The 115,343-nt window shown below is 59.4% G+C and carries 89 protein-coding genes, 1 tRNA gene, 1 pseudogene and 1 riboswitch (1 of these 92 running past the window's edge); of the genes and pseudogenes, 41 read left to right on the top strand and 50 right to left on the bottom strand.

Annotation, left to right across the window (positions count from 1 at the left end; translation table 11 throughout):
* From GHN92_RS02885 to cobM, 5 genes are all read left to right on the top strand, one after another.
* On the top strand, positions 1-215 hold the 3' portion of the coding sequence (locus GHN92_RS02885) for a response regulator (RefSeq protein ID WP_095024740.1). Its footprint begins 151 nt before the window's first position; only the last 215 of its 366 coding nucleotides appear in the window; its start codon lies beyond the left edge, outside the window; it ends in the stop codon at positions 213-215.
* 147 nt (positions 216-362) lie between these two features.
* A riboswitch (cobalamin riboswitch) is annotated at positions 363-574 on the top strand.
* A gap of 95 nt (positions 575-669) precedes the next feature.
* Positions 670-858, top strand: coding sequence for a CbtB domain-containing protein (locus GHN92_RS02880; protein WP_095023582.1), 189 nt, complete (start codon positions 670-672; stop codon positions 856-858).
* A gap of 11 nt (positions 859-869) precedes the next feature.
* Positions 870-1,571, top strand: coding sequence for a CbtA family protein (locus GHN92_RS02875; protein WP_153326175.1), 702 nt, complete (start codon positions 870-872; stop codon positions 1,569-1,571).
* A complete protein-coding gene (locus tag GHN92_RS02870; protein WP_095039093.1) occupies positions 1,568-1,981 on the top strand; it encodes a cobalamin biosynthesis protein in 414 nt (137 codons plus the stop codon). The genes GHN92_RS02875 and GHN92_RS02870 overlap by 4 nt, the downstream gene beginning before the upstream one ends.
* A gap of 76 nt (positions 1,982-2,057) precedes the next feature.
* Positions 2,058-2,804, top strand: a complete 747-nt coding sequence (cobM, locus tag GHN92_RS02865) for a precorrin-4 C(11)-methyltransferase (RefSeq protein ID WP_095000399.1) — start codon at positions 2,058-2,060, stop codon at positions 2,802-2,804.
* A gap of 85 nt (positions 2,805-2,889) precedes the next feature.
* Here the strand turns inward: cobM and nfuA are convergent, their stop codons facing one another.
* Entirely contained in the window at positions 2,890-3,474 is a 585-nt protein-coding gene (nfuA, locus tag GHN92_RS02860; RefSeq protein WP_016781101.1) for a Fe-S biogenesis protein NfuA, read from the bottom strand.
* Positions 3,475-3,586: 112 nt separating this feature from the next.
* Entirely contained in the window at positions 3,587-5,884 is a 2,298-nt protein-coding gene (locus tag GHN92_RS02855; protein ID WP_153379336.1) for a fatty acid cis/trans isomerase, read from the bottom strand.
* Positions 5,885-6,038: 154 nt separating this feature from the next.
* Between GHN92_RS02855 and metH the strand changes: the two genes are divergently transcribed.
* Complete coding sequence (gene metH / locus GHN92_RS02850) at positions 6,039-9,749, top strand: methionine synthase (protein ID WP_153326171.1); 3,711 nt, start codon at positions 6,039-6,041, stop codon at positions 9,747-9,749.
* A 95-nt stretch (positions 9,750-9,844) separates the two neighbouring features.
* On the opposite strand, the gene GHN92_RS02845 is transcribed toward metH, so the two are convergent.
* Entirely contained in the window at positions 9,845-16,366 is a 6,522-nt protein-coding gene (locus GHN92_RS02845) for an NEL-type E3 ubiquitin ligase domain-containing protein (protein WP_153379334.1), read from the bottom strand.
* A 145-nt stretch (positions 16,367-16,511) separates the two neighbouring features.
* Between GHN92_RS02845 and GHN92_RS02840 the strand changes: the two genes are divergently transcribed.
* The 3 genes from GHN92_RS02840 to GHN92_RS02830 all read left to right on the top strand — a co-directional run bounded on the left by GHN92_RS02840 (position 16,512) and on the right by GHN92_RS02830 (position 19,392).
* Positions 16,512-16,730, top strand: a complete 219-nt coding sequence (locus GHN92_RS02840) for a DUF2970 domain-containing protein (RefSeq protein WP_095000403.1) — start codon at positions 16,512-16,514, stop codon at positions 16,728-16,730.
* 525 nt (positions 16,731-17,255) lie between these two features.
* The gene (locus GHN92_RS02835; protein WP_016781107.1) at positions 17,256-18,914 is read left to right on the top strand and encodes a nitrite/sulfite reductase; all 1,659 of its coding nucleotides are present in this window, start codon (positions 17,256-17,258) and stop codon (positions 18,912-18,914) included.
* Positions 18,898-19,392 (top strand): DUF934 domain-containing protein, encoded by a 495-nt coding sequence (locus GHN92_RS02830; RefSeq protein WP_095000404.1) that lies wholly within the window; start codon positions 18,898-18,900, stop codon positions 19,390-19,392. Before GHN92_RS02835 ends, GHN92_RS02830 begins: the two co-directional genes overlap by 17 nt.
* Positions 19,393-19,447: 55 nt before the next feature.
* On the opposite strand, the gene GHN92_RS02825 is transcribed toward GHN92_RS02830, so the two are convergent.
* Entirely contained in the window at positions 19,448-24,544 is a 5,097-nt protein-coding gene (locus GHN92_RS02825; protein ID WP_153379332.1) for an NEL-type E3 ubiquitin ligase domain-containing protein, read from the bottom strand.
* Positions 24,545-24,723: 179 nt separating this feature from the next.
* Complete coding sequence (gene sohB / locus GHN92_RS02820; RefSeq protein WP_095000406.1) at positions 24,724-25,743, bottom strand: protease SohB; 1,020 nt, start codon at positions 25,741-25,743, stop codon at positions 24,724-24,726.
* A 207-nt stretch (positions 25,744-25,950) separates the two neighbouring features.
* On the opposite strand from sohB, the gene GHN92_RS02815 reads away from it, so the two are divergent.
* From GHN92_RS02815 to GHN92_RS02800, 4 genes are all read left to right on the top strand, one after another.
* Positions 25,951-26,661, top strand: a complete 711-nt coding sequence (locus GHN92_RS02815) for a histidine phosphatase family protein (protein ID WP_095018032.1) — start codon at positions 25,951-25,953, stop codon at positions 26,659-26,661.
* Between the two features lie 57 nt (positions 26,662-26,718).
* A complete protein-coding gene (locus tag GHN92_RS02810; RefSeq protein WP_095000408.1) occupies positions 26,719-27,033 on the top strand; it encodes an SCP2 sterol-binding domain-containing protein in 315 nt (104 codons plus the stop codon).
* 201 nt (positions 27,034-27,234) lie between these two features.
* On the top strand, positions 27,235-28,302 hold the full coding sequence (locus GHN92_RS02805) for a phosphotransferase family protein (protein ID WP_095023575.1): 1,068 nt from the start codon (positions 27,235-27,237) through the stop codon (positions 28,300-28,302).
* Between the two features lie 23 nt (positions 28,303-28,325).
* Positions 28,326-29,093, top strand: a complete 768-nt coding sequence (locus GHN92_RS02800; protein WP_095000410.1) for an SDR family oxidoreductase — start codon at positions 28,326-28,328, stop codon at positions 29,091-29,093.
* Between the two features lie 140 nt (positions 29,094-29,233).
* On the opposite strand, the gene GHN92_RS02790 is transcribed toward GHN92_RS02800, so the two are convergent.
* The 15 genes from GHN92_RS02790 to GHN92_RS02720 form a co-directional block, all read right to left on the bottom strand.
* Positions 29,234-32,206 carry an RHS repeat domain-containing protein gene (locus GHN92_RS02790; RefSeq protein WP_153379330.1) on the bottom strand — a complete coding sequence of 991 codons (2,973 nt, stop codon included), beginning with the start codon at positions 32,204-32,206 and terminating at the stop codon, positions 29,234-29,236.
* Positions 32,207-32,326: 120 nt separating this feature from the next.
* Positions 32,327-33,433, bottom strand: coding sequence for a nitronate monooxygenase family protein (locus GHN92_RS02785; RefSeq protein WP_095000412.1), 1,107 nt, complete (start codon positions 33,431-33,433; stop codon positions 32,327-32,329).
* On the bottom strand, positions 33,430-34,335 hold the full coding sequence (locus GHN92_RS02780; protein WP_095000413.1) for an enoyl-CoA hydratase: 906 nt from the start codon (positions 34,333-34,335) through the stop codon (positions 33,430-33,432). Before GHN92_RS02780 ends, GHN92_RS02785 begins: the two co-directional genes overlap by 4 nt.
* Before the next feature lie 15 nt (positions 34,336-34,350).
* Positions 34,351-35,148: a CoA-transferase subunit beta gene (locus tag GHN92_RS02775; RefSeq protein ID WP_095000414.1), complete on the bottom strand. Its 798-nt coding sequence runs from the start codon at positions 35,146-35,148 to the stop codon at positions 34,351-34,353.
* 11 nt (positions 35,149-35,159) lie between these two features.
* Entirely contained in the window at positions 35,160-36,035 is an 876-nt protein-coding gene (locus tag GHN92_RS02770; protein WP_095000415.1) for a CoA transferase subunit A, read from the bottom strand.
* A 10-nt stretch (positions 36,036-36,045) separates the two neighbouring features.
* Positions 36,046-36,936, bottom strand: a complete 891-nt coding sequence (locus tag GHN92_RS02765) for a VOC family protein (protein WP_095000416.1) — start codon at positions 36,934-36,936, stop codon at positions 36,046-36,048.
* Positions 36,937-37,138: 202 nt separating this feature from the next.
* Entirely contained in the window at positions 37,139-38,077 is a 939-nt protein-coding gene (locus GHN92_RS02760) for an OB-fold domain-containing protein (protein ID WP_095020036.1), read from the bottom strand.
* Between the two features lie 5 nt (positions 38,078-38,082).
* Entirely contained in the window at positions 38,083-39,294 is a 1,212-nt protein-coding gene (locus GHN92_RS02755) for a thiolase family protein (RefSeq protein WP_095000418.1), read from the bottom strand.
* Positions 39,295-39,434: 140 nt separating this feature from the next.
* A complete protein-coding gene (locus GHN92_RS02750; protein ID WP_095023571.1) occupies positions 39,435-41,102 on the bottom strand; it encodes a DUF1302 domain-containing protein in 1,668 nt (555 codons plus the stop codon).
* Between the two features lie 64 nt (positions 41,103-41,166).
* Positions 41,167-42,252 carry an MBL fold metallo-hydrolase gene (locus GHN92_RS02745; protein WP_153379326.1) on the bottom strand — a complete coding sequence of 362 codons (1,086 nt, stop codon included), beginning with the start codon at positions 42,250-42,252 and terminating at the stop codon, positions 41,167-41,169.
* Complete coding sequence (locus GHN92_RS02740) at positions 42,245-44,107, bottom strand: long-chain-acyl-CoA synthetase (protein ID WP_153379325.1); 1,863 nt, start codon at positions 44,105-44,107, stop codon at positions 42,245-42,247. The genes GHN92_RS02745 and GHN92_RS02740 overlap by 8 nt, the downstream gene beginning before the upstream one ends.
* The gene (locus GHN92_RS02735) at positions 44,104-45,177 is read right to left on the bottom strand and encodes an alkene reductase (RefSeq protein WP_095000422.1); all 1,074 of its coding nucleotides are present in this window, start codon (positions 45,175-45,177) and stop codon (positions 44,104-44,106) included. Before GHN92_RS02735 ends, GHN92_RS02740 begins: the two co-directional genes overlap by 4 nt.
* A gap of 9 nt (positions 45,178-45,186) precedes the next feature.
* A complete protein-coding gene (locus GHN92_RS02730) occupies positions 45,187-45,816 on the bottom strand; it encodes a nuclear transport factor 2 family protein (protein WP_095000423.1) in 630 nt (209 codons plus the stop codon).
* Positions 45,817-45,826: 10 nt separating this feature from the next.
* Positions 45,827-46,600 carry an SDR family NAD(P)-dependent oxidoreductase gene (locus GHN92_RS02725; protein ID WP_153379323.1) on the bottom strand — a complete coding sequence of 258 codons (774 nt, stop codon included), beginning with the start codon at positions 46,598-46,600 and terminating at the stop codon, positions 45,827-45,829.
* A 30-nt stretch (positions 46,601-46,630) separates the two neighbouring features.
* Positions 46,631-47,365, bottom strand: a complete 735-nt coding sequence (locus tag GHN92_RS02720; RefSeq protein WP_095000425.1) for an SDR family NAD(P)-dependent oxidoreductase — start codon at positions 47,363-47,365, stop codon at positions 46,631-46,633.
* A 379-nt stretch (positions 47,366-47,744) separates the two neighbouring features.
* Here GHN92_RS02720 and GHN92_RS02715 point away from each other — a divergent pair, with 379 nt between their 5' ends.
* From GHN92_RS02715 to GHN92_RS02705, 3 genes are all read left to right on the top strand, one after another.
* Complete coding sequence (locus GHN92_RS02715; protein ID WP_095020041.1) at positions 47,745-49,076, top strand: MFS transporter; 1,332 nt, start codon at positions 47,745-47,747, stop codon at positions 49,074-49,076.
* Positions 49,077-49,093: 17 nt separating this feature from the next.
* Entirely contained in the window at positions 49,094-49,921 is an 828-nt protein-coding gene (locus GHN92_RS02710; RefSeq protein ID WP_095000427.1) for an alpha/beta fold hydrolase, read from the top strand.
* Positions 49,922-49,997: 76 nt separating this feature from the next.
* A complete protein-coding gene (locus GHN92_RS02705; RefSeq protein WP_153326150.1) occupies positions 49,998-52,127 on the top strand; it encodes an FAD-dependent oxidoreductase in 2,130 nt (709 codons plus the stop codon).
* Positions 52,128-52,230: 103 nt separating this feature from the next.
* Here GHN92_RS02705 and GHN92_RS02700 read toward each other — a convergent pair whose 3' ends face one another.
* Positions 52,231-53,112, bottom strand: coding sequence for a LysR family transcriptional regulator (locus GHN92_RS02700; protein WP_153326148.1), 882 nt, complete (start codon positions 53,110-53,112; stop codon positions 52,231-52,233).
* A gap of 133 nt (positions 53,113-53,245) precedes the next feature.
* Between GHN92_RS02700 and GHN92_RS02695 the strand changes: the two genes are divergently transcribed.
* The 4 genes from GHN92_RS02695 (at position 53,246) to GHN92_RS02680 (ending at position 56,307) form a co-directional block, all read left to right on the top strand.
* A complete protein-coding gene (locus GHN92_RS02695; protein WP_095018047.1) occupies positions 53,246-53,944 on the top strand; it encodes a CoA transferase subunit A in 699 nt (232 codons plus the stop codon).
* Between the two features lie 51 nt (positions 53,945-53,995).
* Positions 53,996-54,652 carry a CoA transferase subunit B gene (locus tag GHN92_RS02690; protein WP_095000431.1) on the top strand — a complete coding sequence of 219 codons (657 nt, stop codon included), beginning with the start codon at positions 53,996-53,998 and terminating at the stop codon, positions 54,650-54,652.
* A 1,123-nt stretch (positions 54,653-55,775) separates the two neighbouring features.
* A complete protein-coding gene (locus GHN92_RS02685; protein WP_218580723.1) occupies positions 55,776-56,009 on the top strand; it encodes a type II toxin-antitoxin system RelE/ParE family toxin in 234 nt (77 codons plus the stop codon).
* 1 nt (position 56,010) lies between these two features.
* Complete coding sequence (locus GHN92_RS02680) at positions 56,011-56,307, top strand: addiction module antidote protein (protein ID WP_153379321.1); 297 nt, start codon at positions 56,011-56,013, stop codon at positions 56,305-56,307.
* A 1-nt stretch (position 56,308) separates the two neighbouring features.
* Here the strand turns inward: GHN92_RS02680 and GHN92_RS02675 are convergent, their stop codons facing one another.
* Both GHN92_RS02675 and GHN92_RS02670 read right to left on the bottom strand, forming a co-directional pair.
* Positions 56,309-56,983, bottom strand: a complete 675-nt coding sequence (locus GHN92_RS02675) for an MgtC/SapB family protein (protein WP_095000434.1) — start codon at positions 56,981-56,983, stop codon at positions 56,309-56,311.
* 81 nt (positions 56,984-57,064) lie between these two features.
* Complete coding sequence (locus GHN92_RS02670; RefSeq protein WP_178102590.1) at positions 57,065-58,078, bottom strand: GlxA family transcriptional regulator; 1,014 nt, start codon at positions 58,076-58,078, stop codon at positions 57,065-57,067.
* A 226-nt stretch (positions 58,079-58,304) separates the two neighbouring features.
* Between GHN92_RS02670 and GHN92_RS02665 the strand changes: the two genes are divergently transcribed.
* Positions 58,305-63,947: a DUF5801 repeats-in-toxin domain-containing protein gene (locus GHN92_RS02665; RefSeq protein ID WP_178102589.1), complete on the top strand. Its 5,643-nt coding sequence runs from the start codon at positions 58,305-58,307 to the stop codon at positions 63,945-63,947.
* A gap of 61 nt (positions 63,948-64,008) precedes the next feature.
* Here the strand turns inward: GHN92_RS02665 and GHN92_RS02660 are convergent, their stop codons facing one another.
* From GHN92_RS02660 to GHN92_RS02645, 4 genes are all read right to left on the bottom strand, one after another.
* Positions 64,009-64,692, bottom strand: coding sequence for a response regulator transcription factor (locus GHN92_RS02660; protein WP_150628403.1), 684 nt, complete (start codon positions 64,690-64,692; stop codon positions 64,009-64,011).
* A gap of 363 nt (positions 64,693-65,055) precedes the next feature.
* Complete coding sequence (locus tag GHN92_RS02655; RefSeq protein WP_153379317.1) at positions 65,056-66,438, bottom strand: TolC family outer membrane protein; 1,383 nt, start codon at positions 66,436-66,438, stop codon at positions 65,056-65,058.
* Between the two features lie 2 nt (positions 66,439-66,440).
* Positions 66,441-67,766: an HlyD family type I secretion periplasmic adaptor subunit gene (locus GHN92_RS02650; RefSeq protein WP_153379315.1), complete on the bottom strand. Its 1,326-nt coding sequence runs from the start codon at positions 67,764-67,766 to the stop codon at positions 66,441-66,443.
* A complete protein-coding gene (locus GHN92_RS02645) occupies positions 67,735-69,513 on the bottom strand; it encodes a type I secretion system permease/ATPase (RefSeq protein ID WP_095024756.1) in 1,779 nt (592 codons plus the stop codon). The genes GHN92_RS02650 and GHN92_RS02645 overlap by 32 nt, the downstream gene beginning before the upstream one ends.
* A 245-nt stretch (positions 69,514-69,758) precedes the next feature.
* Here GHN92_RS02645 and GHN92_RS02640 point away from each other — a divergent pair, with 245 nt between their 5' ends.
* Entirely contained in the window at positions 69,759-70,160 is a 402-nt protein-coding gene (locus tag GHN92_RS02640; RefSeq protein WP_095000440.1) for an MbcA/ParS/Xre antitoxin family protein, read from the top strand.
* Positions 70,160-70,837 carry an RES family NAD+ phosphorylase gene (locus GHN92_RS02635; RefSeq protein WP_153379313.1) on the top strand — a complete coding sequence of 226 codons (678 nt, stop codon included), beginning with the start codon at positions 70,160-70,162 and terminating at the stop codon, positions 70,835-70,837. Before GHN92_RS02640 ends, GHN92_RS02635 begins: the two co-directional genes overlap by 1 nt.
* Before the next feature lie 154 nt (positions 70,838-70,991).
* Here GHN92_RS02635 and GHN92_RS02630 read toward each other — a convergent pair whose 3' ends face one another.
* Together GHN92_RS02630 and GHN92_RS02625 are read right to left on the bottom strand one after the other, a co-directional pair.
* Entirely contained in the window at positions 70,992-71,216 is a 225-nt protein-coding gene (locus tag GHN92_RS02630) for a hypothetical protein (protein ID WP_095000442.1), read from the bottom strand.
* Between the two features lie 80 nt (positions 71,217-71,296).
* Positions 71,297-72,670, bottom strand: a complete 1,374-nt coding sequence (locus GHN92_RS02625) for a PLP-dependent aminotransferase family protein (RefSeq protein WP_153379311.1) — start codon at positions 72,668-72,670, stop codon at positions 71,297-71,299.
* An 85-nt stretch (positions 72,671-72,755) separates the two neighbouring features.
* Between GHN92_RS02625 and GHN92_RS02620 the strand changes: the two genes are divergently transcribed.
* From GHN92_RS02620 to GHN92_RS02590, 7 genes are all read left to right on the top strand, one after another.
* Positions 72,756-73,721, top strand: a complete 966-nt coding sequence (locus GHN92_RS02620; RefSeq protein WP_095000444.1) for a threonine dehydratase — start codon at positions 72,756-72,758, stop codon at positions 73,719-73,721.
* 15 nt (positions 73,722-73,736) lie between these two features.
* A complete protein-coding gene (locus tag GHN92_RS02615; protein WP_095018058.1) occupies positions 73,737-74,192 on the top strand; it encodes a GNAT family N-acetyltransferase in 456 nt (151 codons plus the stop codon).
* A gap of 26 nt (positions 74,193-74,218) precedes the next feature.
* Positions 74,219-74,620 (top strand): hypothetical protein, encoded by a 402-nt coding sequence (locus tag GHN92_RS02610; protein ID WP_095000642.1) that lies wholly within the window; start codon positions 74,219-74,221, stop codon positions 74,618-74,620.
* 126 nt (positions 74,621-74,746) lie between these two features.
* Positions 74,747-75,091: a hypothetical protein gene (locus GHN92_RS02605; protein WP_095000446.1), complete on the top strand. Its 345-nt coding sequence runs from the start codon at positions 74,747-74,749 to the stop codon at positions 75,089-75,091.
* A gap of 47 nt (positions 75,092-75,138) precedes the next feature.
* The gene (locus GHN92_RS02600) at positions 75,139-75,693 is read left to right on the top strand and encodes a UPF0149 family protein (RefSeq protein WP_095000447.1); all 555 of its coding nucleotides are present in this window, start codon (positions 75,139-75,141) and stop codon (positions 75,691-75,693) included.
* Between the two features lie 191 nt (positions 75,694-75,884).
* Positions 75,885-76,565: a GNAT family N-acetyltransferase gene (locus GHN92_RS02595; RefSeq protein WP_153379309.1), complete on the top strand. Its 681-nt coding sequence runs from the start codon at positions 75,885-75,887 to the stop codon at positions 76,563-76,565.
* A 49-nt stretch (positions 76,566-76,614) separates the two neighbouring features.
* On the top strand, positions 76,615-77,466 hold the full coding sequence (locus GHN92_RS02590; protein WP_153379307.1) for a CAP domain-containing protein: 852 nt from the start codon (positions 76,615-76,617) through the stop codon (positions 77,464-77,466).
* Between the two features lie 80 nt (positions 77,467-77,546).
* On the opposite strand, the gene mqo is transcribed toward GHN92_RS02590, so the two are convergent.
* Positions 77,547-79,193, bottom strand: coding sequence for a malate dehydrogenase (quinone) (gene mqo, locus GHN92_RS02585; protein ID WP_095018062.1), 1,647 nt, complete (start codon positions 79,191-79,193; stop codon positions 77,547-77,549).
* Positions 79,194-79,604: 411 nt separating this feature from the next.
* Between mqo and GHN92_RS02580 the strand changes: the two genes are divergently transcribed.
* Together GHN92_RS02580 and GHN92_RS02575 are read left to right on the top strand one after the other, a co-directional pair.
* A complete protein-coding gene (locus tag GHN92_RS02580) occupies positions 79,605-79,976 on the top strand; it encodes a hypothetical protein (RefSeq protein ID WP_095000451.1) in 372 nt (123 codons plus the stop codon).
* A 3-nt stretch (positions 79,977-79,979) separates the two neighbouring features.
* Positions 79,980-80,162 carry a DUF1289 domain-containing protein gene (locus tag GHN92_RS02575; RefSeq protein WP_178102588.1) on the top strand — a complete coding sequence of 61 codons (183 nt, stop codon included), beginning with the start codon at positions 79,980-79,982 and terminating at the stop codon, positions 80,160-80,162.
* A 5-nt stretch (positions 80,163-80,167) separates the two neighbouring features.
* Here GHN92_RS02575 and yghX read toward each other — a convergent pair whose 3' ends face one another.
* Complete coding sequence (gene yghX / locus GHN92_RS02570; RefSeq protein ID WP_095000453.1) at positions 80,168-81,052, bottom strand: YghX family hydrolase; 885 nt, start codon at positions 81,050-81,052, stop codon at positions 80,168-80,170.
* Positions 81,053-81,202: 150 nt separating this feature from the next.
* On the opposite strand from yghX, the gene GHN92_RS02565 reads away from it, so the two are divergent.
* Positions 81,203-81,673 (top strand): FAD/FMN-containing dehydrogenase, encoded by a 471-nt coding sequence (locus GHN92_RS02565; RefSeq protein WP_178102587.1) that lies wholly within the window; start codon positions 81,203-81,205, stop codon positions 81,671-81,673.
* 26 nt (positions 81,674-81,699) lie between these two features.
* Here the strand turns inward: GHN92_RS02565 and GHN92_RS02560 are convergent, their stop codons facing one another.
* Complete coding sequence (locus GHN92_RS02560) at positions 81,700-82,389, bottom strand: HAD-IA family hydrolase (RefSeq protein WP_095000455.1); 690 nt, start codon at positions 82,387-82,389, stop codon at positions 81,700-81,702.
* A gap of 217 nt (positions 82,390-82,606) precedes the next feature.
* Between GHN92_RS02560 and aroE the strand changes: the two genes are divergently transcribed.
* From aroE to GHN92_RS02545, 3 genes are all read left to right on the top strand, one after another.
* A complete protein-coding gene (gene aroE / locus GHN92_RS02555) occupies positions 82,607-83,422 on the top strand; it encodes a shikimate dehydrogenase (RefSeq protein ID WP_153379305.1) in 816 nt (271 codons plus the stop codon).
* A gap of 60 nt (positions 83,423-83,482) precedes the next feature.
* Positions 83,483-84,925 carry an MFS transporter gene (locus tag GHN92_RS02550; protein WP_095000457.1) on the top strand — a complete coding sequence of 481 codons (1,443 nt, stop codon included), beginning with the start codon at positions 83,483-83,485 and terminating at the stop codon, positions 84,923-84,925.
* A 257-nt stretch (positions 84,926-85,182) separates the two neighbouring features.
* Positions 85,183-85,560, top strand: a complete 378-nt coding sequence (locus GHN92_RS02545) for a DUF1640 domain-containing protein (protein WP_095000458.1) — start codon at positions 85,183-85,185, stop codon at positions 85,558-85,560.
* Between the two features lie 242 nt (positions 85,561-85,802).
* Here the strand turns inward: GHN92_RS02545 and GHN92_RS02540 are convergent, their stop codons facing one another.
* The 9 genes from GHN92_RS02540 to GHN92_RS02500 form a co-directional block, all read right to left on the bottom strand.
* Positions 85,803-86,987: a type III PLP-dependent enzyme gene (locus GHN92_RS02540; protein WP_153379303.1), complete on the bottom strand. Its 1,185-nt coding sequence runs from the start codon at positions 86,985-86,987 to the stop codon at positions 85,803-85,805.
* On the bottom strand, positions 86,984-88,744 hold the full coding sequence (locus GHN92_RS02535; protein WP_153379301.1) for an IucA/IucC family siderophore biosynthesis protein: 1,761 nt from the start codon (positions 88,742-88,744) through the stop codon (positions 86,984-86,986). The genes GHN92_RS02540 and GHN92_RS02535 overlap by 4 nt, the downstream gene beginning before the upstream one ends.
* Positions 88,741-89,883 (bottom strand): MFS transporter, encoded by a 1,143-nt coding sequence (locus GHN92_RS02530; RefSeq protein WP_153379299.1) that lies wholly within the window; start codon positions 89,881-89,883, stop codon positions 88,741-88,743. The genes GHN92_RS02535 and GHN92_RS02530 overlap by 4 nt, the downstream gene beginning before the upstream one ends.
* Positions 89,868-91,649: an IucA/IucC family protein gene (locus GHN92_RS02525; protein ID WP_095031699.1), complete on the bottom strand. Its 1,782-nt coding sequence runs from the start codon at positions 91,647-91,649 to the stop codon at positions 89,868-89,870. The genes GHN92_RS02530 and GHN92_RS02525 overlap by 16 nt, the downstream gene beginning before the upstream one ends.
* The gene (locus GHN92_RS02520; protein ID WP_153379297.1) at positions 91,646-92,845 is read right to left on the bottom strand and encodes an acetyl-CoA carboxylase biotin carboxylase subunit family protein; all 1,200 of its coding nucleotides are present in this window, start codon (positions 92,843-92,845) and stop codon (positions 91,646-91,648) included. Before GHN92_RS02520 ends, GHN92_RS02525 begins: the two co-directional genes overlap by 4 nt.
* A 74-nt stretch (positions 92,846-92,919) precedes the next feature.
* On the bottom strand, positions 92,920-95,007 hold the full coding sequence (locus GHN92_RS02515) for a TonB-dependent siderophore receptor (RefSeq protein WP_095024765.1): 2,088 nt from the start codon (positions 95,005-95,007) through the stop codon (positions 92,920-92,922).
* 17 nt (positions 95,008-95,024) lie between these two features.
* Complete coding sequence (locus GHN92_RS02510; protein ID WP_153379295.1) at positions 95,025-95,735, bottom strand: HpcH/HpaI aldolase/citrate lyase family protein; 711 nt, start codon at positions 95,733-95,735, stop codon at positions 95,025-95,027.
* A gap of 301 nt (positions 95,736-96,036) precedes the next feature.
* Positions 96,037-96,112: transfer RNA gene (locus tag GHN92_RS02505), tRNA-Asn, on the bottom strand.
* A gap of 65 nt (positions 96,113-96,177) precedes the next feature.
* Positions 96,178-97,374, bottom strand: coding sequence for an amino acid aminotransferase (locus GHN92_RS02500; protein ID WP_095023547.1), 1,197 nt, complete (start codon positions 97,372-97,374; stop codon positions 96,178-96,180).
* Positions 97,375-97,697: 323 nt separating this feature from the next.
* Between GHN92_RS02500 and uvrB the strand changes: the two genes are divergently transcribed.
* A complete protein-coding gene (uvrB, locus tag GHN92_RS02495) occupies positions 97,698-99,713 on the top strand; it encodes an excinuclease ABC subunit UvrB (RefSeq protein WP_095020062.1) in 2,016 nt (671 codons plus the stop codon).
* Between the two features lie 113 nt (positions 99,714-99,826).
* Here uvrB and GHN92_RS02490 read toward each other — a convergent pair whose 3' ends face one another.
* Positions 99,827-100,249 carry a RidA family protein gene (locus GHN92_RS02490; protein WP_095024768.1) on the bottom strand — a complete coding sequence of 141 codons (423 nt, stop codon included), beginning with the start codon at positions 100,247-100,249 and terminating at the stop codon, positions 99,827-99,829.
* A gap of 146 nt (positions 100,250-100,395) precedes the next feature.
* On the opposite strand from GHN92_RS02490, the gene GHN92_RS02485 reads away from it, so the two are divergent.
* Positions 100,396-101,547 carry an MFS transporter gene (locus tag GHN92_RS02485; RefSeq protein WP_095000468.1) on the top strand — a complete coding sequence of 384 codons (1,152 nt, stop codon included), beginning with the start codon at positions 100,396-100,398 and terminating at the stop codon, positions 101,545-101,547.
* Positions 101,548-101,661: 114 nt separating this feature from the next.
* On the opposite strand, the gene GHN92_RS02480 is transcribed toward GHN92_RS02485, so the two are convergent.
* The 8 genes from GHN92_RS02480 to GHN92_RS02445 form a co-directional block, all read right to left on the bottom strand.
* Positions 101,662-104,010 (bottom strand): TonB-dependent receptor, encoded by a 2,349-nt coding sequence (locus tag GHN92_RS02480; protein ID WP_232527615.1) that lies wholly within the window; start codon positions 104,008-104,010, stop codon positions 101,662-101,664.
* 228 nt (positions 104,011-104,238) lie between these two features.
* Positions 104,239-105,216, bottom strand: a complete 978-nt coding sequence (locus GHN92_RS02475) for a FecR family protein (protein WP_153379293.1) — start codon at positions 105,214-105,216, stop codon at positions 104,239-104,241.
* Positions 105,217-105,239: 23 nt separating this feature from the next.
* The gene (locus GHN92_RS02470; RefSeq protein WP_095000470.1) at positions 105,240-105,734 is read right to left on the bottom strand and encodes a sigma-70 family RNA polymerase sigma factor; all 495 of its coding nucleotides are present in this window, start codon (positions 105,732-105,734) and stop codon (positions 105,240-105,242) included.
* Positions 105,735-105,818: 84 nt separating this feature from the next.
* Complete coding sequence (locus GHN92_RS02465; protein ID WP_153379291.1) at positions 105,819-107,138, bottom strand: MFS transporter; 1,320 nt, start codon at positions 107,136-107,138, stop codon at positions 105,819-105,821.
* Between the two features lie 182 nt (positions 107,139-107,320).
* Entirely contained in the window at positions 107,321-108,751 is a 1,431-nt protein-coding gene (locus tag GHN92_RS02460; protein WP_095000472.1) for an efflux transporter outer membrane subunit, read from the bottom strand.
* Entirely contained in the window at positions 108,748-109,812 is a 1,065-nt protein-coding gene (locus tag GHN92_RS02455; RefSeq protein WP_153379289.1) for an HlyD family secretion protein, read from the bottom strand. Before GHN92_RS02455 ends, GHN92_RS02460 begins: the two co-directional genes overlap by 4 nt.
* Entirely contained in the window at positions 109,809-111,347 is a 1,539-nt protein-coding gene (locus tag GHN92_RS02450) for an MFS transporter (protein WP_178102586.1), read from the bottom strand. The genes GHN92_RS02455 and GHN92_RS02450 overlap by 4 nt, the downstream gene beginning before the upstream one ends.
* Positions 111,348-111,565: 218 nt before the next feature.
* On the bottom strand, positions 111,566-112,474 hold the full coding sequence (locus GHN92_RS02445; RefSeq protein WP_095018077.1) for a LysR family transcriptional regulator: 909 nt from the start codon (positions 112,472-112,474) through the stop codon (positions 111,566-111,568).
* Between the two features lie 315 nt (positions 112,475-112,789).
* Here GHN92_RS02445 and GHN92_RS02440 point away from each other — a divergent pair, with 315 nt between their 5' ends.
* The 3 genes and pseudogenes from GHN92_RS02440 to GHN92_RS24385 all read left to right on the top strand — a co-directional run.
* Positions 112,790-113,890 carry an FUSC family protein gene (locus GHN92_RS02440; protein ID WP_095000476.1) on the top strand — a complete coding sequence of 367 codons (1,101 nt, stop codon included), beginning with the start codon at positions 112,790-112,792 and terminating at the stop codon, positions 113,888-113,890.
* A 431-nt stretch (positions 113,891-114,321) separates the two neighbouring features.
* Positions 114,322-114,624: an urease subunit gamma gene (locus tag GHN92_RS02435; protein WP_016781195.1), complete on the top strand. Its 303-nt coding sequence runs from the start codon at positions 114,322-114,324 to the stop codon at positions 114,622-114,624.
* 159 nt (positions 114,625-114,783) lie between these two features.
* A pseudogene (locus GHN92_RS24385) lies at positions 114,784-115,080 on the top strand (urease subunit beta); the annotation flags it as partial.
* Positions 115,081-115,343 lie beyond the last annotated feature (263 nt).

The raw sequence follows: 115,343 nt of genomic DNA, 5'->3' as shown, positions 1-115,343 counted from the left end.
ACATTGACCTGCTGATGACCGACGTTGGCCTGCCGGGAATGGACGGCCGCACACTGGCTGCCAAGGCCCGCGAACTGCGCCAGACATTGCCAGTGCTGTTTGCCAGCGGCTACGCCGAGACCCTGGAGATTGCAGAAGGCATGGCGGTGATCGGCAAGCCTTTCTCCATTGACCAACTGCGCGCAAAAGTCAAAAGCATGCTGATCAATGCATGAGAAGTCTGTGGGAGCGGGCTTGCTCGCGATCGCGTCACTGCGGTGCCCCTGAAAGACCGCGTTACCCGCATCGCAGGCAAGCCACACACATGAAAATCAAAAGCCAGGCATACCTCTGCAATTGACGGCCCAACAGGGCTGTGGTTTCCTACACATCTTGTATCAGGTGCCCTTCACAGGGTGAAACGGGAAACCGGTGCGTCAGGCTTTTGCCCTGACAAGTCCGGCGCTGCCCCCGCAACGGTAAGCGAGAGAAACATCACGTCCACTGTGCCACTGGCATGGGAAGGAGATGTTTGCAGGTTCAGCCCATGAGCCCCTCGCAAGCCCGGAGACCGGCCTGATTATTTCGAATAACAAACCCGCGGTGGGCGGGCGCTGTTAAACCCTGCGAGCTTCGTTCGCGGGGTTTTCTTGCGCTTTGCTGCCCGTCGTCCGACCCGAGGCAAGCGCCATGTCCATCAGCACCAGCCGTACCCACTCCGCTGCGAGTAGCACCACCCAAAGCCAACGTATCGTGGCCGCTGTCGGCGCTGCCGTACTGGGCGCTTTGCTCGTTTACTTCGCCGGTTTTTCGCATATCGATGCCGTGCACAACGCAGCTCATGACACCCGTCACAGCTCCGCCTTTCCGTGCCATTGAGACTGCCTGCCATGATCACGCGTATCGCTCGAACGGCAGGCTTTACCGGCCTGCTTTCCGCCCTGCTGCTGACCCTGCTGCAAAGCTTTTGGGTTGCCCCGCTGATTCTGCAGGCCGAAACCTACGAAAAGCCCGCAGCTAGCGAAGTGCACGAACATGCCGACATGGCCATGCCTGCACATGAGCATGACGCCGAGGCCTGGGAGCCGGAAGATGGCTGGCAACGTGTACTGTCGACAACCGGTGGCAACCTCGTGGTCGCCGTCGGTTTTGCCCTGATGCTGGCGGGCCTGTACACCCTGCGCGCACCCGCCCGCACATCCCAGGGCCTGCTCTGGGGCCTGGCCGGCTATGCCGTGTTCTGCCTGGCACCGACCATGGGCTTGCCGCCTGAACTGCCGGGCACTGCCGCGGCGGATCTGTTGCAACGCCAGCTCTGGTGGGTCAGCACTGCAGCCTCGACGGCCGTGGCCATTGCCTTGCTGGTATTTGGCAAGCATTGGGCACTCAAAGTGCTGGGTGTGGCGATTGTGCTGGTGCCGCATCTCTTTGGCGCGCCGCAGCCGCTGGTGCATTCAAGCCTGGCACCTGAGGCACTGGAGTCGCAGTTCAAAATTGCCGCGCAACTGACCAACCTGGCCTTCTGGCTGGCCCTGGGCGTGATCAGCGCCTGGCTGTTCCGGCGCAATCCTGCAGGTCAGTACTCGGCATGACAGCGACCGGCGCAGCGCCAAGCCTGGTGATTGGCCTGGGTTGTCGCCGGGGTTGCAGCGCACAAGCGCTATTGGCGTTGATCGAAGACAGCCTGAGCCAGGCCGGCATTGCACTGAGTGCGATCCGTGCCCTGGCCAGTATTGACCTCAAGCGCCACGAGCCCGGGCTGCTGCAACTGGCAACAGAGCTAAACCTCGAGCTGGAACTGTTCAGTGCCGCGCAAATGGCCGAGTTTTCACCCCGGCTCAGCCATCGCTCGGCTACCGCGTTCGCACAAACCGGTTGCTTTGGCATTGCCGAAAGTGCTGCCCTGGCCCTGGCCACACAGCTGGCCGGGGCACCGGCGGCTTTGTTGATCACACGTAAAAAAACCTCCATGGCGACCTTTGCGTTAGCCTGCGCCCGGTAAAACCCGCGATAATCCCCCTCCTCACTATGAGCGTTGTTCACGAACAGCTCTATCTCGACCTTTTCAAGAGACTGCCATGACCGTTTATTTCATCGGCGCCGGGCCCGGCGATCCAGAGCTGATTACTGTCAAGGGCCAGCGCCTGATTCGCAGCTGCCCGCTGATCATTTATGCAGGTTCACTGGTGCCGCAAGCGGTCCTGACAGGCCACCAGGCCGAGCAAGTGATCAATAGCGCCGAGCTGCACCTTGAACAGATCATCGAGCTGATCAAGGTGGCCGACGCCAAAGGCCAGGATGTGGCCCGCGTACACTCCGGCGACCCGAGCCTGTATGGCGCGATTGGTGAACAGATACGCTGCCTGCGCGAGCTGGGCATCGCTTTTGAAATCATTCCGGGAGTGACGGCCACGGCGGCCTGCGCAGCCATTTTGGGAGCGGAACTGACCCTGCCTGATATTTCCCAGACCGTGATCCTGACCCGCTATGCGGAGAAAACCGTGATGCCCGCCGGCGAAGAACTGGCCAGCCTGGCACAGCACAAGGCAACCATGGCGATTCATCTGGGGGTCAAGAATCTGGACAAAATCGTTGCCGAGCTGATCCCGCACTACGGTAGCGACTGCCCTATTGCCGTGATTCACCGTGCCAGTTGGCCAGATCAGGACTGGGTGCAAGGTACGCTGGCGGATATTGCGGCCAAGGTTCAGGCCAAGGGCTTCCGGCGTACCGCGCTGATTCTGGTGGGCCGGGTGCTGGCCAATGACAGTTTCGCCGAGTCGTCGCTGTACCGGGCGGGGCATGCACACTTGTATCGACCTTGAGTGCGGCCTGAGGGCTTTTAAACAACCATAAAAAACGGTGCTCACGGGGCACCGTTTTTTCTTCAGCTTCGCAGCGAACGCCCTGTTAGTAGTAGGCGTTTTCTTTCTGCGAGTGGTCGGTCACGTCACGTACGCCTTTGAGCTCCGGCACACGCTCCAGCAAGGTGCGCTCGATGCCTTCACGCAAGGTCACGTCCGCCTGGCCGCAGCCCTGGCAACCGCCACCGAACTTGAGCACCGCGATACCATCTTCAACCACTTCGATCAGGCTGACCTGACCACCGTGGCTGGCCAAACCGGGATTGATCTCGGTTTGCAGGTAGTAGTTGATGCGCTCGTTGATCGGGCTGTCGGCGTTGACCATCGGCACTTTGGCGTTTGGCGCCTTGATGGTCAGCTGACCACCCATACGGTCCGTTGCGTAGTCCACCACGGCATCGTCCAGGAACGGTTCACTGAAAGAATCGATCCAGGCCGTGAAGCTTTTCAGGCCAATGGCGGTGTCTTCAGGTTTGACTTCAGCCGGCTTGCAGTAGGCAATGCAGGTTTCAGCGTACTGAGTACCGGGTTGGGTGATAAAAACGCGGATACCGATACCCGGGGTGTTCTGCTTGGACAGCAGATCAGCCAGGTAATCGTGGGCAGCGTCGGTAATCGTTATGGCGCTCATGGAATCTCCTCGCAGACATGGGACGCAGTTTACGCCAATCGGCGCGCCTGACAAAGTCCTAGTGTTTTTGTCAGGAAAGCTGCGTCCCATTCGTTCAATTTCAACCGTCCCTTTACAGGTTTTCGTAACGGTTCATGTCCAGTACGCCCGCTTCCACCGGGTCGGTTTCATTGATGTACTGGCCTATATCATGAAAGTAATGCCAAAACTGCGGGTGGCTGCGGCGGATGCCCCAACGCTCGACGATGGTGTCGAACGTTGCCTGATCCTTGCATTGCTCCATGGCCTCGACAAAGGCTTCGACCTGATCCGCAGGGATGTTGAACATGAAATTGGGGTAGCTGCTCAGCACTCCCGGGTAGATGGTCAAGGTGTCCAGCCCCGGCTCAAGGCGGTACTCCTCGCCCAGCATAAAGGCCACGTTGGTGTGAGCACGGTTGCGCAACATGCTATACATCTCGCGCTTGCCGTCTGCACCTTCGATACGCAGCATGGTGGCTTCAGGCAATTGATTGATCACGTCCAGCCCGGCAGCAGGCCGCGAGGTCAAACGGCTGAGCGCTTGCTCGGCGTATTTGAATTCCTGCGCAATATTGGGCCGTGAGCAGTATGCACCCGAGCAGCGGTTGATCGGGTCGGGACGCGCATTCAGGGTGCCGGTGCGCTCAATCAGCTTGAGGGCGAAGTCACGCTTGGGGTTGGCCGGGTCGAGCTTCATGCCGGTCGGAGTGTCTGTGTCAATTTTCTGGTAGTCCATCCACATCTTCAGCTTGCCGCTGTTCTGATACCAATCGCTGAGGATCGACGCTCTGGAATCGGCGGGCATCAGGCGCAGGAAGTTGACTTCGGCACCGTTGCGGATCAAGTCAAAGTACAGACGGGTCTGAGCCTGGTGCGAGACATTGCCGAATACGTCGAAGTTGACTGCCAACTGGTAGTAGGTGCGCTCCAGCAACGGGTAGTCGAACAGCCACATGGTTTGCGGAATCTCGCCGATCAGGCCCTTGCTCACACTGGCGCTGTCAAAGTGGCGGAATACCGTGAGCAAGGCGTTGTCGTTGCCCGCCCACAGGGTCGACCAGCTTGGAGGCGGCATATCGGCATAGGCCTTTTGCCGCAGCTTTTCATAGTCGTTACGCTTGTCGCGGTAGTTGTGCCACAGCGAAATAACGCTGCCAACGTCGTCGATCTGCCCGGGCATTGCCAGCAAGGGCGTTGCCAGGCCGCGATACACCGCGTCGGTGACATAACGGTCGCGGGCAGGCTCCTGAAACACGGTCCAGAAGTTGTCGCGGATTACATCGGTGGCAATTTGACCACGGCATACCGGCCCGCGGATAAAGGTGCGCACAAAGTATTCAGCGTTATCGAGCATAAATTGATAGCGCGCGACTGCCGGGATAGCCTCAAAGGTTTCAAACGGATTGGCACGCCCGCGTGGCCCGTAACCCGGCAGTTTGGTGGCATGCCAGTCGCCGCTGTAGAACAGCTGCTTGACCCGCGCCAGCTTATGCGCCCCCATCGGGTAGGTGATATGGGTCTTGTGCACGATCACGCCCTGCACCGGCTGCAAGCGATAGTAAAACGCCGTGCCCGGGTCATCGTTGGGGCGACGGGTGGCGATCAGGTCGACAGGTTGCCCGCTGGGCGTGCGCGAGCGCACCCATTGGAAATAATGCCCCGGCACACCGTTGTCAAAATAGGTATGGGCAAGAAACAGATGCTCGTACAACCAGCGCGCCACCAGTGCTTCGGTGGAACCCGGACGGTTGAACAGCTCTTCCCACTCGGCAATTTGCGCAGCCTCGACCGCTGTGGGCTTGATGGCCTGCTGATCAACTTTAGCGCCCTGCGCCAGCCAGGTCTGCACGGTGCTGTATTGCTGGTCGGTCAGGCCGGTAACGGCCAGCGGCATACCCTCCCTGGGATGGCTCTGGGCATAGGCATTGAACTCACCGGGCGCCGGGCAGACGTTTTCGCGGTTCAGGCCCAGGACGATGTCTTCGGGCAATTTGGCATTCGGGGTCAACGGCGTGCTATGCCCCAGCTCCAGCATGCGGGCCATCAGGGCTGCTTGAGCGCCCTGGGCGTCGAGTACCGAGTAAAAGCCCTTGTTGCGCCATTCATTGGGGCCGCTGGCATCGTAGAAAATCCGCGTTGGTGCCACGGCATCCACCCGGTCGCCCTTGTAGACCGGTACCTTGCTGGCACCGCGGGTCGCGCCCTCTGCACTGCCGAGGTTGAGCTGGCAGGCCGCATCATTGCAGGCGTGACAGGCAACGCATTTTTCGGTGAGGATCGGCTGGATATCCCGCGTATAGGAAATAGCCGGGCTGACCAACGGGGCCTGTGCCAACGCTGTACTGCACACCACCAGCGTCACGGCGCTGGTGAGTAGGCGAAAAAACATGTGCCATTGTCCTGATATCAAAAATATGTCGCGATTCTACCTGTCGAACAAACGTCGGAACATGAATCAAATTCATGTAAAACAGCAGACGCTCAAATCCCACGCAGGTTTGTTATGATTTCGCATCTTTTGCATGGCTCTAACAGGTAGTCCTATGTCTGACCGCAGCGCTCGTCTCCAAGCACTTCAGCAAGCCCTCAAAGAGCGCATTCTGATTCTCGATGGCGGCATGGGCACTATGATCCAAAGCTACCGTCTAGAGGAACACGACTATCGTGGCACACGCTTCGCCGACTGGCCGAGCGACGTCAAGGGTAACAACGACCTTCTGGTGCTCACCCGCCCCGACGTGATCGGCTCGATTGAAAAGGCCTATCTGGATGCCGGTGCCGATATTCTCGAAACCAACACCTTCAATGCTACCCAGGTTTCCCAGGCCGACTACGGCATGCAGGCACTGGCCTACGAGCTAAACGTAGAAGGCGCCCGCCTGGCGCGCAAGGTGGCTGATGCCAAAACGCTGGAAACCCCGGACAAACCACGCTTTGTTGCCGGTGTACTGGGCCCGACCAGCCGCACCTGCTCGCTGTCCCCGGACGTAAACAACCCCGGCTACCGCAACGTGACTTTCGATGAGCTGGTGGAGAACTACACCGAAGCCAGCAAAGGCCTGATCGAAGGCGGCGCCGACCTGATCCTGATCGAGACCATCTTCGACACCCTCAATGCCAAGGCCGCGATTTTCGCCGTACAGGGCGTTTTCGAAGAGCTGGGTGTCGAGTTGCCGATCATGATTTCCGGCACCATTACCGACGCCTCCGGGCGTACCCTGTCGGGCCAGACCACCGAAGCGTTCTGGAACTCGGTGGCCCACGCCAAACCGATTTCCGTGGGTTTGAACTGCGCCCTGGGTGCCAGCGAACTGCGTCCGTACCTCGAAGAGCTGTCGAACAAGGCCAGCACCTACGTCTCGGCGCACCCCAACGCCGGCCTGCCCAACGAATTCGGCGAGTACGACGAACTGCCGGCGGAAACCGCCAAGGTCATTGAAGAGTTCGCCCAGAGCGGTTTCCTCAACATTGTCGGCGGTTGCTGCGGCACCACGCCGGGGCATATCCAGGCCATCGCCAACGCCGTAGCCGGTTATGCTCCGCGCCCGATCCCGGACATTCCAAAGGCCTGCCGTCTCTCCGGGCTTGAACCGTTCACCATCGATCGCAGCTCGTTGTTCGTCAACGTCGGCGAGCGAACCAACATCACCGGTTCTGCCCGCTTCGCCCGGCTGATTCGCGAAGACAACTACACCGAAGCCCTGGAAGTGGCCCTGCAACAGGTTGAAGCCGGTGCGCAGATCATCGACATCAACATGGACGAGGGCATGCTGGACTCGAAGAAGGCCATGGTGACCTTCCTCAACCTGATCGCCGGCGAGCCGGATATCAGCCGCGTACCGATCATGATCGACTCCTCCAAGTGGGAAGTGATCGAAGCGGGCCTCAAGTGCATCCAGGGCAAGGGCATCGTCAACTCGATCAGCATGAAAGAAGGCGTCGAGCAGTTCATTCATCACGCCAAACTGTGCAAACGCTATGGTGCCGCCGTGGTGGTGATGGCTTTCGACGAAGCCGGCCAGGCCGACACCGAGGCGCGCAAAAAAGAAATCTGCAAACGCTCCTACGACATTCTGGTCAACGAAGTGGGCTTCCCGCCGGAAGACATCATTTTCGACCCGAACATCTTTGCCGTGGCCACCGGCATTGAAGAACACAACAACTACGCTGTGGACTTCATCAATGCCTGTGCCTATATCCGCGACGAACTGCCCTATGCCCTGACCTCGGGCGGTGTATCCAACGTATCGTTCTCGTTCCGTGGCAACAACCCGGTTCGTGAGGCGATCCACTCGGTGTTCCTGCTGTATGCGATCCGCAACGGCCTGACCATGGGTATCGTCAACGCCGGCCAGCTGGAAATCTATGACCAGATCCCGGCCGAGTTGCGCGATGCCGTGGAAGACGTGGTGCTCAACCGTACCCCGGATGCCACCGACAACCTGCTGGCGATTGCCGACAAGTACAAGGGCGATGGCAGCGTCAAGGAAGCCGAAACCGAAGAGTGGCGCAGCTGGGACGTCAACAAGCGTCTGGAGCATGCACTGGTCAAGGGCATTACCACCCATATCGTTGAAGACACCGAAGAGTCGCGCCTGTCGTTCAAGCGCCCGATCGAAGTGATCGAAGGCCCGCTGATGTCGGGCATGAACATCGTCGGCGACCTGTTCGGTGCGGGCAAAATGTTCCTGCCCCAGGTGGTCAAGTCTGCCCGCGTGATGAAACAGGCCGTGGCCCACTTGATCCCGTTTATCGAACTGGAAAAAGGCGACAAACCGGAAGCCAAGGGCAAGATCCTGATGGCCACGGTCAAGGGCGACGTGCATGACATCGGCAAGAATATTGTCGGCGTGGTGCTTGGCTGTAACGGCTACGACATCGTTGACCTGGGCGTGATGGTGCCGGCAGAGAAAATCCTGCAGGTAGCCAAAGAGCAGAAGTGCGACATTATCGGCCTTTCCGGCCTGATCACGCCGTCGCTGGATGAAATGGTGCATGTTGCCCGCGAGATGCAGCGTCAGAACTTCCACTTGCCACTGATGATCGGCGGTGCGACTACATCCAAGGCGCACACCGCAGTCAAGATCGAACCCAAGTATCAGAACGATGCCGTGATCTATGTCACCGACGCTTCTCGCGCCGTGGGCGTGGCCACGCAATTGCTGTCCAAGGAACTGAAACCGGCCTTTGTTCAGAAAACCCGCGAAGAGTACGTTGAGGTCCGCGAACGCACCGCCAATCGTAGTGCCCGCACCGAGCGCCTGAGCTACCCGGCATCGATCGCCAAAAAACCGCAGTTCGACTGGGCCGGCTACCAGCCGGTCAAACCGACCTTCACCGGTGCCAAGGTACTGGACAATATCGACCTCAAGGTACTGGCCGAGTACATCGACTGGACGCCGTTCTTTATTTCCTGGGACCTGGCTGGAAAATTCCCGCGCATCCTCACCGACGAAGTCGTCGGCGAAGCGGCCACGGCGCTGTATGCCGATGCCCAGGAAATGCTCAAAAAACTGATCGACGAGAAGCTGATCAGCGCCCGGGCAGTGTTCGGTTTCTGGCCGGCCAATCAGGTTAACGATGACGATTTGGAACTGTACGGTGACGATGGCCAGCCATTGGCCAAACTGCATCACTTGCGCCAGCAGATCATCAAGACCGACGGCAAGCCGAACTTCTCCCTGGCCGACTTTGTCGCACCCAAGGACAGCGGCGTGACCGACTACGTGGGCGGTTTTATCACTACCGCAGGCATCGGTGCCGAAGAAGTGGCCAAGGCGTATCAGGACGCGGGGGACGACTACAACTCGATCATGGTCAAGGCCCTGGCCGATCGTCTCGCCGAGGCCTGCGCAGAGTGGCTGCACCAGCAGGTGCGGACCCGCTACTGGGGCTACGCCAAGGATGAGCAGTTGGCCAATGAAGAGCTGATCAAGGAGCAATACAGCGGTATCCGCCCTGCTCCCGGCTACCCGGCTTGCCCGGACCACACCGAGAAAGCCACCCTGTTCAAGCTGCTGGATCCGGAGGCCGAAGAGATGCGTGCGGGCAAAAGCGGCGTGTTCCTGACCGAGCACTACGCCATGTTCCCGGCGGCAGCGGTTAGCGGCTGGTACTTCGCACATCCGCAAGCGCAGTACTTTGCGGTGGGCAAGGTCGACAAGGACCAGATCGAAAGCTACACGGCGCGCAAAGGGCAAGATTTGAGCGTGACCGAGCGCTGGCTGGCGCCAAACCTGGGGTATGATAACTAACAGGTAGCAACGCTTCCGACACCCTGCAGTCGCTGCCGGATGCGATCGATGACCAATCGATCGCAATGTCCGGCAACGACGACAGTCACTATGGGTTAATCAGGCTGCGTGGACAGCGTTGCGAGAACCTCTCCCGAGAGACGTTCACGCAAAAGTTGCTCTTCGCTGCGCTTGCGCTCATCCAGAGCGCCAAGCTCCTGTTGATACACCTCCCCGAGATCGGCATGTCGGTCTTCCAGCGCTTTATGCTCCACTTCAAAACGTTCCTCCAGAGCCAGGAATTCCTCTGGATACTGGCGCTTGAGGTAATTGATCCAGTAGCCCTGCAGGATCAACTGCTCCATAAAGGCCGGAGAATTTTCGGCTGCCTTTATTTTCAAATAAGCACTTTCAATCTCTTGCTCAGTGACTTTCGCCGCATGGCTGTATTGCATGCCCCTGGGCTGCGCAGGCAGGTCGAGGCGCTCGCTCAGGCTAATGCGATAGGCCAGTCGAACCTCCGCAGCGTCCGCTCCACGGCGTGATTGATAGGCAAATTGCGCGACCTCCTCCACTTGCCCCAAGCGAAACAGGCGCCGGCCCAGCTCGAGCAACGCAGGCCCTTCCTGGCCAGCCACCACTGAGCGCAGGGCATTGAACTCAAACACCTTCACTTCCAGATCGCTGAACAGCAGGATTCGACCATCGCCACAGGTCACATCGGAATGACCGATGATAAATAGCTCGTCGCGTAACTGGCTATCGGATGCAGCTGCCTGCAGTACATTCCAGACCCGCCGGGTCAGGCCCGGTCTGTCCTGGATATAGTCCTGGGTGAATTGCAGCTGATCCAGCAAATAGAACAGCCCCCTGCTCTCCTTTTGCGCCAGCAGGTCGTCCCAGATCACTGGCCTCGGCGAGCCTTGCGGCTCCCCCACACACCAGCGGGCCTTTTGCTCGGCCAGTTGCTCGGGTGTCAGGTGCTCCAGATGATCGAGGTTTTCGTCGACACCAGCGGCCCCGTACTCAGGCTCATCACTGCTGAGCGAAGCGTTATCGGAGAAGGCCAGGCCGTCTTCAATGTCCTCAAGGGAGCATCCGAGGTCATTGCCCGAAAAGCTCCTGTAGTCTCTTAAGGTTGCATAGCCTGATGTGGAGAGCAGGTTATGGGACAAATCAGTATGAGCCATCAATGCGTCGTTATCGCCCTCAAACAGCTCAACAGGGATCGTATCGATCTGGTTGTTGCTCAGGTTGAGGGTTCTGAGGGTCGGGGTTGTGAGTACCCGGGTCGGCCAGCGCATCAGCCTGTTCCCCCTCAGGTTCAGGGTTTGCAATTCGCTCATGCCAGTAAGGTCAAATGTGTCGAGCCTGTTGTAGCTCAGATCCAGCCATTCCAGGTGCGCCAGTGATTGCAACTGACGACTCAAGCCCTCCTCGTCCTGCAAGCGGTTGTGGGCAGCCTCCAGCCGGGTGAGGTTTTCAAGCGAGCCGATTCCCTCCGGCAAACGGGTCAGCTCATTATTATTGAGGTGCAAGGTACGCAAGCCGGGAAATTCGCGGATAAACCCTTGCGAGCCCCCGGCAGTAATGCGTACACCGCTGAGGTTCAGTGTGGTGATATGCGTCTGGAACACATTCAGCGGCGGTATATCCCCCAGGCACAGGTCCGAGAAGTCCAGGGTATGCACAGACTCGGGCTGCGCCGTTGTGACGGTCTCCAGCCCATCGCGCCAGGCCTGCATGATCCTGTCAGCCGCACGCCTGCGATCGACGGCACTGACCCAGCGTCCGCTTTCCCTGTGGCCCGGAATATTGATCCAGCCATTCAGGCGCTGGACCAGAGCGTCGTATTGGTGATTCCACTCGGCAAGCCGGGCGTCGATTTCCAGCACACCCATGCCACGGGCCTGCATCTGTTCAAGGTATTGCACTGCATCATGCAGGCTCAGATCGGGATGGATCCTTTGCAGCAGGGTGGTGCGGTTCAATTCCGGGGCACCGGGCTGAAATATCGGTGCGGGGCTCAACAAGACTTCATCCGTCTTCAATACTGGAGCGGCCGCCAACAACAGGTCAGGCCTGTCAGCGACAATGGCAGGGAAAAACTCGGGCGTTCCCCCGGTCCTGCGTGCTGCCAGTAATCCGATCGCTATATTGCCTGCCGTGTCGCGTCCCGAACGTTGGGCATAAGCCAGCAAATCGGCACAGCTTTGCGCATCCAGCTGGCAACCATTCAACTTCACCCCCTGCATCAGTGCCTCATGACCCACGAGAGCCGTCGCAGGGACCGTCCTGATTGCGCTGTTGCTCATATCCAGAAACCGCAACCGGGGCAGATCAAAAACCCCGGCTGGCCAGCTGCGAATGGCCGTATGACTGAGATCAAGCGACTCCAGCTTGGTCAGCGCCCCGATATCCAGCGCTGTCACCCGGTTGCCCTGCAGATTCAAGCGCACGAGCCCACGCAGGCCACTCAAGTGCATCTGCAACGAGGGGCTCATCACCAACTCGTTGTGCGCCAGGTTGAGGTCTGTGAGCTGGCGCAAATCACCCAGAGCATTTGGCAGCAAATCCAGGCCGTTGCGGCTCAGGTCCAACTCCCGGAGCTGGCCGAACGCCTGCAGAAACCGATCCATTTCCTCGACAGCCACCTCCAGCTCGCTCAAGTTAAGACGATGGACGTGGGCAAACGCCTGCCCCCCCGGCACAGGTGGCAGAGAACTGATTATTTCGTCTGCCAGATCCAGCTCCTGATTTACAGTACTGACCCGCCAGGAAGGCCCGGCGCCAGCATCCTCCAACCCCAGTCGGGGTGAAATTCCAGCACGCCAGCAGCGCTGAATCTTGTCAGCCGCTTGCCTGCGCAACAGCGTTTGCGTCGTCTCAGGATCCTGAGATACCCAGGCCTCCAGAGCCTCGGAAAACCTGTAGTGCTCTTCATGCAAGCCGTTAACGCGCCGCATCAGCTCAGCCACGGCTTGTTCGCCAAGGGTCCACCGCGCAATTACCGTACTGGCAAACAGTCGGTCATGGGGCATGAAACGGGTCAGGCAACCTGTGCAGTAAGCGATTGTCCATTTCTCCAGATCCACCGTTCGCACAGGATGGGTACGCAGGCGCTCGTAGGCTCTTATGGCCGTTGACGGCTCAATGCCTGACCAATCCAGAAGCAAGCCCGCCCATAACTGCTGATGTCCGGTGAACAGCTCATCGGGCAACGTTGTTATCGAAGTTCCAAACAGGTCCAGGGTTTCAAGATCAGTGAGATCCAACAGGCCTGCTGGCCACTGAACAAGTCGTCCTTTGACCTGCAATTGCCGCAGCCGCGGCCAGCCACTGACATCCAGCGTTTCCAGTGCCCCCTGCACAGACAGGCATTCGATCTGCCCAAGGGTTGTCAGCCGGTCCATGAACTCACGGGTCAAGCCCTGCCAGTCGGCTTCCAGTGACAGCTCGCTGACCGTGGGCAACTGCGCCAATGCATCGGCAACGGGCATCATCTGTGATCGCTGAAGGCTTATTTCCAGGCGCTCCACGCTGGGGAAGCGCTTGACAAATCCGGCATCGGGCTCGCTCACCATCAGGTCGGCGCTCAGCCGCAATGTCCGCACATGGGAAAAGTCAGCGTCCAGTACAGGAAATTCACTCGCCCAGCTAAGGTCAAATTCAAGATCCAGATAAGCAAAAGGTTCAATACGACTCAGTACACCCTCCCGCCAACAACCTACCAGCCTGTCAGCCGTCAAGCGCCGCATCCGTTGGTTAAAGGGCCCGTTGGCTGCGCTCGACCACTGCTCCAGTGTGGTACGCAATGTGTCCAGCTCACGTTGGCGACTGGCTAGAAAATCGAATATATGCTGGGCAGACTCTCCGTCGTCGATGCGCTTGCGCACATAGGCCTCGGCCTGTTCGTCGCTGATCTGCGGGCAAATATCGCGCACACGGCTTATCAACGACGGACTTACGTCAAAGGCTGCCCCTTTGCCCGACAAGGCATAGCCGATCCGACCATTGATTCTCTGCAAGGCGGGTCTTGCTGCCACAGGATGCAATTTCAGCGTGCGGGCCATTTCCCTGCGATGCGAAGTGGCGTAGCGAGCCACTGCAGCCGGGCTGACGACGCTTTGACTGGCGCTCAGGTGCAACATTGCCTCAATGGCCAGACGCTCACTGTCGACATTCGCCAGCCCCGGCACATACAGGCCGGCCAGCGCCCGGTTCAAACGGCCCTGTTGCGCGTACTCACGCGCCAGCCGGTCCAGCCGCCTCGACCCCCGACCTGTCCGGCGCAGGCGTGCCACATCATTCTCACCGGCAAGCTCAAGCACTTCCTGAGCCGCAAACTCAGACAGCATGGGAAATCGTCGACGTACTAATTCGACATTGGCTAGAGCCGTCCGGCCTGTGCCGGTCAGACGGGCAAGCAGTGCGTGCTTGCCCGCTCTTGTGCCATCGACCAGCATGCCCAGCTCCCGCTCAACCCGGTATTGTTGCAATGTGTCCCTCAACAAAGCAGGCACGGGCAGGCAGTCCACATGCACCCTGCGCAAGGTTTCGTCACTGACAGCACTGATGTCGCCGATCTGCCCCAGTTCTTCATCATCGAACATGCGGGTCACGTGCCCCAGTCGACGCAGCAAGGTCGGGCGCTCCCATTGCAAGGGCTGTTCATGCTCGAGACGCCAGGCTCCTTCATGGTTATGCATGAGGATTGGCTGATAAGCATTTTCGTCGCTCGGATGCTTTATCCTCCAGGCATTAAGCTGCTGATCGAAGGCCTGCTCGTAGAACTGTCGGCCCACCTGGACCCAGGTTTTGCCGTCTGCCCGATACTGGCCCAGAGCATTGGGCTCAAGCCGGGTATTGAGCGGCAACTGGCATTGATAGGCCTCGATTTCGGGCCGCCACAGACGGGTTTCACCGTTGGGCAAGACGATTTGCCTGAACCTGTCGATCCCGGCGGACTCAGTCGCCAACCTGCCACTGGCTAAGTGGCCTGCAACCCCTGTTGCACCACTCAGCACGATATTCAGCGCAACGGACTCCACATGCGACCAGGCATCCTCGACATCGCCTGCCTGCCACGACTCGATGCCCTGGTAGATGTCCATACTCATCTGTAGAGCCATCACTGCCATCATGACCTCCCCTGCACCGGGGATTAAAAACGCTGCCACATTCAACACATCAAGACCAAGGCCAAGGTAGTCATCAAGACGCTGCTGCAAGCGCTTGCTGTCGGCATCGGCTGTGGGCACTGCAAGTGCCCGGGCATTGGCTTTGAGCCTGTCCAGATGAAGGGTATTGAGGGCCGTGAACAGCCCTGCTGATGACGTTTCGATGCTTACCAGCTCCAGCTTCAGGTCCACCTCATCAACATAATCTGCTGGCTCGATACCTCTCGGATCAGGCGTGGTCTTGTACAACTGATGATTCAATCGCTGCAAAAAAAGTGCGCCGTTCCCTTGGGGGACCAGACTGGCAAACAGCTGCTGATACGCGGGCAGACGCAAATTCAGACCCAGCTCATACTGAAATGCTTCCAGCGAGGGGTATTCTTTGAGTGCCGAGAACGGTGCCCCCGGGATATAGACCACCACGGGCTCAACCTCAGGTTTTTTCATCAGCGGCACACCGCTCAATCCGGTGCGCTCCCATTCCAGAACCGGCCACCTGGAACGATCCGGGCCGATAATCAACACCTCGTCCAAGACCTGGCCATAGAGCTGGAGCTGGCTGAACACTACAGGTTTTGCATATAACGACACGCGCGGTTGCTCCTCCAGCAACGTACTGATCATGGCAAAACCAGAGTCAGTGATATGCCGTTGCAGCAGTGCCCGATGCAAGCGTACGGCCAGCAGTGCTTTTTGCGCCCGGATCATTAGGGCGCGCACCGCTGGTGGAGCAAAAACCGCCTGCAGATGGGCCTGGTACTGCTGCCCCAAATCCAGGGATCTGCACAGCTGTGAGAACACTTCGGGTGACATGGGTAATGTTTCGCGGTAAGCAAAACCGGGAACCGGCCGAAGACTTTCCAACTCCTGTCGGAATCTGTGTGCCACAACCCCAGAACCATGCACCAGGGTGTCCGACACAATGGCCAGTTGATCAGGGCCCTTGTCTGGCTGGAACCGTTCGACAGGCAAAGCGCCCTGCGGCGCCAACGCGCTAAGTTGTCCTGCGACCCTTTGGGAAAAATCTTCACTGCCGTCAAAGTTGAGCAAGGCAGCCTGTAACAGGCTGTGTTGGCGCACGGGCTGATTGCGGCGCAGATAAAACAGCCGGTCTGTGTTGACGTCCATTGCCCGGCCTTGGCCAAGGTGACTGTGCAATGCCTCCTGCAAGCGGGGCTCGGCAAACTGGGTGATCCCCTGCAGGCCTTTCAGTGCCCTGGCCAAGGCCTGATTGGCAGCCCGGCTGCGAGCCTGGCTGTCGAGCAGGGCCTGACGCAGCCACCGTGGTGCGCGGTCGAGCCCATCGGCTGCTCCAGCCTCTGAAGCATGCGCCGGAAACAATCCCGGCTTGAGGCGTTTGATATCTGCCACAGCGCTGTGTTTGACCCAGGCGGGTATTCTGGATTTTATGAAGGCTGCGTGGGGCCCCGGCCCCGAGACAATGTACGAACTTTCCATGACCGGCTTCTTCCTGAAACGCATGTGAATGAGCGCCTCAGTACAACCGACAGTGCCCGGGCATGGGTGGTAGATAGTTAATGGGCCTTGAAGTTGACTACGCTATGGGATGTAGCCGTTCCAACCTCAGACAGCCGAGGCATCTATGAACGATCCTGCCGACAACAAGCCGCCGAGCTTCTGGCAAATGCTGCACAGCGTCATGGCCGCTGCCTTTGGCGTGCAAAGCGGAAAAAACAGGACTCGGGATTTTTCCCACGGAAAAGCCTCCCATTTCCTTATCATGGGGCTGCTATTTACCTTGGTGTTTGCCTTGACCCTGTACGGGATCGTCACGCTGGTGGTTCATCTGGCGGGGGTTTAGGGAGGCAAATTGGCGGCGCGTACCTGAGTGCCGGGCACGCGAAGGCCTGGGGGCCATGCACAACGTTGGCATTGTTGAGCATGCCAACGGCAGCGAGGGCGGCGCCAGGTAATGTCGACAAGCTCTTTAGCGGCTACATCCGCCTGATCAGCCTCGACCTTGCACGCTTGCTACTGGTGGCTGACCCAGTACACGGCAGTAGAAACCACCAGAATGATCAGGAAGAAAATGGCCCATGCATCGACCTTGCTGTCGCTTTTACGCGCTTTGACTGGAGTACTCATCGCATCGCCTTTTTTCGGTTTTATGGGTGATTGCTTGAAGTCCTTAAAACAGTTAAGTCCAGCAATGCCCTTTCCACAAGCAAGGGATTGAGAATCAAACGCTTATAGTCGTTTTGGTTCTTTGCATATGCTTAAACATCACTTTTGCGCATAACTACAAACTGGTATCGTGCCCCGCTCCTTGGGGAGTGCGCGGCCGTGCGCGCAGATAAGCTGTTAGCAGCCTGAGAACAGGACCTATATGTACGTATATGACGAGTACGATCAGCAGATCATCGAGGACCGCGTCAAGCAGTTCCGGGATCAGACCCGACGCTATCTGGCAGGTGAGCTGAGCGAAGAAGAGTTCCGCCCCCTGCGCCTGCAAAATGGCCTTTATGTTCAACGCTTTGCCCCAATGCTGCGGGTCGCTGTGCCTTATGGCCAGTTGACTTCGCGTCAGGCGCGAATGATGGCCAAAATCGCTCGTGACTATGACAAGGGCTATGCCCACATCAGTACCCGCCAGAACGTGCAATTCAACTGGCCTGCGCTGGAAGACATCCCGGACATCCTGGAAGAACTGGCCACCGTGCAGATGCACGCCATTCAGACCAGCGGCAACTGCCTGCGTAACGTCACCACCGACCAGTTCGCCGGTGTTGCTGCGGATGAACTGATCGATTCGCGCCCTTGGTGCGAAATCGTGCGTCAGTGGACGACTTTCCATCCGGAATTCGCCTACCTGCCACGCAAATTCAAAATTGCAATCAACGGTTCGACATCTGACCGTGCAGCCATTGAAGTGCATGACATCGGCCTGGAGCCGGTGCTCAACGACGCCGGCGAAGTGGGCTTCCGTGTACTGGTAGGTGGCGGCCTGGGCCGTACCCCGGTAATCGGTGCCTTCATCAATGAGTTCTTGCCGTGGCAAGACCTGTTGAGCTACCTCGAGGCCATCCTGCGTGTCTACAACCGCTATGGCCGTCGTGACAACAAGTACAAGGCGCGGATCAAGATTCTGGTCAAGGCGCTGACGCCTGAAGTGTTCGCCGAGCGTGTTGAGGCCGAAATGGTTCACTTGCGCGGCGGTTCGAACACCCTGACCGAAGCCGAAGTGCAGCGTATCGCCAAGCACTTCGTCGATCCTGACTACAAAGCCCTGCCCGACTTCGGCGCCGAACTGGCCGAACTCGACAAGCAGCACCCGGGTTTTGCCCGTTGGCGCGTACGCAACACGTTGGCCCACAAAAAACCGGGCTATGTCGCCGTTACTTTGTCGCTCAAACCTACAGGTGTAGCCCCGGGCGATGTGACCGACAAGCAGTGGGATGCCATCGCCGACATGGCCGACCGTTACAGCTTTGGCCAACTGCGTACTTCCCACGAGCAGAACATTATCCTGGCCGATGTCGAAGAGAGCCAGCTGTTCACCATGTGGGGCGAGTTGCGCGAAAATGGGTTCGCCACGCCCAACATCGGTTTGCTGACCGACATGATCTGCTGCCCTGGTGGTGACTTCTGCTCCCTGGCCAACGCCAAGTCGATCCCGATTGCCGAATCGATCCAGCGCCGCTTTGAAAACCTGGACTACCTGTTCGATATTGGCGAACTGGATCTGAACATTTCCGGTTGCATGAACGCCTGTGGTCACCACCACGTCGGGCATATCGGTATTCTCGGCGTAGATAAAAAAGGCGCCGAGTTCTATCAGGTATCCCTGGGTGGCAGTGCCAGCCGTGATGCCAGTCTCGGCAAGATTCTGGGCCCGTCCTTTGCCCAGGACGCCATGCCGGATGTGATTGAAAAGCTGATCGACGTCTATGTTGAAAAACGTACCGAAGACGAACGTTTTATCGATACCTACCAGCGTATCGGCATTGACCCTTTCAAGGAGCGCGTCTATGCAGCGAATAATTAAGAACAACCAGGTCATCGATGAAACCTGGCACTTGCTGCCCAAGGAAACCAGCTTTGACGAAATCTCCAACTGCGACGACTTGATCGTACCGTTGGTAATGTGGCGCGAACACGGCCACGCACTAAAGGCCCGCGACGGCGGCCTGGGCGTGTGGCTGGACAGCGACGAAGAAGCTGAAGAGCTGGGCGAGGACGTGGCGAACTTTCAGGTTATTGCCCTGAACTTCCCGGCTTTCACTGATGGCCGCAGTTATTCCAACGCCCGTTTGCTGCGTGACCGCTATGGTTATAAAGGCGAACTTCGCGCCATTGGCGATGTTCTGCGCGACCAGTTGTTCTATCTGCATCGCTGTGGCTTTGACGCATTCGCCATCCGTGCCGATAAAGACCCTTACGAAGCGCTGGAAGGCCTCAAGGACTTCTCGGTGACCTACCAGTCTTCAACCGACGAGCCGATGCCGCTGTTCCGTCGTCGCTGATGCTGCGGCTGGCCCTGGTTACCCAGGGCCAGCGCCTGCATAACCCTGCGCAGGGTCAAGATTGCTCCTGCTCGAAAGGGTGTTTTTCAACTTCTTCACGGGTCAACTGGCTGATCAGTTCTTGCCTGGCCAGCAAACGACTTTCCCCTACAGCTTGGGTTTTCGACACATACTCCTGACTGGACAGCCTCTCCCTAGCCAGGTAAAGCCCCTGCATGCGTTCATGCAGCGGTGAGTCAACCGACTGAAAATGCTCGGGGTATTTCTTCTCCAGAAAGCGCTCCCAGAACCCCTGCTTTTCAATGTAAGCAATCCTCGCTTGCGCTGTATCCTCAGTCAAAACATACAGCTTGGCGGCTTCAAGCTGCTCGAGCGTGACATTGGCGACTCTTTCAAAAATCATGCTCTTGGGCCGCGCCGGCAAGCCAAGGTCAGCAGCCAGTTTGACCTGATAAAACATCTGTATCTCCAGCGGATCAACCTTTGCAATTCGCGCCTGCAAATCAGCCGGGCTGAGCCTCTGCGCCAGACGCAGCGCTTGTGCCGAACCCAAACGATAGGCCACACCCTGTTGTTCCTCCGCCGTCATGTTCGCCAAGGGCTCAGATGCAAAATCCGGGCTGACCTCATCGATCAAGCCCTGCAATTGGCGCACGTACTCTGATTGCTCGGCATGGACTGCAGCAATTCGCGCCTCAACAACCCCCTGTACATGTTTATCCAGCAGTTCGATCCGCAGAAGTCCTTGTGCCAGTTGCAGCAGCTCTGCTTCGGCATTGACCGAGCTTTGCGCAATAAAGATCCGGTAACGAAGTTCAAGATCCGAAAAAATCATCGGAATCCCATCGGCGCAGGTATTGGGATTGGCTGAAACCTCAAACAGCTGGTTACGTAATTCGCTGAAATCGTGCATGGCATTGAGAACTTGCCAGACCCGTTGGCTTAAACTTTCACGTCCATGCAAATACTGGGAGGACGCACTGAGGTCTTCCAGCACGCGAAAAAAATCACTCGACCCGGCGATATCCCTCAAGCTGTTCCATACACGCGTCTCTGAGAACGTTGGCCGGGACGCCCAGTGAAAGATGCCGCGTACCTGGTCAACATGCCGACGTCGCGGAGCAATACCAAAACTGATGCCGTACTCTCGCCGATAATTATCAAGGCGGCGTAACGAGTCGGCACTCAAAGGATTGTCATGCAGGTGAGTAACACTATTGATCGCTGTTCTGCCAGGTGACAAAACCTCCAGTGGAATGCGACTAATATTGTTGTCACGCATATCCAGGGTCTGCAGGTGGCTGAGCGACTCAACCCCTTCAGGCCAAGTCAGCAGACCACTGTAGCGTAGATACAAACGCTCAAGGTCAACCATGCGAGTCACCGAAATACGCCTGCCCAAGGGATTTCCCGTTAAATTCAAAGATTTCAACCGGGTCAGTCCCGCCAGAGCCGAAGCGGTTCGCCCGCTCAATACAATATGATTGTCCTGCAAGTTCAAGTTGACCAATTCGGACATACCGGCAATTTCCACGGGCAACTCACTGAGCTGGTTACTTTTCAGGGACAGGATGCGTAAGTTGGGAAACTTTTCCAAAAATGAACCGGGAAACTTTCCATTGGGTGAGTTGCTCAAGTGCAGTGCACTGACATGGGAAAAATCTGCCGATATCTCAGGCAAGCAATCAACTGGCCAACTATTGAGGTTCAGCACATATCCGGTGTGCTCACCCACGCTCACGGTTGCGGTCTGTCGGCGCCAGACGTGGAGCAAAGCCTGGCTGATTGCACGCTTGTCCTGGGTCGACACCAGTACCCGCGGGCCATTGCGCCGCTGACTCCAGACCGGCGACTCCACCCAGCGCTCAAGATCGTTACGCAAGGTTTGAAGCTCGGCCTTTAGCCTGACCAGTACCCGGGTGGTCAACGCAGGTGAAAGTTCAAGATGGTATAAAAACTGGCTGACCGTTTCCTCACTCATCAACGGAAAAAGATCCATCACAAGATCCTTTATCACCAATGGCCTGCTCGCTTGCGCGGCATGGCCTGAGCGACCGCTGAGCCTGTAGCCTGCCCGCCCATCGGCCAGGCGCATGGGCGATTTGAACCAGGGTTTAACTTGCTGCATCCCCAGCGCATTGGCACTTTGCGCGCGATGACCGGCCGCATGGGATGCAATTTTCCAGCTTAAAAACACCCCCGGGTCAGTGTCGGGAAGCCCAAGCGACATACGCGCGGAAGACGGCAAGGCTTTGGCCACACATCTGCAAAGATAGGGGCTGCTGTATATATCATCTGTGGCGAGGCCCAAAAAATGGTACTCGCCCGAGCTTTTAAAAATCTCCTGGCTGTATCTGGACAACGGATTACCTACGGAGCTCAGTACTTGACCTGTGGCTCTGTCGCGCAATAGCAAGCGCTGACTGGGTGGCCAGTCAGGCAAGTGGGTAAGGGTTTGCCATGCCAATGTATTGCTATCAACGTTACTTAGAGCCTCGAAATAGAGTCCCTCCAGTGCCCGGTTCAAACGCAATACCTGCGTGTAGCTGCGCGCCTCTTCCAGAATATGCAGCGGCAGGCGCCCGGTGCTCTGCACTGTTGCCATTTCGGCCGGGGCAAGTTGATCCATCAACTCGCCCATCACACTTGCCGGCAAACTCGGAAACTGTTTTTGCAACAGCTCCATCCGGGCTGTCACCACCTCGCCCCGTTTATACAGATGCGAGAACAGGTCAGACTTTGTAGCTTGGGCAAAGCGACCCAACTGGCGCGCCAATGCCTGTTCCTGTTGCTCAAGGCCATCGACAGATTGCCCCAACAAAACCTCGATTTGCGCCGAGGAGAAAGACTCCAGCGTGGTCTTGAGCAATTCTGCGTTCTTGATCTGGGCTTCGGTAACTTGCAGGCGGGGATGCGAAGACTCCACTTCAGGCCCGTACTCCATGACCATGGACCCGCGCATGTTCACCACGCGTAAAACTCTGTCCGCAGGCCAGCCATCAAGACGAGTCAACAGCTCCAGTTGCAATTGCGCAGTATCGGTAGACACTTTGCCCCCCTGCTGCATTTGTACGATGAAACGTTCGATCATTTGACTCAACTGCACGCGCCTCATGCTGTCTGCCAACGCAGGAGGTGGCGGCAGGTTATCCATGTGCAGCCTGCGCAACGCATCATCACTGGTATTGGATGCAGCCAGCACACGCTCGACCATAGCGTCCGATAACCCTTGGGCCGCAGGGCCCAACCGACGGAACAACTGCATGCGCGACATTTGCATCGGATCATCGAGTTCATGCGCCCACGCACCGCTGCCGTTATGCCTGACGCGTGGTGTGTAGGTGTACGGCTCGGTTGGGTGCTGGATATGACACCTTTGTGTCGCAGCATCGATTTTGACCTGATACACCTTGTCTTCCAGCTTGATAAACTGCTTGTTACCCATGCTATAGAGCCCTCGCGCATCGGGCTCGGCATCACCCAGCGCAAGGTTTGGGTATTGGTAGGGCCTGAGATCCGGCCGCCACAATCGTTTTTGACCTTTAACTGACGTGACTGCAACCAGTGCATCCACGACCGGCGATGGCCTGAGTGCTTTTGCCGCTGCAGTGCTGCTGGCAGCCAGCGCAAAATTCTCGGCAACATCGAACAAGTACTCCAGCGCGGCGGCACGGTCTCCCCGCTGCCACGCCTTGATACCGTCATACACCTCAACCCCCAGTTGCATGACACTGGTTACCAGCAAGATCTCACCCAGAACCGGGACAAAACCCAACGCAACCATCAACAAGCTCACCCCCAGATTCAAGAAAGAGGCCTGACGTGCCAAACGACTTTTAGAGTCTTCATCTTCCGTGGGGACGATCAGCAACCTGGCATCATCTTTAATCTTGGCCAGCTGCAGCCCCCAGGCAATCAAAAATGGATCGTCAAACTTGGGCAGATGCCGGGTTTCGGACATCAATGCAGGTTCATTGATGATCGGTGGGCGGCGTAACAACAACGAATCCCAGGTTATATTTTTCAAGTCCGTGCGCCGCATAAACTCGGCGCGGTAACGCAAGGGAACCAAGTGAAAGAAATACGTGGCAAAGACGCTATTTTTTAACCACTCGCGCAGCGTCGCCTTTAATAAATCAAACGACTCGAATTCGTGAAACGCCGTGCCGGAACTGTTCGGCAAATAAAGTATGCAGGGCTGCGCCTCTTCGGCCGGTTTTCTCTGCGGCCAAAAAACAATAACTCCGGGAACCTCAAAGCCCATGATTTGAAGCGTGCTATGACCTGAGTGAATATACGAAAAGAGAGCACCCGGCGGAATCAAAAAAGTCAATATATAGTTATATGATTGTGTCGTGACCTCCGCCTTCATATAGGCCACATGCAAGGCGCAGGCAAATTCCTGGCGCAGATTCTGAACAAATACAGCTTGCAACTTATACGCCTTTGAATTGGCATTGTCGGCAGGCCAATTATCATCCGCCGGTTCAAACACACGCGTCAAATGCCATTGATATTGCATGCCCAGGTTCAGGTCACGGCAGATCTGCGCAAAACCTTCGGGCTTTAATTCGGCCTGTTCAATCTGCTGCGTACCTCTGAGTGCATAAATGCACGACCCCTGGTCGAAGCCGCCTTCAACAGCCTCAAAAGCCTCATAGTTCTGCAACGCTGCCTGCAGCAGGCTGTGATGACTGACGCTCGATACCAGGTTCAGCTCCAATGACTCAGGTGTGAACTTCTCGGGCAAGGCAAGCTGGATCAGAGAATCAACTAGCCTGAATTGTTGCCGAGCAAAAAACAGCAACAGATTACTCAACAAGCGAACCTGTTTTATGCCATACCTCTTGGGGTCAGCATCTGTCCAGCCACGTGCCTTCAGCGCCTCCTTGAGCAACGGCTCGGCGAACGACTCTATCGGCTTGATTTGGGCCAGCACGCGCGCGACCTCGCGCTGAGCCATTTGCCCTAATTTGAAACTGTTAAGTAATCTTTCGCGCAACGTCGGCGACGCATATTTAAACCAGGGTGCAAGCAACCCCGCAATATAGGTTTCATGCTGGTTTTCAACCGGCACATTCGCCAATCGACGGGCATAGTCGACAACGGATCGTTCAGACTCTGATAACGAATAACTAATAGCATCGGTCATGGTAAAGGCTCGATAGGGATTCGTGCCTTCAGCTTATAGACAACACTAAAAAATAGTCGGCTGAATACTTGATAAAGAATCAGGTTATTTATTAAAAAACATGCTTTAAACGATAATTAACTACCGCACCAGGCACAGACGCAGGCGCTGTTGTAACACTTACAACAGCGCCTGACTAATCACCAGAAACGTGATTGGGTCAAACGACTCCACAATGAGTCAACAACATGTTCCGCCGAACTGCTGGCAGCCAGACCCACACGCTCCTGCAAACTTTTGCGCTGGGCATAGTGCAGGTGATACAGCTGTGCATTCGCGGCCCGCTCGGACAAATACTCATCGCTGGTTTTCAATTCGTCGACCAGCTGTTTATCGACCGCAGCAACGCCCAGCCACACTTCGCCGGTCGCCACTTCATCAATCGCCAACTGCGGGCGGTACTTGGACACGAAGTTCTTGAACAGCTGATGGGTGATATCCAGGTCCTGCTGAAACTTTTCACGACCTTTTTCAGTGTTTTCGCCAAATACCGTAAGCGTTCGCTTGTACTCGCCCGCCGTCAGCACTTCATAATCAATGTCGTGCTTTTTGAGCAGGCGATTGACGTTGGGCAACTGCGCCACCACACCGATGGAACCCAGAATTGCAAACGGTGCACTGATAATCTTCTGGCCGATACAAGCCATCATGTAGCCACCGCTGGCAGCAACTTTATCGATGCAGATCGTCAACGGAATGCCTGCCTGACGGATACGTGCCAATTGCGACGACGCAAGGCCATAGCTGTGCACCATGCCACCACCACTTTCCAGACGCAGCACCACTTCGTCAGTCGGCCTGGCCAGGGTCAGCAAGGCAGTAATTTCATGGCGCAGGCTTTCTGTCGCCGAGGCCTTGATATCACCGTGAAAATCCAGCACGAAGACATTAGCCTTGGTTTCTGGCTGTTTTTTCAGTTTTTTGTCGGCCTTGGCAGTCTGCTTGCGCAGTGCCTTGAACTGGTCTTTGGACAGCAGCGATTGCTCCAGGCGTTCACGCAGGCCCTTGTAGAAATCATTGAGCTTGGTGACCTGCAATTGCCCGGTAGAACGGCGCCCTTTGCCACGCAATGCAGCAACAGTCACCAGCACCACCACAATGGCGACCACCAGAGTCACGGTTTTAGCCAGAAAACTGGCGTACTCGGCAAGAAATTCCACAGCCTCTCCTTGAAAACGATTGCAGCCCGAGGGTCAGGGCCGCGCAATGACAACCAGCATACCGACGCCAACCGGGGCCTGCCAGCCGTGAAACACCTTGATCAGGGGCATTGGCAGCAATTCAAACAAGCGTATGTTTTTTCATTGACAGCCACTTGCCATCCTCCTAACCTCGCCTGACTTTCAGTGCTCAGGAATGACGCGCACGTGGGCAGCATCTATTTGATCAGACATGGCCAGGCCTCCTTTGGTGCAGATGACTACGACAAGTTGTCACCACTGGGCGTGCACCAGGCGCAAATTGCCGGTCAGCATCTGGCCGAACTGAATTTGCGCTTTGACCGTTGCCTGGCCGGTGATCTGACACGTCAGCAAGACACCGCACGCCATGCCCTGGCACAACTGCACGCCGCCGGGCTGCCCGCCCCTACACTGGAAACAGACGCTGCCTTCAACGAATTCGATGCTTACGCCATACTTGATGCCCTGCTTCCCGGCTTGCTGCCGGACGAGCCAGAGGCCCTGACGGCGATGAACAATGCCGCCCACAATCCGGCCGAGTTCCAGCGCATTTTCGAACTGATCATCGAGCGCTGGCTCAGTGGCACTTACGATACCCCTGGACTGGAAACCTGGCTGGGCTTTGTCGAACGGGTCCAGCGCGGACTGAACAGCCTGCTCGACCTTGCCAAGGGCCAGCAGAACATTGTCGTGTTCACTTCTGCAGGCACCATTACGGCCCTGGTCCACATACTGACCCGAATTCCGGCCACCGATGCCTTCAAGCTCGGCTGGCAAATCGTCAATACCTCGCTCAGCCAGCTCAAGTTCCATGGCCGCGAGGTCACCCTGGCTTCCTTCAACAGTCATGTGCATTTGCAACTGTTGAAGACGCCGTCACTCATCACCTATCGTTGAGCGTCGGCAACCGTGGCCTTCGGGCCGCCGTACTCCACCCTATATAAGGATCGAACCATGACTTCTGTAGCTGATGCCGTTCAAGCAATGAAAGCCAAATTCAACCCAGCCGCTGCTGCAGGCCTGGACCTGGTTTTTGGTTTCCGCATCGATGAAGATAAACACTTCTCGCTGATCGTCAAAGACAGCACTTGTGAACTCAAAGAAGGTGAAAACCCTGACGCCCAGGTCACCCTGGTGATGGACGGCGAGACCCTGGAAGGCATCGTTAGCGGCGAAACCGATGGCATGCAGGCATTTATGGGCGGCAAACTGCGCGCTGAAGGCGACATGATGCTGGCCATGAAACTGAGCGAACTGTTCCCGGCCTAAGCCACACGCAGCACCGAAAACCGAAGCCCACGCGCTTCGGTTTTTTTTGCCCTGCGGTTTATTGAGGCAGTGGCCATCAAAGACGCTGATCCCCTGCTAACAGCCCTGCCTATTAAGGCAGCAGCCGACTTGTCGAGACCCGGGCCGCCCATTAGATTAGCGAATGTTGTCAGGCCTCAACTATAAACAGAAGAGATAAACATGGCGCTTACCGACTCGTCCACCCGCATCCGCACCGGCGAAGAACTCGACGCCAGCCGCATTGACCCTTACCTCAAGGCAAATATTCCTGGCCTTGTGGGGGAACCTGCGATCAGCCAGTTCCCCGGCGGCGCCTCGAACCTGACTTACCTGATTGAATACCCGGGTCGAGAGCTGGTGCTGCGCCGCCCGCCCTTTGGCCAAAAGGCCAAATCGGCGCACGACATGGGCCGCGAGTTTCGCATCCTCAATCAGCTCAAGGACGCCTTCCCCTACTGCCCCAGGGCCTACGCCCACTGCTCCGACGAAAGTCTGATCGGCTCCGGGTTCTATGTCATGGAACGGGTCAGGGGCATCATCCTGCGCTCGGATCTGCCGCAGGAACTGGCATTGGGCGCCGACGCCAGCAGAACCCTGTGCAAGAGCTTTATCGACAAACTGGTCGAGTTGCATCGCGTTGACTACAACGCCTGCGGCCTGGCCGATCTGGGTAAGCCGCAAGGCTACGTGCAGCGCCAGATCAGCGGCTGGAGCGAGCGCTACGAAAAGGCCCTGACCCCGGATGCACCCCATTGGCACGCAGTAAAAGACTGGCTGCACGCCAAAATGCCAGCCGACTACCCGACCCCGGCTATCGTTCACAACGACTACCGCTTTGATAATGTGATCCTAGATCCCGCCAACCCGATGCAGATCATCGGCGTGCTGGACTGGGAGCTGACTACGCTGGGTGATCCGCTGATGGACCTGGGCAACACCCTCGCCTACTGGATCGAGGCGGATGACCCAGCACCGGTGCAACTGATGCGGCGCCAGCCGAGCAACGCTCCGGGTATGTTGACCCGCCGCGAATTTGTGGATTACTACGCCGAGCGTTCCGGGATTCAGATAGACAACTACGATTTCTACTACACCTACGGCCTGTTTCGTCTGGCGGGTATCGTTCAACAGATCTACTACCGCTACTACCACGGCCAGACCGCAGACAAACGTTTTGCCCAGTTCATACAAATGAACGCGCTGCTGGAGCAGATGAGCCTCAACGTCATTCGCCGCTCCAGCCTCTAAGCCCCAGATAACAGGGAATCAACATGTCCAGGACTCAACTGTTCGACCTTGATGGCAAAATCGCTTTTGTTTCCGGTGCCAGCCGCGGCATCGGTGAAGCCATTGCCAGGCTGCTGGCCCAACAAGGTGCCCACGTCATTGTCTCCAGCCGCAAACTCGAAGGCTGCCAGCCAGTGGCCGATGCAATCATCGCCGAGGGCGGCAAGGCCACTGCCATCGCCTGCCATATTGGCGAAATGGAACAGATCACTAAGACCTTTGCGCGCATACGCGCAGACTTTGGCCGCATCGATATTCTGGTCAACAACGCCGCGACCAATCCGCAGTTCTGCAACGTACTGGACACCGACCTTGGCGCTTTCCAGAAAACCGTCGATGTAAATATTCGCGGCTATTTCTTTATGTCCGTGGAGGCAGGGAAGCTGATGCGCGAGCACGGCGGCGGCAGCATCATTAACGTAGCCTCGATCAACGGCGTATCACCGGGAGTGTTCCAGGGTGTGTATTCGATGACCAAGGCAGCGGTGATCAATATGACCAAGGTGTTTGCCAAGGAATGTGCAGGGTTCGGCATTCGTTGCAATGCGTTACTACCGGGGCTGACCGACACCAAGTTTGCCTCGGCGCTGGTCAGCAACGACGCCATTCTCAAGACCGCCCTGCAACACATCCCGCTCAAACGCGTCGCCGCCCCCGGCGAGATGGCCGGGGCTGTGCTGTATCTGGCAAGCGATGCATCGAGCTACACCACGGGTATCTCGCTGAATGTAGATGGCGGATTTCTGTCCTGATGCCAAGCGCTGCCACGATGATCTGGCAAGCCTCAGACAGCGTGAGCAGCACAATGCCTGCGGTGCAGGCAGCGTGGCGTATCACACCAAACCGGAGCACTATCATCGCGAACAGGCCCGCCGCCGCAGGTTATCCATCATCAGTGCTTGACCGGTCTCCAACGCTTGAACAGGCTGTTGTAACCACTTCTGGCCGTTTGCAGCAAAAGCCCACGCACCTCGGTCAGTGCCGATACCGCCCCTTTGGCAGCCCCCACCCAGGCCCTGGCCCGTGAACTTTGCTGCGCTATCGGCGAACCTGTGACATACGCGGCGATGGCCTCGATCCCGACCCCGGCCCAGTAAACCCACGTCTGATTGAACATCCTGCTCATGCCTCCATGAAACGTGGCCATCCCTGGCGGGATCTGCAGCGTATTCACGTGACGATCCAGCTGAGCAGATTGATGGCCCGCGCGAATGTACGTCCCCGCCGCCCCGTCATAAGCCTCGATCACAGGCGCTATATTCGGCTGCAGTGGCCCTGGCACAAACTGACCATAGACCGCGTTGGGAACAGTAGCCAGGCCATAGGCACCTGCACTCATCATCGTTCGCATGATTCTGGAACTTACCGGGGTCTGCCCCCAGGACACGCTGTCACCGTAACCTCTCAAGGTCTGCTGCAGGACTTCACGTGTAAGTGAGCGCACATGCCCCGCCAGCCTCACTCGAGCCACGGGATCCCAAACCTCATCAGAACCCGCCCCCTCGCTGGCACCTCGCATTTCAAAGCCCCTGTGCGTAACGTTTGCGGCAATAAAACCGATAAAGGGGCTCCAGTGAGTCAAGTTTGCAAAAAGCCCGGTACCCATGTGCATGACGGCCAGTGCATCAATGGCATTTACCGTACTTCGCAAGGCAACATTGAGCCCGTGAGTCGGTTGACGACCCTCAAACAGGGCCAGGTCGACCCCCACCCCGACAACATTACTGATCCAGGTTGCCAGCCCATCACGAATCGCGGCGGCACTCGAAGCCTGCCACCGCGACCTGATCTGCCTGGACAGCCCGGAGATGGCCGAGTGCAATCCGGCAAACCGGCCAATAGCCGCCTCCGAACTCAGCAGGCCCTGCTCGTCGACCCTGCCGACGGGATTGCCCTGCGCCATCGCGTACAGGTTCATGCCATCAATATCATCGCCCGGATCGGCGCTGACCCAGCGCGCCAGCCACGGTGCGTAATACCGCAAGCCGTAATAGTAGAGCCCGCTGGCATCGCGCTCCTTGCCCGAATAGCGAATAAATTTATAACGGGCTTCAAGGGTATTTTTCGTCGCCCACCAGGCAGTGGCTCCATAGGGGTAGTAGCTTTCCTGACTGAGTAACCGCCCAGAGCCATCCAGCTCCAGCATGCTGCAGCCCAGATGGTCCGAGAGGCTCAAACGCATGTGTTCGTTATCGATGCTTTCGGGGCGCCCCTTCTCCCACTGCAATATGCTCGCGCTATTGAGATCACCGACCACCATCAGCACATTCACCCATTCGCCCGTGGCGCTGTTGCGCCGGACTTCGAGACCGGGCAAATAATACACCTCTTCACGACGGGTCTGACGATGGCCATGGGACTGTCTGATTTTAAGCGCCCTTGCCCCGCTGCTGTCGTAGACATAGGCCTCATCATCGTTGGCACCGTCCTGGCGTGTGACACGGGTAACTCGCTGCAATTGATTGCGCAGGGTCCAGCTCAGCCACTGCCCCGGTTCGAGTACCTGCTGGTTGCCATTCGCGTCAAAGCCGCTTGCCAGCCCGGGGCGGGCGGGCAGCCCCGACTTTTGTTCAAGGCCGTGATTGCTGTGGTCAGCCACGTTCATCTGTCGCGTATAGCCAGAACCGTGGCTGGGCATGTGTTGCAGCAGGGCAAGATTGCCGCCTGCATCGTAGGTATACGACTGACGGTAGTTACGCATACGCTGACCGTTGGCCGCACCCAGGCCCGCAGCAACGGGCAGCTGCGGGCCATTGAGATTGCTGGCGCTTTCACGGCCCGTGGCTTCTATCAGCTGGTAGAGCGAGTCGTAGGTATAAGTGCTCAATGCTTGCAGCCGGGTATTATCAGACCACAGCACAGGTTGCGCTGCATCACGGATATTCAGCACATTGCCAACCCGGTCATAGACATAGTTCAAGTCCTGCAAGGCTTCACCCGGATTACTGGTGCGCCATGTTTTCAGTTGCTGCAGGCGGTCATCCAACGGGCTGTAGGCCAGGGCACGCACTACCCCGTTGCCCGACCGTTCAACTTCTATCTGGCCGCTCGCGTTATAGGATCTTTGCTGCACCACACTGTGCTGGCGACCGCTGCCGAGATTGACCATCACCGCAGCCAGCAGACCGTCCACATCATGGCGCATACGCTGCCGATTGCCCTGGGCATCGATTTGCTCAACCAACTGGCCCACAGCATCACGGCGCCATTGAGTGCGCCAGCTTCGGGATTCAAGGTGCTGCTCACGCAACCCGGCCTGCGGCGACCAGTTGGGCGCTTGGGATGCGTCACGTGCGAATCGCCGTGACTGACTCGTCACCTGCCCCAGCAGGTCATAGCCCTCAAACCACAGCGTGCCGGCAGGGTCGTCATGACGGATCAGCCGGGCGCAGCCATTTTGGCGCGCATGCACAGCGCTGTTGTCGGCATAGGTCAGACGCTCGACACAATGCGCAACCTCAGTTCCGGCGCCCTGTTCGAATACGGCGTTCAGGCGCAGCAGTTCATCGTATTCCCAGATGCTGCGGGTACCCCGGGCATCCCAACTAAAGCGCAGTTGCCCGCCCGCCCCTGCCAGGCTGATACGCACGCCGCGGTCAACACTGTCGCTGCGCAGCAGGCGCCCCGACAGCGAAGATCGATTGCGCTGATTGGGCACCGTAGTCGGATCTTTACGGCGCAATGCCACCAGACGCGGATCCCACTGTTCGGTCAAAAAACCGCTGGGGCCAAACACCTGGCGGCTGATCCGCGCTTCAGGTTCCTGCGCCGCAGTGCGCCGATGACAGGCCACCGTGCAGATGGCCAGCCCGCGAGGGTCATAAGCGGTTAGCAAGGGAGTATGGCGATGCAAGGCTTGGGGCATAAATCAGCTTCCTGAACTGCACAATAATTAAAAAGTGTAGTGATCAGAATGCTTGCCCCACGGGCCAGAGCGGACAGGCTTTGTATCCAGATAAGTTAAATTACAGCAGAGCCAGCCGTTTCAGATGGCTGCCGCTTCCCCCGCCTTACAGCGCGCTGCCTGATGACGTGCATTCACCGCTATCAGGCAGCGCTCGGCCTCTTGCACCATCTCGTCGATCAGGCTCTGGCAACTTTTCAGTTCGCCAATGGCAGCGGCCACCTGCCCGCTGGACAAAATCCCCTCATCCGGTACGCCATCCACCATCGAGCGCTGCAACAGCACCGGCTGATTGGCCGCCATCACCGTCTGCGACAGCGCAGCAGGGTCTTCTTTTATTGATTTGGCAAATACACCGAGCATATGCCCAAGGCTCATGCCGGTGTGTTGCTTCCAGTGCCAGGCGCTGCCCAGGGCAATGCGCAGGCGGCCAAAGGCACCGGCTTTTTCCAGACGATTGATAAAAGCGTTTTCGATCATGCGGTGGCGCATGCCATCCACTGCCGTCGTCACGCGAATCTGCTGTGGGTCGGTCACTTTCACGTAACGCTCCAGCGTCGCGATCGGGGTGGGCGATTCCTGGGTCATCAGGAACCGCGTGCCCATGGCCACCCCGGCCGCACCTGTGGCCAGCGCTCCGGCCAGCCCGCGCCCAGTGGAATAGCCCCCCGCGGCAATCACCGGCACCCGCACCGCATCCAGCACCTGCGGCAGTAAAATGGTGCTCGGCACGCCCCCGGTATGCCCGCCACCCTCGCCGCCCTGTACGGTGACCATGTCCGCGCCCAGTTCCACGGCCTTGAGTGCGTGTTTAAGCGCACCCACGGTGGGAATGCACAACACCCCGGCCTTTTTGAAACGCCCGATGGTCTGGCGGTCGGGGCCGCGGCCATAGCTGACGGCTCGCAGGCGGTACTTGATGGCCAGGTCCACGCACTGCGCGGCGTTTTCCTGGAACATATGGAAATTGAGGCCGAAATTACTCCCCCCCGTGGCCTCGATCACCCGCAGGATTTGGCCCTCCAGCTGATCCGCCGCAATGGTCGCTCCGGCCAGAAAACCGAAGGCCCCCGCACGGGTACTGGCGATCACCAGATTGGCGTCCGCTACCCAGCCCATCGCGGTTTGCACAATGGGGTAACGGCAGCCCAGGGCATCGGTCAACGCCGTTTGCAGATAGTCACTCATCCACGCTCTCCCGCAGCACTCTTGTTCGCTTCAATCATGGCCTTGGCGTCATAGCCGCCCAGCTTGTCCCCGGACAGCAGCTCGTTATGGCTATGGGCGAAGTGATGCCAGGCAAACACCGCGTCCATCGCCGTACGCTTGCCCTGCAAGTCCTCGACGTGATTGATCGCCTGCTTGGTCAGGGCCAGGCCCATGCGCGGCTGTTTGGCGATGGCCGCTGCCAGCGCATAGGTACCGGCCTCCAGCCCTTCGCGGGTAAACAGGCGATTGACCATGCCCATCTGGTAGGCGCGTTCGGCGCTCATACGATCGCCAGTAAACAGAAACTCCTTGGCAATGCGCGGGTTCAGTTCATAGGGGTGGGCAAAATACTCAACCCCCGGAATGCCCATGCGTACCACCGGGTCCTGAAAAAAAGCATCGTCACTGGCCACGATCAAATCACAGACCCAGGCCAGCATCAGCCCGCCGGCAATGCACGCCCCCTGCACCATGGCAATGGTCGGCTTGGGCAGTTCGCGCCAGCGCCGGCACATGCCCAGGTACACCTCTTGCTCGCGGGCATAGAGGTACTCGCCGCCCGGCTTGTTGGTGTGGTCCCACCACAGGCTGGCGCGCTCAAATTCCTTGTTGATATCGCGCCCCGGCGTGCCGATATCGTGCCCTGCGGAAAAATGCTTACCATTGCCGCGCAGCACAATGACCTTCACCGCATCGTCATTGACGGCACGGCGCAAGGCGTCGTCCAGGGCGTAGGTCATCTGTGAGTTTTGCGCGTTATTGACGGTCGGCCGGTTCATGGTCAGCGTGGCGATACCATCGGCCACCCCATAAAGCACCGGGTCCTCGGTTTCATACACAGCGGTGTCAGCCCGCTGCACAAATTCGCTGTCGCTGCTCATATGAACTCCTGGCCATCAGGCCTGACGAATGCCGGGCGGGTTGCCCTTGAGCGCAGAGGCGCGATAGTCATGGGGATCGAGGCGGCGGATCAGCGCCAGTTGCTCCGGCGTCGGCGCCACGGTCTGCTTGAGGTCGGCGGCCTTGAGCAGCGGGAAACCGGTTTTCTCCTGTACCTCTTCAAAGCTCACGCCCGGATGCAGGGAACGCACCTGCACGGCCCGGTCCGGTCCGCCGAAGTCCATCACACACAGGTCGGTGACGATCAGGCGGATGTCCATCAGGTCGCTGCGCATGCCCTCTTCCCAGCGCTCGGGCTTGAAGCCGACACCCGAGACCATGTCCACTTCCCCGGCGACAAACGCCCGGGTGTTGTGCGACGGCACGAAGAACGAGTTGATATGGTTGATGCTGTTGCCCGGCAAACCGCGCACCCCGAGCATTGCCACCTTGGGCTTTTGGTAGTCGCCAATGCACGACAGGTTGGTCTGGCCCCAGCGGTCGATCTGGGTCGGACCGATCATGGCGTGGCGACGCCCGCCCCACACGCACTCGAACACCCGCTCGAACGACAGATAGCCCGAATAACGCGGTACAAAATCTCCACGCGGCCCCAGGGGGATAGGCTCTTCCACCAGAAATGCCTCGCTGTCGGTCATCAACAGTTCCGGGCTATGGGTCAGTTTGGCCAGGCTCGCGCCCAGGCGCGGGATTACCCCCAGGCCCGAAGCAATCACTTCGCCGTTACCGCGCCAGGCTTCACAGGCGGCCACGATCAACAGTTCAGCCAGGGTAAATTCGCTAGTAGCAGTCATGTCCACACTCCTCAAAACACGGGCAGCGGCAAAGCGCTCAATCGATCGACCCCGCCATTGCTGGCCTGGTAGGCGCTTTCGCCCGGGGTCACAAACTCGGCTACATAACCTTCCCAGCCACCTTCTTCTGCAGCGCTGGCGCTGTAGCGTTTCAAGTGGCTAAGGTCCCAGCCGTAATCGGACGGGCAGGCTGTCGGATGCGCACCAAAGGGTGCATGCACCACGCCGCTGACCAGATAACGTTCGAAGGTGTTGAAGCGGGCCTGGGCAGCATCCAGGTTCAAGCGCTCCTCGATCCGCTCACAGGAGACAAAGCACTGTTTGGCGGCACGGGCATACAAATGATCGAAATAAGGATCGGGGCCCGTTACCAGGGTATTGCCCAGGCGGTCGGCAACGTTGACGTGCAAAAAGGCGATATCCAGATTCAGCGCCGGCATGGCCAGCAACACCTCGCCATCCGCATAGGGCGACTGCACCTGCTTGATCCCGGGGTTCAGGCGGCTGACATCGGTGGCCAGGCCACAACGGGTCGGCAAGAACGGCAGACGCATGCCGGCGGCCCGCAGGCCCCATTGCAGCATGCCCTCGTCCAGTTCCATCAGCTCCAGTTCTCCGGCCTCGCGGGCCTTGCGAAAGTAGGCTTCGAGCGGGATGGCATCGAGGGTGGCAAAGCCGAAAATCAGTTTTTTGACCTTGCCGGCAGCGCAGAGCATGCCGACCTCGGGACCGCCATAGGCGACCACGGTGAGATCCTTGACGTCAGAACGCAGGATCTCGCGCACGATCGCCATGGGCTTGCGCCGCGGGCCCCAGCCGCCGAAGCCGATGGTCATGCCGTCGCGCAGTTGGCCGACCACGTCTGCCGCTGTCATTTGCTTGTTCATGTAGTGCTCCTTACGACTGTCCTGCGGAGAAGTCATGGCCCCACAGGCTTACCCGGGTGAATTCAAAAGCGCTGTGGTCCTGCCAATCCACCAGCAAGCCGCCATAGCCATACTCCAGGTCAAAACCTGAAGGGGTTTTCATATAGAAAGAGGTCATGCGGTCATTCAGATGCTGGCCGAGGGTGGCCGATAGCTGTACGTCATGCGCGATGCGCCGGTCATGGGCGCGGCCCACTTCAGTCATCGACTCGACCTCGACCATCACATGCACGCAGCCGGACGGCACCGGGTACTCGGCCAGGGCCAGGCTGTGGTGACGGCTGTTTTTGCAATGCAGAAAATGGATGCGAATCGGTGGTGCCGAAGGGTCGGGACGGAAGTTGAAAATATCCGACAGTTCAAAGCCCAGCACATCCTTGGCAAACGCCAGGGTGGCATCGAAATTTGGCGCGGGCAGTACGGTGTGGCCCAGGCCCATATCACCGGTGACAAAACCCGGCACTCCCTGGGGCGAGACAAAGGGCTGGCAATCGGAGCGATGGCCCCAGCTCAATTCATGGCGGTTACCTGAAGGGTCGGTGACGTGCAGCAGTGCTTGCACACCGCGCTGATCGCACTGTTCGGCGCTGCCCAGGCGCCAGTTGACGTCGGCCTGATCCAGCACTTCGATCGCGGCGTTGAAAGCCTTTTCGCCGGCCAGCTCCCAACCGGAAGCCAGATACCGCGACTCACCGCCCGGCACGATAAGCATGCGATACGGACGCTCATCCATCTTCACGTACAAGCCGCCGGCGGGTGCTTCGCTGACCATCATCCCGAGCACGTCTTCGGCGTAACGCTGCCATTGAACGGGATCTGCAGACTCTGCAACGAAGTAGCTCAAACCACGAATGTCGATCATGTGCCTGCTCCTCAATGCCTGTATTTATTGGCTTGGAGGAGTATGGGAAGGATGGGGGTGGGGTTCATCGTCCGTTGAGACTAAAGCGCTCAGGTGGGGCGCCTTAAACCGGTGGGAGCGGGCTTACCCGCGATGCAGGCGGCGCGGCGTGTCATTAAAACCGCATCGATAGCATCGCGGGCACGCCCGCCCCCACAGGGCATCACATATACAAAATCACCAGCTCATTGATCACCGACGGCCGCTCGCTGCCCAGCACATGGGTATTGAGTTCCAGGGTCAGCTGAGTACCGCTTCTGACCCGCTCTACCCGCTTGACCCGGGCCCGCGCATGGATGGTCGAGCCCGCCGGCACCGGTGCCGGGAAGCGCAGGCGATCCGAACCATAGTTGACCATATTGGTGAACCCGGTGATCTCGTAACCCAGGTTGAGTTTCATCCGTGACTGCAGGATCTGCACCAGCGCACCGTGGGCGATGGTGCCGCCAAACGGGCTTTGCTTGCGCGCACGTTCCGGGTCGGTGTGGATCCAGTAATCATCCCCGGATAACTGGGCAAAGCTGTCAATCAGGCCCTGATCGACCACCACCTGGTTGCTCCACGGGCTGAACTCGTCGCTGACCAGCGCCTGCAGGCCCTCTTCGTCATCCAGGGCAATCTGGCGCACTGGCACTGCGGTTTCTGGCACCGGTTGCTCAACCGTACGCAGCGTCTTCAACGCCTCGGCATCCTTGTCCAGCCCGGTAAAACGCAGCAGCCGGTTGCCCTTGGCATCGACCTCGGCAAATACCGGTTGCAGGCGCATGCCCACTTTGACTTCAGACTCGTCCAGCCCGACCAGATTGGTATTGATGCGCACACCCTGATCCAGCTCGACCACCGCCAGTATCTGCGGCATTTCATCGGCAAAGTCCGGCAGGGTCGCGATGCGTGTCACGGTAAAGCTGTACAGCGTCGCGCCACCGCTGACTTCACGCCAGGTCAGGGCATGGGTAAAGCACGCCGGGCAGTGCCTGCGCGGGTAAAACACCCAGTGGCTGCATCGTTCACATTGCTGAATCAGCAGGCGCTCGGCCTTCAGGCCTTCCCAGAACGGTGCAGAAATCTCGGTCGGAACCGGCATTGGTTTGTTGTTCGACATCGGATTTATGCTCCCTGAAGTATCAATGCGCCCTGCTCACTCATCACCCCACCGGTGCCTGAGACATATACCGTGTCGCAGCGTTTGAGCTGGCGCTCGCCCGCTTCACCGGCAATTTGCGTCACCGCCTCGATCACCTGGCTCATCCCCCCCGCCGCGCCGGCCTGGCCAAAGCTGAGCTGGCCGCCATGGGTGTTCATCGGAAAATCGCCGCGCCAGGTCAGGTCGTGTTCACGCACAAAGTTCATGCCTTCGCCCTTGGCGCAAAAACCGGCGTCTTCCAGGGTCAGCAAGGCGGTGATGGTGTAGCAGTCGTAAATTTGTGCCGCATCCACATCGGCCGGTTTGAGCCCGGCCATTGCGAATGCGCGCTGCGAGGCAGGCCCGATAGGTGTGTGCAGCATGTCCTGGGCATAGGACGGCGACTTGAACGCCAGGTGCTCGCCGAAGCCGGTGATCCACGATGGCCGCTTGCGCGCCCGTGCTGCCACCTCTTTGGAGGCGATAATCATCGCGGCGCCACCGGCCACCGGCATGACGATTTCCAGTACATGCAGCGGGTCGGCAACTTTTTTACTGGCCAGCACTTGCTCGATGGTCAGCGGCTGGCCGTAAAACATCGCTTCTGGGTTGTACTGCGCATTGGTGCGCTGATCGACCGCGATTTTTGCCAGTGCCCGCGGGTCATAACCATATTGCGCGGCATAGCGCTGGGCGATCATCGCGTAGCCGGTGTTCTGGCCCATATGCCCATACGGCAAGTCGAACTCGGCTTCAGGTGCACCGAACGCTGTGCTGTGGCCGCCAAAGCGCATGGCCCGGGCCATCCAGCTGGCGTCTTCATCCGGGCCCATGGGCGCCATGCGTGCGGGCAGCACACACAGCACCGCCTGGCACAAACCCAGCTCAATCGCAGCGGCAGCGCGCCAGACCATGCCCACCGAGGTACAGCCGCCAAGGTCGACCACTTCGGCAAAATTCAGGCGCAAGCCCAGGTACTCGGCGGCCATGGCCGGGACGAACACTGAGGCTTCATGAAAATGCGGGCCATTGATCACCAGCCCATCGAGATCCGATGCCTGCAAGCCGGCATCCTGTAACGCCCGGGCCGCCAGGTCAGCCACTTGTTCCAGATGGAACATGCGCGGGGCCGTGGCGTATTTCTCCGGTTTGTACTGAGCGCTGCCAACAATGGCGGCATGACCTTTAAGACCCATGGTTTTCTCTCTTTAAAAGTGCAAATCAGGCCGTTCCGTGGGAGCGGGCTTGCTCGCGCTGGCACCGACGCGGTTCTGCTGCAAAACCTCAGTGCCTGTATCGCGAGCAAGCCCGCTCCCACACAGGGGCAGGCAAGTCGTCAGAACGTGTATTTCATCGAGAACGTGGCGTAGTCACGGTCTGCCAGCGGGCGGTAGATCGGGTCGGGGGAGCCCAGGTACCCGATATACCTGAGGGATACTTCCAGGTTGCCCAGGTATTTGAAGGTGGTACCCGCACTCAGGCGCCTGTCCCCCGCCACCCCGGCAATGGTTCCCGACATCGGTGCCGCACCGCTGAATACGTTGGAGAAGGTGAACGGCACTTCAAGGTCCCAGCCCTGGAATACGCCCGGGTAACTGAACGAGGCGCCCACGGTGTAAGCGCTCGAAGAGCGGGTACGCCAGGCCGTGGCCGTTTTGTAGGTGTACTGATCGGACGGTTGCACGGACGGCACCAGCGACGGCAACAGGCCCACACCTTCAAGGTTCGGCGCGGCAGAGGTTTCGTCGGCGTGGTCGGCACGCACCGTGACAAACTCACCGGTCAGGGTGGTCTGGCTGGCCCAGGGGCGGTCCCCCAGGATGCGCATGGCCGACAACTGGAACTGTTGGCCCTTACCCTTGGCCGGCACCGGGCCCAGACCGGTATTGACCATCACCGGAGCACCGTCGCGATAAGACCACTCCGCACCAAGCTGGTACTCGCCAAGCTTGGTGGTGGCACTGATACCGGTGAGTTTGATGTCTTCAAAATATTTGACCCGGTAGCCGTTGGCCTTGTAAGCCAGGCCACCGGGGCCTGCCGGTATCGGGTCCCAGCCCACCAGCGCAGTGGCCGGGTTTTTGTCGTGGTACACAACATGGAACAGCGATACTTCGAGGTCGGTAATCGGCCTGTAGCGGACCTGAGCACCCCACTGGCCGCTGTCGCGCGGCTCGTCGGTGCCCAGGTAAGGCACCTTGTTGGCGCCCATATACAAAAATTCGCGGCCCGGGCCGATCACGTCGGAAGTCGACAAAAAGCTGCCCACCGGCGGCAGTTCGGTGCCCTTCCACTCGTACTGCACATAACCGCCCAGGGTAATTTGCGGGTTGATCCGGTAAGACGCCGAGAACTGCCCCACCGGCAGCAGCACCTCTTTGACCTCAACCCCCGGCTGCGCGGCCTTGACCGCATCGGACGGGTTCTGCACGCCGTTGACGCCAGGGTAGTAAAGGCTCTCGCCCCATGACTCGATATGCCGACCCGCTTTTACGTCGAGCATGGTGTCGTTTTCAAAACGCCAGCCGCCAAACACATAAGCGTCGAGCAGGCGCGTGCGGCCACCGCTGTAGTAGCGGGTGTCACTGGTGAACTCGTCGTTGTCGCCGTATTTGTTGACGGTGGCCGGTGAATCGTTGTCATTCTTGCGGTGATACACATCGTCGTAAAAGGTACTGGCGCGCACCACCGCACCGTAGTTGTCTTTGCGCAGGATCATTTCGCCCAGCGCGCCCACCCGGTTGGTGGTGAGGCTGTGCTGATCAAAGTTGCGGTTCGGATCATCGACGTTGACCCCCATCAACCGGCCGCTGGGATTGCCCAGCCGCGTACCGATGCCATAGCTGGTGGTGACCGACCAATCAATCGTGGTGCCGTCATCGAACTCGATGGTGTCCCCTGCCCACAGCGGGCTGCAGACCAGCGCCACGGCAACGGCCAGGCCACTGGCCTGGAAGTTGTGCGGGCGCTGCCCTGAACAATTATTGTTATTTTTATTGATCACTCTGCCTCTCCTGATTAGCGACTCGGTGGCCGCTTCGATGGGTTCAAGCGTCATTGCGTTGTGTTCAAAGCAACTCAAGCGGGTCGAACTTCACGACTCCTGTCGGGGCCTGTCGATAACGATGCAGCCCTCCTTCTTCCTCACGAACGAGCGCCCCCTCGGCCATAAGGTAATTGGCATGCGCCAACGTCTCGCCTAGCGCCATCAGCTCGTCGAAACGGCCTGACAGTTTCTTGAACAGCACCCCCATCATTTCCAGCCCGGTGCGCGGTTGTTCGCACGCTGCCAGCAACTGCTGCAGGTGCTGGCGATGGTGGTCGCGCAACTGGTCCAGGCGCAGATGCAGGTTGTAAAACGGCCGTTCATGGGCCGGCAGCACCAGTACGTGGTCGGGGATCGTGCGCAACCGTTCGATCGAGTCCAGCCAGTCCCGCAAAGGGTTGGCCTGAGGCTCGCTGACATACACGGCAATGGTGGAAGTGATGCGCGGCAACACCTGGTCGCCGGAGATCAGCAAACCATCGTCCGGCGCATACAGACAGGCGTGTTCCGGTGAATGACCGTTCCCCATCACCACCTCCCAGCGCCGCCCGCCGATGGTCAACTGGCTGCCCTGGTTCAACCGGGTAAACCCCGCCACCAGTTGCGGGCGAAAGTGCTCGCCCTGGATCAGCGGCAGCAACGCCGTCGCGCGCTCGGCGCTGAAGCCGGCCTTTTGATAAAAATCCAGAAACGCCCAGTCCGGTGCCGTCGCTCGCGGCGGGCCATGGTGCAGCGCCTCGAACTCGCCATGGGTCATCAGCACCGGGCAACGAAATCGCTCGGCCAGCCAGCCCACCACACCGGTGTGGTCACTGTGAAAATGGGTGCAAATGACCGCCTTGAGGGGCAAGCCAGCCATGGCTTCGACAAACACCTGCTCCCACACGGCGCGACATTGATCGCTGTTCAGCCCGGTATCCACCGCCACCCAGCCGTCACCGTGACGCAGCAGATACAGGTTGATGTGATCAAGGCCAAACGGCAGCGGCATGCGCAGCCAGAGCACGCCCTCGGCCACCTCCTGCACCTGGCCGCTGGCCGGGGCCTGTGGCCAGGGGTAGCGCAGGCCGTCACGCCATTGATGGCCTTGAGCGTCGAGTTCATTCATGGCCGGCACCTGCAAACGGCAGCAGACCGTTACGGGCCAGCACTTGCAGGGAGTACGGCTGATAGGTGCGGCTACTTTCATCGCGCACAAACAGCGGATCGGCAAACAACTGCGGCGCGTAACCCTGACGCTGCAAATCAACCTTGCGCAGCTTGAAGGTGCTGGTCAGGTCCGCCGCCAGTGTTACCCGTACAAACACCGGCGCGGCATAACGCGGCAAACGGGTTTGCGTCAGCTCATAAAAAGCCTGCGGGTCAAAGCTATGCCCGGGCTGCATCAAGATCGCCGCCATCCCCGCACGGCCTTCGTGTTCAGGTACCTGCACGCCGTACACGTTGATCAGTTCAAGCCCCGGCATATCACTCAGGGTGTCGGCCACTTCCAGGGTTGAGACGTTCTCGCTTTTCCAGCGGAAGGTGTCGCCGATGCGGTCGACAAAATAGAAATAGCCGTCGTCGTCATAACGCAGCAGATCGCCCGAACTCCAGTAGGCATCACCACGTTGAAACACATCGCGGCGGATCTTGCTCTCGCTGGCCGCAGTACTGGTGTACCCCTCGAAACGCCCACCGCCTATCTGCGGGTGATCAACGATAAAGCCCATTGCCTCGCCGATTTCTCCCGGTTGGCACAACTGGTAAAAACCGTTTGCATCCCGCGGATGGCTGTCGCTTTCCACGTCGTAACGCACCAGGCGCAGATTGGTGCGGCTCCAGTCCGGCACGCGACCACAGGAGCCCACATAGTTGTCGACATTGATCAGGTTGGCGTTGGCTTCGGTGGCACCCCAGCCCTCGAACACCTGGATCGGGCCAAAACGCTCCAGCCAGCGCTGCCAGGATTCAGGCGTGAGCCCGGCGCCGAGCATATGGCGCAAACTGTGCTCGCGCTCACCGGTCACCACTGGCTGGTTGAGCAGGTAGCGGCAGATCTCGCCGATGTACTGGAACACGGTAATGCGGTTGCGGCGCACATCCGGCCAGAACTCACGCACGCTGAACTTGCGCCGCAACACAATGCTCGCACCTGCGCGCAGTGCCGTGGACGTCACCGAAGTGGCCGCCGCGCCGTGGTACAGCGGCAGGCAGCAGTAAAATACGTCGTCACAGGTGGCCCCCAGGGTGACTTCCATCACGTCACCCGAGGACAACCAGCGCATATGGCTATAGCGTGCCGCCTTGGGCAAGCCGGTGGTGCCCGAGGTAAATATCAGCAGCGTGGTGGTTTCGGCCGTAATCGCCGCACGCACGTCACGGGCGAAGACCGTGGCCGGGGCAGCGGTAACGTGCTGTTCAAAGTCAATATCGACAAAGGCCGGCAGCTCGCCGTCAAAGGGGTTCAGTGCATCGTTGACCAGCCACAGCGGGACATCGGGCAAACCTTGAGTGCCCAGCAGATTGGCCAGGCATTCTTCGCCCACCACCACCGCCCTGGCCGCCGTGGATTGCAAGGCATGCACCAGTGGCTTGCCACTGACCTGGGTGTTGATAAACGCCACCACCACACCGAGCTTGACCAGCCCGAACCAGCTGTAGAAAAACTGCGGACGGTTCTCCATGGCAATCGCGCACACATCCCCGGGGCGCAGGCCCTTGGCGTAAAACACATGGGCCATGCGATTGGCCTGGGCTTCTACGGCGGCGTAGGTGACACGCTGCTCGCCGTCGATCAAAAAAGGCCGATCGGGGAATGCACGTGCCTGCCCTTCAAGACGGTCGGCCAGGGTATACAGGTCCGCCGGTTTGATCTGGCCGCTGGCCGCAGAACGCAAATCCAGCAGTGCCTGGGTCTGATCACGGGGCACGGGCTGTTGTCTGACTGCCGTCAGAGTGCTGATGCGGGACATGTCGTTCATGGCGCCACCGCCTCGGCCAGCGGGTAATCGCTGTAGCCTTCCGGGCCAGGTGAGTACAGGGTCTTGCGGTCGAAGCGGGCAAGGGGCAAGCCCTTGCGCAAGCGCTCGACCAGGTCCGGGTTGGCAATAAAGTGCCGGGCAAACGACACCGCATCGCCCTGCCCGGCCTGCAGCGCGGCTTGTGCCGATTCGCCGTCAAAACCGTCATTGAGGATCAGGCCGTTGCTGCAATGACGCTGGGCCAGGGCAAAGGCATCCAGTTCCGCCAGCGGTGAGCGCATGATATGCACATAAGCCAGGCCCATCGGCTCGGCGGCCTTGCACAGGGCAACTGCGGTGGCCAGCGGGTCTTCGTCATCGATATCGTTGAACGGATTGCCCGGGCACAGGCGCAAGGCGACACGCCCGGGGCCAATAGCCGAAGCCATCGCTGCCAGCACCTGCTGCGGGAAGCGCACGCGATTTTCAACACTGCCACCGTACTGGTCTTCACGCCGGTTGCTGCCCGAGGCCATGAATTGCATCGGCAGATAACCGCTGGTGCAGTGCAGCTCGACGCCATCAAAACCGGCCTGGCGTGCATTGAGTGCGGCCTGGCGGTAATCTTCGATGACCTGTTCGATGTCGTGCGGCGACAAGGCCTGCGGCTCGTCGGTATCGACCATCCCGGCAGTGTCGGTAAACAGCTGGGTGCGGGCGCGCAAGGCCGACGGCGCTACCGTGGCGGCGCCTGCCGGTTTGTTGTGGGCGCTGGCTGCACGCCCCACATGCATCAGTTGCAGCACAATCAGGCCACCTTCGGCATGCACTGCATCGGTCACGGCTTTCCAGGCGGCAATTTGTGCCGGGGAGTAAATCGCCGGGGTGCGACAGTAGCCCAGGCCACTGGCCGAGGGCGCCGTGCCTTCGGCGACAATCAACCCGGCAGAAGCGCGCTGACGGTAATACTCGACCATCTCGGCCGTCGGCACCCCGTGTTGATCGGCGCGGCTGCGGGTCATGGGCGCCATGACGATACGGTTGGCCAGTTCAAGCTCACCCAGGCGCACGGGTTCAAACAGAATGCTCATGGTATTTCCTCAGCGCACGCGGATTTTCGGTGCGCCAGCCCCACGGCGCAGGGTGGCAAGAAAGTGCTCGAGCGGAGCCGCTGTCGCCACTTGCGGCAGTTGCTCCTTGTCCGGGCGGCTGGCCCAGAACTCGGTCCACGACGGGAACAGATCGTGGAACGTACCGGCGTAGGGTTCGCGCCCCGGCCAGCGCATTTTTTGCGTGCCGATCGGCGGTTTGTTGAGGTCACTGGCGTACCAGTAGCACGGCAGGCGACGGCGGAAATACCAGCGCCCCTGCATGCGCTCATAGTCATCCCAATAGAGCATTTGCATGGTCACCCACTCGGGGCCGGTCTCGTGCTCGTTCTTGGAATACACCACGCCCACGGCATGGTCCGGGTCGGTAAACTCGATCAGGTGCTGGCCCAGGTGATGGGAAGTGCCATGAAACTGGTCGCGTAACGTGTCGTCGACCCAGGCCTTGAGGTGCGCACGCCCGGTTTTCTCGCGGCCTACGCGAATGTCTTCGGCAAACAGATTGACGTGGGCATCGAGGTCACGCATGTCCAGCGACAACGAATATTTACCAGCCAGCTGGCGGATCTCATCAATCGATTCCAGCCGATCGAGACGGGCTAACAAAGCGCTCTGTTCCATAAAAGGGTCCTTATTCCAATACCGTGTACAGCTCACTGCTGCGTCCGCCATCCACCGGCAGGCAAGCACCGGTGATGTATGAAGCTTCGTCACTGGCCAGGAACAGAATGGCGTTGGCCACTTCCACCGGCTGGCCGACGCGCTTGAGCGGGATCAGTTTTTCGGTATTGGTGCGCGTCTTGTCATCGGTGAGCATGCCTGCCGTGGCCGGTGTCTCGACCACACCCGGGCTGACCACGTTGCAACGGATGTTGTGGCTGGCACCTTCACTGGCCGCAGCGCGGCTGAAGTTGATCACCGCGGCCTTGGCCGCCGAGTAACCGGCCATCCACGGCGTACCGAACTGCCCGCAGATCGAGGCCAGGTTGATGATCGAACCGCCGCCCTGGGCGCGCATCAGGCCCATGGCCGTGCGTGTGCCCCAAAAGGTGCCGTCCACCGTGGTGGCGAAGTTCGAATGCCAGTCAGCGGTCGAGGTGCTGTCAATCGCGCCCCAGCTGTAGGCCATGGCGTTGTTGACCAGAATATCCAGACGGCCGTGGCGCTGTGCCGCCTCGCTGATGGCGCCGACATAAGCGGCTTCATTGCTGACATCGGCCACCGCGCATTCGGCGCGGCCGCCGCTGTCACGGATCTGTGCCGCTACGGCTTGCAGCGGCTCGATGCGTCGCCCGCACAACACCACCAGCGCGCCTTCTTCGGCAAAGCGCAACGCCGTCGCCGCGCCGATGCCTGAACCGGCGCCGCTGATAAAGGCAATTTTGTCTTGTAAACGAGTACCCATGATCTGCTCTCCCATTGCTGTGCGCGGCACTCAGATAAACGCCATGCCGCCGTTGACCGCGAGGTTCTGACCGGTGATGAACGCTGCGTCATCACTGGCCAGAAAGGCCGCGACGCGAGCGATTTCATCGGTTTCACCCATGCGACCCAGGGGGATGGCCTTGAGCATGCTTTGCATCCAGTCGTCCGGGATGTCAGCCATCATCGGCGTGTTGGTCGGGCCGGGAACGATGGTGTTGACCCGTATGCCGTTGCCTGCCAGTTCGCGCGCCATACTGCGGGTCAGGCCCATTACCCCGGCCTTGGCTGCACAGTAATGGCTCGGACCTTCGCCGGTCAGGGCGGCGGTGCTGGAGATATTGATAATCACGCCGGGCGTGGCAGCGGCGAGCATCAGCTTCACCGCTTCTCGGCTGCAGAAAAACGGCCCGGTCAGGTTGACCCCGATCACTCGTTGCCAGTGTTCGTCCGGGGTTTGTGCGAAGGCATCGATGGAGCCGATACCGGCATTATTGACCAGCACATCGAGGCTGCCGAAATGTGCATGCACGGCAGCCATCGCGGTGGCGACCGAGTCGCTGTCAGCGACGTTGCAGGACACTGCCAGGGCCTTTTCGCCCAGCCCTTCAATGCTTTGACGCGCGGCATCGAGGTTGATGTCGGCGGCGACAACCTTGGCCCCCTGCTCGGCAAAGTGACGAACAATCGCTCGTCCCATGCCCTGGCCTGCACCGGTTACAAACGCCACTTTGTTAAGCAATTTCATCCTGTTCTCCCACCTGCCCGAAGTCGGCCCGCCGGTAAGCCCGGACGGTGTATGGGAGCAATCATTGACTGCGGCTAAAAGCTGAACATCGTCCGATGGGACTAAGCAGCTCAAGAGCGGATGACGACGGTAGCAGCTGACGAGCAGGCTAGTTCCTACGGCAGCTGCAGAAACACTGCAACTGTGGGAGCGAGCCTGCTCGCGAAGGTCGTTCGCGAGCAGGCTCGCTCCCACAATAGGGCTTGACCTGCAACAGAGTATCTACAGCTTTCATCCCCAGAGAGATTCTGTGCATGACCGGCTGGTCTAAATGGACGATGTTCCTCCAGCCGGTTCGTGGAATAACTCACTCACTAGAACAAAAACCGGGAGACCCGTCGTGTCCATACCCTTGCGCCCCACCTGGCGAACCCATTACGCACTGGGCGTTTTGGCAGCCATCTATATCTTCAACTACATAGACCGGCTGCTGATGGCCATTTTGATCGAACCGGTGAAGGCCGAGTTCGGCATTTCCGATACCGGTATAGGTCTGCTTTCAGGTGTGACCTTTGCCGTGTTCTACACCCTTTTCGGCTTTCCGCTGGGGCGCCTGTCCGATCGGATCGGGCGCAAAAAAGTCATCGCCTTCAGCTGTATTGCCTGGAGCGTCATGACCATTTTCTGCGGCTTTGCCGCCAGCTTTACCATGCTGGTGATCGCCCGGATCGGGGTCGCTATCGGCGAAGCCGGGGGCACCGCGCCGTCAATGGCCATGGTCTCGGACCTCTACCCGCCCGACCGCCGCTCGACCGCCCTGTCGGTATTGATGCTGGGCTCAAGTCTGGGGGCGATTTTCGGCCTCGGTCTGGGCGGCTGGATTGCCCAGCATTACGGCTGGCGTTTCGCTTTTGTGGTGATCGGCGCACCGGGGATTTTGCTCGGATTGATCCTGCTGTTTACCGTGCGGGCACCCAAGCCGGCGATGCTGGTCAGCCCCAATCTGGTCGCGCAAGACCACTGGCTGGTCACGGTTCGCGAGTTGTTCCAGACACCGTCCTTTCTCTGGCTGGTGTGCACCGGCGGCTCGGCGGCCATTGCCGGTTATGCCATCGGCACCTGGAGCCCGAGCTTCCTGATCCGCTCCCACGGCCTGAGCCTGCAGGACGCGGGCCTGCTGGCCGGGGTCGCAGGCGGTGCCGGGGCAACCATCGGCACCCTGACCTGCGGCATTTTGTGTGATCGCCTGGTGCGTCGCGACAAGGGCTGGCAAATCGGGGTGCCGCTGCTGGGCACGCTGATCAGCATCCCGTTCGGTCTGGCGTATTTCCTCTGGCCAGTGGGCACTGCATTTTATATGGGCAGCACACCCATGCCGACCGCGTTTCTGTTTTATTGCGTATTCAGCTTTTTTGGCACCTGGTGGGCAACGCCCTGCCTGGGCGCCATCTCCCATCTGTTTCCAGCCACCCGCCTGGCCCAGGCCACTGCAATTTTTGTAATGGCCATGACCCTGCTCGGGGTCGGTGTCGGGCCGCTGCTGATCGGCATGCTCAGTGACGGCTTTGCCCATACCCTGGGCAACGAAGGCCTGCGCTATGCCCTGGCTTCCTGTATCTCGCTGCTGGTTCTGGCCTCGGTGTTTCTGGCCATGGCCTTGCCGCGCTACCGCAACCACCTGATGAACAAGACCCCGACCCCAGCACCGCTGGCTGACGCGGCCACTGCCTGACAACTGGAGATTGAGTGATGACCGAACAAGACCTTCCCCTGCCCATCGGCCACTTTGTGACACTGGACAGCGGCCTGCGCCTGCACTTTCTCGACGAGGGCAGCGGCCCGGTCGTATTGTGGTTGCACGGCAGTGGCCCGGGCGCCAGTGGCTACAGCAACTTCAAGGGCAACTATCCGCAGTTTGTGGCTAACGGCTTTCGCAATCTGGTGGTGGATTTGCCGGGCTTCGGCCGCTCCGACAAGCCGGAAGATGTGAACTACGACCTGGCGTTCTTCGTCAACGCCATGTCGGGCTTTCTCAAGGCAGTGGGGGTCAAGCGCGCCACCTTGCTCGGCAATTCCCTGGGCGGTGCGATTGCCCTGGGCCTGGCGCTGGCTGAGCCGGAGCGCGTCGAAAAACTGATTCTCATGGCGCCAGGCGGTGTTGAAGAGCGCGAAACCTACTTCAAGATGATCGGCATCCAGCGCATGGTCGAGCTGTATAACGCAGGCCCGCTGGGCATCGAGCAAATGCGCCGGATCATGAGCCTGCAACTGTTCGACACCGCGCTACTGGACGACAACCTGCTGGCCGAGCGCGTGGCCGTGGCCGTGCATCAGCCGCGCAATCTGTTCAGCACCATGATGGTGCCCAACATGACCGAGCGCCTTGAAGAGCTGCAGGCACCGATCCTCGGGTTCTGGGGCACCGACGACAATTTCAACCCCGCATCCGGCGCGCTTAAAGTGCTGACCCACGCTCCCAATGCGCGTTTTATCATGCTCAATCAGTGCGGCCACTGGGTACAGGTCGAACACCGCGACATGTTCAACAAGGCGTGCCTGGAGTTCCTGCGCGGCTAACCGTATACCTGCATGACCTGCGGCTGCCTGCGGGCGGCCGTAGCCCTTCCAGACACCCGCTCGGGCTGAAATAACAATGACAAAATACCCTCAGTTACTGGCACCCGGTCGCATAGGTTCTCTTGAACTGCGCAACCGCATCATCATGGCGCCCATGGGCTCCAACTTCGCCGAGGCCAATGGCCAGTGTGGCGAGCGCATTCAGGCCTATTACGAAGCCCGCGCCCGTGGCGGCGCCGGGCTATTGATCATGGGGGTGTGCTCGGTGGCGTTTCCGGCCGGGACCGCCGAGCCATTCCAGGTCGGCGTTTCCAGCGATGACTTTATCCCCGGTTTGAGCCGACTCGCCGAGCGCGTCCACCAGCACGGCGCAAAAATTGCCATGCAGTTGCAGCACGCCGGCAAGACGGCAGTGCGCGACATGGCCGAAGGCCGGCAACTATGGGTGCCCTCGGTGCCGCCAGTGCTGCAAAGCGACATGATGGCCGCGCTGACGCCCGAAGAACTGGCCAACTTTGTCAGCTCCATGAAGCGTCGCGCCGAAGGCTCACCGATCCGTGTAATGGACAGCGCCGATATCGCGCAGATGATCGAGTGGTTTGCCAGTGCCGCCGACCGCGCCAGGCGAGCGGGTTTCGACGGTGTGGAAATCCATGCGGCCCACGGCTACATTATCGCCGGTTTCCTCTCCGGCTATTACAACCAGCGTGAAGACGAGTACGGCGGTTCGCTGGAGAACCGTGCCCGGCTGCTGCTGCAAATCATCGCTGCAATACGGGCCAAAGTCGGCCATGAATTTGCCGTATGGCTGCGCCTGGATGCCGAAGAACTGCACACCCCCGGCGGCATCAATCTTGAGGATGCCATCGCCGTGGCACGCATGGCCGAGGCGGCAGGTGTAGATGCGGTCAGCGTATCGGCCACTGCGCGCATCACCAGCGGCGTGGTGTTTACCGAGGCACCACTGGTGCACAAGCCCGGGGGGTATCTGGAATGGACCGCTGCGCTCAAACGTAGCGTGCAAGTCCCGGTGATTGCCGTGGGGCGGATCGAGCCGGAGGTCGGTGAAGCCGCCCTCAAGCGCGGCGACTGCGACTTCATTGCCATGGCCCGCAAGTTCCTCGCCGACCCGGACCTGCCCAACAAATTGCTCAATGATCAGGAAGCGAGCATCCGCCCGTGCATTTACTGCTACGTGTGCGTGAGCCAGATTTTTATCAACGAGCGGGTCAAATGCGCGGTCAACCCCATGACCGGCCATGAGTTCGAATACGTCATCGGCCCCACTGCCACACCCAAGCATCTGGTGGTGGTGGGAGCCGGGCCTGCCGGGATGGAAGCCGCACGCATCGCCGCGTTACGCGGCCATCGCGTGACCCTGCTCGAGCGCAGCGACCGCCTCGGTGGCACGCTGTTTTTCGCCGGCCTCGCCTATGCCGAAAACGCCCGCCTGCTGGAAAATCTCAAGGCGCAGGTGCAGCAGTCGGCGATTGATATCCGCCTCAACACCCTGGCCAGCCCTGCCCTGCTGCGCGACCTGGGTGCCGACCAGGTGCTGGTGGCCGTAGGTGCCGAACGTGCGGCACCGGCCATCCCCGGCGCCGATCAGGACCATGTCTGGAGTGGCGACGAGCTGCGCCGTTTGATGACGGGTGACCGTGCTGAAGAAATAGCCAAACGCAAACTGTCCTTCACCCAGCGTGCACTGATGAAGGCCGGCAGCCTGACTGGCGTTACTGACAGCCGTGAAGCCATGGAAAAACTGTCGCGGGTGTGGATGCCGCTGGGCAAGCGCGTGACCATTATCGGTGGCGGCCTGGTAGGCCTGGAGCTGGCGGAATTTTTGATTGCCCGCGGACGTCAGGTCACCGTACTGGAAAGCGGTACTCACCTGGGCCGGGAGCTGGCCATTGTGCGGCGCTGGCGGGTGCTGCATGAAATTCGTGTGCATGGCGGCGAGTTGATCACCGGGGCCAGCGTTACGGCGATCGACGGCCACAGCGTGCGCTATCAACTGGCCGATGGCACTTCGGCGCAGAGTGACGCCGACTCCGTGGTACTTGCCATCGGCGCCCAGCCCGATACCGGACTGCTCGACGAACTGACCCGAGCGGGGTTGAGCGCCAGCAGCATCGGCGACTGCCACAGTATCGGCTATATCGAAGGCGCAATCAGCGCCGGGCACAAAGCCGGACGCGAGGCCTAGCGGTTCATCTGTGGGAGCGGGCTTGCTCGCGATGCAGGCGGCGCGGTATAGCGGTTGAACCGCGTCGATGCCATCGCGAGCAAGCCCGCTCCCACAACCGCGATTACCAGGTTCTTTCCAACAAGCTGTCGAACATCGCCTGGGCCGCCGACGAAAGCTCATGGCCTGGCTTGGTCAAAACGCCAATGGCCCGCTCCACCACCGGCTCATGCAAGGTGATGCAGCAGGCTCCCAGCTCACGCATCTGTTCGGCACACAGGGCCGGCACCACGCTCACGCCCAGCCCGCTGGCGACCATGCGGCCCACCGTGGCCAACTGATGGCTTTCAAATTCAACCGGCAATTTCATCTGCCGCGCCTGCAAGTGTTCTTCCAGCAGCACCCTCACCGCAGACGGTCGTTGCAGAGTGATAAAGGGCTGTTCCAGCAGGGTCTTCCAGTCGATCAAGTCAAGCCCGGCCAGTGCCGAGTCACGGGGCACCACGGCGACAAAACGGTCCAGATACAGCGGGGTGAACGTCAGCGACGAAGCCCCCGCCGGCTCGAAAGCCACACCCAGCTCCACCTCCCGGTCACGCACCATCTCCAGTACCTGTTCGTTAATCACATCGTTGACCGTGACGTTGACCTTGGGATGACGCGCGCGAAAATTTTTCACAATGGCCGGCAGCAAGTTGCCCGAAAAAGACGGGATGGCGGCCAGGGTGACGCGCCCGCGCTGCAGGGTGAAGCGCTGGCGCATTTGGTCTTCGACATTGTCCCAGTCAGCAATCAAACGCCGGGCCAGCGGCAACAGCGACTCGCCCTCCGGGGTCAGGGCGACATTGCGCGTGGTGCGACTGAACAATCGCCCGCCCAGGCCCTGTTCCAGCGCCTTGATGGTCAGGCTCAGGGCCGACTGCGACAAATGCAGACGTTCGCAGGCCACGGCAAAACTCAGGCTTTGGGCCACCGCAAGAAAGGCACGGATTTGTTTTACGGTCATGGCCAGGCCTCAGGCTTATTGATTTGTTTTATCTATTAATCCGACGCAAAAATCAACTTATCAAATCAATGATACGCAGTAACACTCATCACCAATGGCTGAGCACAGCCGGCGAACAATAAAAGAGGTGCATATGGCAGGTTTCGACAAGCGTGTGGCGTCCTATGAAGAAGCCCTGGCCGGGCTCAAGGATGGCATGACCGTGATCTCTGGCGGCTTTGGCCTGTGCGGCATCCCGGAGAACCTGATCAACGAGATCAAGCGCCAGGGCATCCGTGACCTGACCGTGGTATCCAACAACTGCGGAGTCGACGGTTTCGGCCTTGGCGTACTGCTGCAAGACCGTCAGATCCGCAAGGTCATTGCCTCGTACGTCGGTGAAAACGCCCTGTTCGAAAAACAGTTGCTCAGCGGCGAAATTGAAGTGGAACTGACCCCGCAAGGTACGCTCGCGGAAAAAATGCGCGCCGGCGGTGCCGGTATCCCGGCGTTTTTCACCGCTACCGGGGTCGGCACCCCGGTCGCCGACGGCAAGGAAACCCGTGAATTCAAAGGGCGCGCCTATTTGATGGAAGAGTCCATCACCGGCGATTTTGCCATTGTCAAAGGCTGGAAAGCCGATCACTTCGGCAACGTAATCTACCGTCACACCGCGCAGAATTTCAACCCGCTGGCCGCTACGGCGGGCAGGATCACCGTGGTTGAAGTCGAAGAAATCGTCGAACCCGGCGAGCTGGACCCGACGCAGATCCACACCCCAGGCATCTACGTCGACCGGATCATTTGCGGCACGTTTGAAAAACGCATCGAACAGCTCACCGAGCGCGACTGATCCTCTGCCCACCCTGCCCCAAGCTTTTGAACCTGAGCACGGAGAACAAAAATGGCTCTTACCCGCGAACAAATGGCACAGCGCGTCGCCCGTGAAATGCAGGACGGTTTCTACGTCAACCTGGGTATCGGTATTCCGACCCTGGTTGCCAACTACATCCCCGAAGGCATGGAAGTCATGCTGCAATCGGAAAATGGCCTGCTCGGCATGGGTGCCTTCCCCCGCGTCGGTGAAGCCGACGCCGACATGATCAACGCCGGCAAGCAGACTGTGACTGCGCGCACCGGGGCGTCTATTTTTTCCTCGGCAGAATCCTTCGCAATGATCCGGGGTGGCCATATTGATCTGACCGTACTCGGCGCATTTGAAGTCGATGTACAGGGCAATATCGCCTCCTGGATGATCCCCGGCAAACTGGTCAAGGGCATGGGCGGAGCGATGGACCTGGTGGCCGGTGCCGAGAACATCATCGTCACCATGACCCATGCGTCCAAGGACGGCGAGTCCAAACTGCTGGCGCGTTGCAGCCTGCCACTGACCGGCGCCGGATGCATCAAGCGCGTGCTAACCGACCTGGCCTATCTGGAAATCGACAACGGCGCCTTCATCCTCAAAGAACGTGCCCCAGGTGTCAGTGTTGAAGAAATCGTCAGCAAAACCGCCGGCAAACTGATCGTCCCCGAGCATGTGCCCGAGATGCAGTTTTAACCGAAATTCCTGTAGTTACTCTGTTACCGGTCAAGGGCTCTTTGTAACAGCTGACTCGCAGCCTTCGTTCCTCGGCAGCGACTACAGAAACACTGCAACTGTGGGAGCGAGCCTGCTCGCGAAGGTCGTTCGCGAGCAGGCTCGCTCCCACAATAGGGCTGGACCTGCAACAGAGTATCTCCAGAGACTGCCAGCTCACTTTTTTTCAGGATTTTTCGCACAGGTTGTCAATTGTTGTGTGATGGTTGTGATCTGCTTGATCTTGTTTTTTAACTGATACGTTGAGTACATATCCGGCATTTGTGTCTAACTGGAATTTTGCTTTCGCCCTTACGGCGAGTCCCTTTTTGAAGGACCAAAAAGGAACCAAAAAGTCCTCGCCCCATCGTACGGCCTTCGCTACGCTCAGGTTCCCTCGCTCCGGTCCTGCTCCGTGGGCACGCCGCCACGGGCCATCCATGGCCCATCGCGGCTCTCCCGGCATCCATGCCGGTCGACCCACTCCACAGAACCTCCTCTCGGCCTCCCGGGAGGGCTGGCAGATCAAAAGCACTGCGCCACGAGGCGGCCGACCGGCCGGCCTGTTCGGTTCGTGTGTAGTTCCTCGACAGCGACTACAGAAACACTCGCTCCCACAATAGGACTTTACCTGCAACAGAGTATCTACAGGTGCAAGCGTGATCCGAGTGTGAACTCTGAAGCCGCAGCGGCTGCAGGACTCAAGACTTCACACCTCGATTTTTTTACCCGGATTTGCCCGGGCCCAATCACCCGACCATTCGCAGCCACCGGTTGCATCAAGGCCAGCGGCTGTTCGGTGGCGGTGTCCACCAACTGCGAGGGCTGTGACAGTGCGTCAAACACCAGCCATGGCCCAGCCCGCGTAGTCGCCTGCATCAAGGGCATGGTTTGTCATGGCCGCTCACATATTTGTCCTGCTGCGATGAAGGCCGGTGGCTAGTCTTTTTCGAGACCACCACCCACGCCGCAACCACTCATCGGAGCAAATCATGCTGGCATATAACAAGGCTTGCAAATCGTCTCCAAATGGAGACAATCATTAATGAACCACGAGATACGGCAAACCATAATTTTTGCTGATTGGCTGCTGAATTAAAGAGACATGCGTGCACGGATCGCCATCGCCCGAAGAATTGACCGGGTATCAACCGGCAGCTTGAGTGACTTCAAATCCGTGGGCAATGGCGTATCTGAGCTGCGCATTGATATCGGCGCAGGCTATCGGGTGTATTTCACCTTGCGCGAGGTCTCGATCGTGATTTTGCTGGCCGGGGGTGACAAGTCCACACAGCCTGGCGATATCCGCCAGGCGCATAAAATGGCAAAGGAGATTTAACATGACCACTACGCTACTGCCCTTCGACATGGCACAGCTGCTGAACAGCGATGAGGCCATCAGTGAATACCTGACTCAAGTGCTTGCCGACGGTGACACTGACGAACTGATCCGCGCCGTTGGCTACGTTGCAAAAGCTCGTGGCATGGGGCAAATAGCCAATGCCACCGGGCTTGGTCGTGCCAGTTTGTACAAGGCTTTCGCTGCCGGTGCCAAGCCCCGCTTTGAAACCGTGATCAAAGTGATGCGCTCCCTGGGTATTGATTTGCAGGCTACAACCCAGGGCAACAGGCCTTGAATTAATGCGGCGCCTGCTCTTCCCTGACATCCGGAATGGTCAAAATCCGCTTCAACAGCTCTGCCGTCTCAACCCGGCTGGTTCTTTTGAACTCCACCGTGATGCTCTCGGTCCCCATGTCCGGCCCCTGCTCAACCACCACCTGCTTGAGTCGCGCAGCATCCTCACCGAGAAACTCCTCAAGGCTCTGGCGATTCACCACCCCAAGAGGGGCCACCAGCTTGATCACATGGACCTTTATATAATCGCGATAGCGGTGCTCGATAGGCCCGATGGCAATCAAAATGGCCAGAATCAACACGGTCGCAGCTACGCCCAGCACATACATACCGCCGCCAATGGACATACCGATAGCCGCCACTGCCCACAGGCTCGCCGCCGTGTTCAAGCCCTTGATTACTTCGCCGCGCATCATGATCGACCCGGCCCCGAGAAAGCCGATGCCGGTGACAATTTGCGCAGCAATCCGCGAAGGATCCAGTTGCGTGCCCGGCTGGGTCAGCGCCTGTTGGAAACCAAATGCCGACACGGTCATAAACAAGCATGCCCCGGTCGCCACCAACATGTGCGTCCGCAAACCTGCTGTCCAGAATTGATGCTCGCGCTGCAAGCCAATCAAGCTGCCGAGCACCGCTGCCAGCAGCAAACGGCCAATCATTTCCCATTCTGAAATCATCCCAACCCCTCTAACCAGAGCATCTGCCTGCGCAGTAAGTGCCCACAGCATAGTCAAGGATCGGCACTGTGCCGGGCTGAGTTATTTGACCAGGCGCACTTCCTTGGATGGTCGATAGCCGAAATAGGCGCTGTAGCACTTGCTGAAATGACTGGGTGAGACAAACCCGCATGCCACTAGGACATCGACTTGAGACAGCTCGGTGTGCTGCAGCAACCGCCGCGCTTCAGTGATGCGCAGTTCCAGGTAATAGCGCTGCGGCGTGGTACCCAGTTGCTCCTTGAACAGGCGCTCGAGCTGACGTCGGGACCGGCCGACATAAACCGCAAGCTGTTCAAGCTCCAGAGGGTCCTCGAGATTGGCGTCCATCAGCTTGACCACTTCGCGCAAGGGCGCACTGACGCAGATATTTTCCGCCGGTTTGATCCTTCGGTAGCGTGACTCCTCGAACGCCAGAATATCCTCGATGCCTTCCACCAGCGCCTTGTCATGCAGGCCCTTGATCCAGCCCAGAGCCATCTGGAAGGCTCCGGCAGGACTGGAGGCGGTCATCCGGTCACGATCGATAACATAGGGTTCGCTGGTGACCTGCGCTGCCTTGGCCACTTCGGTCAGTGCCGGGCGATGCTCTGGGTGGATTGCGCAACGATAACCGTCCAGCACCCCGGCACTGGCGAGAAACCAGGCGCCGTTCCATAACCCGCCCAGCGTGATACCCGCACGCGCAGCCGTCCTGAGCAGGCTGCTCAACTCATCGTTGAGCTTCAACTCGGTCCGGTAACCCCCGCAGATCACCAGCAGGTCCAGTTCATGGATCATCGCCGGATCAATACACGCATCGGGGCGGATCACCAGGCCCAGATCGCTGACCACCTCACCGTCGCTCAAGCCATAGGTGCGCGAAGAAAACAAACCGGCACGCAGCAGGTTGGCGGTAATGATGGTGTCCAGCGCCTGGGTGAAGGCCGGCAGCGAGAAATGCTCCAGCAACACAAAACCGGTACGCACCATGGGCCCTGGCTCTATGGCACTGTCTTTGAGGTAGCGAAGGTTCTTGCCCTTCATGCCGGTGCTGAATTGACGTCGTTCGGTCAAGATTCGATCCGTTTCTTGTGTATTTATAAGGCGCAATGCTAACCGTAGGCAGGTGAAAAAGCTCCTGCCTCAGCTCTCCTGCTTCCCCACCCTGATAGGCCGATACTCCCAGACCGCCTGGGAGTATCGGCCGATGCGCAACCTGACGCACAAACCCATAGTTGAGATCTGTCGCAATAAATCCCCAGCGGTCAGCTCTGTGACCGGAATCAGCCAGGAGAGCGTCATGGCTATCATCTTGAACAGCAGTATCACGGTCGATGAAACGAGCGGTTTGCAGAACGCCGCCACCTCCACCGATATCGAAGATATCAACGATAACGACATCACCGTCGCGGCCATCAATGGTACCGATGATACCGGCGACCTGCCCTTCGCATTCGAGTCCCGTCTGTTCACTCTGCTGGGCGCCACACCGGTCAAGAATGCGGCGCTGAGTGGCTATACCGGCGCCGCCGGCAACAGCGGTGCCGACCTGATCACCATCACCGGTACCTACGCGGACCTGGCCTTTACCGATGCCCAGGGCAAGGCGCTGGGCGACCCGACCAACGCCAACAGCGGCTCGGACTGGAGCGGCCTGTATACCCTCGATGGCACCAGAATCTTTCTTTATACGGACACGACCAACAATATCGTGCTGGGCCGTGCCGGCACTGAAGGGGCGACACCCGCACCCGAGGACGACCTGGCAGATCCGGGCGGTACTCTTATTTTTGCTGCCTATCTGGAGGAAACCGCAACCGGGGCCAAGGTCTGGATGGTGCAGCAAGAACCGCTGCTGCACCCGGACACCGCCAACCCCGATGATGTGGTCGACATGAGCAACCACCTCTGGGTAACCGCCAGCCAGGATCTGGCTTTTGATTTCGCCGGTTTGCCCTCCGGGCAGAACGGCTTTCTGATGTTCAAGGCAGGTGGCAGTACCACCGGCCTGATCGTTACCGGCATGGACCCGGATCAGGTACCCGCCAATCAGGCTGACACCGTCAATACCAGCCAGGGTGCCGGCCCTACCACCATCGGCACCAACAGCCAGGGGATCAAGGCTGGCGAAGGCATGATCTTCAGTTTTGTGAGCAACCCGGACGCGCGTTACACCGTGCCAGACCTGACCCATGGTGAGGCGACCAACGAAAGCAATATCCTGTTTGGCGGGCTCTTCGCGGCAAGCGGCGCAACCATTGTCATCGCCCAGGCCACCCCCCCGAAAACCTGTGCGGCCACTATCAGCGCCTTCACCACCGGCCTGGAGGTCGGATCGGCTTACTATGACGGCCTGCTTGACGGTAATGGCCATGCGGTAAACGGGGCAGACAATCTTGGCTATATCGCCAGTATCACGGTGATCGGTGCCAATGGTGTAGCCATCGCCGGTCTGACCGGGGTCACGACCAACACCACGCTAGGCAGCATCAGTGTGACCTTCAACACCAGCAATGGCGGCCTTGACCGCACCGCAACGATTGTCGGCTTCGAAGCCAACTTCTCCCTGCAATACACCGTTGATGGCACCCACAATCGCGTGGTAATTGAAAACAGCGGCACCGGCAACTCCACGTTCGATATCGGCGGTTTCCATCTGCCCAATGTGGTGGCCGTGCCTCAGGATGTCGGCAGCCTGTTTAACTTTGAAGACGACGGCCCTGCCGCCGCGGGGCTGCCGGTAACGGCACTGGTGGATGAAGACAGTCTGATTGGCGGCATCGATGGCGGTGTCGGCGACGCGGGCCTGCTGGTTCCGGCATCGGCCTCAGGCACTGTAGCCACTGTATTCACATCCGGTACTGATGCGCCGGCAAGCTACTCCTTGTCCAACGACACTTCCGCCGTGCAAGTAGTTGACAGCGCCGCGACTGCGGTGGCGCTGGCCTCCAAGGGCGAGGCGGTTAAATATGACGTGATCGGCAACACCCTGTGGGGCTATGTCGGTGCCGCTGCTGAATACGTCGCCGCCACTGACCGCGCGGTGTTCAAGCTGGAGCTGACCAATACCTCTGACGGCAGCTATACCTTCACCCTTCTCGATCAACTCGACCACCCGGATACGGTGGGTGGCGACAACAGCGAAAACGAACTGCTGCTGCAGTTGGGTTCGGTGTTCAAGGTCACCGACAAGGATGGTGACTCGGTCACCGCTACGGCGCAGAAACTGGTAATCACCGTGGATGACGACACCCCGATCGCCACACTGAACCCGCTCACGGGGACGGTGGACGAAGACGGTGTGCTCGAAGGTGCGGCTAACGCTGGTCCCGGTGATGGTATCGCAGGCGGCACAGGTGATGTGGCCGGGGAGATCGTGCTTGCCAGCGGCAATGTCAGTACCCTGTTTGCCTCCGGTGCGGACGAGCCACTGAGCTATTCGCTGACCACCAATGGCCTGTCAGCCCTGGGGCTGAAAAGCGCCGGAGTGACCGTCACCTATGCGGTCGCCTTTGATGCCATCAGCAGCACCTGGCTGCTCACTGCATCAGCCGGAGCAGGCAATACGGTGTTCACTTTCAGTCTGCACACAAGCACTGGCGCCTATGCCTTTACCCTGGTGGATCAACTCGATCATGCCGCCGGCCTGAACGAGAACGATCTGACCATCGCCCTTGGCACCGCCATCAACGCTACCGACTTTGATGGCGACACGGTAACGGCAGCCGCCAACGGCCTGGTGATCACGGTGAACGATGATACCCCTGTCGCCACGGTCAATCAGCTCACGGGCAGCGTGGACGAGGACGGTGTGGTGGAAGGCACGGCTAACGCCGGCCCCGGCGACGGTATCGCCGGTGGTACCGGGGATGTGGCCGGGGAAACCGTATTGGCCAGCGGCAACGTCAGCACCCTGTTCCAGTCCGGCGCGGACGAAGCGCTGAGCTACTCGCTGACCACCAATGGCATGGTGGCCCTGGGCCTGCAAAGCGGCGGCGTGGCCGTCAGCTATGCGGTCGCCTTTGACGCAGGCAGCAACACCTGGCAGCTCACGGCCTCGGCCGGAGCAGGCAATACGGTGTTCACCTTCAACCTGCACGCCGCAACCGGCGCCTATGCCTTTACCCTGGTGGATCAACTCGATCATGCCGCCGGCCTGAACGAAAACGATCTGAGCATTGCCCTCGGCACTGCCGTCAATGCCACCGACTTTGATGGCGACAGTGTGACCGCAGCGGCCAATGGCCTGGTGATTACGGTGAACGACGATTCACCGATCGCTTCCATCAATCAGCTCACCGGTACGGTGGACGAAGACGGTGTGGTGGAAGGCACGGCTAACGCCGGCCCCGGCGATGGCATCGCCGGTGGTAGCGGGGATGTGGCCGGGGAAATCGTATTGGCCAGCGGCAATGTCAGTACCCTGTTCCAGTCGGGTGCAGACGAAGCCCTGAGCTATTCGCTGACCACCACCGGCATGGCAGCACTGGGCCTGATGAGCGGCGGCGTGGCCGTCACTTACGCGGTCGCCTTTGACCCAGGCAGCAACACCTGGCTGCTCACGGCCTCGGCCGGAGCTGGCAATACGGTGTTCACCTTCAACCTGCACGCTGCAACCGGCGCTTATGCCTTTACTCTGGTGGATCAACTCGACCATGCCGCCGGCCTGAACGAGAATGATCTGACCATCGCCCTCGGCACGACCCTCAACGCCACCGACTTTGACGGCGACAGCGTGACGGCAGCGGCCGATGGCCTGGTGATCACGGTGGATGACGACACGCCACTCGCATCGATCAATCTGCTCACCGCCACGGTGGACGAAGACGGTGTACTTGAAGGCGCGGCCGACTCTGGCCCCGGTGATGGTATCCCGGGCGGTACCGGGGACGTCGCCGGGGAAATCGTATTGGCCAGCGGCAATGTCAGCGCCCTGTTCCAGTCCGGCGCAGACGAGCCGCTGAGTTACTCCCTGACCACCAATGGCCTGTCAGCCCTGGGCCTGAAAAGCGGCGGGGTCACGGTGACCTATGCCACTGCCTATGACGCGGGCAGTAACACCTGGTTGCTGACCGCTTCTGCCGGGGCCGGCAATTCGGTGTTCACCTTCAGCGTGCAAGCGGCGACAGGGGCCTATGCCTTTATGCTGCTCGATCAACTCGACCATGCCGCCGGCCTGAACGAGAACGATCTGAACATCGCTCTGGGCACTGCAATCAACGCCACGGACTATGACGGCGACAGCATCACGGCCGCCGCCAACGGCCTGCTGATTACCGTGGATGACGACTCGCCCGTGGTCACCGCCAAGTCCAATGTGGTCTATGCCAACGCCAGCAACCCGACTCCAGGCGGCACTGGCGTATTTGCCTATGACATCGGCGCGGATGAGCGCCTGGGAACGGTCTACAGCTCTGCAAACAGCGACCTGTCCGTGAGCATGGGAGACAGCACGGTGGGCACCACCGCCATCAGCAACAAAGTGGTGACATGGGCCTCGGAGTCAGACACCAGTGCGGTGTTTAACCTCTCCTTCACCTATGTTTCCAACAACCCGACGCTGGGCGCGCTGACCAACGCAACCGGTACCATGACCTTTGACAAGGTGGCAGACACCTACACCTTGAGCCTGACGGACGATATCGACAGCTTCAGCATCCTGAAAACCTCCGCAGCACAAGGCTTCACCGGCTACAACATTGGCGGCACAACGCCGATCAACCAGCAACCGCCGGTGTCGGTGGCCAAGCTGGCCGACGACTTCTTTGTGCAGTTCAGCGGTTTCGCCGAACAGGGTTCAGGCACCGGTGCCAATAACATCATGGCCGGTGGCAACAGCGCCTTCGTCCCCGGTGAGCTGTTCTCTGCCGCCACCTCCTGGGTCAGTGTTTCCGGGACCGCCGCCGGCGTGGCCGGTGACACCATCCAGCAAGGCGAGGTAATGGACCTGGACTTCTTCACCGCCAGCCCGTTCGGTGATACAGCCGCAGCGCCCACAGCCACCAGCAAAGGGATCTACGTCAAGTTCGACGGCATCGGCAGCGAGGACCTGGTACTGGTGCTCAAGCTTATCGATCCTGACGACAACAGCCAGATCACCCGGGCGATCATTGTCGACAGCGAAGACATCATCATAAAAAACGCCTCGACTTCACCCAATAACTTCCATCCGATTGCCAACCCCGCAGCCTACGGGATCACCCTGGATCAGAACGACGGTGCGGTGATTATCGAGAGCAACGACTACAACTTCGGCGGCGAGAACTACCTGATCCAGGGCCTGCAGGTGCTGGATTCCACCGAGGGTGTCAGCGGTAGCGGCTACAACCTCAATGGCAATGTGGGCGTCAGCGGGGTCAGTACCGGCAGCACATTGACCTTCAGCAACGAGTCCGGCGAGGGCAGTAAAAGCAACCCTGTAGAAGCCGGTGAAGCGGGAACCTGGGATGGCGATGTGATCAAGATCACTGACCTCGGTTTTGTCACCTCGACCACCCCGGATGCCCATCTGGCCTTCAACGTCGTGGTGACGGATGCGGATGCCGATTCAACCGCAGCCCAGACCCTGAATGTGACCATCGAAGGGGACAAAACCTTCACCGGTGGTGTGGGGACCGACACCTTCAACTTCAGCGGCCTGGATACCGATAGCTCACTGACTGCGGCAACGACAGTGATCTCCTCCGGCTTCACTTCCGGGGTGGACACGCTGAACTTCCCGACCGCAGGCACAGGGGCGAACTATATGGAAGTGGCGGCCCCCGCGGCCAACGTGGCAGCCTTTATTACCGCCGCCGATACGGCGCTCAATGGCACCACCAACTACTACTTTGGCGTCGTTGGAGGCGACGGCTATCTGGCATACGACGGTGATGGCACGGGGATCACCGGCATTATCAAGTTGGTGGGTGTGACGGATATCGCCCCGACTGACATTGTGTAAATGTCGCAGCAGGTAAAAAGGCCTGGCTCCCACAAGGAGCCAGGCCTTTTTTGTCGGGCCTTTATTTGCTGTCAAACAACCCGTGCTTGATTGCGTACATCAGCAAGTCCGTACGGTTGATCAGGTCAAGCTTCTGGTAAATGTTGCTCAGATGGTTATGCACGGTGTGCTCGCTGATGCCCAGGCTTCCGGCGATGCTCATGTACTTGGCCGAGGGCTCACCCACGATGGCGCGAATCAGCTCTCTCTCGCGCAAGGTCAGACGCGATTGTTTCTCCAGTTCCAGATTGTGTTTCAAGGCCGTATGCCCGCTCGCAGCATAGTCGCACAGGCCGCCGGTCCAGGCCCTGTTGAGCCCGGTGTCTCGATGGTGGACCTTGATGATGGCAAGGATGATCGACTCGGTCGGGTCTTCCGCCAGTACGATGCCACGAGCACCCGCTTCCATTGCCTGGGTTGCGGGTATGATCTCGTACAGCCCTTTGAGCACCAGCACTTTAATCCCGGTACTGCGGGTGAGTTGGGTGATGACCGCCAGCGGGTTCAGCGCGTCCGGAAAGAAGCTAAAAAATATGACATGGGGTCGTAACTGATCGGCAAGGTCAAGCGCATGGGTATAGGTGGTGGCCTGGCCACTCACTTCCATTTGAGGCTTCCTGGCATTGATCAAGTCGTGAAGACCTCTGAGAACAAGCGGGCGACAGTCGATCAGCATCACACGTATGGGTTTTCTGAGGGGGGGCATTACCTTCCTGACTCCCTTGAACCATCAATCACCTCTACCCGCTGCCCGTTCGAGTAGAAGCAAAAACAATCAGGAGTACTTATCAATAGCTTGCGCCTGTTGATGTTCTTCCTCGGGCTGTCAGGTAAGTCTAGGACAGACCTGCGTGCTGCCCCGCCTGCCAAAACGGCAATCGGGCAATGAGTTTTTTTATCAGACACCTCGTGTTTATTCCTGCATGCGGCCAGCAGACTACGCAAATCAAGGCCTTAGGCGTGCTGCAGGGGGGACGCGACATGTATGACAGGCATCATGCGTGTCAAAAAAACAGACAGATGGTGTAACGCCAGGTTAACAGATAAGCACAAAGTCAATTAAATGGCGTTATCGCGGATCCGCAATGTCCGCCGCCGTACTGCCCGGATTCAGCCACAGATTCACGCTTGCGACACTTTCACCAGGTGGCTTGCCCGCCCAGCGATTGAGCGTAATGACATTGGTGACGAAGTCGTACTGGGTCTTGAGCAAATCCCGATGAGCCCGGTATTCGTTACGCACACTGGTCAGCACATCGACGGCATTCACCATCCCGTAACCGAACGCTTTTTCTGCGGCGGCTCTGGACAGCTGTGCCGAAGCCAGGGCATGGCGACTGGCGCTGATCTTCTCTGCGCTGGTATCGGCCGTCAGGTAGGCGCTGGTGATTTCCTTGACCACCCGCCGCTGTACCGACTCCAGCTGTTGCTCGGCCGCGATCTGATCCTGATACAGCCCGCGCACCCGTGCCGAGGTCGAGCCGCCGCTGTATATCGGTACCTGCAGGCCGATCCCGGCCACATAACTGTCGGTGCGCGGCACCAGGGCATTGTTATAGCCTTCGTTGGACTGCTGCGCGCTGAGGGTCAGGCTCAGAGTCGGATAGTGCCCGCCCTTGCCGCTACGCAAGGCCGCGCCAGCCACCTCTACCCCGCTTTCATTGGCCTTGAGTGCCGGGTTTTGCGCAACCCCTTCGCGCACCCAGCTTTCCAGGCTCTGCGTCGAAACCCGTAACTGCACATCGTCGCGCACGCGACTGAGCTTCTCCTTGACCGGCCGTCCGACGATCTCGGCCAGCGCTGCGCGACTGACGCTGACCTGGTTACGGGCATCCAGGACCTGCGCCGCCAGGCCGTCGACACGGGCCTTGAGGTCCAGCTGATCGGTAATCAGGGCCAGCTGTTTGGCGTACAGCGCGTTGACCCGGTCCAGGCTTTTTTGCGTGGTACGCAGCTCGGCCTGAATCAGTTCGAGTTCATCTTCGGCGGCCAATACCGTGAAGTACCGCCGGGCCAGCTCTACCGTGGCCTCGGACTGAGCCTCCAGGGCTTCGGAATCGGACTGTTTGGCCATGCTTTTGAACTTCTGGTAATTCTCCCAGGTGGACTTGTTGTACAGATACTGACGCAATACCAGACTGTAGACTTCACTGTCGAAACTCTGCTGCACCAGCTCGTTTTCCTGGTGAATCCGGTTGACCCCGGCGTTGAGCGATACCTGCGGCAACAGGGTGCCCATGGCTTCACGCTGGTACTCCTGCCCTGCTTGCGCCCGCGCACGGGAGGCCAATATTCGCGGGTCCTGCAAACGGGCCTCGCGATACAACTGCATCAGGTCAGTGGTGAATGTCGATGCGCTGACCCCTTGCGCCGCCGGCACTGCGCCTTGCGCAAGGGCAACCCCCGCGGCAAGCCCGAACAAACCACCCAGCACGCGTGCAGTCACTTGCATGATCACTCCTCAATCATCGATTGTGAGAGGGCATTGCGCGCCGGTTGCATCAGGTAGTGCAGCAGAGTGCGCTGCCCGGTGATGATCAACACGTCCGCCGGCATGCCCGGCAGCAACTTGCGTTCCCCCAGGGTGTGCTCACCGGCTTTGGTCACCTTGACCCGGGCGAGGTAATAACCGGCCCCGGTTTTTTCATTGATCAGCCGGTCTGCCGAAACACTGCTGACCTCGCCTTCGATCACCGGTGTGGTGGCGCTGTTGAATGCGCCAAAACGAATATCCGCGCGCCTGCCGATGGCAACACGATCAATGTCCACCGGCGCCACCTGGGCCTCTATAACCAGCCCCGAGACTGACGGCACAATATCTAGCAACGGGGTCGCCGGGCGCACCACGCCGCCAATCGTATGCACGGTCATGCCGATCACCATGCCCGCTTCGGGGGCGCGAATCACGATATGGCCCAGGCGGTCTTCCAGGGCGCTGGCGCGCTCCTGCAGGTCGTAAATTTTGCTCTGGACCTCTGCCAGTTGCTTGACCACTTCGGCATTGAAGTCCTTGTCGATCTGCAGGATCTGCAGCCGGGTTTCATTGATCTGCAAGCGGATGGTGGTGATTGCGGAACGGTGCTCGACCACTTCCGACCTGAGCAGTTGGCGCTTGCGTTCCTGCTCGAGCAGACGCTGTTTGTCGACAAAGCCCTGGGCCAGCAGGTCAGTCAATTCGACAATTTCACCACTGTAAGACCTGTCCAGATGCCCCTTGGCGCCAATAATCGCCTGGGTGCCATTGATCTGTTCATTCAACTGGTCAATGCGCTCTTGCAGCACGGCAATCTGCCCCAGGCGCGAGCCTCGCTGGGCGTTGAATACCCGGATTTCGCCCTGGCGCGCTTCGCCGCCCCGCTGGATGTCGGCTGTGGCCAGCGGTGCAAAAGCAATCTCGGGCAGATTGTCGCGCTCTGCCACAAGCCGGGCTTCCATGGCTTTGGCGGCAATCAGTTGCCCACGGGTCATCTGGTATTCGAAGCGCAGCGGCGTATCGTCGAGAATGATCAGCGGGTCATCCTGTTTGACGGTATCACCGTCATGTACCAGCACCTCTTTGACGATGCCGCCTTCAAGGTGCTGTACCGTTTTGCGATACGCCTGCACGGTCACCACACCCGGTGCATAGGCCGCGCCATCAAGCGGCGCGAACGCAGCCCAGGTGCCGAACACGCCGAAAGTCAGCACCACAATGACAAAACCCAGGCGTCGGATTTTTCGATCGCTAGTGGTCAGTTCGGCAAAGTTGTCAGTTGATGGAATTGGGATCATGGGGTTCATCGGAACCGTCCTTGCCGTTAGCCACCGCAGCCATGGCGGTTTCAGCCTGCATGGTCTGTTTTGGCGCCTGCTGTGCGTTGAGCTCCGTCAGCACGAGCTCACGCGGCCCGAACAGACTGAGGCCGCCGTTGCTCATCACCATGAGCCGGTCAAGCTGGGACACAATATTGGTGCGATGGGTAATCACAAACAGGGTGGCACCTGACAGCCTGATCCTGTGAAGGGCAGCTATCAGGGCTCGGTCACCGACTTCGTCGAGATTGGAATTGGGCTCATCGAGGATGATCAGCCGCGGGCTGCCGTACAGGGCGCGAGCCAGCCCTATGCGCTGGCGCTGCCCGCCGGAAAGTACCACGCCGTCACCACCAATCACGGTGTCGTAGCCATCGGGCAACAACAGGATCATGTCGTGAACACCGGCCGTGGTGGCCGCAAGAATGACTTTCTCGGAATCGACCCGGGTAAAACGGGCAATGTTGTCGCTGACGCTGCCTTCGAACAGCTCGATGTCCTGGGGCAAGTAGCCGATATGGGGCCCCAGTTCATGTTTATCCCAGGCGCTGATATCCGCGCCATCCAGGCGCACCACACCTTGCAGCGGTGCCCAGATGCCCAGCAGCGCCCTGGCGAGGGTAGACTTGCCCGCCGCACTGGGGCCGATAATGCCGACCACGCAACCGGCCGGCACACTGAAACTGATGTTCTTGATGATGGCAATATTCGAGCCGGGAGCCGCAACGGTCAGGTTCTCAACCTGCACGTCGCCCTTGGGCGCCGGTAATGACATGCGCTCGGGCTGAGCCTGTTGGCTGGCCAGGATCGCGTTAAGCCGGGCGTACTGCGAGCGCGCCGCAATAAAGCCTTTCCAGCTGCCGATAATCAGATCAATGGGTGCCAGTGCCCGGCCCAGCAGCACCGACCCGGCAAACACCAGCCCTGCCCCCACCTGATGATCAACGGCCAGATAGGCCCCCAGTCCGAGAATCAGCGATTGCACCAGAATCCGGAACGACCTGGACAGGGTGCTGATCATGGCCCCTTTATCGCTGGCCCGGGATTGCAGCAACAGCACATTTTTTTGCCGGGTCCACCAACGGTCCATCAAGGTTTCAAGCATGCCCATGGATTCGATGACTTCGGCATTGCGCAGGTTTTTCGTGGTGTAGAGCGAAGCGCCAATATGCTCCTTGTTGGCCTGGGCCAGCGTCGGCCCGGTCAATCTTTCATTAACAAACGCAAGCAACAGCAACAACAGCGCACTGCCCGTCGCCACCCAGCCAAACCAGGGGTGAAACATAAACATCACGGCGATATAGATGGGTAGCCAGGGGGCATCAAAAAAGGCAAACAAGCCGTTACCGGAGAGAAACTGACGCAAGCCGGTCAAGTCATTCAGCGGTTGGGCCGAGGCGTCCATCCCGCCGCTTTCCAGGGCCCGCTTGAAACTGGCCTTGTAGACCTGGCGGCTGAGCAGCATGTCCAGGCGGTTGCTGACCCGGACCATGATCCGTGATCGGGTCCACTCAAGGCAGCCGAGGGTGATCACCAGACCGGTCATGATCAGCGTCAACATGCTGAGGGTGGTCAGGCTGCCGCTGGTGATCACGCGCCCATAGACCTGCAACATATAGAACGTGGGAACCAGCATTAACGCATTGATAAAGAAGCTGAAAAAACCAACGGAGAGAAAGCTTTCCCGGCAGGCTTTCAACGCAGTGTGCAGGCTGTTTTCAGATGGGCTACGCATTGAAAATTCCAGCTTTGAAAGCCTTCATTAGTAAAGCGTAGATCATGCCCGGGCGGTGTGCTTAGCGTGGCGCGGCACGAAAACTTCACTGACAGACAAAGACTGACAGACCAACGCACAGGCAATCCCCCACGGGGCAAAAACTCACTGCCGGGCCACTGGGGCAAACATTCAGTTACGAACGGTCGTCTTGAATTTATTCATATCCGGAGTAGGCTGGATTTATACCTGTATCGGAGGCAGTCATGCATCTAGTCGCCCAAAATCCTGAGCCCGACATCACCAGCGGCGATGCAGGTCGTGTTGCCCTGACCTTTTTCTTCAGCCTGATGGAGCACTGGGGTTGCACCAAGGATCAACAGTGCACCCTGCTCGGCGCCATTGGTAACACCACCTACTTCAAATACAAAAAACTGCCGAACGTGCGCTTGCCCCACGACACTCTGGAACGCATTTCGTACTTGATGGGCGTACACAAAGCTCTGCGCATCCTGTTCAGCAACAAGCCTGAGCGGGCCTACGAATGGGTACACAAACCCAACACCGCAGCGCCCTTTAATGGTCAGAGCGCCTTGGGCTACATGCTCGCCGGTCAGGTGGTCGATCTGGCAGACGTGCGTCGTTATCTGGATGGAGTACGAGGCTGATGCCAGATGCAGTGCTGCCTGAATGGACCAAGGCTTACCGCATCATCAATAGCGCCTTCCCGCCCATCTCGGTATTTGAAGACACCCTGGATCCAGCAGATCTTGAAATCGCCTTCGCCCTCGAAAGCCTGACCAATGACCGCCTGCGTGACCAGGCAGGCGTGCTGCAACGGGTAACGCCAGAAGACCGTCTGTGCGGCGAAGGCTCGACGCCGATAATGGCCGCCTTTACCCATATTGGCCGGGCCAGTCGTTTTACCGATGGCACTTATGGTGTGTACTACTGTGCCAACAGCCTCGAGGCCGCCATTGCTGAGACCTGCTTTCATCAGGAACAATTCTGGCGGGCCACCCGGGAAGCCAGTATTGAAATCACCCTGCGCACCTATATCAATCGCGTGGTAAAGCCGATGATCGATATACGTGGCGTTGCCCGACTGCACGATCCTTCACCTGCCCGATATGGCCTGCCCCAGGCCTTCGCCCAGCCATTGCGGGCAGATGGCGCCTGGGGCCTGCTGTACAACAGCGTGCGCCTGACCGGCCACGAATGCGTGGCTGCGTTTCGCCCTCCAGCACTTTCACTACCGGTTCAGGGCCAGCATTTGAGATATGTATGGGATGACAAGGCGCAGGCGATTACCTGGGTCCTGCAGCTCAGCGAAGTGCCAAGATAAGGCCAGGGATTCCGGCGAACGGGTCACCTGATCGATTTCTTCAGCCCAGCCTTTGAAGTCCCTGAACTTCAGGCTGTGAACCGCAGGGAAAACCGTGCTTTGCACAAGCCCATGCTCGGCGTGACCAGCGCGTGGCAGGTTTTGCCAGCAACCTTCAGAGGGTGTATTGCTTGAACAGTTCCTCTTTGATGATCAACAGCGCATCTTCGTAGTAGCGCTCGCCGCGAGCCTCACTGAGCAATACCGAGCGCACACTGCCCTCGCCTTCGGCAGGCGTGTGTTCGCAGGTCAGGTAGAACTCGGCGGTTTCAGGTTTGAATTCCAGGTAGTAGAACAACTCGCGACCTTCGCGGTGCCAGTAGCCGATTTCTCTGCGCATAGGGGTTCCTTGGTTAGCCAGATGAAAAGCCCCTCACCCTAACGCGCTGCGGCAGGGAAAAGGGACTTGATTGGGGGACGCTAAAGTTTGTTTGCTGGTTGCGGCCTGTGCCCTCTCCCTCCTGGAGAGGGCTGCAAACCCGCAATCCTTTCCAGCGCCACTTTTAAAGCCTGGACACTGGCAGCCGCCGTCAGGCTGATGCGCACCGCATGGCCAGCGCTGGACTTCACCGCAAATACATCCGCCGGCACCACCTCAACGCCAACGGCGCGACACGCCTCGGCGCCGTCTTCCACAGTCACCCAGATATGCGGTGATGGCGTGTCTGTCTGATACATCGCAGCCCCCAAAAACTTTTTTGCCAGGCGCCAGCGCCGGCTCACTTCCAGGGTTTGCCACTCCAGCCGCGCTTGTGCTGTGCCATCACTGATCCATTGGCAGGCGATGGCCTGGCACAGCGGCGATACCCCCCAGTGCGCCGACTGCGCATAGGGATCAATACGCGCCAGCAGCTGTGGGTTAGCCACAATCCAGCCCAGGCGCACTCCCGCCGCAACGGTCTTGGACAAACTGGTGACCAGCACTGCGAGCTCGGGCAAAAAGCGGTACAACGGCGGGCTGTCGGTCAGCGCACCATAGACATCGTCTTCAATCACCTGCACACCATGGCGTCGGGCAATATCGGCAATCGCCAGCCTGCGCTCAACGCTCATCACCGCCGAAGTCGGGTTTTGCAGGGTCGGGGTCAGTATGGCAACCCGCGCACCCGTGGCGCGGATCATCCGGTCGAAGTCCTGCGCCAGGATCCCTTCCCGATCCATCGCGACGCCATGCATGGGCAAACGCAACTGTGCGCAGGCAGCCTTGATTCCCGGCGCAGTAAAGGCTTCAACCAGTACCGCATCGCCTGCCTGGCATAACGACAGCAGCACCGTAAACAGCCCTTGCTGGGCGCCGGTGCAGAGCATGATGTTGTCCACGTTCAAGTCCAGCCCGCGGCCCTTGAGCCAGGCCGCGCCCTGTGCCCGTGCCTGCAACAGATCCGCAGCGCTCAAATAACCCTGCAAGCGGATCGCCTGGTTACTGTCGAGCAACCAGGACAAGGCCAACCCATCCTCTTCACCAAGATGGTCAATGGCGGGCAGGTTGGTTCGCAGGTCGATACGGGGTGTCTGCTCATCGGCGTGTTGCAGCCTGAACAGCGTCGCCTCCTGGCTGCTGGCCAGTACATAGGTACCACGCCCTACCTCACCCGAAACCAGATGCCGCCTGGCCGCCTCGCGATAAGCCTGCATCGTGGTACTGGGGTTCCAGCCCAGCGCCCAGGCCAGACGCCGCTGGGGTGGCAAACGTGCACCGGGTTGCAGTTCGCCGCAGGCGATGGCCCGGGTGATTGCATCGACCAGCGCAAGATAGCGCGGCTGGTCTGTGTCATTGAGGGTTGGCATCCACATTTATTGTTGGCCATGCAATATAAGGGTCGGCCCATACAATGCGTCGTGCCTAGAATCGAGTCAAATCCCTCGATGACGGTGTGCCATGTTTGATTTGAATGCCCTTCGCCTTGCAGCCCATACCGTGCACCAGACCCTGGCGCCCACACCGCAACTGGCCTGGCCTTTGCTGACCGAACGCATGGGTTGCACGGTATGGGTCAAGCATGAAAACCACACGCCCACCGGTGCCTTCAAAGTGCGCGGCGGCCTGTTATATGTGCAGGGGTTGCTGGCCCGCGAACCGGGCACCAAAGGCCTGGTCACAGCCACACGCGGCAATCACGGCCAGAGCCTCGCACTGGCAGCGCGCAGCGTAGGCCTTCCAATCCGGATCGTGGTGCCGGAAGGCAACTCGGTGGAAAAGAATGCCGCCATGCGTGCCCTCGGCGCTACCGTGATTGAATGCGGCAAGGATTTTGACGAGGCCCGCACCCATGCGGCGGTGCTGGCGCACACTTATAAATTGCACCTGGTCCCCGCCTTCCATCCCGACCTGATTCGCGGCGTGGCCACTTATGCGCTGGAGTTGCTAGAAGCAGTGGAAGAACTGGACACAGTGTATGTCCCCATCGGCATGGGCTCGGGCATTTGCGGGCTGATCCAGGCCCGCGACTTGCTGGGCCTGAAGACCGAGATTGTCGGTGTGGTGTCTGCGCACGCCGATGCTTATGCGCAAAGTGTCGAGCAGGGCCGTGTGGTCTGCACCGAGTCGGCCCACACGTTTGCTGACGGGCTGGCTTGTCGCCAACCGCTGCCCGAGGCGCTGGAAATTATTGCCAAGGGCGCGGCGCGGGTGATTCGGGTGTCCGACCAGCAGATCGCCCATGCGATTCGGGTCTACCATGAAACCACCCATAACACCGCTGAAGGCGCAGGCGCCGCCGCGCTGGCCGGCCTGATCAGCGAGCGCTCAAGGCAAAAAGGGCGCCGGGTTGCACTGATCCTGAGCGGCGCCAACATTGACCGCCTGCTGTATGCCGCCATTCTGGCCAACAGCGCTGACGCATGACCTAAAGGAGTGTGTATGCAGTACCTGATTCGCCGCGCCACACCGGGCGATGCCCAGGCCATCAGCAAGGTGGTGATTGCCGCCTTGCGCGAATCCAATGCCCGGGACTATTCCCCCGAGGTGATCACCCGGATCGGGCAGAACTTCTGCCCGGCCTCGATTCTGAAGTTGATGCAGCAGCGCCAGATGTACGTGGCCGTACACGAACACCATGTAGTGGGAACTGCCAGCCTGGATCACGCGGTGGTGCGCAGTGTGTTCGTCAATCCGGGCCATCAGGGCCGAGGCATAGGCCAGCAATTGATGGCACGCATCAAGGAGGCGGCCATTGTTGCGCAGATTCAAGAGCTGCGGGTACCCTCCTCGCTTACGGCCGAGTCCTTCTACGCGCAACTGGGCTTTGCGAAAGTACGCGACGAGTTCCATGGGGACGAGCGCACCGTGATCATGGCCCTGCGTCTGGACGACTAAATCCCGGGGCAGCTATGCTGAGCCTGATGACTTCTTCTGCGTCGCTGCGCTCACCCTGCCCACCCGGCGCCTGCATCTGCGAGCGGGAGCAACTGTTGGCGACACCTGGCACCGACCTGCGCATCCTCAACCTCACGCGCCAGGCCGAGAAAGTGCTGATCGAGCGGCTGGAAAACCTGAAAAGCTTCGACGATCTTGAACATATGCAGCGCCGCATGCACGAGCAACTGGGCATTGAAGTACTGATCGACCCCGGCGTCACAGAAGTGCGTACCATGCGAGGCATTGCGATACACCTCGCCGAGCAACCGGGCCTGTGCCGAAAAACCCGACAGGCAATCCCGGCCGCCATCCGCCGGGCGCTGGAGAAACGACCTGAAATTGCCTGGAAACTGCTGGATGGTCACGGCTTGTTTAGCGACCCCTGAATCGGCTCTGAACAAGGGCTTTAACCCCGGAAAAGGTCATATTTTGCGGCATATGAACAAATTCGCTTGCCATAACCCGAATCTCTGCCCTATAAGCGCGTCTTTTAAATTAACTGAGTCATACCAATGAGTGCCGGATTCACCGAGGACGACATGCGCAGAGCGCTCGGCCTTGATCTGCCTGCTGCCCCGGTTCAACCTGAAGTTGAACCGGCTCCTGCCAAAACCATCCCTGCTCCGAAAAAAGCTGCGGCACCTGCCAAAGCGCCATCACCTGTGCCGAAAAAGCGCAGCGGGCCTGTCCTGCGCGTCACCATGAGGGTGACCAAGGTGTTTGACGGCGATGAAAGCCTGTTTGTCCATGACTCCAAGGATTTGAGCCGATTCAACGCCGAGCAAGAGGCGAAAAAAGCCCTGGCCAAGGCTGGCTTTAAATACTTTGAACTCGAGTCTATTGTTTCGGTGGACTGAGTCTGCCGCAGACCACCCGTTTTGCCGCCACACCAAGGAGCCCGAACATGCAATCGCAACCCCTGAACGCCAGCGACTTTGACGTGATCGAAAACACGCTGCTCAAATACGGCGACGATCACTCCGTGCTCAACCCTTCGGAGCTCGACGGTTATTTCACCGCACTGGTTTCAAGCCCGACTCAGGTCGATATCGCCGACTGGTTCCCGGCAATCTGGGGCGGTCAGAACCCGGCCTGGGAAAACCCTGAGGAAGCCAAACAGTTCATCGAACTGAGCGTTCGCCATATCAATACCCTGGCCCGGCAACTGGCTGAGGACAGCAGCGCATTTGTTCCGCGTTTCGAGCAGACCGAACATCTGGGCCAGGATGTAACCCTGGCGGAAGAATGGTGTTTTGGTTACACCCGTGCGGTGGCCATCAGCAACTGGCCAGCACTTCCGGCGCCGCAAGCACGCTTGCTCCAGGCCATCGCCGACTGCGCCGAGCAGGACAACTTCGAACTGCCCGACGACCTCGACGTTGCCGCCCACCAGCAAAGCGTTGCCGCCATTGCCCCTGCGGCCCGGGCGCTGCATGACTTCTGGTTGAGCCAGCGCTGAGCTCGGCGAAGCTGATTTTGATTTTGTAGCAGCTGCCGAAGGCTGCGTCCGGCGGCGAAGCCGCCGTAAAATCAGCCACCGCGATTATCCAGATAAACCTTGCACTGCGCATTTACGATCGCTTCGCAATCGGACGCAGCCTTCGGCAGCTGCTACGAATTGTGCTGCGGCACACTATAGAAACCATCCCCATGACCACCCTCAGCCATTACGATTCCCCGGTCAGCGAACCGATCAACAGCCAGATCCTGCAGCTCGTGGTCGATCACCTGAGCGATATCAGTGCGATGGAAATCGCCCCGAGCAATCTGCTGTACAGCATTTATCAGTACGCCATCGGCTTTGAAGTGCATCTGTACCTGCAGGCACTCGACGGCACCAAAGGCATTGCGGTCGAGCTGATTGTCGCCACCGATGCCCAGGACCCGGAAAAAGTAACGGGCTTCGCCTTGTACCTGCCTTTCAAGGACGACCCCCAGGCCTGCGGCATTGCCTATATGGCCGAGCTGGCCAGCCACCGCCATCTGGGGGTGACCCGTTCGATGCTCGAGGAAGTCGTGCGCCGCTACCCTCACACCGAGCTGACTTGCAGTGTGACCAAGGTTGCGGAATTCGAGGCAATGGGGCAGCAAGTCATCGGTACCCGCGGCCCGCAAGTGCTGATGAACACCCGTGACCATAGCAGCGACGGCCTGATGGCCGTGCTCGACGTCGCCGCGATCTACCAGTCCACCGAAGTGCGCCAGATCCATACCTACCTGCTGCAACGTAACGGCAAAAAGGCCATGCTCGACGCCGAGAAGAAACGTGATCGCCAGATCGATCAACTGACCGCCCGGGCCAAAGCCTTTGTGGCCCTGGCAAAAGACTAAAGGGGCGAAATAACGCATCATGGTTGCACTCCGTTAAGAGGGAACCCGTATGCGCGCTCACTTCACCCTGCCCCGTCTCGGCGCCTTGACACTGAGTCTGGTGTTCAGCGCTGGCGCCGTGGCCAGCGAAGAATCGCAACTGATCGACTCGATCAATGCTTATCGCAGCCAGATTCAATTGTGCGCAGGGCAGGCCTCGCAAGAGTTGCCGCCACTGTCGGCCGACACCCGCCTGGTGCTACCGGCCAGCAGTTTTGGCGATTTGCAGCAAGCCCTGGCACAGGCGGCATACCCGATGGTCAACGTACAGGCGATCAACCTGTCCGGCCCCCGTGACGCCCAGGCCGCCATGAAAGCCGTCCAGGAAAGCTTTTGCCGCGTGGTGCTGGACCCGCAATTTGTCGATATCGGCGTCAGCCACGACCAGCGTGACTGGCGCATCGTTCTGGCCCGTCCGCTGCTGGCGGCACGCCTGGGAGACTGGCAGGCCGAAGGCCAGAAGGTCCTCGAGATGCTCAACAGCGCCCGTAACCAACCCCGCCAATGCGGCACCCAGGCCTTCGGCCCTGCCGCGCCCCTGACCTGGAACACCACCCTGGCTAGCGCTGCCGAGAGTCATTCACGGGACATGGCCAACAATAACTACTTCGATCACAAGGGCCGCGATGGCAGCACCCCGGGGGATCGCGCTGAACTGGCGGGCTATATCGCGCAGCAGATCGGTGAAAATATCGCCGCCGGGCAGGACACCACGCGCAAGCTGGTCGACAGCTGGCTGGCCAGCCCTGGTCATTGCGCCAACGTGATGAATCCCGGGTTTCGCGAGCTGGGCGCAGCCTACGCGGTAGACCCAAAAAGTGATGCAGGAATTTACTGGACGGCCCTGTTCGGGACGCAGTGAGGTATTGCGAAGGGGTTGAGCGAGGCGGTAACGCGAGATAAAGCAGCCCCACCCGAGCAGCGTCGGGTGGGGCCGTTTTTTTACAGCGCCATGTCAGCCGCTGGGTTGCTTGGAGCAGGCTTTGCCGGCTCCGTAGCAGGCGTTGCAGTGTGAGTTGCCGCCGGGATTGCCGGTGGTGGAGTCAATTGCAGGACTTCAGCCGTGTAGGCCCACTCTTGGGCAACGCGATCAGGATCGCCGTTCAGCTTGGTGCCATAGCTCGGCACGATCTGGTGCAGCTTCGCTTGCCACTCCGGTGTTGCAACCTTGTCCTTGAACACGGTTTCAAGCACGGTCAGCATGATCGGTGCAGCCGTGGAGGCACCCGGGGATGCGCCCAGCAGACCGGCGATGCTGCCATCTTTGGCGCTGACAATCTCGGTACCGAGTTTCAGCACGCCGCCCTTCTCTTCGTCACGCTTGATGATCTGCACGCGCTGACCGGCCTGCCACAGGCGCCAGTCTTCGGACTTGGCGTTCGGGAAGTACTCTTTCAACGCATTGAAGCGGTCTTCGTCCGACAGCATCAGCTGACCGGCCAGGTATTCAACCAGTGGGTACTGTTCGATACCCACTTTGGTCATTGGCCAGATGTTGTGCGGGGTGGTGCTGGTCAGCAGGTCGAAGTACGAACCTTCTTTCAGGAACTTGGTCGAGAAAGTCGCGAACGGGCCAAACAGGATAACGCGCTTGCCATCCAGCACGCGGGTGTCCAGGTGCGGAACCGACATCGGTGGCGCACCAACCGAAGCCTTGCCGTAGGCCTTGGCCAGATGCTGCTCGGCAACAGTCGGGTTATCGGTTACCAGGAACGAGCCGCCAACCGGGAAGCCTGCGTATTCCTTGGCTTCAGGAATGCCGGACTTCTGCAGCAGGTGCAGGGCACCGCCGCCAGCGCCGATAAAGACGAACTTGGCGTCAGTTTCGGTTTTGCTGCCATCTTTCAGGTTTTTGTACACCACGCGCCACGAACCATCTTCATTGCGCTTGATGTCTTCAACTTCGCTCGACAGTTTCAGCGAGAAGTTAGGCTTGGTTTGCAGGTAAGCCGCGAACTGGCGTGTGATTTCGCCGAAGTTCACGTCAGTACCGATCGGAGACCAGGTGGCCGCGATTTTCTGGTTGGGATCGCGCCCTTCCATCATCAGCGGAACCCACTTCTTGATCTGCACCGGGTCTTCGGAGTACTGCATGCCCGCGAACAGAGGGCTGGCCTGCAGGGCTTCATAGCGCTTTTTCAAGAACTTGATGTTGTCATCGCCCCACACAAAACTCATGTGCGGCGTGGAGTTGATAAACGAGCGCGGATCTTTCAGTACGCCGTTCTTGACCTGCCACGACCAGAACTGACGCGATACCTGAAAAGCCTCATTGATTTCAATGGCCTTCGGGATTTCAACGTTGCCGTTCTTGTCTTCCGGCGTGTAGTTCAGCTCAGCCAGGGCGGAGTGACCGGTACCTGCGTTGTTCCAGCCGTTGGAGCTTTCCAGGGCAACGCCATCGAGACGTTCAATCATCTCCATGGACATGCCGGGTTCCAGCTCGTTGAGCCATACACCCAGAGTAGCGCTCATGATGCCGCCGCCGATCAGCAGTACATCCACGTGTTTAGGTTCTGCCGCATGCACGGAGGTAATCCCCATGGTCAGCGCCAGGCCCAGTAGCCCCTTGTTCATTTTTTTTAACATGTTGTAGTACCTAAGATAAAACGCCATCTGCCCGGCACTCGGTGCCTGAATTTGCCTGACCCACTACAGACGGTCACCTGCAATCGAGCCAGCTTCAAGCCCCGAACGGGCAGACATATAAGGCCTGTGCACGTTACAGACCTCACTTCATGTACCTTGGGCGCTGATCTCTTGTTGGTCTTGGCTTCAGCTACTTGGGTAACATTTTGGGTACAGCGGATGTGACTCCCTTGATGTCCGGCCTGCTCGCGGCTCCTTCCGGGGAACCTGCGTGGGCATGACGCTCCAGGGCGGCCAGCCGACTTACCGCGACATTCTACCTCAGGTGGCACTCTGGGCGAAGCAGCAGTAGCCAAGCCCCGCGCTCAGGTATAATCGTGCCTTTGCCCCGCCTATCAACAGGATTCACCCATGTCTTTAAGCAAACGCACCCAGGCACAGATCGAACGTCGCCTGATCACCTCCCTGACCGAGGCCTGCGAAACGGCCAAATCACAGATCCCGGGGTTTGCCTGGTTGACCCATGTTGTTGACTACGAGGCCTTCCCGGCCAGCCTGAAGGTGGTCTGGGTGTTCGATACGCAAGCCAGCAAAGACTTCGCCCTGGCCGATGGCGAGGCGCGCTATATGGGTGAGCTGACGGCCCAGGCGCTGGCGGATGCCGGCGTAAAGGTGCGTAACGGCTCGGCCCATGTATTCTTCGATTCAGAAGAAGAGTGCCAGCGCAGTTGTGGCGGCAACTGGCCCAAGCGCCTGGCGCAAAAACAGACCGGACGCAGTTGAACCGTGGCAAAAGACATTGAAAACCCGTGCATTGCAGTTTGCCAGTTAAGTGGTGAGCTATGCGTGAGCTGCAGTCGAACCCGGGAAGATATCCGCAAGTGGCGGGGCATGAAGCGCCCGGAAAAAATGGCCGCCGTGCAGCGCGCCAGCGCTCGGCTCAAGAGCCTGCGCAAGAAGAACGGCTAAGCCCGCTACGCCAGATACTTGCCGAACCAGCCCAGGGTCCTGTTCCAGGCCAGAGTAGCCGCGGTTTCATCGTAGCGAGGCGTCGAGTCGTTATGAAAGCCGTGATTCACTCCCGGGTAAATATGCGCTTCATGGACTTTACCGTTGCTGTTCAACGCCTGCTCAAAAGCTGGCCAGCCGTCATTGATCCGTGTATCCAGCCCGGCGTAGTGCAGCATCAACGGTGCCTGGATACGGGCGACCTCGTCTGCACCGGGCTGGCGCCCGTAAAACGACACTGCAGCTCCCAGCTCCGGGTAGGCCACTGCCGCCGCATTGGCCACCCCGCCGCCATAGCAGAACCCGGTAATCCCAACTTTGCCGGTACTGGCATCATGCTGCATCAACCACTCCACCGCCGCGAAGAAGTCATTCATCAGCCTGGCAGGGTCGACTTTTTGCTGCAGCGCCAGGCCTTGCTCATCATTGCCGGGATATCCGCCCACTGACGTCAGGCCATCGGGTGCCAGAGCGATATATCCCGCCTTGCCCAGGCGCCGGGCAACATCTTCGATGTAAGGATTCAGCCCGCGGTTCTCATGCACCACCACCACGGCTGGCAGCTTGCCCGCTGCCTTGGCTGGCCGCACCAGATAACCGCGCACCTGGCCGTTGCCCCTGGGCGATGGGTACATGATGTACTCGGCAATGATATCCGGGTCGGTAAAGGAGACCTGCTCGGCGAGTGCGTAGTCTGGGCTCAACGCCGTCAGCACCGATAACGCAGTGGTGCCCAGGGCGAATACAGCAGCACGGTCAAGAAACTCGCGACGGTTGATCTTGCCGTGGGCGTAGTAGTCATAAAGCTCAAGCAATTCAGGGGCAAAGTCTTTCGCTGTCAGACGCGTCATCTTGGCGTTTCCTTGGGCCGGTAGCGCTTAACCATAGAGCAATTTGTAGCTAAATGCGTCTCAGACCTTTTACCTTGTGCTGTGGGATACCATACCGGCCATGCCTGAAACCTGTCAGGCCAGAACCATTAACTGAAGGGGTATCAAACGGTGAGAATTGCACTTGTGCTGTTGTTGAGCGCGTTTTCCATGCTGGCCCAGGCCGCGAATATCGGTGAGCGCCTGACGCCATGGACCCTGAACGACCAGCATGACCAACCCTACACCCTGGACGAAAAAACCCAGGTGCTGCTGGTAGCGCGCAATATGGACGGTTCCAAGCTGGTCAAGGCTGCGCTGGAAAACCAGGCCAAGGGCTACCTGGAAGCACGCAATGTGGTGTTTCTCGCCGATGTGCAGCGCATGCCCTCGCTGATCGGCAAATTTATCGCCATCCCGGCCATGCGTGACTACAGCTACCGTGTTGTGCTTGACCGCGACGGGGCTGTTGCCGCCCAGTATCCCGGTGCCGAAGACAAGATACTGTGGCTGCAACTGGAGAGTGGCAAACTAATGTCACAGCAAGAGTTTTCCAGCGCCGACGAATTGCGTGCGGCACTGGAAAAACTGCCGGTGCAATAATCGCGTGTAAGGGATCTGGCTAGCACTTATCGCATCGGCGGCAAACCATAAGCCGCCAGATCAAAGTCGGCCAGCTGGCGGATGATCAGGTCGGCATGCGTGTACTTGCTGTCGGCCATGGCTACATCAGGTACGGCAATCGCAGTCATGTTGGCGGCTTTGGCAGCCGTTACCCCGAAAGGCGAATCTTCGAATACCAGGCAGTGCTCGGGCGCAACACCCAGGCGCCGTGCCGCCGTCAGGAAGATATCCGGTGCAGGCTTGGCTGCCCCCACTTCAGGGTCGTCAGCGGTGACAATGGTGTCGAACAGCTCAAACCACTCACCATGCAAGGTGGTTTTGTGGGCAAAGGAATGTTGCGATGAACTGGTGCCCACGGCAATTGGCACCTTGTGGGCCTTGAGATGGCGCACCAGCGCCTCGGCACCCGGCATGCCCGTGGCTTTGGGGAAGCGTTCTTTTAGCAACGGCTCGCGGACAACCAGAAATTCCTGCGCGGTGATCGGCAATTCCAGCGCCTTGACCAGAAATTCTGCCAGGTCCAGGGCGCCACGGCCGATGATGTGCTGCTTGATGCTCCAGTCATAGGTGCGACCGTAGCGTTCGGCGATGATCTGCGTGACTTCGGTGTAAATACCCTCAGTATCCAGCAATAACCCGTCCATATCGAAAATCACGGCCTTGATCGGGCCGACAGCAGCACGCGGTGTAGTCATCACAACAAATCCGTTGGCAGGAAGGATTCAGCACCATAACACCGGGAGAAGCACAATGTGCTGCAGTCATCGCCAATCATCAAGTCTCAGCTGGTGATCAGCATCCGTGATCAGCATCCGTGATCACGGCATCACCATATACGATTGGCACACTGCGCTGCAGGGGTTGAAAGTGGGCTTATTGCCCCACTCATAAATCCAATACTAGGAGGCACGCATGCCCCAGTCCCTGCCAACCCTGTGCGGTTCGATCATGGGCTCGCCCTTTTCTCTCTCTGCGAAAATCCACAATGCGGCCTACGCGGCCCTGGGCCTGGACTACACCTTCGTCTGCTTCGGCATCGAGGACCCGGTGGCGGGCGTCGCGGCCATCCGCGCATTGGGTGTGCGCGGCATGAACGTGTCCATGCCCTACAAAACCGTCGTGATGGAGCATTTGGACGCGATCGATGAATCCGCGCTGGTCATTGGCGCGGTCAACACCATCAATAACATCGACGGCGTTCTCACCGACTACAACACCGACTACCTGGGTGCAGTACGCGCCCTGCAGGAAGTCTGCGAGCTCAATAACCAGCGTGTTGCCGTAATCGGCGCCGGTGGCGCAGCGCGGGCCGTGGTCTTTGGCTGCCTGCAAGCGGCAGCCCGGGTCACGGTGTTCAACCGCAGCAGTGAGCGTGGCCAGGCGCTGGCCGCAGATCTGGGTGCACGCTGGGGTGGCAGTGTCGGGGCCTTTGCTGCCCGGGATTTCGACATCGTGATCAATGCCACCAGCGTGGGCTTCAGGCAGCCCGACAACAATCCGCTGGACGGGCTGCTGGCCAGCCATCTGATCGTCATGGATGTAGCCTTTATGCCCGTGCGTACCGCCTTGCTTCTGCAAGCCGCCGCGCTGGGCTGCCGCACCGTGTCCGGCACACGCATGCTGGTGCAGCAGGCCTGCCGGCAAATCGAGTTGTACACCGGCGTGGAGGCCCCCATCAACATCATGGAGCAGGCCATGCTCGAGGAGATACATCGACTCAAATTGTAAGCCCCCCTGCTGCCTATCGATAACAAGATGCCGTAAAGGCGCCTACCAGAAGGTACCAACATGACTCACGATCATGCTTCATCTGATATTGAATTGGTCCCCGAAAGCCCGGAACACAAAAAAGACCTGCACCGCGCTGCCTGGGCCTGCTCCCTGGGCAGTGCGCTGGAATACTACGACTTTGCCCTCTACACCCTGGCAGCGGCGCTGATTTTCGGGCCGCTGTTCTTTCCTGAACAAACCCGCACCATGAGCCTGATTGCCAGCTTCGGCACCTACTTCCTGGGCTTCGCGATAAGGCCATTGGGTGGTGTGCTGTTCGGCATGATCGGTGACCGCGTGGGACGCAAGTTCGTGCTCACCTCCACGGTGTTGCTGATGGGTATTTCCAGCACCCTGATCGGTGCCCTGCCCACGTTTGATCAAGTCGGCTACCTGGCCCCGGTGCTGCTGGTGGTGCTGCGTTTGCTCCAGGGCCTCGGTGCAGGTGCCGAACAGGCCGGCGCGGCAGTGATGATGACCGAGTATGCACCCCCGGGCCGACGCGGTTTTTACGCTGCCCTGCCCTTCCTTGGCATTCAACTGGGCACCATCCTTGCCGCGCTGGTGTACTTCATGGTTATCAGCAGCAGTGACAACGTGCTCGAAAGCGGGTTGTGGCGCATACCGTTCTTCAGCAGCGTGGTGATCGTCGCCCTGGGCCTTTACATGCGCCTGTCGCTCAAGGAGTCGCCGACCTTTATCCGCCTCAAGGCCCTCAAGCGCGTCTGCGACAATCCGCTAAAAAGTGCGATGAAACACTCAAAACCGACGCTGCTGCTGGGCATTGGCCTACGCCTGGGAGAAAACGGCGGGTCTTCGATTTATCAGGCCCTGGCGGTGAGTTACATCGTTGGTGTGGTCGGCCTGCAAGGGCCGGTGGGCGTGCTCACCTTGATCTGCGCCGCCAGCCTGGGTGCTCTGACCGTGCCGATTGCCGGTAAACTCAGCGACCGTTTTGGCCGTGTAGTGGTGTACCGGGCCTTTGCGCTGCTGCAACTGGCACTGGCGTTCCCGGTATGGTGGATACTGAGCCAGGGCAATGTGATCGCGAGCATTATTGCTATCTCTATCGCGCTGGGCATCGGCACCTGGGGCATGTTCGGCACCCAGGCGGCGCTGATGCCTGAACTGTTCGGCTCGCGCCACCGCTATATGGGCGTATCCATTGCCCGGGAAGCCTCGGCGGTGATTGCTGGCGGTATTGCGCCCTTGATTGGCGCCGGGCTGATCGCTCTGGTCGTGGCCAGTCACGATGGCGATGCCAGCGCCGGTATCGGCGCCTGGTTGCCGATTGCCTGCTACCTGTCGCTGCTGACGCTGATCACCCTGTACACCACCTTCAAGACCCCGGAAACCCTCAACCGAGATCTGGACGAGCCCCGTGATGCCTGGGAAATGCTGCCTGCTCACAACGCTCCGCAGATGACGCCACAGCCGGTGGTGCAACCGACGCCACGCTGATGCTGCGTGCTGCAACCTGACTCATGCAAAGAGCCTGCTGACTGCAGGCTTTTTTGCGCCAGCACGATGCTGCTCTACTCGTAATCATAATCGGTCACCAGAAATACCACCGCGACTGACGCAACGCTAAGAAAGGTCTGACTGTATTGATTCGGGATAAAAGTAGAATCTCAGGCAAGGAGTGAATCGCCCTCACAGTGACAGGAGTCAGGCGTCAGATGGCGGCCCGACGTCACTTGCCAATCGCAGGAGACAATATGAAATCATCCATTACCCTTTACGACGCGCTGACATCCATCAGTATGCCTTCAGGTAAAACTAAAGCCGTTGTCGAAGCCTGGGAGAATGAAGTGAAAGATCTCGCCTCCAAATCAGACCTCGGGCAAACCGAACGGCACCTGAAAGCCTCCATTTCAGAATTGGGCGCTGAACTGCGCGTTCTGATAAGGGAGCAAGGTGTAGAGCTCAGGTCATCCGTCAAGGAACAAGGCCTCGAACTGCGCTCGTCAATTACTGCGCTGGAGGCCCAGGGCAAGATTGTTCACTGGCAGTTCGGCATCATCTTCATTTGCATCAGCGTGCCATCGATCAAATTGGGATATGACTTTCTCAACAGGGCTTTACTGGGGGAGTAAAGCCCTGGCCGACCTTGGTGATGACTTCAACTGAACAGCCTGCATCATTATGGGCTGTTCAGTATCCGGCTTGGGCTTGAAGCAGCTTGCGCATGAAAACCCGGGCAAAGCCGTATTGCGTGGCCCTGTGGGTTTCCTGATAAACGTGCTTTTTATAGATTTCGATGCATACCAGGAATCAGCGTGGATGGCTGATTGCCAAGGATGGAGTTGCCGGCACCCTGGCTGGCAACTCCATGGCATCACCCGTCGATAAACACCTTCAGAGGCGGTTCGTGCATCAGGAAGTTCTGGTGCGAGATATTCCAGGCATAGGCACCCGCCAGGCTAAACACCAGCAGGTCACCAATCGCCAGTTGCGCAACAGGTTGCTGCCTGGCCAGCACATCCTTGGGCGTGCACAACTGGCCTACCAGGGTGACGTCCTGACCGCTTATCTGCGGGGGATTTGTGCCCCGCATAACCGTGAACGGATGGTTATGGTCTTGCGCTGCAGGCGTGCGGAAATGATGAGTGCCGCCTCGACCAATGGCAAAAAATTCGCCGTGGCTGCTTTTGATATCCAGCACCTGCATGACGTAATAGCCGCAGGCTGCGCTGATAAAGCGACCAATTTCGAAGCGGATTCGGGTCGCGCCCATGCCGAACTCATCAACCAGCCCCTTGAGCCCCTGACAAAACCTTGGCCAGTCGAACGACTGCGCCGGGTTCTGGTAGTTGATGCCCATGCCGCCTCCGACATTCAGCACGGGCAGTTGCAGGTCGTGGTCGACACACAACTGGCGGAAAGTCAGGAAGTAGCTGCGTATCAACGCAAGGTGCGCATCGACATCCAGCTGGTGTGACAGCATATGAAAGTGCAGCCCCTTGAGCTCCAGAGACGGCTCTTCGCGCAACAATTGCAGTGCACTTGCCAGCCCCTGCTCGTCCAGCCCGAACGGCGTGGGCTTGCCGCCCATGACCAGCCTGCTCTGCGGTGCCTGCGTCAGCTTGAGGTTCAAGCGCAACATCAGCGCAGCCCTCACGCCACGCTGGCGAGCGATGCGCGCCAGACTGCGAAGCTCGGTCACGCTCTCTACATGAAACGCCGAGATGCTGTACTGCATGGCGATATCCAGTTCACGATCAAGCTTGCCCGGGCCGCCAAAGATCAGTGGCTCGTCGGGGCACTGCTCATGCAGCCAGGTCAGCTCCCCGCCCGAGGCCGCTTCGAAACCGTCTACCCACGGTGCAAGGGTTTTCAACACCCGCGCCTCCGGGTTGGCCTTGGCGGCATAGAACAATTCGCAATTATCGGGCAGCACGGCGCGCATTGCCTTTATATGCTGTTCAAGGGCAGGCAAGTCGTAGACATAGGCACACAATGGCCCCTCGTGCTCAGCCTTGAGCTGTTCGATACAGCGGGTGACAGCGACAGGAAGAGTCATGCGCACTTACTCTTTGCAATAAACGCCAATGGGCTGGGCAGCTGGGTGTAACCTGCTTCGCGATCGGCGCGCATCATCAGACGGGTCATAAAGTTTTCCTTGCCGGGGAATGGCGCACCGGCGCACAACTCGCGCAGCTGCTGCGGATGACCGAGAAGCGCGCACTGTTCGTGCAACAGCTCGCCGGTGCGCGTCCACAACTGTTGTTCCAGAGCCTCGCTACCATTGGCCAGATGAAAAATCGCCTCGCCCAGATTATTCACCAGCGCACAGTAAGCCACCCGCTGCCAGGCCTTTTGCGCGCTGTAGTACACCGAGTTGAGGGTACGCTCGTCGAGCGCGCTCAAGCGCTCTGCCGGCCAGATTTCAGGAACCAGCTTGGTGCCCTCCAGATCGCGGATCCACACCCGGTTCGGCAAGCCGTCCTGAGCAAAGCCGACAACCGTGTTTTGTAAATGCGGCTCCAGCGCCACCCCCTGACGGAACAGGCAGTACAGCACGCCGCCGAGCATTTTCGCGGCATAGGCATCCAGCCAGTTGAGCGTGGCCTGCTCAATGCCCAGGCCGGTGATGTCGGCATAACGTCGAACCTGGTGACGACAGACACTGCGACCTTGCAAGTCCCAGGTAAACAGCGCCATTGCCACCTGCGGCTGATACGCCCCGCGATCGGCCATGGACAGGTTTTCCCGGTAAACGATACCGAAGCATTCGGTGACTTCGCGGGCCTGCTCCAGCGTACCCAAAGCACCGAGATCAAGGCTGGAGGCTGCGGGCTCGGGCATCAGCAAAAAGTCCGGTTGCCGGATTGCCAGCTCGCTCATGACCGGCCGGAGCAGATGAGTCAGGGCCACGGCACTGTCCAGCTCATACCAGGCATTCTTGCGTACGCAATTGGTCAGCCGCACATGCATCGAGAACTTCATGAAATAAGCCAGTTGCGGGTGGTAGAGCGTACGCACCGACGAGGTCGGGAACATGGCCTGACCCAGAGGGCCAAGGTATTCGATCAGACCCTGCTGTTGCGCCCGCTGCACCAGCGGATCGGCCAGTATGCGGGCGACTTCCCAGGGGTGACACGGATAGGCGTCGTCGCGCCCCGACAGTTGCTGCAGGGTACTGCGCGGGTCCTCACCCTGATGGCGAAGCAGCGCCGGGTCGATCTTGAACCAGTGCAACTGAAAACACGCCCCGACCTCAGGCGAACAGGCCAGCAAATCGTTATGGGATATACCCTCGCGGCTTTTCGGTGTCGGGTGCAGGGCATGCCCCCAGAGCTGATGCTGCTCGGATGCCAGCAGGCTGTCGGCAGCTTCGTTGGCCGGACGGGAATGACGCAGGAAGGCCCGGGTGATCTGCAGGCTGTTGGCGAACTGTTGCAGCATCTCGCCGACACGCCCGGCACCACTCAGTGGTGTACACAGAAGGCTGGCCAGTTCCCGGGCCTCCAGTGGCCGCCAGCCCTGCTGGTTGCCCTTGAAATAAGGCGCGCCGATGTAATGACAGCGGCCCAGCAGGCTGGCACTGTCGATGCGCACCACCAAACGGCCGCCCGGCAGGCTGATGCTGATGCAACGAGCGCCGGCCTGACGCAGGCTCATCGGCACATCCTGTGCCTGGTAATTCAGATCGGCTTCGTTGCGCGGCAATGCATATTCGCGCAAATAGCAATTGAGCAGGCACTCGATGGCATGGCGCTGGGCTTCACCATCAAGGGCATGGTCATTCAGGGACAAGGTATTGGGAACGAACGTCATGCCGGAATCTCCCGGGAAGTGATCATTAGAGGGCGCGCCATGACCATGGCGGCCATGGCAGCCAGGCAGGCAACCAGAAAAGGGGATGCAATGCCGCAGGTCTGAGTGACCAGAGCAGCCGTAACACCGGCAGCGGTACCGGCCCATTTGCCGCTGGAGTCAAACCAGCCGAACAGGCGCCCTGCACTGCCTTGCCGGCTGCGCTGACTAAGGCAGCGGTGCAGCCCGACAAAGCTGAGCAGCATGCCCGCGCCACTGAGCAGACGCAGGGCGAACAACGGCTCTGCCTGCACGCTCCAGAATTGCAGCGCATTGCTGATCGCCAGCAGCGCCAGCCCCGGCAACAGGACGTTGCCCTGATGCTTGTGGACCCAGGGCAAGGCCAGCAGATAAACCAAATGCGGCAGGCTGTAGAGCACACCGATCAAGGTGTCGTTACCTATCCCCAATTGTTCACCGTATGGCATGAAGTAGGGAAAGGTGACCACCATGGCGAAGCTGAACAGGAACTGCACCGCCAGCAGGCGCGCCATGTCGGCTGGCAGTTGGCCTGGCGGCGGTTTTTGTTTGCTGTCCAGGGCATGCCCGGGCTTGTCGTTGGGCAGCGCCAACACCAGAACAAATGCCAGCAGCGGCAACCACGCCAGCCAGCTGTAAAGGTTGATGCCCAAGCCCCGGGAGGTCAGCAGCCCCAGCAGGATCGGGCCGCTGATCATTGCCAGCCGTGCCGAATACTGGGTCCAGTTCAGGGCGCGGGACAGCCCGGAGCCCTTGAGCTGGGTCGACAGGTAGGCGTTGGAGGCCGCCATTGCTCCGCCGAAGGTGCCCTGGATAACCAATGCCAGCACGAACACGGTCAGATTGGGGCTCAAGCCTGCCAGCAGAAAACCCGCGAACAACCCGGCATGGGCGCGCAGCAACGACAGACGACAACCGTTGCGATCGGCCCAGCGCCCCCATACTGGCGCGGCCAGGGCGGTGCACAGGGTTGGCAGGACAAACAGCACGCCGATGGCCCATCCCGGCGTGCCGGGCGCGAGGTCGCCCAGGATGTGCGGTAGATAGAGCGGAATCCCCAGCGCCGTAAAGGCCGACAGGTAATGCCCCAACAAGACGCTGGCGATTAAACGGCGCTGCATGGCACCTCCTCCAGCAGGAAATTCGCCGCGCTGTAGCCATAGAACTTGTTGATATCACTGGCACCGGAATGCGCCTTGCTGAACAGGCTGCCGGCGCTGAGCAGGTACTTGACCGGCAACCTTGGGCTGTCGAGCAACCAGCGGCGTGCGTCGTCACAGTTGATGCCTTCGGCTTCGAGTTGCTGCAGACAACCGCTCAAGCGCCGGCGCAGTGTGTCGTACAGGCTGGCTTGAGGCGCCAGCCCCGCTGCCGCAATGGCCTGCAAAATAGCGACGATATTCAGTTGCAGGGTGATGGTGCAGAACATCTCGGCCAAAGGCTGACTGCTGTTGACACGAATGCGCTCATCCTGCAAGGCGGCTGGCAGCCCGGCCAGATCCGCACAAGCTGCAGCGAAACGTTGCGGCCAAAGGCGCGCGGCGTCGTTGTCCTTCATCAACAGGCGCATTGGCCGGCCGTGTTCGAATATCAGCACGGCGTTCTGCTGGTTGGCCTCAAGCGCGATGCCGTATCGCAGCCACAGCCGTAGATGAACCTGCAGTAACAGGTCAAGGTAGTCGTCGAGCCAGTGTTGCAGGGAGCCGGCATAAAAACCCTCGACCAGCTGTTCGAGGAACAGGCGCCCACCCGCAAGAGGGCTGGCCAGTGCAGCCACCGGCACCAGTGTGGTGTGCTCCAGCCCCGCCGGATAGCGGCGCACGATATAGGCCAGATGACGGCTTTGGGCGACATGACCGCCGTGTTGTTCATCTACGTGCAAATAGCGTGATCCCAACTCCGGATCTCGCCTGGCGAGCGCCTGCAAGGTGGTTTCAAACCAGTGGCCGTCGTACAGGGTGGTCGGTTTGATCAGACGCAGATTGCGCGCGCCCAGGGTAGTGACCAGCAACGGTAATTTGATATGCCAATGGGGCTGATCAATGCACACCACCGTACGCACGGACAGCGTCGGCTCAACCTGCATGGCCGTGTGTGGCGCCTTGAGTGCGCCCTCAGGCAAGCCATACTGTTCAAGCACAGCCCAGGTCAACGGATGCACCGGCAGCAGTGAGTGGCTGTTGTGCAAAGTGCCTGGCAAGCCTACCTCCTCGAAACCCGGCCAGTGCGGCGGCTGCACACTGGTGAGGGTCATGGCCTGCTTGGGGATCGCCAGCCAGTTGAGTTTGAAACGCGGTGCAAACTCCGGCGCATAGCGTTCAAGGGCTGCGTCATCGAAGCCGCTTTTGGCCCGTGCAGTCGGGTAGTACGGGTGGTCCAGATAGCTGGCCAGCTGATCAATCTTCAACAGGCGCTGCGACCAGTGCTGGAGCCCGATCACATCGCCGAGCGCGGCGGCATTGCGTTGACCGGCCTGCTTGCACAGGGTCCGGTGTTGCGTGGCGCAATCGGCCTCTTTCAGATACGCCTCGAACAACCCCAGGCTTTCAGCGTCCAGACCCTGGCTCAGGTGGCCAAGCCAGAGCGAGTAGCCACGCTGGACCTCAGGCGGGTGCTGTCGCGATACCCGGATCCAGGCATCGCCGGTAACACTCCAATCCTGCAACGGATACGCCTTGACCACTGGCAGCCACAACTCGTCAGCCGCCAGATCGGTGATCCGCAGCCAGATGCCGCTGGATTGATGCGCAAGCAGCTGATGCAACGCCTCGGGCAGCGGACAGATCCGGCCCTGACTGACAACTCCGCGGATATCTTCACGCAGGCAGCAATCGATGATGCGGCGGGTGATGTAGGCCTGATCGGCAGCTTCTGGTTGCAGGTTCATGCCACCACCCATTTCAGGTCGTTGAGGGTCGAATGCAATTGCGCATCCAGGCTCACGTCATCCGGGGCAATCAGGCGCAATACGCCGACGTAGTCCTTGTTGGAGTGGCTGATGGTCACCGTGTCGCCGGGATGTTGCAGCGCCCGGTAATCGCACCAGTGGTCTGCGGATTCGACATTGAAACTGGCACTGGCCTGATCCAGCCGCCCCGAACGCTCGGCCACCAGATAGTGCACGGTTGCCTGGGCCCGAGCCGGTTGTGCGTCGACCAGCGCCTGCCCCAGATGCAGGGCAACGATTCGGTCAAACCAGCCCTGTGGCAGCAGCCGGTCCAGCAAAAACTCGCGGCCGTCACCGATACTGCGATAGTTGATCTCGACCAGCACCGGGCCTTGTGCGGTGAGGATGAATTCGCTGTGACAAACGCCAAAATTGACCCCGAATGCCGCCACTTGCGCCAGCGCCGCGGTACGCTGTGCGCTGCTTAGCGGGCCATTCCAGCGGGCAGCGAGTTCGACAAAATGGGGCGGCGCAGAAAGGCTTACGTCAAAGCCGCCAATGGCTTGCAGGCTACGACCGTCACCGAGGGTCTCAAGGGTGAACAGTGGCCCTTCCAGGTAAGCCTCCAGCAGCAGTGCACGGTCCGGTTGCTGCTCCCAGAACCGTTCACAGTAAGCACTCAGTTCAGCGGCGTTGTGACACAAGCGCACGTCCAGGCTGGCCACCCCTTCACGGGGCTTGGCCACCACTGGCCATGGCGCATCAGCAGGCAACGCGCAGCCCGAGGCAAGCACCTGGAACCACGGCCCGGGCAGACCCAGACGCTGCATGCGCTCACGCATGGCGGCCTTGTTCTTGGCGGCATGGCACAACCGCCAGTTCTTGCCGGGGCACTCGAACGCCTCCGCCACGACTGCTGTCGCGGTTTGCAGGTGATCGCTGTTGGAAAATACGGCAACCGGGCGCAAACCCTGGCCATTGAGGGTTTCGATGACCGCCAGCGGGTTGAATACATCACATTCGATCACCTGCAGCCGGTCCGGCGAAAGAGACGAGCCGGCAAGCAGGCGACGATGTTCCTGAGCATGATCGGTGATCAGCACAATTGGCAGCCCGCGCTGCTGCGCGGCTGGCATAAAGCCCTCGAGAATGGCTGGGTGTGTGACGTGAGCAAGGATGACGAATGGACGTTGCATGGCACTTTCCTGGGGGCAACAGTTGCCCGTCCCGCAGGATGGGCAACTGATTTACAAAAGCGCGTGTGCGCGGTTTAGAAGCGGTAATTGACGCCTAAGGTGAGCGAACGCTCTGGCGCGGGTTGACGACCCCAAGGGCTGGTGTCGATACCTCGGAAATAGTATTCGCGGTTGAACAGGTTACTGATGCCCGCCGAGGCGGTCAGGATGCTCTTGTCGGCCAGCGGGAACTCACGTTCGATAGCCGTGTTCCACACCCAGTAAGAAGGCAGTTCACCCACGCTGGCAGAGGCGTTTTCTTCGCGGGTATTGGCAGCGTCGGTGTAGGCCTTGCTGATGTAAAGACCGTCGAGGTTGTAGGTCCAGTGCTCGGCAAAACGGTAGCGGGCATCCACCATAAACTGGTTTCGCGAGGAGTACGGCACTTCGTTGTCTTTGTAAGTGCCGTTGCGTTGTTTGGCATCGAGGTAGGCATAACCGGCATGCAGGTCCAGATCACGCATGGCCTGCGGGGTCCAGAAAATATCGGTCTCGAAACCCTGATGACGTGTGCTGCCAAGGTTGTCGAAACGGTCGGTGGTAGCGTTGTAGACAATCTGGTCATCAAAGTCGATGCGGTACAGGTTGAAGTCGACACGCATGCCCTCCCACGGGGTGTAACGCACACCGGTCTCGTAGTTCCAGGCCAGCTCGGCACCGACCGCGCCTTCCTTGACGATCTGCGTAACCTGAGGTGGACGCAGGGACTTCTGCGCGTTGGCATAGACATACCAGGCGTCGTTGGCCTGGTAACCCACGGTCAGGCCCGGCAGCCATTCTTCAGACTTGTTCTCGCGCTCGAACCCGGTGATGCCATCGCTGTAGTTCATGCGCGCGTTTTCATAGCGCGCGCCGGGGGTGATGGTCAGGCGATGATCAAGCAGGCTGATGGCGTTGCTGATGTAGAAGGCACGGGCGCTGTCATCGAATTTCCAGTCGCGAAACGGTGCAGTCACACCCGTAGCCAGACTCTGCCGGTTGACCTTGTAACTGATGTCTTCGCTGACATAGCGGGCACCGAGTAGCCAGGTCTGGCCGACGGTGTCGCCATCGATGGTGGCGCTGATGCGCGGCTCCGAACCCCAAACCTTGAAGTCACGCGGGCCGTCCTGCTTGGTCACGGCCGTACCGTCCGGAGTGAACGGCAGGCCTACGACGAAATTGCGGTAGCTGTTGTGGGCAAAGTTGGTCCAGCTGAACTCCACCGAATCGAACGGCCCCATGGCGCCAAGACGCTGGGTGTAAGTGCCCCACACACGATCCGTGTCACCCTCGAAGCGGTCCAGCGGGCGCGTTGACTGGCGCGGGTCGTCCTTGTAGTCCTTGACGCTGAGGGCACCGGCCAGGTCCATGTCGGCCTTGTAATGCTGAACGCCGAAACTCAGATCCCGGTCATCATCGATGTTCCACTGGCCGCGCAGGCGATAGTTCTGCACATCCGTATCGGAGTGCTCGCGCCCGTATTCGCCGCTCAGGGTATTGATGTCCAGTTGCAGCCCGAAGTTGTCGGTCAGGTAGCCGCCGGTGCCCAGATAGGTATCCCACAACTGGCGCCCGCCAGCATTGAACGTGGTTTTCTCCTGCAGGGTGGTTTCCCATTCGCGGGGAATCGGCTTGCTGATGAAGTTGATCACCCCGCCGACGTTGTTCGGACCGTATTGCACCGCTGCGCCCCCGCGCACGATATCAACCCGGTCGACCGTGGCCATGGTCATTGGGAACAGCGACAGGCCGGTCTGGCCATAGGGTGCCAGCGCGAGCGGGATGCCGTCCGACAAGGCCTGGATGCGTCCGCTGCGGCTCTCGTACAGGCCGCGCACCGAAATCTGGGGCAGCGCACCGGTACCGGTCTCGTCGAAAATCTTGATGCCCGGAACCCGTTGCAGCGCATCATCCAGGCCACGGGTGCTGGCTTTTTTCAGGTCGCTCGAATCGATGACGCTGCGACTCCCGGCATAGGTACGCACTTCCTGATCGCTGGCGGCACCCAGTACATCGCCCTCAATCGTCATGGGCGCCAGCTCAACGCTATGGCCGGGGGGTTGTTGATCGGCGGCCATGGCAGCCTGGCAAATACCCAGTGTCATGAGGCTCAGTGAAAAGTGTAGGGATATTGTTTTCATTGGACTACGTCGACTCATTATTGCTGTTGGAGAGAATGCAGGCGGGCTTTGAGTGCGTTATGCAGCAAGCCACGGTCTTCACCGGCCAGAAAACTGCGCACGCCGCGGGCGCGCCATAGCGCGTTCTGTTCGACGGTGCGGGGGTTGGCGCAAAAAGCGACGCCGGCGCCAAGACAGGCGTCGGCCATGCCTTGCAGGGTTTGCCAGACCCGAGGATTGAGAGGATCAGGCCCCAGGCCGAGATCGAGGGCCAGGTCCAGGGCGCCTTCCATGATCATGCCGACCCCGTCCAGTTGCAGGATGTCGCCCAGCGCGTCAACACCGGCGCGGCTTTCGATCATGGGAATGATGGGGGTCTGGCGGTTGGCCAGATCGATGTATTCGGGCAGTGGCAGGCGACCGAAGCCGGTGATGCGCCCACCGGTCATGCCGCGCTTGCCCAGGGGCGGAAAAAAGGCCGCCTCAATGGCGCGCTGAACCTGTACGGCGCTTTCGGTGCGTGACAGCACGATGGTTTCGATACCGGCGTCCAGCGCCCTGCCGATCAGTTTCTCGTCCACTTGCGCCATGCGCAGCCAGGGCGAAATACCTGCGGCCTCACATGCCCGAACACAATGCATGATGTCTTCTTCGGAGCGCAGCAAGTGCTCCAGATCAAGAATTACAAAGTCGTAGCCGGCAAACGCGAGCATCTCGCAAAGCATGGGTGAAGGCAGGGAGTTGAGCATGCCATAAACAACTTTCCCGTCTTGTAGCCGGGAAAAAACCGGAGAAGTTTTTATCACTGACACAGGTCCTTTTAGCGAGGCAGCACTGGTGCCAATAATAATCATTCTCAGATATAGGTAAACGATTTTTATTATCGAATAGCGATATTCGTGACGAACATCTTAAAAAAAACGTTTCAGGTTGTAGGAAAATGGCCATAAGCCATTGTTTTGCTGAGGTCCAGGTCCAGGGGGGAGAATCTGTACCTTGCCAAATTTCAGGCAAAAAAAAGCCGCTATCGCTAGCGGCTTTTTTACTATCTGGCTCCACGACCTGGACTCGAACCAGGGACCCAATGATTAACAGTCATTTGCTCTACCAACTGAGCTATCGCGGAATGGCGTCTATCTTACTGATATAAAAAGAGAAGTCAACACTTTTGCTGACTTCTACCTGCATTATTCAGATGACCTGAACAATGGCGTCGGTTACCGCCTCAATGTTGCGCTGGTTCAAAGAAGCCACGCAGATTCGGCCGGTATCAAGGGCATAAATACCGAATTCGGTACGCAGACGCGTTACTTGTTCAACGGTCAGACCGGAGTACGAGAACATGCCACGCTGACGTGCAACAAAGCTGAAGTCATGCCCAGGAGCCTTTTTCGACAGCAGCTCAACCATTTGCAGACGCATGCCACGAATGCGCAGGCGCATTTCTGCCAGCTCGTCTTCCCACATCGCACGCAGCTCAGGGCTGTTAAGCACGGCTGCAGCAATGGTTGCACCGTGAGTCGGCGGGTTGGAGTAGTTGGTACGGATCACGCGTTTGACCTGGGACAGCACACGGGCGCTCTCTTCCTTCGATTCGGTGATGATCGACAGTGCACCGACACGCTCGCCGTACAGAGAAAACGACTTGGAGAACGAGCTGGAAACAAAGAAGCTCAGGCCCGAGCCGGCGAACAGGCGTACTGCTGCTGCGTCTTCGTCGATGCCGTCGCCAAAGCCCTGGTAGGCCATGTCCAGGAACGGGATCAGGCCTTTGGCCTTGACCACGTCCAGCACGTTCTGCCAGTCGGCCGGGGTCAGGTCGACACCGGTCGGGTTGTGGCAGCAAGCGTGCAGCACAACAATGGAGCCGGCCGGCAAGGCATTCAGATCTTCGAGCATGCCGGAACGGTTGACGTCATGGCTGGCGGCGTCGTAATAACGGTAGTTCTGCACCGGAAAACCGGCGGCTTCAAACAGTGCACGGTGGTTTTCCCAGCTTGGATCGCTGATCGCGACTACTGCGCCTGGCTGCAGTTGCTTAAGGAAGTCAGCACCGATTTTCAGCGCGCCGGTACCGCCAACGGCTTGAGTGGTGATCACCCGGCCAGCTGCCAGCAACGGCGACTCGGCACCGAACAACAGCTTTTGCACGGCCTGGTCGTAGGCGGCAATACCATCGATCGGCAAATAACCGCGCGACGCGTGCTGGGCAACCCGGATCGTTTCGGCTTCGACAACGGCACGCAAGAGCGGAATTCGTCCCTCTTCGTTGCAGTAAACACCAACCCCCAGGTTCACTTTGCTGGTACGGGTATCGGCGTTGAATGCTTCGTTGAGGCCCAGGATAGGATCGCGTGGTGCCATTTCGACAGCGGAGAACAGGCTCATTATTACGGCGGCTCTGAATGGGGAATGGAGGGGGTGACAACGCTCCAGCCGATTGCACTAGAGCGGTGCACAAACGGGGAGCAAGTATAAGCCCGATCAGGATTCGGGCAACAGCCTATTGCCGGTTTTACCCAAGTATTTGAGTTTATTTTCAGGCCACTGGTCTAATTGCAATCTTTGCCGATATGCCCGTATCAGAGCTGTACCTTGAAACAGTCGAACATGACCTCCATATTTAGCCGTATCCTGTTTTTTCCTGCGGCCTGAGTCGCATGCACTTATAAAGGCTACTGCTTTTATAGAAGCAAACCCTGAGGTCCTTCATGCCCGATTTTCAGCTTGTTACCCGCTTCAAGCCCGCAGGCGATCAACCCGAAGCCATTCGCCAGATGATTGAAGGCATCGAAGCCGGCCTGTCGCACCAGACCCTGCTCGGGGTAACCGGTTCGGGCAAGACGTTCAGCATTGCCAACGTGATCGCCCATGTGAACCGCCCCACCCTGGTGCTGGCGCCCAATAAAACCCTGGCTGCCCAGCTGTACGGCGAGTTCAAGTCATTCTTCCCGAACAACGCGGTGGAGTACTTCGTCTCGTACTATGACTACTACCAGCCCGAAGCGTACGTGCCCTCCTCCGATACCTTTATCGAGAAGGATGCCTCGATCAACGACCATATCGAGCAGATGCGCCTGTCCGCAACCAAGGCCCTGCTGGAGCGCAAGGACGCGATCATCGTTACCACGGTGTCGTGCATTTATGGCCTGGGCAGCCCCGAGACCTATCTGAAGATGGTGTTGCACGTCGACCGTGGCGACAAGCTCGACCAGCGCGAGTTGCTGCGCCGCCTGGCCGATCTGCAATACACCCGCAACGATATGGACTTTGCCCGCGCCACCTTCCGCGTGCGCGGCGATGTGATCGACATCTATCCTGCCGAATCGGATCTGGAGGCGGTGCGCATCGAACTGTTCGATGATGAAGTCGAAAGCATCAGTGCCTTTGACCCGCTGACCGGCGAAGTCATCCGCAAGATGCCGCGCTTTACCTTCTACCCCAAGAGCCACTATGTGACACCGCGCGAAACCCTGCTCGACGCCGTGGAAGGGATCAAGGAAGAACTCAAGGAGCGGCTCGAATACCTGCGGTCCAACAACAAGCTGGTCGAGGCCCAGCGCCTGGAACAGCGCACCCGCTTCGATCTGGAAATGATCATGGAGCTGGGTTACTGCAACGGCATCGAAAACTACTCGCGCTACCTTTCGGGCCGCGAGTCCGGGGCCCCGCCACCGACCCTGTTCGACTACCTGCCGGCCGACGCGCTGCTGGTGATCGACGAGTCTCACGTCAGCGTGCCGCAAGTGGGCGCCATGTACAAAGGCGACCGTTCACGTAAAGAGACCCTGGTGGAATATGGCTTCCGCCTGCCCTCGGCACTGGACAACCGGCCGATGCGTTTTGACGAATGGGAACGCATCAGCCCGCAGACCATTTTTGTTTCCGCCACCCCTGGCAACTACGAAGCCGAACATTCGGGCCGCGTGGTCGAGCAGGTGGTGCGCCCCACCGGCCTGGTCGATCCGCAGATCGAAGTGCGTCCGGCCCTCACCCAGGTCGACGATTTGCTCTCCGAGATTGCCAAGCGCGTGGCGCTGGAAGAGCGTGTACTGGTCACCACCCTGACCAAACGCATGTCCGAAGACCTCACCGATTACCTGGCCGACCATGGCGTGCGGGTACGCTATCTGCACTCGGATATCGACACCGTGGAGCGCGTCGAAATCATCCGCGATCTGCGCCTGGGCGTATTTGACGTGCTGGTGGGGATCAACCTGCTGCGTGAAGGGCTGGACATGCCAGAGGTGTCGCTGGTGGCGATCCTGGACGCCGACAAGGAGGGCTTCCTGCGCTCCGAACGCTCGTTGATCCAGACCATTGGCCGGGCGGCGCGTAACCTCAATGGCCGGGCGATTCTGTACGCTGATCGCATCACCGGCTCGATGGAACGCGCCATTGGCGAGACCGAACGCCGGCGCGAGAAACAGATCGCTTTCAACCTCGCCAACGGCATTACGCCCAAAGGCGTGTTCAAGGATGTCGCGGATATCATGGAGGGTGCGGTGGTGCCGGGTTCGCGCAGCAAAAAGCGCAAAGGCATGGCCAAGGCCGCGGAAGAAAACGCCAAGTACGAGAACGAGCTGCGCTCGCCCAGCGAGATCAGCAAGCGCATTCGCCAACTGGAAGAAAAAATGTACGCCCTGGCCCGCGATCTCGAGTTCGAGGCGGCAGCGCAAATGCGCGACGAAATCGGCAAACTGCGCGAGCGGTTATTGCAGGTTTAACGCCCCACATTGTCCCTGTGGGAGCGGGCTTGCTCGCGATTGGATCGATGCGGTGTATCAGGTAAACCGCGCCGTTTCTATCGCGAGCAAGCCCGCTCCCACAGGGCAATCTCTCAGACGGCTACCGCCGCTACCGCCTCGACCTCAAACAACATCTCATCCAGCGCCAGGCGCGGCACCGGGATCAAGGTGCAGGCCGGGGCCGGCAGCTCCCCCCATACCCGCTTCACTTCGGCGCCCAAAATCTGCAAGCGCTCCAGGCTGTGATCCACGATCAATACGGTGATCTTGGCCACGTCCTTGATCTGTGCATCGGCCGCTGCCAGGGCGATCTGCAGGTTGGCAAAGGCCTGGCGCACCTGCTCGGCGAAGTCCGTCGACAGCTCACTGTCGGCGTTCTCGCCGCCCTGGCCGGCGGTGTACACCAGCCGCACATTCGCGGCCACACGGGCAACATGGGAGTAACCGTTGGGCGCAGGGTCATACAGCCCGACGGGGTTGAGCAACAGCACTGCGGAGTCAGAATTCTTGTCCATAAAATACGCACCAGTGGCAGTGGGATAAGCAAGCGCGCTATTCAACCACTCTCGCCAAGCCGTACGCCAGCGCCCTCGCGACACAGGCCGCAAATATGCAAGGATGTTACGCCGCAGCGCACCAAAGCCGTTTTCCAAGGATGACCATGACTGCCATCACCACCCAAATGCCCCTTGTGCCGGGGCGCCTCGAACAAATGTCGACCCGCATTGCCTTTTTCATCGCCGGTTTTGGCCTCGCCGCCTGGGCGCCACTGGTGCCCTACGCCAAAGCCCGTGCGGGACTGGACGAGGCCACTTTGGGCTTGTTATTGCTGTGCCTGGGCGCGGGCTCAATCCTGGCGATGCCCATTGCCGGCATCCTCGCCAGCCGTTATGGCTGCCGCCGGGTGCTGGTGGGCGGCACGCTGTTGATCTGCCTCGCGCTGCCACTGCTGGCGACGGTCAGTGCCATACCGCTACTGATCGCCACACTGTTCTTGTTTGGCGCTGGGCTCGGCGCCGTCGACTCCACCGTCAACTTGCAGGCCGTGATCGTCGAGCGTGCCAGCGGGCGCACCATGATGTCGGGTTTTCATGGGCTGTTCAGTGTCGGCGGAATTGCCGGTGCGGCCGGGGTCAGCGCCCTGCTGGCGCTGGGCCTGACGCCGCTGTGGGCGATTGTGGTGGTGATTGCATTGATCCTCGCAGCCCTGCTCAAGGCTGCTCCGCACCTGCTGCCTTATGGCAGCGAAAGCAACGGTCCGGCGTTTGCCGTGCCCCACGGCGTGGTGCTCTTTATCGGCTTGCTGTGCTTTACCGTGTTCCTGGCCGAAGGCGCAATGCTCGACTGGAGCGCCGTATTCCTGACCTCCGAGAAAGGCATTGGCGATGCCTATGCCGGGCTGGGTTATGCCGCGTTTGCCTTGACCATGACCGCGGGCCGACTGATGGGCGATACCATCGTCAAGCGTCTGGGTGCGCGGCTGGTGATTGTCCTGGGTGGGTTGTTTGCCGCCGCGGGCATGGCCCTGGCAACCCTGGCACCGAACTGGGAGTCAGCATTGCTCGGTTATGCGCTGGTGGGCGCAGGGTGTTCGAATATCGTGCCGGTGCTGTACACCGCCGTGGGCAAACAGACCGTAATGCCGGAACATATCGCCGTGCCAGCCATTACCACCCTGGGGTATGCGGGGATTCTGGCAGGGCCTGCGGCCATCGGCTTTATTGCCCATGCCAGCAGCCTGGGCGCGGCCTTTTTGCTGATCACCGCCATGCTGATAGCCGTAGCCATCAGCGGGCGGATTTTGCGGGTTTAGAGCGAGCCCCTCACCCCAGCCCTCTCCCGGCGGTAGAGGGGGCCGATGGGTGGTGTTGCACAAATTTGCTTCTGCTTTTAGTCCCCTCTCCCTCCGGGAGAGGGTCATTTTGGCTTAAAAACCAACACTCGCCTGCACAAAGAACGTACGCGGCTCGCCAAGGTAAATCCCCGCGTTGTTGTCGCTGGAGCGGGTGTAGTACTCCTGGTTGAACAGGTTCTTGATCCCCGCTCCCACTTTCAGGTTTGACGCTTCAGGGCCGAAGTCGTAACCGACTCGGGTGCTCCAGGTCGCATACCCAGGAATATCGCCGTACTGGCCATCCGGGGTCGGATCAGTGATGTACACCCCGCCAGTGCCCGGCGCGTGCTGCTGGGACTGGGCAAACATGTCCAGGTTGTAGGTCCAGCGGTTGACCACGTAACGCGCCCCGAGGTTGACTACCTGGCGCGAATACAGCGGCAGATCACGCCCTTTGAAGTTCGGGATGTCACCCTCGGACGTCGCCTTGGTGTAGGTAAAGCCCGCATTGACCGACAGGCCGTCAAGGCGTGCGTCCAGTGCCGACATATCGTAGTGAACCGAGGTCTCGATACCCTGGTGCCTGGTCGCGCCCAGATTGGTCCAGCCCACATCGTTGCTCACATATTGCAGCTCGTCGGCAAAGTCGATGTAGAACAGCGTCACTTCACCGCCCCACACACCATTGTCGTAACGCGTACCCAGCTCATAGGTCTTGGCCTTTTCAGGACGCAAACCCGCTGCGGTCGCATCGCCGACACCGCCCTGGCCCAGCTGGAAGTACTGCAGGCTGCCGAACGAGGTCTCGTAGTTGGCAAACAGTTTCCACGCGTCCGACAGGTGATACATCACGCTCAGGGCCGGCAGTGCTTCGCTGCTGTCGATGCTGCGGTTTTTTTCCTGCACTGGTTTGCCGTTATTGCCCAGTACCGGGCGGTCGTGCCAGTTGGTGCTGATCCGCTCAAAGCGGATACCCGGGGTGACCGTCCAGTTGCCCACATCGATCTTGTCATCGATATAGAACGCGTTGGCCTCGGTGCCACCTGTGCGATCCTGATACACATGACCGTCTGCCCCGGGCCCCGGCACAGGCACGTTATTGACCAGGTACACCTGGCTGGCCTCTTCATGCATCGCCTCTTTGAGGTAGCGATAGCCCAGCCCCACTTCCTGCGTGACCGGCCCCAGGGTGAACACATGGGACACCCGCGGCTCGATACCGAAGGTGTGGTAACTGCGCGGATACGAAGCCAGGGTTTGCAGATTGCGGGCTGCAATGTTGCTGCCACGGAAGCTGTCGGTGTAATAGGTCAGGACTTCAAACTGGGTCTGGTCGTCGATCTGACGCAGGTACTTGAAGGACACATCCTTGCGTCGCCCGGTAAAGTTGTCGTAGTCACGCAGCGACTGGTACGGGTCAGCGTCAAACTGCTTTTGGGTCAGGCCACCGGGCATGTCCGCGGTGGCGTCGTAGTAGTGGAAATTGAGGGTGAAATCATCCTGGTCGGTGGGTGCCCAGTGGGTCTTGAGCAAGACGTCATCGATATCGTTGTCGTTGTTGCGCGCGCGATAGCCATCACCCTTGACTCCGGAATACAGCAATGCAGCACCGATACCGTTGTCCGCCGTGCCGCCGAGAAATGCCGATTCAATATGTTTCCAGCCACCACGCTCGGAGGTTTCCAGGGTTGTGCCGACCTCGCCCTGGAAGGTCTCGGGGATGGCCCGGGTCACAAAGTTGATCACCCCGCCCACGTTTTGCGGCCCGTAGCGCACCGAGCCGGCACCCCGCACCACGTCGATGCTGTCCAGGTTGCCCGATGAAATCGGTGCCATCGACAATTGTGGCTGGCCGTAGGGTGCAAACGCTGCCGGAATACCGTCAATCAGGACGGTGGAGCGCGGTGACAGACGCGACGTCAAACCCCGCACCCCCACGTTCAGCGAGATATCACTGCCGCCCGTGCCGTTGGACTCCTGCACCTGAACACCCGGGATACGCTTGAGGGCATCACTGACGTTCATCGTGCCCTGCTCGACCATCGCTTCGCGACGCACCACTGTCCGCGCCCCCGGGTGGTTCTGCACCACCGCGTCATTGGCATCGCTCAGCCAGTTGCCGACCACCTTTACATCCACCGGCCCCAGTTCCAGCGGCCCGGACGCTGGCGCAGCAGCACTGACCGTGGGCGCCGCACGCAGGGTTACAGCATCACCGTCAAGCTCGTAGCTCAAGCCACTGTCCTGCAGCAGTCGGGCCAGCGCCTGTTCTGGCGACAGGTTGCCATTCACCGCCGGAGCCTGCTTGCCAGCCACCAGCTGCGGGCTGAAAAACACTTGCAATGCCGTTTGCTGCGCCAGTTGGCTCAGGGCCGAGCCCAGGGGCTGAGATTGAATATGGATCACAGCCGGCGCAGATTCGCCAGCAAAAGCACAGGGCATTGCCGCGCTCACCGCCAGGGCCAAAGCCAGCGGTAGCAGGCGCGTCCGGGCGACAGAAGATGGAATGCTCAGGGGTGTTTCAAGCGAGGATAGTCGCCCACGAAGATTGTTGTTTTTCACGTCGAGTCTTGCCCTATGGATCGCACTTGAGTGCAACTGTTAATACAAACCAGTTGCAGTTGATCAAGAAGACGAAGAACTCGAAAAAAACCTGAATCCCCAGCGCAATTATTTTCTGGCAATGATCTCCTGGCTGCCATCTGCGCGGGTTTTGATAGCCACCGGGAGGATCTGCGGCAACGCCTTGAGCAGGGCATCGGTGTCATCGGTTTTGAATACGCTGGAAAGCCGCATTTGCGCCAGCGCTGGGGTGCTGACGTGCAGCGGCTTGTCGCGATAGCGCGAGACCTCGGCGGCCACCTCGCCCAGACTGGCATCTTCAAATACCAGTTGCCCCTTGCGCCAGGCCGTCAGCGTCCCGGTATTGACTGCCTGCGCGGCCGCCACATGGCCCCGGGCATCGACCACGGTACCCAACCCGGCAGTCAGGTTGACCTGTGCATCCGGATGGCCTCCCTGGACCCGCACATGCCCTGATTCCACCGCAACCCGCGTCTGCTCGGCTTCGCGCAGCACATCAAAACGGGTACCGGTCACCGTTACCCTGCCGGCCCCGGCCTGCACCACAAATGGCCGCTCCGGATCATGGGCCACACTGAACATGGCTTCGCCCTGCTCCAGTTCAACATTGCGCTGCTCACGCGCAAAGCTGACGCGCACACGGCTGCGACCATTGAGTTCAATGCTCGAGCCATCAGGCAAATCAAGGGTGCGCTGCTCTCCCAACACCGTGGCAAATTCGGCGTGATAACCCGCCGACGACTGCAGTTGCATCCATACACCCGCCCCCGCCGCCACGGCCACAATACCTGCGGCCAGCCCGCAAGCCAGTAACGAAAGGCGTGTCGGCTTCGCCACCGGCACTTCACACAGCGCCCGCATGCGGGCCCGGGGCAAGAGATCGGCGGCTGACCACAGGCTGGCCAGCCACTGATACTCCGCCTCATGGCTGGCATGCTGCGTACGCCAGGCTTCAAACTCGGCCTGCTCGCACGCACCCAGGGTTTGTGCTTGCACCCGGGTAAACCAGGTGGCCGCCGCATCACGCACGTTGGCGCTGCCACAGGTACAGTCTCGTGTATCCATCCTGCAATCCTTTACCGATGTCATCACGGCGCCTCCACCCGTTCACGCAGATGGCGCAGGGTGCGGATCATATACTTTTCCACCATGTTCCTGGACAGCCCCAGGCGTTCGGCAATCTCGGCCTGGGTCAGGCCTTCGATTTTCTGCCAGACGAAAACCTTGCGACAATTGAGCGGCAGTTCCTGCAAAGCCCTTTCGACCGACTCAGCCAACTGGATAGCGCGCATATACTGCTCCGGATCGCCGGTTTGCGACGAACTTGGGGGAACGGCAGCCAGCTCCTTGGCGTCGCGTAACTCCTGGCGGCGAAAACCGTCTACCGCAATATTGCGTGCAGTCTGATGCAAATAGGCGCGTGGCTGCTCAACCGCATCCGGGTTGGATTCAAGCACGCGGACAAAGGTGTCATGGGCCAGGTCTTGCGCCTGCTGCCGATTGCGCAGGCGCCGGGTCCAGGTGCCGATCAACTCTTCGTAGTGTTCAAAGAAGCCCGTTCTACGGGGCACTTTCTGAGTCATCGCACAGGACTGCACAGGTGGGGCGCGAATAGTAATGCTTCCTATTAGAGCCAGCAATCACCCGGATGACAGAAGGTCTTCGCACTACATTTCGGCCTTGGCCAGCAAACGCCTCTCAACCGCTGTAACACCGCTGAAACCGTAACGCCATGCAGTTGACAGGCCCACCAGCCCCATCAGCGCACAAAACCCCAGGCACACCCAGGGACTCCACGGCATCAGCGCGATCAGCAGCAACGGCGTGGTACTTGCCCAAAGCGCATAGGCGATATTATAGGTAAAGGAAATCCCCGAAACCCGGATCGGGGCCGGGAACAGTCCGACCATCACCGACGGCACCACCCCGACAATCCCGCAGGTCAAGCCGGCGAACGCATAGGCCAGGCCGGGCAAAACCCACTCCCCGACCAGGCTGGCATACAACACGCCAATGCCCAGCGGCAGCAGCAGACTGTACAGTGCGATGCTGCGCCATACGCCGATACGGTCAACGATCAACCCGGCCAGCACACAGCCTATATTCAAAAATACGATACCCAGGCTGCTCAACGCAAAGGTATGGCTGGCAGCCATGCCGAAGCGCTGCTGCATCACGGTCGGCGTGATAACCACAAACACCACAACGGCACTGGTGAGCACGCAGGTCAGCAGCGCTGCCGGCAGCAATGAAGCTCGGTGCTCGCGCAATACTGTGCGCAAGGGGAACTCGGCCCGGCCCTCTTTGCGTTCACGCAGGGCCAGAAACACCGGCGTTTCACTGAGCCAACGGCGCAACCACACGCCAATCACCCCGAACACGCCACCGAGCAGGAACGGAAAGCGCCAGGCGTAATCGAGGATTTCTGCCGGGGTAAACAGCTGTGCCAGCAGTGTGGCGGTCAAGGCCCCGATCAAGTAACCAAAAGTCAGCCCGGCCTGCAAAAAACCAAGGGCAAAGCCGCGGCGACCGGCCGGCGCATGTTCGGCCACAAACACCCAGGCACTGGGTACTTCGCCACCGACCGCTGCGCCCTGCAGGATGCGCAGGGCCAGCAGGATCAGCGGGGCGAAGTAACCGATTTCGGCGTAAGTGGGCATGATGCCGATCAGCAGGCAGGGCAGCGCCATCATCAGGATGCTCAGGCTGAATACCCGTTTGCGCCCCAGGTGATCGGCAAAATGCGCCATCAGAATCCCGCCCAGCGGACGCGCCAGATAGCCGGTCACAAAAATCCCGAAGCTTTGCAGCAGACGCAGCCATTCGGGCATGTCCGGGGGGAAAAACAGCTGGCTGAGGGTCAGGGCAAAGAACACGAAAATGATAAAATCGTAGATCTCCAGCGCCCCGCCCAGGGCAGCAAGGCCCAGGGCTCTGTAGTCGGAACGGGAAAAACGCACCGTTGTGGCTTGGGTATCGGCAGACATAAATAGGCTCAATATGAACGGGGCACGCCTATATTGGCGTTTGCGGTCGAAGGCGCGAGCATAGCAAAACCTGTGGGCAATCACTCATTACCTGAGGGAGCTGGCTTGCCTGCGATGCCGGCACTGCGGTTTGCCGGGATAACTTCGTCAATGCGCCCGCTCCCACCAGAATCTGCAAGCAGCTAGCCCTGCCACCCCCCACCCAGCGCCGCAAACACATCCACCAGGGACAACGAGACCTGCGCAGTGCTGTCCACCAGCGCCGCTTCGTTGGCCAGCAACGCGTTTTGCACCGTGAGTACGTTGAGAAAGTCCACCGTACCCTGGGCATATTGCTGGTGCACGCTGTCCAGCGCCCGCTGGCTATGCATCACCGCCTGCTGCAGGCTGTCGCGCCGGCGCTGGCTGGCCTGATACGCCACCAGCGTATCGTCCACCTCATGCCAGGCGCGCAATACGGTTTGCTGGTAGGCAATGCCCGCCTCCTGCTGGCGCCCTTCCTGCAACTGCAAGGCCCCCTGCAAACGCCCGCCCTCGAACACCGGTACGCTCAAGCCCGGGCCGAATGCAAAATTGCGCGAGCCCCAACTGCCCAGATCCGACAGCTGCGTGGCTTGAAAACCGATACTGCCGGACAGGGTAATCCGCGGATAGAAGTCCGCCTCGGCCATGCCGATCGCTGCAGTGGCTGCATGCAATCGGGCCTCGGCACGACGAATATCGGGCCGCCGTTGCGCCAATTCGCTGGGCAGACCGATCGGCACATCGGCGCCATAGGCCGGCACCCCTGCCGCTGCGCTCAATTGCGCCTGCAAGGCTCTTGGCTCGCGGGCCAGCAGCAAGCCGAGAGCATTGATCAACTGTGCACTGCGTTGCTGCAAGGGGGCCTGACGTGCTTCGATCTCGGCCACTTGGGCGCCAGCTTCAGACACCTGCAAATCCGTAGCCACGCCCTCCCGCAGCTGCAACCGGGTCAGTTCCAGGCTGCGGCGGGCGATTTGCAGGTTTTGCTCCACCACGGCCAATGCCTGCTGAGTGCCGCGCAACTGAATATAGTGCTGCGCGGTCTGCACGATCACCAACAGTTGCACCGCGTTACGGTCCTGCACCGCCACTTGTACCGAGGCATCAGCCGCTTCCACCGAACGCTTGACCCGGCCCCAGAGGTCAGCCTCCCAACTGAACCCAAGGCCACCATTCCACAGGTTGAAAGCCTGCTTGCCACTGTGCCCGGAAGGGTCACTCAAACCTTTCTGGCTGTTACGGCTCCGACTGTAAGCCGCCGTTGCACCGACCTCGGGCAAGGTGTCGGCGTTGATCTGACGGCGGATAGCCAGGCTTTGTTGCAAGCGGCTTGCAGCCAGTTGCACATCAAAGTTGCGCTGCTGCGCCTCGCGCACCAGCGCCGACAATTGCCTGTCGCCGAAACGGTCCCACCAGTGCAGGTCCACCGCTGTTTGCAGCGCATGGTTGTGCCCCGCCTCAGTGGGTACCGACGCCCAGTTCGCAGGCAACTTGGGCACGGGAGCCTTGAAGTCCGGGCCGACCACGCAACCACTCAGGCTCAGTACGCTGTAACAGGCCACAGCCAGGGCCACTGCAGTTTTGTTCATCGAGTGCTGACCTGCTGATCGTGAGCCATTGCCGTGTCGATGGAGGCATCCACCGACATCCCCAGGCGCAATTGGCTGGCCAGTAACTGCCCGTGATCCAGAGTGACTTTCACCGCAATACGTTGCGCCACTTTGGTGAAGTTGCCCGTGGCGTTATCCGGAGCAATCGCCGAGAACGTCACCCCCGTGGCCGGGGCGATGCTGTCCACGGTGCCTTGCAGGGTCTGCCCCGGAAAACTGTCGACCTTGATCGTCACACGCTGCCCTGCCTGCATGTGGGTGAGCTGGTGCTCGAGAAAGTTGGCCACCACATAGGCGTCGGCCAGCGGCACCACCGCCAGCACGGTGTCGCCGGGTTTGACGTAAGCGCCAAGGCGCACACTGCGACGCCCCACCACACCGTCAAACGGTGCCAGCAGTTGTGTATGCGACAAGTCCAGATCGGCCCGTGCCAGTAAGGCCTCGGCATACTGCACCGAGGCTTGCGCGGCCGTAGCCCGGGCGGCCAGCACCCGGGTTTGCTGGCGAGCAGCTTCCAGTGCAGCCTTGTGCTGTGCCAACTCGGCACGCGCGGTGAGCGAACGGTTTTTCGCCTGCTGGGAGTTCTGCAGCGTGCCTGCGCCCTGCCCGGCCAGATGCTGATAACGCTGCAACTCATGCTCGGCAAATTCGACTTGCGCCAGATCCGCATCGACCGTGGCCTTGGCCTGCTCGATCAACGAACGCTGGCGTTCCAGCATCGCCAGGGCATTGACCCGTTGTGCCTGTGCCGTCGCCACGCTGGCTTGCGCAGCCTGCACGGCAGCGCGGTAGTCCTGCGGATCGATCCGCGCCAGCAACTGACCGGCCTTGACCGGCTGGTTATCCTGCACCAGCACCTCGTCGATAAACCCCGCCACTTTTGGCGCAATCAAGGTGTAATCGGCGCTGACAAAGGCATCATTGGTGTTCTGCACGGTGCCCGTGGCAAAGACCAACCGCCACAACCCGTACAGCACGATCACTGCCAACGCGACTGCGCCGACCAGAACCCAGGGCTTGCGCCCGTTTGTTGTACTCATTTCACAACTCCAGCAGCTGTGCCCGGCGCGTAGATCCGCGTGGGGCCAAAAGGAATTAACACAATCAGAAAAAGCGCCAGGACGGCCATGTACAGATAAAGATCGGAACTGGTCAGCACCACGGCCTGCTGATGAACCCGGCGCGCCAGGTCTGTGCCGGAATTGACCAGCGGCGAGTTGCCCAGCCGATCGAGCAACATGGTTGAGTGATAGTGCTCGCGATTGAGCGTCAGCACCCCCAGCACACTGCTTGCTGCCACCGCCGAAAACCCTTTGACGGTGTTGAACCAGGCCGATGCAAACGGGCCATCCGCCGGGTTCAGGCCGCCGGTGGCGAGCATCAGCAGAGGAATCACTGCCATGGGCTGGGCGATGATCTGTATCGCCTGCAAGCTGTAAAAATTTTCCCGGTTCCACACCGAGGTAACTTGCGAACCGATGCCGCAGGCCAGCGCCAGCAACCCCAGACCAATGGCCAGCACCCAGCGACAATCGACCCAGCGCAGATTGCACAACGCAACGACCAGTGGCAGCGCAATCAATTGCGGCAAGGCCACCAGCAACATCACCGGCGCGGTTTCGAGGGGGCGATAGCCCTGCACCTGAGCGAGGTAACTGGACGGAATATTGATCACTGCCAGCAACACAAACAACACCCCGCCCAGCGTCAACAATGCATGGGCAAGATTGCGGATTTTCAGCAGTTGCAGCTTGAAAAACGGCAGCGGATGGGACCACTCATTGATAAAGAACAGCACCATCAGGGCCGTGCCGGCGACGATAAAAAAACGGATCATCGGCGACTCGAACCAGTTCAGGCGCTGACCCAGCTCCAGCGCCAGTACCAGCATGATCAACCCCGGCAAACCCAGGAGCAGGCCGCGCCAGTCAAACTGCTTGAAACGCTCCAGACGCAACGGGTCTTGCGGCAAGCCCCAGGCCACGCAGGCCATCGACAACAGGCCCAGGGGGATGATTTGCCAGAACGCCCATTGCCACCCGGCGTACTCCACCCACCAGGCCGATAACGGCGTGCCGAAGCTGGGCCCGAAAGTGGCCGTCAGCGCATAACTGCCCAGGCCATACAGGCGAATGCCCGGCGGCAGGAAGCGCAACGCCACTGACATCAACATCGGCGGCAAGGCCCCACCGGCAAAGCCTTGCAAGGTGCGCAGCAGCATCAGCGCATCAACATTCGGAGCCAGAGGGCAAAGAATGCCCAACAGTAAAAAGGCGCCGATGGCACACAGGGTAAAACGGCGCAGGGAAAAGGTGGCTGCACACCACGGCGCAAAGGCCATGGCACTGATGGACGTGGCCGAATACACCGCCAGCAGCCAGGTGCTTTCGTCATAACCGATACCCATCGCCCCGCGGATATCGGGCATGGCCACCTTGGTGACATTTTCGTTGAACCCCGACACCAGCACGGCCAGCAAAACGCCCAGCAGACCGGTAAAAATCCGCAGGCCAAACGCCGCACTCCTGGCCGGGGCCGGGGTGGGAGCCACAGCACCCGCAACCAGCGCCGTCACAGCGCAGCTCCAGGCGCCAGACTGCGCCCATGGTCAAACCGCCAATACATGGCTGACTCCGTCGTCTTGATAGATGACAGAAAGTTTAATCAGCCGGCATAGCTATAAAAATTGATAAATAACTAACTGTGGAGTGCGTCAGACGCAACCATTGTAATGTTGACTCCCTCCCCGTAGCAGCTGCCTCGTTCCTTCGGCAGCGGCTACAGAGGTTGCGGTCAAATCACCGCGTTGTCGCAAAAGGTCTTGAGGGTACGACGCAGCCAGCGGTGGGCATGGTCGTTATCCAGCCGCGGATGCCAGGCCTGGACAATATCCACCGGCTGCAGGGTGATCGGCAGCTCGAACGGGCGCAGTTTGAGGCCCAGTGGCTCCAGGTTTTTGAGCAGCACCTGGGGCATCAGCGGCAGGATCAGATCCTCCCCTGCCAGGGCAAAAATCGCCGAGTAGAACGTCGGCGTGGTAAACGACACCCGACGCTCCAGCCCCAGTTCGGCCAGCAGCGCATCAATCGGCCCGCGGGCATGGCCCCTGCGGGACACACTGATGTGGTCAAAACTGGCAAAGCGCCGGGCCGTAACGGGCTCATCGAAAATCGGATGCCCTTCCCGTGCCAACCCCACAAACGGACAGGTAAACAGCCTCTGGACCTTGATATCCGGGCTGAAGCGGTTAGTGGCGCAGATAGTCAGGTCAATGCGACCTTCATTCAGTGCCTCGTCATCAGTAAAACCCTCAGGTACCACCCGCAACGTAGCCTTGGGCATCTCCAGGGCCATTTGCTGGCGCAGTGCTGCGCCATACACACCAAAAAACACGTCATTGGCGCGAATGCTGAACGTACGCTCCAGCTCACGCAAATCACTGTTCTGGCTCTGGGTGAACACCCCGTGCGCCAGCTCCACCACACCGCGCACCTGTTCACGCAACTCCAGTGCACGGGGCGTGGGCACCAGGCCACGCCCTGAACGCACCAGAATGGGGTCGTTCAATACCTCGCGAATCCGGGTCAGGGTGCGACTCATGGCCGGGGCACTCAGGTTCATGCGTCGGGCAGCACCCACCACAGAGCCCTCTTCGAGCAAGACATTCAAGGTAACCAGTAGATTCAAGTCAGGTATTTGCATGGAGCAAAGGGTATCGGCTAACGCTCCCCCTGCCTAGCCAACCAGCAATGCACCATTGTTGCGCAGCAGGTAAAACAGTTTCGCTCACTCTTAGCTAGCTAACTAAGAGTGGCATTGATACATTGCCGCTCGTCAGGTTTGCGCCTGACGCTCTCTTTGGTTGAGATTTTTGGCCATTACCGGATCCCCATGATGGTAATGGCCTTTTTTACGCCTGCCGCTTTTCCTGCCCCACGATAGAGCCATCCCCAGTGGTGGACCCGCCAGACCTGAACTACGCTGCCAGCCCAATCCACTACAGCAATTGGGGACTTTATGCGGCTGGGTAAAAAGATTTCGAATCTGGAACAGTTGGTCTGCAAAAATTACCGCTGGATCCACGCCACCCGCATCAGCCTGGCGTTCCTGATTACCTTTGTTGTCATCCGCTTCTTCAAGCTCGACGGCGCCTCCTATGCCCTGATCACCATGCTCATTGTCATGGGACCACAGCCCTACTGGGGCAACGTATTCTCCCGGGCCCTGCAGCGTACCGGCGGCACAGTACTGGGCGCGCTGTCCGGGCTGGTGGCGCTGTATCTGGAGATGCACTCTTTTAGCCTGATGCTGCTCTGGTGCGCGGTGATGATGTTTATTGCCGGCTACCTGACCCTGGGCAAACACCCCTATATGGCCCTGCTGATCGGAGCAACCCTGGCGGTGGTCAGCTGCGCCCCGCCCAATGACATGGAGTCGGCACTCACCCGCAGCGGCTATGTGCTGGCAGGTTCTTTGTTGGCCATGCTCTACACCAGCATTTACCCACAGCGGGCCTATACCGACCTGCGGATCAAGTTCAGCGAGAGCCTGGGCAAGATCAATACCCTGTACTCGCAATACTTCTCCCCGCGAATCCCCGAACGCCCCAATCTGGATGATCAACTGAAGAACGAACTGGACGCGGTCATCAAGTTGCGCAACTACATCACCCCTGCCAGCAACGAAAGCAACCTCAAGCCACAAGTGTTCGAGTCCCTGCAAACCCTGCACCGCAACCTGCTGGCCACCATGAGCCTGATGATCGATGCGTATTGGTCATCACGGGAAAGCCACCTGCTGATCGAAAGCGAGCCCGCCTTGAACGGTCTGCACCAGTTGATCCCGCAAGCGCTCGAATCGCTGCAGAACAAGCTGTGTATGGGCATTTCCAACAACCAGATCAGCGGCGAACTGCGCCAGAAAGCCCACGATCTCAAGGAGCTTGTGCTCAAGAGCCTGGACGGCAAGATCACCGAGACACCCTTTTATGCCTATGTCTGGCTAAGCCTGGAGATGCTCAGGCAATTGACCGAACTCAATGACCAGTTGCATGCCGCGCTGTACCACTGCGGCCATCGGCATTTGTTTAAAAACGACAAGTTGCCCGACGAAAAATAACGTAACACCCACAGCAAAAAGTTACATCCGACTCATTTAGATGACTTATCGCACTAAAGATGAAGATTCTTCGTACATAAACATGGAATTTTCAGCGATTAACGACGCTTAAACCACAAACTCAAAACATATAACAAATTGTTTTATATGAAGTTTTTAACAAATCCTTGGATTTCATTTCGTGTCAACAGCCTCTGACCCGCACGCCTGCAACACCTGGCCTGCCTGAAATTATGGTCTAGGCTCTGCTCGCACCCGTATTAATGGATTTGAACGGTTGAGCTTATGAAACGACAACAGGCATTAAAAAACCCCACTCACACGTCAACCCGCCTTCACACGTACCCATCGTGTGGAGTGTTTTGCATGCGCGCACGCCTGAGCGGCACTCCAGAACGTTAATTCTTACCGCACTGTAGATAGGAGGGCTTATGCAGCTCACCCCCAGAGAAGTCGAAAAGCTGATGGTTTACACCCTGTCGGACGTCGCATTCCGGCGCAAGGCTCGCGGCTTGAAATTGAACTATCCAGAGGCTGTTTCAATTATCACCGTGACCGCCCTGGAAGGCGCACGCGATGGCAAGTCGGTTGAGGATGTGATGACCGAGGCCAGCAAAGTACTCACCAAGGATGACGTGATGGAAGGCGTCAGCGACCTTATTCCCAACGTTCAGGTTGAAGCGATTTTCACCGACGGCAGTCGTCTGGTCACGGTCCACGACCCGATCAAGTAACCGTCTGCTTTAAACCCGGTAAACGCAAAACTTTCACGTTTTGAGGAATCAGTCATGAGCACCAAAGAGACAGCAGGCCCGCACCAGGATACTCACCCGAACCACAGCATCCCCCACGCCAAGAACCCCGGTGGCGTCAGCAAGGGCAATGAAGCCGATGTGCCTCTGGGCGGCACGATTTACGCCAGCACGCCCATCACCTTTAACGAAGACCGCCCCGTCACCAAGGTAAAGGTGCGCAACACCGGTGACCGTCCGATCCAGATCGGCTCGCACTTTCACTTCTTTGAAGTCAACCGTGCCCTGGAATTCGACCGCGCCGCCGCCTTTGGCAAGCGCCTGAACATCACGGCCACCACAGCCATCCGCTTCGAGCCGGGCGACGAAATCGAAGTGCCGTTGATCCCCTACGGTGGCAAGCAAACGCTTTACGGCTTCAACAACCTGGTCGATGGCTGGGTACCGGACAAGCTCACCAGCAACCATGAGCGCCCGGAAAAACTGCAGGCCATCCAGCGCGCAGTCGATCGCGGCTTCAAGTTCTCCGAGCCGGCCAAGCCGTCCAAGCCCGTCAACGACAAGTAACCACGCATTCTCATACTTTGCACTCGCGCCGTTGAACCATTGACGCTCGCGCGGCATTAGGCTCTGTACGTAAAGTATTGTCGCAAGCACCGCATAGCGCAGGCCAATGAGACCATCGCCGCAAAACTTGTTGC

Origin of the sequence: Pseudomonas sp. FSL R10-2964, assembly GCF_009600035.1 — a bacterium.
GTDB classification, from domain to species: domain Bacteria; phylum Pseudomonadota; class Gammaproteobacteria; order Pseudomonadales; family Pseudomonadaceae; genus Aquipseudomonas; species Aquipseudomonas bubulae.
The sequence above is the reverse complement of the archived record's forward strand: the minus strand, read 5'-3'. Positions and strand labels throughout refer to the sequence as shown.

Coding starts and splice junctions, on each gene's coding strand:
- GHN92_RS02855 (WP_153379336.1), bottom strand. CDS start 5,884: ATGTTTTTTCGCCTACTCACCAGCGCCGTGACGCTGGTGGTGTGCAGT.
- metH (WP_153326171.1), top strand. CDS start 6,039: ATGTCTGACCGCAGCGCTCGTCTCCAAGCACTTCAGCAAGCCCTCAAA.
- GHN92_RS02690 (WP_095000431.1), top strand. CDS start 53,996: ATGGCTCTTACCCGCGAACAAATGGCACAGCGCGTCGCCCGTGAAATG.
- GHN92_RS02530 (WP_153379299.1), bottom strand. CDS start 89,883: ATGCAGCGCCGTTTAATCGCCAGCGTCTTGTTGGGGCATTACCTGTCG.
- GHN92_RS02810 (WP_095000408.1), top strand. CDS start 26,719: ATGACTTCTGTAGCTGATGCCGTTCAAGCAATGAAAGCCAAATTCAAC.
- GHN92_RS02695 (WP_095018047.1), top strand. CDS start 53,246: ATGGCAGGTTTCGACAAGCGTGTGGCGTCCTATGAAGAAGCCCTGGCC.
- GHN92_RS02475 (WP_153379293.1), bottom strand. CDS start 105,216: ATGGATACACGAGACTGTACCTGTGGCAGCGCCAACGTGCGTGATGCG.
- GHN92_RS02870 (WP_095039093.1), top strand. CDS start 1,568: ATGACAGCGACCGGCGCAGCGCCAAGCCTGGTGATTGGCCTGGGTTGT.
- GHN92_RS02725 (WP_153379323.1), bottom strand. CDS start 46,600: ATGGGTACTCGTTTACAAGACAAAATTGCCTTTATCAGCGGCGCCGGT.
- GHN92_RS02435 (WP_016781195.1), top strand. CDS start 114,322: ATGCAGCTCACCCCCAGAGAAGTCGAAAAGCTGATGGTTTACACCCTG.
- nfuA (WP_016781101.1), bottom strand. CDS start 3,474: ATGAGCGCCATAACGATTACCGACGCTGCCCACGATTACCTGGCTGAT.
- GHN92_RS02730 (WP_095000423.1), bottom strand. CDS start 45,816: ATGGAACAGAGCGCTTTGTTAGCCCGTCTCGATCGGCTGGAATCGATT.
- GHN92_RS02785 (WP_095000412.1), bottom strand. CDS start 33,433: ATGAGTGACTATCTGCAAACGGCGTTGACCGATGCCCTGGGCTGCCGT.
- GHN92_RS02560 (WP_095000455.1), bottom strand. CDS start 82,389: ATGACTACACCGCGTGCTGCTGTCGGCCCGATCAAGGCCGTGATTTTC.
- GHN92_RS02875 (WP_153326175.1), top strand. CDS start 870: ATGATCACGCGTATCGCTCGAACGGCAGGCTTTACCGGCCTGCTTTCC.
- GHN92_RS02770 (WP_095000415.1), bottom strand. CDS start 36,035: ATGAACAAGCAAATGACAGCGGCAGACGTGGTCGGCCAACTGCGCGAC.
- GHN92_RS02720 (WP_095000425.1), bottom strand. CDS start 47,365: ATGAAATTGCTTAACAAAGTGGCGTTTGTAACCGGTGCAGGCCAGGGC.
- GHN92_RS02675 (WP_095000434.1), bottom strand. CDS start 56,983: ATGATTTCAGAATGGGAAATGATTGGCCGTTTGCTGCTGGCAGCGGTG.
- GHN92_RS02480 (WP_232527615.1), bottom strand. CDS start 104,010: ATGCCCTGTGCTTTTGCTGGCGAATCTGCGCCGGCTGTGATCCATATT.
- GHN92_RS02445 (WP_095018077.1), bottom strand. CDS start 112,474: ATGCAAATACCTGACTTGAATCTACTGGTTACCTTGAATGTCTTGCTC.
- cobM (WP_095000399.1), top strand. CDS start 2,058: ATGACCGTTTATTTCATCGGCGCCGGGCCCGGCGATCCAGAGCTGATT.
- GHN92_RS02680 (WP_153379321.1), top strand. CDS start 56,011: ATGACCACTACGCTACTGCCCTTCGACATGGCACAGCTGCTGAACAGC.
- GHN92_RS02490 (WP_095024768.1), bottom strand. CDS start 100,249: ATGGACAAGAATTCTGACTCCGCAGTGCTGTTGCTCAACCCCGTCGGG.
- GHN92_RS02700 (WP_153326148.1), bottom strand. CDS start 53,112: ATGACCGTAAAACAAATCCGTGCCTTTCTTGCGGTGGCCCAAAGCCTG.
- uvrB (WP_095020062.1), top strand. CDS start 97,698: ATGCCCGATTTTCAGCTTGTTACCCGCTTCAAGCCCGCAGGCGATCAA.
- GHN92_RS02740 (WP_153379325.1), bottom strand. CDS start 44,107: ATGAACGACATGTCCCGCATCAGCACTCTGACGGCAGTCAGACAACAG.
- GHN92_RS02800 (WP_095000410.1), top strand. CDS start 28,326: ATGTCCAGGACTCAACTGTTCGACCTTGATGGCAAAATCGCTTTTGTT.
- GHN92_RS02705 (WP_153326150.1), top strand. CDS start 49,998: ATGACAAAATACCCTCAGTTACTGGCACCCGGTCGCATAGGTTCTCTT.
- GHN92_RS02590 (WP_153379307.1), top strand. CDS start 76,615: ATGCGCGCTCACTTCACCCTGCCCCGTCTCGGCGCCTTGACACTGAGT.
- GHN92_RS02840 (WP_095000403.1), top strand. CDS start 16,512: ATGAACGATCCTGCCGACAACAAGCCGCCGAGCTTCTGGCAAATGCTG.
- mqo (WP_095018062.1), bottom strand. CDS start 79,193: ATGTTAAAAAAAATGAACAAGGGGCTACTGGGCCTGGCGCTGACCATG.
- GHN92_RS02580 (WP_095000451.1), top strand. CDS start 79,605: ATGTCTTTAAGCAAACGCACCCAGGCACAGATCGAACGTCGCCTGATC.
- GHN92_RS02455 (WP_153379289.1), bottom strand. CDS start 109,812: ATGAGTACAACAAACGGGCGCAAGCCCTGGGTTCTGGTCGGCGCAGTC.
- GHN92_RS02500 (WP_095023547.1), bottom strand. CDS start 97,374: ATGAGCCTGTTCTCCGCTGTCGAAATGGCACCACGCGATCCTATCCTG.
- GHN92_RS02845 (WP_153379334.1), bottom strand. CDS start 16,366: ATGGAAAGTTCGTACATTGTCTCGGGGCCGGGGCCCCACGCAGCCTTC.
- GHN92_RS02625 (WP_153379311.1), bottom strand. CDS start 72,670: ATGTGGATGCCAACCCTCAATGACACAGACCAGCCGCGCTATCTTGCG.
- GHN92_RS02525 (WP_095031699.1), bottom strand. CDS start 91,649: ATGAACCTGCAACCAGAAGCTGCCGATCAGGCCTACATCACCCGCCGC.
- GHN92_RS02605 (WP_095000446.1), top strand. CDS start 74,747: ATGAGTGCCGGATTCACCGAGGACGACATGCGCAGAGCGCTCGGCCTT.
- GHN92_RS02685 (WP_218580723.1), top strand. CDS start 55,776: ATGCGTGCACGGATCGCCATCGCCCGAAGAATTGACCGGGTATCAACC.
- GHN92_RS02465 (WP_153379291.1), bottom strand. CDS start 107,138: ATGTCTGCCGATACCCAAGCCACAACGGTGCGTTTTTCCCGTTCCGAC.
- GHN92_RS02805 (WP_095023575.1), top strand. CDS start 27,235: ATGGCGCTTACCGACTCGTCCACCCGCATCCGCACCGGCGAAGAACTC.
- GHN92_RS02470 (WP_095000470.1), bottom strand. CDS start 105,734: ATGACTCAGAAAGTGCCCCGTAGAACGGGCTTCTTTGAACACTACGAA.
- GHN92_RS02510 (WP_153379295.1), bottom strand. CDS start 95,735: ATGCTCAACTCCCTGCCTTCACCCATGCTTTGCGAGATGCTCGCGTTT.
- GHN92_RS02755 (WP_095000418.1), bottom strand. CDS start 39,294: ATGGGTCTTAAAGGTCATGCCGCCATTGTTGGCAGCGCTCAGTACAAA.
- GHN92_RS02620 (WP_095000444.1), top strand. CDS start 72,756: ATGTTTGATTTGAATGCCCTTCGCCTTGCAGCCCATACCGTGCACCAG.
- GHN92_RS02635 (WP_153379313.1), top strand. CDS start 70,160: ATGCCAGATGCAGTGCTGCCTGAATGGACCAAGGCTTACCGCATCATC.
- GHN92_RS02650 (WP_153379315.1), bottom strand. CDS start 67,766: ATGAACCCCATGATCCCAATTCCATCAACTGACAACTTTGCCGAACTG.
- GHN92_RS02835 (WP_016781107.1), top strand. CDS start 17,256: ATGTACGTATATGACGAGTACGATCAGCAGATCATCGAGGACCGCGTC.
- GHN92_RS02825 (WP_153379332.1), bottom strand. CDS start 24,544: ATGACCGATGCTATTAGTTATTCGTTATCAGAGTCTGAACGATCCGTT.
- GHN92_RS02515 (WP_095024765.1), bottom strand. CDS start 95,007: ATGAAAACAATATCCCTACACTTTTCACTGAGCCTCATGACACTGGGT.
- GHN92_RS02655 (WP_153379317.1), bottom strand. CDS start 66,438: ATGCAAGTGACTGCACGCGTGCTGGGTGGTTTGTTCGGGCTTGCCGCG.
- GHN92_RS02550 (WP_095000457.1), top strand. CDS start 83,483: ATGACTCACGATCATGCTTCATCTGATATTGAATTGGTCCCCGAAAGC.
- GHN92_RS02640 (WP_095000440.1), top strand. CDS start 69,759: ATGCATCTAGTCGCCCAAAATCCTGAGCCCGACATCACCAGCGGCGAT.
- GHN92_RS02520 (WP_153379297.1), bottom strand. CDS start 92,845: ATGCAACGTCCATTCGTCATCCTTGCTCACGTCACACACCCAGCCATT.
- GHN92_RS02790 (WP_153379330.1), bottom strand. CDS start 32,206: ATGCCCCAAGCCTTGCATCGCCATACTCCCTTGCTAACCGCTTATGAC.
- GHN92_RS02630 (WP_095000442.1), bottom strand. CDS start 71,216: ATGCGCAGAGAAATCGGCTACTGGCACCGCGAAGGTCGCGAGTTGTTC.
- GHN92_RS02595 (WP_153379309.1), top strand. CDS start 75,885: ATGACCACCCTCAGCCATTACGATTCCCCGGTCAGCGAACCGATCAAC.
- GHN92_RS02610 (WP_095000642.1), top strand. CDS start 74,219: ATGACTTCTTCTGCGTCGCTGCGCTCACCCTGCCCACCCGGCGCCTGC.
- GHN92_RS02460 (WP_095000472.1), bottom strand. CDS start 108,751: ATGAACAAAACTGCAGTGGCCCTGGCTGTGGCCTGTTACAGCGTACTG.
- GHN92_RS02485 (WP_095000468.1), top strand. CDS start 100,396: ATGACTGCCATCACCACCCAAATGCCCCTTGTGCCGGGGCGCCTCGAA.
- GHN92_RS02545 (WP_095000458.1), top strand. CDS start 85,183: ATGAAATCATCCATTACCCTTTACGACGCGCTGACATCCATCAGTATG.
- GHN92_RS02645 (WP_095024756.1), bottom strand. CDS start 69,513: ATGCGTAGCCCATCTGAAAACAGCCTGCACACTGCGTTGAAAGCCTGC.
- GHN92_RS02780 (WP_095000413.1), bottom strand. CDS start 34,335: ATGAGCAGCGACAGCGAATTTGTGCAGCGGGCTGACACCGCTGTGTAT.
- GHN92_RS02745 (WP_153379326.1), bottom strand. CDS start 42,252: ATGAATGAACTCGACGCTCAAGGCCATCAATGGCGTGACGGCCTGCGC.
- GHN92_RS02440 (WP_095000476.1), top strand. CDS start 112,790: ATGCGGCTGGGTAAAAAGATTTCGAATCTGGAACAGTTGGTCTGCAAA.
- aroE (WP_153379305.1), top strand. CDS start 82,607: ATGCCCCAGTCCCTGCCAACCCTGTGCGGTTCGATCATGGGCTCGCCC.
- GHN92_RS02615 (WP_095018058.1), top strand. CDS start 73,737: ATGCAGTACCTGATTCGCCGCGCCACACCGGGCGATGCCCAGGCCATC.
- GHN92_RS02660 (WP_150628403.1), bottom strand. CDS start 64,692: ATGCCCCCCCTCAGAAAACCCATACGTGTGATGCTGATCGACTGTCGC.
- GHN92_RS02775 (WP_095000414.1), bottom strand. CDS start 35,148: ATGACTGCTACTAGCGAATTTACCCTGGCTGAACTGTTGATCGTGGCC.
- yghX (WP_095000453.1), bottom strand. CDS start 81,052: ATGACGCGTCTGACAGCGAAAGACTTTGCCCCTGAATTGCTTGAGCTT.
- GHN92_RS02760 (WP_095020036.1), bottom strand. CDS start 38,077: ATGTCGAACAACAAACCAATGCCGGTTCCGACCGAGATTTCTGCACCG.
- GHN92_RS02735 (WP_095000422.1), bottom strand. CDS start 45,177: ATGAGCATTCTGTTTGAACCCGTGCGCCTGGGTGAGCTTGAACTGGCC.
- GHN92_RS02600 (WP_095000447.1), top strand. CDS start 75,139: ATGCAATCGCAACCCCTGAACGCCAGCGACTTTGACGTGATCGAAAAC.
- GHN92_RS02830 (WP_095000404.1), top strand. CDS start 18,898: ATGCAGCGAATAATTAAGAACAACCAGGTCATCGATGAAACCTGGCAC.
- GHN92_RS02765 (WP_095000416.1), bottom strand. CDS start 36,936: ATGATCGACATTCGTGGTTTGAGCTACTTCGTTGCAGAGTCTGCAGAT.
- GHN92_RS02710 (WP_095000427.1), top strand. CDS start 49,094: ATGACCGAACAAGACCTTCCCCTGCCCATCGGCCACTTTGTGACACTG.
- GHN92_RS02535 (WP_153379301.1), bottom strand. CDS start 88,744: ATGACGTTCGTTCCCAATACCTTGTCCCTGAATGACCATGCCCTTGAT.
- GHN92_RS02665 (WP_178102589.1), top strand. CDS start 58,305: ATGGCTATCATCTTGAACAGCAGTATCACGGTCGATGAAACGAGCGGT.
- GHN92_RS02880 (WP_095023582.1), top strand. CDS start 670: ATGTCCATCAGCACCAGCCGTACCCACTCCGCTGCGAGTAGCACCACC.
- GHN92_RS02540 (WP_153379303.1), bottom strand. CDS start 86,987: ATGACTCTTCCTGTCGCTGTCACCCGCTGTATCGAACAGCTCAAGGCT.